The organism is Microbispora sp. H10885 (genome assembly GCF_014161415.1).
In the GTDB taxonomy this organism is placed as follows: Bacteria; Actinomycetota; Actinomycetes; order Streptosporangiales; family Streptosporangiaceae; genus Microbispora; species Microbispora triticiradicis.
In genome coordinates this window covers 509,889-594,899 of sequence record NZ_JABBWY010000005.1, presented here as the reverse complement: position 1 = coordinate 594,899, position 85,011 = coordinate 509,889, and the positions used below count along the sequence as shown (strand labels likewise).

The window sequence follows — 85,011 nt, the reverse complement described above, 5'->3', positions numbered from 1 at the left end:
TGTTCGACGAGGTCGGGGTGCGGTTCGCGCACGAGGTGCACCCCAGCGAGATCGCCTATGACTACCACACCACGCTGCGGACGCTGGAGGCGATCGGCAACCGGCCGGCGTTCGGGCTGAACTGGGATCCCTCGCACATGGTGTGGCAGGGTCTCGACCCGGCGGGGTTCATCCTCGACTTCGCCGACAAGATCTACCACGTGGACTGCAAGGACGCCCGGGTCGCCACCCGTGACGGGCGGCGGGGCCGGCTGGCCTCCCACCTGGCCTGGGCCGACCCGCGCCGCGGCTGGGACTTCGTGTCCACCGGCCGGGGGGACGTGCCGTGGGAGGAGTGCTTCCGCGCGCTCAACCACATCGGCTACGACGGCCCGATCTCCATCGAGTGGGAGGACGCGGGCATGGACCGGCTGCACGGCGCACCCGAGTCCCTCGCCTACATCCGCGCACTCAACGCCATCACCCCACCCGACGCGGCCTTCGACGCCGCCTTCTCCTCCGAGAGCTGATCCCGCCTCTGCTCTCGCCACAGGGCCGGGCGGCGCCTTCGCCGCCCGGCCCTGCTGTGTCCGGCTGCCGTGCTCAGACGGTCCGGCGGGGTGGGAGCCGGGCCAGACGTAGGGAAGGTCGTCGGGCTCGCCGGGGAACAGCGGGCCGTAGAACCCGGGATCCTTGCGCAGCAGGGCGGAGCGGTGGCTGAGGTGGAGGGCGGGATCGCCCAGCCACGGCGGAAGCTCGCCCGCCTCGGCGAGGGCCACCTGGGTGCGGGGCGTCTCGATGCCGCGGCAGCCGAGCAGCTCCCTGGTCATCGTCCCGGCGCAGGTGTCGGCCCGGCCCATGTCGCACCACGCCGCGACGATCTCCAGGCCGTAACGGACCAGCGCCTCCTCGTACCCGGCCCACATGTGCGCGACGGGATGGTGCCGCCAGCCGTACCCCGGGACGGTGAGCGTACGCAGGACCTGCAGCGCCTCGACCCGCTGCTTGCCCAGGCGGAGCGGGTCGAGCACGCGCGCGGAGGCGGTGAAGTCCGGATACGGCAGGAACGTCTGCATGTCGCCGTCCGGGTACCCGCGGCCGCCGGAGATATCCGGCCGGGCAGGGAGATCTCCGGTGGTCAGGGGTGGTCCGGCCGTGTTCTCAGTCGAACAGCACGATCTGCCGGAGCACCTCGCCGCCGCGCAGCGCGGCGACCGCCTCGTTCAGGTCGCCGATCCTGATCCGCGAGCTGATCATGCTGTCGAGGTCGAGCCTGCCCGCCTTGTAGAGGTTCACGAAGCGGGGGAAGTCCCTGCGGACGTCGGCGCCGCCGTACAGCGAGCTGAGGATGTTCTTGCCCTCGAACAACAGGCTGAAGGCGTTCAGCGGCACCTGGTCGTCCACGGCGCCCGCGCCGACGACGATGACGTCACCGCCGCGCCTGGTCGCCCGCCAGGCCGTCATGATGGCCGCCGACCTGCCGACCGCCTCGAAGCCGTGGTCGAAGCCCTGGCCGCCGGTCAGGGCGCCGATCGCGTCCGTGACCTGGTCGGGGGTGCAGGCGTGGGTGGCCCCCACCTTCAGGGCGAGCGCGTGCTTGGACTCCAGCGGGTCGATCGCGAGGATCGTGGTCGCGCCGGAGATCCGGGCTCCCTGGATCACCGACAGCCCGACGCCGCCGCAGCCGACCACCGCCACGGTCGCCCCCGGGCGGACCTTCGCCGTGTTGAGCACGGCGCCGACGCCCGTGGTGACGCCGCAGCCGATCAGCGCCGCCACCTCGTACGGCACGTCGGGGTCGACCGCGATCGCGCCCTGCCAGGGCACGACGATCTCCTCGGCCCAGGTGCCGCACCCGGCCATCCCGAACGCGGGGGTGCCGCCGCCGAAGCGGAAGCGCGGCTCGGTGAAGCCCTTCATCATGTAGGTCATGCACAGATTCGGCTGACCGGCCCGGCAACTCGGGCAGTCGCCGCAGGCGGGCGTCCAGTTGACGATGACGTGGTCGCCCGGGCTGACGGTGGTGACGCCGTCGCCCACCTCGACCACCTCGCCCGCGCCCTCGTGACCGGGGACGATCGGCAGGGGCTGGGGGAGCACGCCGGTCAGCACCGACAGGTCGGAGTGGCACACGCCGGTCGCCCGTACGCGCACGCGCACCTCGCTTGGGCCCACCGGCGTGACCGTGATGTCGTCGCGGATGTCCAGCCTGTCGTCGCCGACCGCGTGCAGGATCGCGCCGCGCATGGTCACGGGCCTGGTCACGGGCATCGTCACTCGTCCACGAGGGACAGCGCGGCCTTCGGACAGGACCGGACCGCGTGGCGGACCCGGTCGAGCAGTTCGGCGGGCGGCTCGGGCGTCAGCACCCAGAGGTTGTCCTGGTCGTCGACCTCGAAGACCTCCGGAGCCAGACCCATGCAGACGGCGTTGGCCTCGCACGCCTCGTAATCCACAACGATCTTCACGACGCGTCCTCCTCATCGGGGGCCCGGGTAGGGTGCCCGTCATGGTAACTCCGATGCCCCTTCCGCTGCGCCGTGCCGCCGAGAAGGCGCGCGGCTTCATGCCGCCCGCCGAGGGCGAGGCGCTGTACGAGACCGCCGCGACGTACGGCCTGCGGGGGCCGGTCTGCGAGATCGGCACGTACTGCGGGAAGTCGGCGGTCTATCTGGGGGCCGGGGCGCGGCAGGCGGGGACGGTGGTCTTCACCGTGGACCATCACCGGGGGTCGGAGGAGATCCAGCCCGGCTGGCCGCACCACGACCCCGACCTGGTCGACGCGAGGACCGGGCGGATGGACTCGCTGCCGTTCTTCCGCGACACGATCGCCGACGCCGGTCTGGAGGACGAGGTGATCGCGGTCGTCGGCGACTCGGCGACGGTCGCCCGGTTCTGGGCCACGCCGCTCGCCGTGCTGTTCGTCGACGGCGGCCACTCGGAGGAGCCGGTGACCGCCGACTACGAGGGATGGGCGCCGCACGTCATGCCGGGCGGCGCGCTCGTCTTCCACGACATCTATCCCGATCCCGCCGACGGCGGGCAGGCGCCGTACCACGTCTATCTGCGCGCGCTGGAGTCGGGCGCCTTCAAGGAGGTGCGGGTCACCGGGTCGCTGCGTGTGCTGGAGAAGAGCTGATCAGGCGCGGGCGCGCTCGCAGCCGCACTCGCCGGTGATGCGGGCCTCCCGGCCGCCGGCGTCGCGGAAGATCCCCGAGCCGGGGGTCGCGCGGGCGAGCGCGTCGGCGGCGAGCACCACCGCGGCCGCCGTGTAGCCCGACCGCTCGTCGGGGAAGTGCCGCTCGTTCACGAACTGCCACCCGGTCCAGTAGGCCCCGTCCTCGTGGCGCAGGTGCTGCATGTCCGCGAACACCGTCAGCGCGCGGTCCCGCAGCCCGGCGGAGTCGAGCGCGAGCACCAGCTCGCACGATTCCGCGCCGGTCACCCACGGCTGGTCGGAGACGCAGCGCGCCCCGAGGCCGGGTTCCACGAAGGTGTCCCATTCCAGGTCGAACCGGCGGACGGCGTCCACCCCGCGTACGGCGCCGCCGAGCACGGGGTAGTACCAGTCCATCGAGAACCGGCTCTTGTCGGCGAACGCCTCGGGGTGGTGGGCGACGACGTGGCCGAGCCGGTCGGCGGCGAGTTCCCAGTCGGGCTGCGGGTCGCCCAGCCGTTCGGCGAGCAGCGCCCCGCAGCGCAGGCCCTGGTGGACCGACGAGCACCCGGTGAGCAGGGCGTAGTCCGCCGGTCGGCCCTCGGCGTCGCGCTGCCAGAGGATCTCGCCCCGCGTGGTCTGCAGCCCCATGACGAAGCCGAGGGCCCGGACGACCGCCGGCCACATGGCGCGGGCGAAGTCCTCGTCGCCGGTCACCAGCAGGTCGTGCCAGACCCCCACCGCGATGTACGCCGCGTGGTTGGACTCGCCGGCGGCCTCGGCGGGCCGCCCGTCCCGGATCCTCATGGGCCAGGAGCCGTCCGGGCGCTGGTGCCGTACGAGCCAGTCGTAGCCCTTGCGGGCCTCGTCGCGCAGCCCGGCCACGGTCAGCGCCATCAGGCACTCGATGTGGTTCCAGGCGTCGATGTGGCCCTCGGGCCAGGGCACCCCGCCCTCGTCGTCCTGGATCGCGGCGATGCTCTCGGCCGTACGGAGGACCTGGTCTGCGGTGATGATCCCGGGAACGTGCGGCACCCGCCTCATGCGGGCTTCCGGACGTAGACGACCACGCTCTTGCCGATCAGGGGGTTGAGCACGGCCTCGGCCAGCCGGGTGGCGAGGGGGCGCTTCATGATGTCCCAGACGAGAAGCTCGTGGTACGCCTTGGCCAGCGGGTGCTCGTCGTTCTTCACCCCCACCGCGCACTTGATCCACCAGTACGGCGTGTGCAGCCCGTGCGCGTGGTGGTGGCCGCCGACCTCCAGGCCCGAGGCCTTCAGCTTCGCCTGGAGCTCCGCCAATGTATAAATCCGGATATGTCCGCCGGGGGTGGTGTGGTAGTCCTCCGACAGCGCCCAGCAGACGCGCTCGGGGAGGAAGCTCGGGACCGTGATCGCGGCCCGGCCGCCCGGCTTGAGCACGCGTACGATCTCCCGCATCGCGGCCATGTCGTCGGGGATGTGCTCCAACACCTCGGCGGCGATCACGCGGTCGAAGGAGGCGTCGGGGAACGGCATGTCGAGGGCGTCGCCGACGACGGTGTCGCCGGTCGCGCCCGCCGGCACCTCGCCCTCCTTGTCCATGGCCGCGAACATGGCCGCCACGCTCTCCATCTCGGCGGCGTCCATGTCGAAGGCGACCACGTCGGCGCCGCGGCGCAGCACCTCGAAGGCGTGCCGGCCACCACCGGCCCCGAGGTCGAGGACGCGGTCACCCGGTCCGACCGGCAGCCGGGCGAAGTCGACGGTCAGCACTCGGTGCCTGCCTTTCGTGGGGTCCTGCTACCTGGGGCTGTGATTCCTGGGCGGTGCTTCCTGAGCTGTGCTTCGCCGGGGCCGGGGAGTCACCGTGAGGGGGTGTGCGCGGCGATGGCCTCGTGGTAGGCCTCGACGGTGCGCCGGGCGACGACCGGCCACGCGTAGCGCTCCATCACGCGGTCGTAGCCGCGGCGGCCGTACTCCTCGCGCTCGCGCGGGGAGTCGAGCAGGCGGCGCAGCACGGCGGCGAGCTCCTCCGGGTCGCCCGGCGGCACCTGGATCGCCGCGTCGCCGACCACCTCGGGCAGGGCGCCCGTACGCGAGGCGACCAGCGGGGTGCCGCATGCCATGTGCTCGACGGCCGGCAGCGAGAAGCCCTCGTACAGGGAGGGGACCACCGCCACCTCGGAGGTGGCGATCAGCCCGGCCAGCTCCTCGTCGGGGATGCCGTGCACGAACCGCACCCGGTCGTGCAGCGACAGCTCGCCGACCAGCTGTTCGGTGGGCCCGCCGGGGGTGGGCCTGCTCACCACGGTCAGGTTGACCTCCCGCTCGGTGGCGAGCTTGGCCACGGCCCGCAGCAGCGTCGCGACGCCCTTCATCGGGGAGTCGGCGCTGGCCACGGCCACGATCGAGTTCTCCCGCTTCGGCAGTTCCGGCCGGGGGTGGAAGAACCGCGTGTCGACGCCGAGGGGGATCAGCCGCATGTTCGACTGCGGCACGTTGAAGTCGCGGTGGATGTCGGCGAGCGACGACTCGCTGACGGTCAGGATCGGGCTGAGCCGGGGGGCGACGACGCTCTGCATGCGGACGAACCCGTACCAGCGGCGCATCGACAGCCGCTTCCACCCCTTGGCGGCCTTGAGTTCGATCCGCCGGTCGACGCTGATGGGGTGGTGGATGGTGCCCACCACCGGCAACAGCTTCTGGATGCCGAGCAGGCCGTACCCCAGCGTCTGGTTGTCCTGGACGACGTCGAAGTCGCCCCGCCGCCTCCTGAGCTCGCGGAAGGCGCGCAGGCTGAACGTCAGCGGCTCGGGGAACCCGGCCGTCCACATGGTGGCGACCTCCAGCGCGTCGATCCAGTCGCGGTACTCCGCGAGCTTCGGCGTGCGGAACGGGTCCTCGTCGCGGTAGAGGTCCAGGCTGGGGACCTTGTTGAGGATCACGCCCTCGTCCAGCTCCGGGTACGGCTGGCCGGAGAAGACCTCGACGTGGTGGCCCAGGGCGACGAGCTCACGGCTGATGTGGCGCAGGTACACCCCCTGGCCGCCGCAGGTGGGCTTGCTGCGATAGGACAGCAGCGCGACTCGCAGCCTCTCCGCCAAGAGGCACCCCTTTCCAGTCGTGCCCCCGTGGGGCTGCTGCCAGGAACACTACCATTTGACCTTATCCGGGGTGCTGTGAGGTGGAAGTGGTCCTCGCTCGACCCTCACCCTCCCCGACCTGGGGTGTTAGGTTACCCGAACGGGATTCGGTGTAACGCGTTCTACTATCGGCCAGGTGGGTGAGGTCGGGCAGGGCGGTACATTCGCCTCTCATAGGCCGAGTTGGATGGTATGAGGAGGATCCGTTGGCCAGGCGTGCGCTGATCACCGGCATCACCGGTCAGGACGGCTCCTATCTCGCCGAGCACCTGCTGCGTGAGGGATACGAGGTCTGGGGGCTGGTCCGCGGCCAGGCGAACCCGCGCGTTCCGCGCGTGCGGCGCCTCCTGCAGGACGTGCGGCTCGTACGGGGCGACCTGCTCGACCAGGGATCGCTGATCTCGGCGGTCGAGAAGGCGCAGCCGGACGAGGTCTACAACCTGGGGGCCATCTCGTTCGTGCCGATGTCGTGGGAGCAGGCCGAGCTCACCGGGGAGGTGACCGGCATGGGCGTGCTCCGGGTGCTGGAGGCCATCCGCGTCTGCTCCGGGATCACGGCCGCGCGCCGCTCGCCCGCGGGACAGATCCGCTTCTACCAGGCGTCGTCCTCGGAGATGTTCGGTCAGGTCAGAGAGACGCCGCAGACCGAGCGCACCCCCTTCCACCCCAGGTCGCCGTACGGCGTGGCCAAGGCGTACGGGCACTTCCTCACGCAGAACTACCGCGAGTCGTACGGGATGTTCGCGGTGTCGGGGATCCTGTTCAACCACGAGTCGCCCCGGCGCGGGGCGGAGTTCGTCACCCGCAAGGTCTCGCTCGGCGTGGCGAGGATCAAGCTCGGCATGGCGTCGGAGCTGCGCCTCGGCAACCTGGAGGCACGCCGCGACTGGGGCTTCGCGGGCGACTTCGTCCGGGCCATGCACCTGATGCTGTCGGCCGCCGAGCCCGAGGACTACGTCATCGGCACCGGGCGTACGCATTCGGTGCGCGAACTGGTCGAGGCCGCCTTCGGCGCCGCCGGGCTGGACTGGGAGCGGCACGTCGTCTGCGACTCCTCCCTGCACCGGCCGGCGGAGGTCGACCTGCTGTGCGCGGACCCGAAGAAGGCCCGCACCCAGTTGGGCTGGGAGCCGACGGTGTCGTTCGAGGACCTCGTGGCGATGATGGTCGAGGCCGACCTGCGCCTCCTCGCCGACGGCCGCGATCCCGAGCAGGACAATCCCTCCTGGCCGTGACCGTCCCGCCGGGGCGGCGCGTTTCTGTCGGTGCGCTCTGGTACGACGGACACATGGGTGTGAGCGTCGAGGAGTTCCTGGGCATGCTGGACCGGCTGCCCGAGGTGCGGCAGAGCGAGGGAGGCGACTGGGTCTCCTTCAAGGTGCGTGACAAGGGTTTCGGCTACCTGTGGGAGCGGACCCGGACGGTCGGCCTCAAGGCCACGATCGAGGAGCAGATCGCGCTGGTGGCCGAGCGTCCCGAGGTGTTCGAGCCGCAGTTCACCGCCGGGCGGTTCGGCTGGGTCGTCGTCCGCCTGGACGGGATCGATCCGGACGAGCTGTTCGAGCTGGTCACCGAGGCGTGGTGCCTGACCGCGCCCAAGGCCCTCGTCGAGGCATTCGAATGACGTCCCGTTGAACTGGAACTCGTTCTAGTCCAATTCCCGGCGTGGCTGCGGGGGTGATTCCGGGAGCGGGCGGTGAATTCTAGAAACCGGCGAGCAGCCGCTCGGCGGCGAGTTCGATCCGGTGCTGGATCTGCTCGTAGGTTCGCCGTCCGCGCAGCATCTCCAGCAGCTCCTGCACCCACACCCCCACCAGGGACCCGGTGAGAGCGAGCTGGTCGTCGGGAGGAAGATCCGCGGTGCGGCCGTCGGCGGCGACGCGCAGCACCAGGCTCGCCATCCTGTCGCCGAACGGCGCCTCGACCTCCGCGATGATCAGGGAGCGGATCAGCGCGTCGGCCAGTTCTGGCTCGCGCATCAGCCCCCGGGTCGCCCGCATCAGCACGTCGGCCGCGCGGCCGGCGGGATGGGCGGCATTCGGGGGCCGCCGCTCGATGCTGGACTCCAGTAGGTCGATCTCCTCGCCGACCACCGCCACGACCAGGTCCATCTTCGAGGGGAAGTAGCGGTAGAGCGTTCCCAGCGCGACGCCCGCGCGCTCGGCGACCGTGCGCATCTGCATCGCCTCGACGCCCCCGCGGGAGGCGAGGGCCGCGGCCGCCTGCACGATCCGCCGGCGTCGCTGGTGCTGGCTCCGGGTGCGGACTCCGGGAGTGGCCGGAGCCGCATGCGCGCCCGTGCCGGAGGGTGCGTCGGGACGCGGCGGCGGGACGTCGGCGACCACATGCGAAGTGCGCATGAGAACACGCTATCCGACTCCCGCGCGCTCAGACTGGTTACCCACCAGTCACAGAAACGCGGGCATTTCGCGGATTGTAATCGGTTCTACTTCACTTGTCCCGAGCGGGAAGATCAGTGCGTGACGATCGTCGGCACGGTGAAGAAGACGACCAGCGCGATGATCAGGCAGATCAGGAAGCCGACGACCTCCCACAGCCAGTCGTAGTGCCGGTCGCTCTTCTTGCGCGGTCCCTTCCCCGCGGGCCTGACGCCGGTGGCCTCGGCGTTTCCGGCGCTACCGGGGTTTTTGGTGGTCGTCTGCTTCTTGGCTGTCTGCTTCTTGGTCGTGTGCTTCTTGGCCGGGCGCTTGCCGTCCTTCCGCGCGGGCGCGACCGGCGAGGCGGCAGGGACGGCGGCAGGGACGGCAGCGGGTGCGGCCGACGCGCCGGCCGATGCGGCTGCCGGTGTGACGGCAGGGTCCGGGACGGGGTCCAGGACATCGGCCTTCGCCGCAGGCGCGTCGACGGCCTGCTCGCCGCCCGCCTCCGGCGCACCGTTCGTCACCGGCGCACTGTTCGGCTCCGGCGTGCCGGGGGCGTCGTCCTCGGGGAACGCCGCCGGATAGCCGCCGACGGGATGCTTCACCTGCTCCTCGACCTGCGGGAACTCCGGGAACTCAGCCTCCGGAAACTCCGGGAACTCCGCCTGCGGGAACCTGGTCTCCGGGAACTCCGCCTGCGGGAACCTGGTCTCCGGGGACACAGCCTGCGGGAACGCCGCCTCCGGGAACGCCGCCTCCGGGAACACGGTCTGCGGGATCGCGGTGCTCTCGGCCGGGCGGAACGCCTCAGTCGGCCCGGATGCCTCGGGCGGAGAGGCGGCCTCCGTGACAAGCCGGGAGTCCGGCCCGGCGGCCGCATCAGCGGTCACGTCAGAGGCAGGTTGAGCAGCCGGCTCGCCGGCCGGCCTGGCGGGCGCCTCGGCCGGGGCCGCGAAGGCGTCGAAGGGTTCGGCGGAGCGGAGCGTCTCGAACAGGAGCGTGTGCGCCGCCTCGAACGGCTCGGCGGGCGTGGAGGCGGTGGCCGGGCCGGGGGGTGTGAACGCGTCGAAGGACTCATCGGGCGGGAGCGAACTGGGAGGTGCGAAGGCGTCGAAGGACTCACCGGGCGGAAGCGGGCCGGCGGGCGCGAACGCGTCGAAGTCGCGCCGTTCACCCGGCGTCTGCCGCTGCGGATCGTCGGCGAAGACGGCGGGGGCGGGCGGCGGGTCGGCGGGCCGGGCCACGCCGGGAGGGCTAGCGGGAGCGAAGGCGTCGAACGGGTCGGCCGGGCGGAAGGCGTCGAACCTCTCGGCCTCGAACCTGTCCGCCTCGAACCTGTCGGCCTTGAACCTCTCGGCCTCGAAGCCCTCGGCCTCGAACCTGTCGGCCTCGAAGCTCCCGGCTTTGAACCACTCGACGGCGGAACTGTCGGTGGCGGGACCTTCGGCACCCACAGAACCGCCATGGCCCGCGTGTCCCGCCGACCTCGCCGACTCGGGGACACCGAAGCCGGCCACGGGAACGCCCGACGCGGACTCCGGAAGGCCGGAGCCAGGCGGCTGCGACCCAGGCGGCTGCGACGAGGCCTGAGACTGCGGCCGAGGCGGCGTGGACGCCTGGGACGGCGCCTGGGACAGGGCGTCGGACAGAGCCTGGGACGGGAACCGTGGGGGAGTCCGCTGCTCCACCGGCGCCGCGAACGCCTCCTGCGCCGGGCTCTCCTGCGCCGACGTTCCCTGTGCCCGGCTTTCGAGTGCCTGGGCTTTGAGTGCCTGGGCTTCGCGTGCCGGGGTTTCGTGCGGCCGGGTCTCCTGTGACCGCGGCTCCGGCCGGGTGGCGCGCTTTCTGCGCAGGCGGCCCTCGGTGAGCGAGTTGAGTAGCGCGCCGCGCAGCCGGGGCATGGGCTCGGTCGTCGCCTCGTGCTTGGCCCTGCGCCGGGGCTCCTGGGGCGTGAGGGCCTCGGTCTTGACCACGCAGGTGTTGGTCACCTGGTCGGGGTCGCTCAGCGGCAGCGGCCAGGTCGGGGTGGTCGGCCACAGCCTCTTGGTGACGAGCCCGCCGGACTGAGCCCCAGACTGTGCACCGGGCTGTGCACCGGACTCGTCCGCCACCTGCCCGGTACCGGTCGCGGCCGGGTCGCCGGGCTCCTCGTACGGCAGCGCCGCCAGCACCCGGTTCCGTACGGAGGCGGACGGATGGCGCCAGGGCAGCCGGGCCAGCACGTCGGCCACGGGGGCGACCCCGATGGCGTCGTACACCTCCGCGACGGAGGGAGGCACGAACGGCGCGGACCTCGCCGCGGCGACCGCCGTCGCCAGCGTCTGGGTGAAGCGGCGCTTCGCTCCGGCGGCGAGTTCCCCCGCGGTGTCGACGGCCACGTCGAGCACCAGCGACAGCTCCGGGGGCGTGAGGCCGCAGACCTCCGACAGCAGCAGGACCTCCCGCTGGTGCGGCCGGATGTCGCGGAACACCCGCTCGATCAGCGCGGTGGCCGGGTCGGCGACGGAGTCCACGGCGGGCAGCGCGTAGCTGACGTCCCGGCGGTAGATCTCCCGGCGGGCCAGCGCGTACAGCATGGCGCGCGAGGGCGGGTCGGCGGCGGCCGGAGCGGTGGTGAAGACGGCCACCACGGCGTCGGCCGCCGAGGCGGTCTCGCCGAGCTGGTCGTGGCAGTACGCGAACAACCCCGCGGCGTGACGCTCGAAGAGCTCGGCGATCAGCTCGCTCCTGGAGCGCTGACCGGTGAGCGGTGATGTCACGACCGGCTCCTCTGGGGTTCGTGGCTGGTCCCTACGGGAGGAACGGAGCGGAGGGACAGGAGAGGCGTGAGAGTAATCATGCCAACACATCGGCGCACCACGCATCAGGAGATGCCCTATTGATAGATATTCAGGCCCGGATCTCGCGAGTATCCTCCATAGGCTGTCGGCCGGGCCGACGAACGCGGTGGGGGCCGCCACGATTTCCGGGGCGCTGACGGGGAAGAGCGAGGGCGCCTCCTGTGTTGCCTTGATCGCACACTCTTTCGAAGGGCAGATACGGCGTGATCACATTCGAAGGTGTCACCAAGCGCTACCGGGACGGGACGGTGGCCGTGGACGACCTGAGCCTCGAGGTGCCCACAGGTGCGATCACCGTGTTCGTGGGCCCCTCCGGCTGCGGCAAGACCACCTCGCTGCGGATGATCAACCGCATGATCGACGCCACCTCCGGCCGTATCGCCCTCGACGGCCAGGACGTGCGTGAGATCGACCCGCCCACGCTCCGGCGCGGCATCGGCTACGTCATCCAGCAGGCGGGCCTGTTCCCGCACCGCAGGATCGTGGACAACGTCGCGACGGTGCCGTACCTGCTGGGCTGGAACAAGAAGAAGGCCCGCGCCCGGGCGATGGAGCTGCTCGAACTGGTCGGGCTCGACGCGGGCCTCGCGAACCGTTATCCCTTCCAGCTCTCCGGCGGCCAGCAGCAGCGGGTCGGAGTGGCCCGGGCGCTCGCGGCGGACCCGCCGGTGCTGCTGATGGACGAGCCGTTCAGCGCCGTCGACCCGGTCGTCCGGGCCAGCCTCCAGGACGAGTTGCTCCGCCTGCAGTCGGAACTGCGCAAGACGATCGTGTTCGTCACCCACGACATCGACGAGGCGGTCAAGCTCGGCGACACGGTGGCCGTCCTGCGCGTCGGCGGGCGCCTGGCCCAGATGGCGGGCCCCGCCACGCTGCTCACCGAGCCGGCCGACGACTTCGTCCGCGGGTTCCTCGGGCGCGACCGGGGCATCCGGCGGCTGTCGTTCATCTCCGCCAAGGAGGTGCGGCTCGGCCCGGCGCCGCCCGACCTCGTGACCGGCGAGGACGGCAGGCCGCTCGGCTGGCGGACCGCCGACGGCCTCGCGGCGTACGGCACCTTCGACCCCGAGACCGACTCGCTGCGGGCCGCGCTCGACGCGGCGCTGCTGTCGGCGAACGGCGTCGCGGTCGCCGTGGACGAGGAGGGCCGCGTGCGCGGGGTGGCCGGGCGGGACGCGATCGACGAGCTGCTCGCCGAGTACGCGCCGCCTGTTAAGGGCGCCGGCTCCGCCGAGGGGGCGCCCGCGTGATCGAGGAGCCCCTGGTCCGCTGGGACTGGATCGCGCGCAACTGGGACAGCGGAAGCCCTTCGGCGATCAGCACGCTGCTGGAGAACCACGTCGTGACGGCCTTCCTGCCGGTGCTGCTCGGGCTGGTGGTGGCGCTGCCGCTCGGCCTCGCCTGCGCCCGGTGGCGGTGGCTGTACCAGCCGACGGCCGCGCTGATGAACGTGACCTACTCTCTGCCCTCCCTCGTGCTGTTCTCGGTGTTCCTGTCGGTCACCGGCCTCACCCGCGCGACCGTCGTCATCCCGCTGACGTTCTTCGCCCTGGCGATCCTGATCCCCGCCGTCGTGGACGGGCTGGCCTCGGTCCCCGACCCCGTACGGCAGTCGGCCGTGGCGATGGGCTTCCGGCCCGCGCGCCGTCTGCTCCGGGTCGAGCTGCCGGTGGCGGTGCCGGTGGTCCTGGCCGGGCTGCGGGTCGCGACCGTGTCCAGCATCAGCCTGGTGAGCGTGGGCGCGCTGATCGGCCAGGGCGGGCTCGGCAACCTGTTCATCGACGGCTGGCAGCGGCAGTTCTACACGCCGATCGTGGTCGGGATCGCGCTCATCGTGCTGCTCGCGGTGCTCGCCGACGGGCTGCTCGTGCTCGCCCAGCGGCTGCTGACCCCCTGGTCCCGGGCGAGGAGCACGGCATGAACGGGAGCGGCGTGAACGGGGGCACGGCATGAACTGGCTGGCCGACTTCTTCGGCGACGCGGCGCACTGGTCCGGCCCCGACGGCATCCCGGTCCGGCTGCTGGAGCACCTGGGATACTCGGCGGCGGCCTTCCTCGTCGCGGCGCTGATCGCCGTGCCGCTCGGCATGCTCATCGGTCACACCGGCCGCGGCGCGCTGCTCGTCGTGGTCGCGGCGAACGCCGCCCGGGCACTGCCGACGCTCGGCCTTCTCGTGCTCGTCGTGCTGCTGGCCGGGGTGGGGACCGTGCTGCCGGTGCTGGTCCCGCTGATCGTGCTGGCGGTCCCGCCCATCCTGGTGAACACGTACGAGGGACTGCGCGGGGTGGACGCCGACCTGCGCGACGCGGCGTACGGCATGGGCCTGCGCGGGCCGCAGGTGCTGTTCCGGACGCTGACGCCGGTCGCGCTGCCGCTGATCCTGCTGGGGCTGCGCCTGTCGGCCATCCAGGTCGTCTCCACCGCCACCGTGGCGGCGTTCGTCGGCCTCGGCGGGCTCGGCCGGTTCATCATCGACGGCCTGGCCACCAAGGCGTACTCCAGCGTGATCGGCGGCGCGGTCCTGGTCGCGGCCCTCGCGCTGGCCGTCCAGTTCGGCTTCCTCCTCCTCGACCGGGTGGTCGTCTCGCCGGGAGTCCGACAGACCCGCTAATCTCCGTATTATCTCCCAAAAATGAAGGGTTTTTCCTTATGAGGCGTATGTTCGGCGTCGCGGCGGTCGCCCTGACCACGGCGCTCACATTGTCGGCCTGCGGGGGGTCCGACCCGCTGTCCACCACCGCGTCGGCCGCCCCTTCGGCCTCCGGGTCCGGCGGCGCGGCCTCCGCCAAGGTGGTCGTCGGCTCCTTCGACTTCCCCGAGAGCGTCCTGCTCGCCTCGATCTACGCCCAGGCGCTCCAGGCCAAGGGCGTCACGGTCGAGGAGAAGCCCAACATCGGCAGCCGCGAGGTGGTCTACGACCAGATCAAGAGCGGCGGCCTGACCGTGCTGCCCGAGTACGCCGGGTCGCTGCTGGCGTTCATCGACAAGTCGAGCACGGCCAGGACCAAGGACGACATCCTCTCCGGGCTGAAGGCGAAGCTGCCGCCCGAGCTGGAGATCCTGGAGCCCGCCGCGGCCGAGGACAACAACTCGCTCACCGTCACCAAGGCGACGGCCGACAAGTACAAGCTCGCCACGATCGAGGACCTCGCGAAGGTCTCCAAGGACCTCACGGTCGGCGGGCCGCCGGAGTTCAAGGACCGCCAGGAGGAGAACTTCAAGACCGTCTACGGCCTGGAGTTCAAGCAGTGGAAGCCCACCGGGGCCACCACCGCTGACGCGATCAAGAGCGGCACGGTCCAGGTCGGCAACGTGTTCACCACCGACCCCAAGATCGTGCTGAACGACCTCGTGCCGCTGCAGGACAACAAGAACGCCTTCGGCTCGGAGAACGTGACGCCCCTGGTCCACAAGGCCGAGGCGAACGACACCGTGGTCTCCACGCTCAACGCGATCTCCGCCAAGCTGGACACCGAGACGCTGGTCTCGCTGATGAAGCGGATCGCCGTCGACAAGGACGACCCGCCGGCGGTCGCCAAGGACTGGCTGACCCAGAACGGCCTCCTCTAGGTGGGTCCGGAGTGAGGACCGGGTGAGTCCGGTGCAGGGGCTGTTCACCGAGGCCATGCGGCAACTCGCCGCGGGCGTCGCCGTGCTGACGGTGAAGGACGACCGTGACGACCTCGGCACGACGGTCGCGACCCTGATGTCGGTGTCGCTCGACCCGCCGCTCGTGCTGGTCAGCCTCGACTCGGCCGGTTATCTCGCCGAGGTGCTCCTGCGCCGGGACCGGTGGGCCGCCAGCCTTCTCGCCGACGGTCAGCAGGCGGTCGCCTCCCGCTTCGCCGCCGCGGGGCGGCCGGGGGCGCGCCTCCTGCTGGCCGGGGCCGCCCACCACCGCGGCGCGCACAGCGAGGCGCTGGTGGTGGACGGCGGAGTGGCGGCGATCGAGGCCGAGACGACACAGGTCGTCCCGGCCGGCGATCACACCCTGTTCGTCGGCGCGGTGCTGGGCGTCGACTACGTCGACGCCCAGAAATCCCCGCTCGTACGGCTGCGCTCCCGCTACCGGACGGTCCAGTAGCCCGGCAGCACGAGCGGGCCGTACGCCGGTAGGCCGAGCTCTCCGGCGAGCCGGGCGAGTGGCCCCCACGCCTCCAGGCGCACCCGGGAGAGGGCGGCCGACCTGTCCTCGCTCGACTCCGCCGGCCGCAGCCGCTCCAGCGGGTGCATGCGGGGATAGGTCCGCACCGGGGCGGCGGTGGCGAGCCCGGCCCGGCGGCGGGCCAGGGCGAGGGCGTCCTCCAGGCCGCCGAGCTCGTCGGCGAGACCGGCCGCCCGGGCGTCGGCGCCGGTCCAGACCCGGCCCCTGGCCAGCTCGTGCGCCCGCTCCCTGCTCAGGCCGCGGCCGTCGGCCACCTTGCCCACGAAGTCGTCGTAGATGCGGTCGAGCCAGGCGTTGACCCGCTCCCACTGCGTCTCGGAGAACGCGGTCGTCGGCGAGAACATCCCGGCGTTGGCGCCCTCGGCGACCGACTCCGTCACCACGCCGAGCCTGCCGAGCAGCTCACCGACGACGGGCTTGCCGCCGAACACGCCGATCGAGCCGGTCAGCGTGCCCGGCTGGGCCACGATCACGTCGGCGGCCATCGACACGAAGTAGCCGCCGGAGGCGGCCAGGTCGCCCATCGACACGATGACCGGCTTGCCCGACTCGCGGGCCAGCACGACCTCCCGCCAGATGGCGTCGGAGGCGACGTACGAGCCGCCGGGGCTGTCCACCCGGAACACGATGGCCTTGACCCTGTCGTCCCGCCGGGCCGCGCGCAGGGCGGCGCAGACGGTGTCGGAGCCCATGGCGCCTCCGCCGCCGAGGGGAGACCTGCCGCTGCGCCCGAGGCGGATCGTGCCGGTGCCGTGCACCAGGGCCACGGTGTCGGCGCCGGGATGCGGCAGCTTCCCGGACAGCGCGCTCTTGGCGTACCGGGACACGTACTGCAGGTGGGCGCCGTCCTCGACGGTCTCCGCGTAGACCTCGTCGCGATACTTCAGTCCGTCCACGAGCCCGGCCTCGACGGCCTCGGCGCCGATGAACGGGCCCTGGTCGATCAGTTCGCGCACGCGCTCGGGGGTGAGCCGGCGCGCTTCGGCGATGCCGGCGGTGATCTGCTCGGTCACCGACTCGGCGATGCGGGTCGCCGACTCGCGGTGCGCGTCCGTCATGTGGTTCTGGGTGAACATGTTGGCTGCGGTCTTGTACTCGTGCCGCTGGCCGAGCTGATACTCCACCCCGGCCCTGGCGAGCGCGTCGCGCAGGAAGCGCTGCTCCAACGCCACCCCGGTCAGCCCGACGTCGCCGGAGGGCTGGAGGTAGACCCGCTCGAACGCGCTGGCCAGATAGTACGGAACCGTGCCGGCGCCGAACTCCCCGAAGGTCTCGGCGAACGCGACGGTCGGCTTGCCCGCCGCGCGCAGCTTCACGACGGCTTCGCGCAGTTCCTGCACCGTCCCCAGGCCCAGGGGGTTCCCGCCGATCTTGACGATGAGCGCGGCGACCCGGGGGTCCTTGCGGGCGCGGCGCAGGCCCGACAGCACTTCCGCCAGGCGTGGCTTGCGCATCGACAGCAGGGCGGTCACAGGGTCGGCGGGCGGTCCCTCGGACAGCCCTTCGGTCAGGTCCAGCTCCAGCACCAGCGGCCCGGTGCGGCGCTGCCGCAGCTTGCCCACGGTCTCCACGATCGTCCTCGACGCGTCCATAAATGCCACCATAAGCGACGGTTTTCGCCTGTATGCCCCGACGATCAGGGGCCCCCGCGTGAGTGGGACACGCGGGGGCCCTGATCGGCTCGAAGCGGTTACCTCAACCCGTTGGACATCGCGGTGATCAGTTCGCCGTTGGCGGTGTCACCGCTGAACTCCCAGAAGAAGGCCCCGCCCAGACCCTGGTTCTTGGCGTAGGTCATCTTGCCGCCGATGGTGGCGGGGGTGTCGTAGCTCCACCAGTTGGAGCCGCACTTGGCGTACGCGGTGCCGGCGACCGTGCCGGTGGCCGGGCAGCTGTTCCTGAGGACCTTGTAGTCCTCGATGCCCGCCTCGTACGTGCCGGGCGCGGCGCCGGTGGCGGTGCCGCCGGGGGCCGACTGGGTCACGCCGGTCCAGCCGCGGCCGTAGAAGCCGATGCCCAGCAGGAGCTTGGCCGCCGGCACGCCCTTGCTCCGGAGCTTCTGGACGGCCGCGTCGGAGTAGAACCCGGCGGTGGGGATGCCCGAGTAGGAGGTCAGCGGGGAGTGCGGAGCCGTCGGGCCCTGGGCCGCCCAGGCGCCGAAGTAGTCGTAGGTCATGACGTTGTACCAGTCGACGTACTGCGCCGCGCCCGCGTAGTCGGCGGCGTCGATCTTGCCACCGTTCGTGCCGTCCGCGGTGATGGCGGCGGTGACGAGATAGCCGGCGCCGAACCTGGCGCGCAACGCGGCCATCAGGTTCTTGAACGCCGCCGCGCCGCTGGAGTCACAGCTCAGGCCGCAGGCGTTCGGGTACTCCCAGTCGATGTCGATGCCGTCGAACACGTCGGCCCAGCGCGGGTCCTTCAGCAGGTTGTAGCAGGAGTTGGCGAAGGCGGTGGGGTTGGCCGCGGCCTGGGCGAACCCGCCGGACCAGGTCCAGCCGCCGAAGGAGTAGATGACCTTGATGTTCGGGTACTGCGCCTTGAGCTTGCGCAACTGGTTGAAGGCGCCGCGCAGCGCGCCGGCGTCCCAGGTGTCGGCCTTGCCGTCCACGCTGTTGGCCGTCGTGTACGCCATGTCGTAGTCGGCGTAGGAGTCGCCGATCGCGCACTGGCCGTTGGTCACGTTGCCGAACGCGTAGTTGATGTGGGTGAGCTTGGCGGCCGAACCGCTGGTCACGATGTTCTTCACGAAGTACTGGCGGCCGTAGACGCCCCAGTCGGCGAAGTAGCCGAGCACCTTCTTGCCGCCCGGAGGGGGAGGCGTCGGCGTCACGGTGGGCGTCGCGCTGGGGCTGGGGCTGGGGCTCCTGCTGGGGCTCGGGCTCGGGGAGGGGCTCCTCGTCGGGGTCGCGCTCGGAGAGGGGGACGAGGTGGAGCCGCCCGGAAGGAGCTTCCACAGGGCCGGCACGTTCGGCGGCTCCCACCCGGTCAGGGACGTGTGCGCCTGGATGCACTCGTAGTCCTTGCCCCCGTACGTGACCCGGGCGCCGACGGCGTACCAGGTGTTGGGGGCCCAGGCCGCGTAGGCCAGGGTGACGACTCCGGTCTTCGGGGCGGCGGCGACGGCGGCGGCAGTGGTGGCGCCGGTGGCGGAGGCGGTCCCGATCGCTAGCGGCGCGAGCAGCGCGGCACCGGCGATCACGGACCCGAGGAGGATCTTTCGCAATGGAAACTCCCGGTCTGGGGGGTAAACGATAGGAAAGTTTCCTATTAGTTCGCAGCGTAAATACCGATCGCCGGAGGGTCAACGCCCCGGCGGCCGGTTAATCGCCGGTTAACTCCTCGCTAAGGTCGCACCCGGACGTCACCTGCACCGGAGGTGCGGACTCCCGTACGATGATGCGGTGAGCGGTCTCGTTCGCTCGGTCTGGCACGAGCCCCGTCCCCCCGATGCGCCCAGGCGGGTGTGGCGCGACTGGGCGCTCGTCGTGGTGCTGGTGCCGCTCGCGGTGCTGGAGGGGGTGCTGCGGCCGGATCTGCCGTGGCGGGTCTTCTCGGTGGTCGTCACCGCCGGGCTGACGCCCGCGCTGCTGTGGCGCCGGACCCGGCCCCTGGAGGCGCTGGCGGTCTGCTTCGTCACGACGAGCCTGGTCCCGGTCGCCCTGCACGGCGCGATGCTCGACATGTACTCCCTGGCCTACCTGCTGATCCTGCCGTACGCGCTGGTGCGCTGGGGATCGGGCCGCGAGATCGTGATCGGCCTCGCGGTCATGCTCGCCGGGGCCGGCCTGTCGGTGCTCGTCGAGCACGCCGCGCCCGCCGACGCGATCGGCCCGTTCGCCGTCGTGCTCTCCACGACCACGCTGGGCGGGGCGTTCCGCTACCGGTCCAGGGCGAGGGCCCGCGAGCTCGACCAGGTCAAGCTGCTCGAACGCGAGCAGCTGGCGCGCGAACTGCACGACACGGTCGCCCACCACGTCTCGGCGATGGCGATCCGCGCGCAGGCGGGCCTCGCCACGGCCGCGGCACGGCCCGACGCCGCGACCGAGGCGCTGCGGGTGATCGAGGCCGAGGCGGCGCGCGCCCTCGACGAGATGCGGGCCATGGTCCGCGTCCTGCGCCGGGACGAGCCGGCGGACCTGACCCCCGGCCGCCATATCGCCGACATCGAGGGGCTCGCGGCTCCCGGCGGGCCGGATCACCCGTCCGTCGGGGTCGAGATCTCCGGTGATCTCGGCGGCCTCTCCCCGTCGGTCGAGGCGGCGGTCTACCGCATCGCCCAGGAGGCCGTCACCAACGCGCTGCGGCACGCCCGCCACGCCACCCGGGTGGCGGTGCACGTCACCGGGGACGGGCCCTCGGTGTGCCTGCGCGTGAGCGACGACGGAGACGGCGGCTCCGCCCGCCCGGCGGGCCCGGCGGGATACGGCATCGTGGGCATGGCCGAACGCGCCGACCTGCTCGGCGGCACCTGTGTGGCGGGCCCGGACCCCGGCCGGGGCTGGACCGTGACCGCGGTGCTGCCCAGGAACGGGGTGGCCACGTGAGCATCCGGGTGCTCGTCGCCGACGACCAGGAGATCGTCCGCACCGGGCTCGCGATGATCCTCGACGCCCAGCCCGGCATCGAGGTCGCCGACACGGCCGCCGACGGGCGGCGGGCCGTCGAACTCGCGCGGCGGCTGCGTCCGGACGTGTGCCTGTTCGACATCCGCATGCCCGGCCTCGACGGCATCGAGGCCACCCGCTGCCTCGCCGGGCCGGGGGTCGCCGACCCCCTCGCCGTCGTGGTCATCACCACGTTCGACCTCGACGAGTACGTCTACGCCGCGCTGCGGGCCGGCGCCCGGGGGTTCCTGCTCAAGAACGCCGGCGCCGAGATGCTCTCCCAGGCCGTGCACGCCGCCGCCGGCGGGGACGCGCTCATCGCCCCGAGCGTCACCGCGCGGCTGCTCGGGGCCTTCGCCCGGTCCGGCCCCGCGGCGCCGGCGGCGCGGCTCGTCGAGCCGCTGACGTACCGGGAGGAGGAGATCCTGGCGGCGGTGGCGCGCGGGCGGACCAACAGCGAGATCGCCGACGAGATGCACATCTCGCTCAGCACGGTCAAGACGCACGTCGCGAGCCTGATGGCCAAGCTCGGCGCCCGCAACCGCGTCGAGATCGCGATGTGGGCCTATCAGACGGGCCGCGTCACGGGCTGACGGGCGCCGAGCTCACGGGCGCCGGGCCGGCGCCGGAGGGCCCACTCGGCCACGGCGAGGTTGATCACCCACGCGGCGGTCATGAGCAGCGCGCGGGGGAGCGCGCCGGGCTGTTCACCGGTCAGCACGACCCAGGGCATGATGGTCAGCACCTGGGTGCCCGCGCCCATGCCGAGCGCGTAGCCGCGCGCCATCCACGCCCGGTGGCGGGCGACGTCCCGCCGCCGGATCGCCGCGAAGCCGAGGACGATCGACACGATCATGCCGCCGCCCACCACCAGCCGTACGCCGACGAGCAGGGCGCTGTCGTCCGGCAGGTGCGGGTAGAACAGCGTCATCCACAGGCCCGACAGGGCCGTGACGAGCCCGGCGGGCACCAGCACCCGTCCCGAGATCCGGTGCCAGCGCGGCGCGCGGCGGCGGAGCGCGGGGGCGAACTGCAGGGCGCCGAGGAGGCTGAACAGCGTGACGGCGACGATGTGCGCGACCACGGGGAAGGGCGTGGCGAAGTACCGGGCGCTGTTCGCGGTGACCGGCCCGCCGCCGGTCAGCTGCGACAGCCGGGTCGCGCCGGCGACCACAGGGACGGCGCTGAGCGCGATCAGCCCCGCCGGCACCAGCCATTCCCTTTTCCTCCGGCCGCCTCTCGTGGGCACGGACCGTCGCGTCGATGTCAGTTCTGTCATGGCCCGATCGTCGTACGCGGAGTGGGTGCGGATCATCGGCGGAACGGCTCGATCCGCACCGGTCCATCGGCTGTCGATCGGGCGTACTTTCGGCCGATGAGCCCTGGGCGCGGCGCTTCCTACGCTGGCCTCCCAGCCGCCGAGGCGACGAGGAGAGATGCGATGAAGGCCTACGTTCTACGCTCGTACGGCCCGCCCGAGGTCCTGACGCTCAGCGACGTCCCGACGCCGGAGCCCGGCCCCGGAGAGGTGCTGGTCCGGGTCCGAGCCACCTCCGTCCAGCCGTACGACTGGCACCACATGCGAGGCGAGCCGTACGTCGCGCGTCTGATGGGCGGCACGCTCGGCCCGCGCGGGCCGCGTCTCAGCGTGCTCGGCGCCGACGTCGCGGGACAGGTCGAGGCGGTCGGCGCGGGCGTCACCGCGTTCGGCCCGGGCGACGAGGTGTTCGCGCTGGTCACCGGCGGCGGCTTCGCCGAGTACGTCAGCGTGCGGGAGAGCGATCTGGTCCGCAAACCGGAGAACCTGTCGTTCGAGCAGGCGGCGGCGGTGCCGCTGGCCGCCGCCACCGCGCTGCTGGCCCTGGACGAAGGGCGGGTCCGGCCGGGGCACGAGGTGCTCGTGAACGGCGCGTCGGGCGGGGTGGGCACGTTCGCCGTGCAGCTCGCCAGGGCGTTCGGGGCCGAGGTCACCGGCGTCTGCGGCCCCCGCAACGTGGACCTGGTCCGGTCGCTCGGCGCGGGCGAGGCCGTCGACTACAGCAGGGCCGACTTCACCCGGACCGGCCGGCGGTACGACGTGCTGATCGACATCGCGGGCACCAAGCCGCCGGCGGCCTGCCGGCGGGTGCTGAGGCCCCGGGGGGCGCACGTCGTCGTCGGCGGGCCGGCCGGACGGTGGCTGCAGCCCGTCGGCCACACGATCGCGGCGCTCGCGACGTCGCCGTTCACGTCCAGGCGAGTGGTCCTCGCCGACGTGACCCGATGCCGCGAGAACCGGGCGAACCTGGTCAAGCTGGCCGGGCTCATCGAGCAGGGCGACCTCACCCCGGTCGTCGACCGCGTCTACCCGTTCGACGACCTCCCCGCGGCCGTCCGCTACGTGGAGGAGGGGCACGCCCGCGGGAAGGTCGTCGTCACGCTCTGAACGGCCTGCCGCGGATCAGGACTCCGCGACCAGGCCATCGGGCTCCGGCTCCACCGGCGCCTCGTCCTCCGGATCCGGCCCCGTCCCCGGCAGGGCCGTCACGGTCCGCTCGTCCATCTCGGCGCTCACCGGGGTCGGCGTCTCCACCGGCCGCAGCCACACCACGCCGAGCGGCGGCACGCGCAGCCGCGCCGAGCAGGGCAGGCCGTGCCGCGGCGTCTCCACCGCCTCGACCGCGCCCATGTTGCCGACCCCGCTGCCCGCGTACTCGTACGCGTCGGTGTTGAGGACCTCCTCCCACCGCCCCGGGGTCGGCAGGCCCAGGTGGTAGTCGTCGTGCGGCGCGCCGGAGAAGTTGGCGACGCAGGCCAGCACCGAGCCGTCCGCGCCGTACCGGAGGAACGACAGCACGTTGCCCGAGGCGTCGTCGGCGTCGATCCAGCGGAAGCCCTCGTGGGTGTTGTCGCGGGAGTAGAGCGCGGGCGACTCGCGGTAGACGTTGTTGAGGTCCCTGATCAGCCGCCGCACGCCCTGGTGGAAGTCGAAGTCGAGCAGCCACCAGTCGAGGCCGCCCGCCTCCGACCATTCGGCGCCCTGGCCGAACTCGCCGCCCATGAACAACAGCTGCTTGCCGGGATGGGCCCACATGAAGCCGTACAGCGCGCGCAGGTTGGCGAAGCGCTGCCACTCGTCGCCCGGCATCTTGCCCAGCAGCGACCCCTTGAGGTGGACGACCTCGTCGTGCGAGAGCGGCAGCACGAAGTTCTCCGAGAAGGCGTACATCAGGGAGAACGTCATCTGGTGATGGTGATACTGCCGGTAGACCGGCTCCCGGGACATGTAGCTGAGCGTGTCGTGCATCCAGCCCATGTTCCACTTGAAGCCGAAGCCGAGCCCGCCGAGGTACGCCGGGCGCGAGACCCCGGGCCAGGCGGTCGACTCCTCCGCGATCGTCACGATCCCGGGCTCCTCGCGGTAGACGACGGCGTTCATCTCCTTGAGGAACTCGATCGCGTCGAGGTTCTCCCTGCCGCCGTACTCGTTGGGCGTCCACTCGCCCTCGCGGCGCGAGTAGTCGAGGTAGAGCATCGACGCCACCGCGTCCACCCGCAGGCCGTCGACGTGGAACTCCTTCAGCCAGAAGAGCGCGTTGGCCACCAGGAAGTTGCGCACCTCCTTCCGGCCGAAGTCGAAGACGTACGTGCCCCAGTCGGGGTGGGTGCCGCGGTGCGGGTCGCCGTGCTCGTAGAGCGGCGTGCCGTCGAAGCGGGCGAGGGCCCACTCGTCCATCGGGAAGTGCGCCGGCACCCAGTCGACGATCACGCCGACGCCGGCCCGGTGCAGCTCGTCCACCAGATGGCGGAAGTCGTCGGGGGAGCCGAACCGGGAGGTCGGGGCGTAGTACGACGTCACCTGGTAACCCCACGAGCCGCCGAACGGATGCTCGGCGACGGGCAGGAACTCCACGTGCGTGAACCCCATGTCCGTCACGTACTCGACCAGTTCCCGGGCGAGGTCGCGGTAGGACAGGCCGGGCCGCCAGGAGCCGAGGTGCACCTCGTAGGTGCTCATCGGCTCGACGAGGGCGTCCCGCGACGCCCGGGCGGCCATCCACTCCTCGTCCCGCCACTCGTACGCCGGCTTCTCCACGATGCTGGCGGTCGCCGGCGGGATCTCGGTGCGCCGGGCCATGGGGTCGGCCTTCTCCCGCCAGACGCCGTCGAGGCCGAGGATCTGGAACTTGTACCGGGCGCCCTCGCCGATCTCCGGGACGAACAGCTCCCACACCCCGGTCCCGCCGAGCGAGCGCATGGGGTGGGCGCCGCCGTTCCAGTGGTTGAAGTCGCCGATCACCCGCACGCCCTGCGCGTTCGGCGCCCACACCGAGAACGCCGTGCCGTCCACGTCCTCGTGGCGGACGACCCGCGCTCCGAGCACCTCCCACAGCCGTTCGTGCCTGCCCTCGCCGATCAGGTGCAGGTCGAGCTCGCCCAGCGTCGGCCAGTGGCGGTACGGATCGTCCGTCTCGTACGGCGGGGCGTCGGGGTAGGTGACGCGCAGGCGGTAGTCCGGGACCTTGTCGACGCCGGGCAGTGTCACCTCGAACACGCCGAAGGCGGTGTGGCCCATCTCGTGCGCCGAGCCCTCGGCCAGCACCTCGACCTTCTCCGCGAAGGGCCGCAGAGCCCTGATCGTGACGCCGTCAGGCCCGGGATGGGCCCCCAGAATCGAATGGGGGTCGTGATGGGCGCCCCCCGCCAGCCGGTCCAAATCCATGTCGCAAACCTGCCCTAGATATATCCCACCGAACACTGCGATCTTGTCAGCGGAAGGCGGCGAGCGGTATGGGCAACCAGGTCGGCCGGTTGCGCGCCTCGTAGACGACCTCGTACACGGCCTTGCTCAGCTCCAGCGCGCGCAGCAGGACCGCCTCGTCGCCGCGGACCCGCCCGCCGCCCTCGGAGTAGCCGGCGAGGAACGCCGCGCGGTTGCGTTCCGACCACTCCCGGGCCCGGTGCTCCAGCCCGTCGGCGTCCGGGTGGTCGGCCAGCAGGTGCCGGGCGGCGTACTCGAACGAGCGCAGCATGCCCGCCACGTCGCGCAGCGGCGAGTCGAGCGCCTGGCGCTCGGCCAGCGGCTGCCCCGGCTCGCCCTCGAAGTCGAGCACGACCCAGTCGGTCATGGTGCGCATGACCTGGCCGAGGTGGTAGTCGCCGTGGACCCGCTGCACCGGCACCTCGTGCGCGAGGTCGCCGAGCCGGTCGAACGCCTCGGCGGCGACGTCGGCGTGCTCGCCGAGCCGCGGCACCTCGGCGATCGCCCGGTCGAGCCTGCGGCGGAACCGCTCGGTCATCCGCTTGAGCTCCGGCGGCTCGATCATGCCCGTGGGGAAGGCCCGGGCCAGCTCCCGGTGGACCTGCGCGGTGGCCACCCCCAGCCGCCGGGCCTCGCCCGCGAAGTCGCCGCCGGCGTCCTCCGCCGGCATGCCCTCCGGGGACGCGTAGAGGTCGCGCACGCTGGTCAGCGCCATCGACCAGCCCTCGTTGGCGTTCCGCAGGTACTCCTGCATGATCGCCAGGGTGGTCGGCTCGTCCTGCAGCGTGGTCTCGATCCAGCCGTACGGCCGGGCCACGTGGGACGAGCCCGCGCCGGCGAGCGCGGTGATGATCTCCAGCTCCGGGTTGGTCCCCGGGCTGAGCTGCCGGAACAGCTTGAAGATGTACGTGTCGCCGTACACCAGCGAGGTGTTCGACTGCTCGGCGGTCAGCACGAGGCTGCGCTGCGAGGTGTCGATCTCCACACCGTGCGCGCGGTGGAAGGCGAGGCCGTCGAACCCGTGGTCCACGGCCATCCCCTCCAGCAGGTGCGCGGTCAGGGCGGAGTCGTGCAGCGCGTCGTAGACCTCGGCCTCGCGGCCGTCGCGGCGGCACCTGCCGATGCGCACGTGCTCCAGCCGGTCGGGCAGGTGCTCGCGCAGCCCGACCGGGATCTGGTAGCGCGTGCGGCGGTCCCCCTGACGCACGCACACGACCAGATGGAGCAGCGCCGGGTCCCCGCCGGCGATCTCGATCTCGGAGTCGATGGACAGGTCGTCGATGGCGCGCCCCTTGCCGGCGAACCACCGTTGCCCGGTGATCCAGCCGGCCAGAAGCTCCTGAAGTGAAGTCGTCACTCCTCCTTCGTGCCGGCCGTCCGGTGCGTGACGGGCAACGTGAACCAGTAGAACCCATGCCCAGGGAGCGTCAAAAGATACGGAAGTTCGCCGATCGGGGGGAAAGGAACTCCGCCCATGCACTCGACCGGTGTCGATCCCTCGAACCTGCGCAGGTCGAGCTCGACCGGCTGGGGGAAACGGGAGAGGTTGTTGACGCACAGCACCCGGTCGTCGCCGAGCTCCCGCACGAACGCGAGCACGCTGGGGTTGGAGGAGTTCAGCTCGGTGAACTCGCCGAGGCCGAACACGGGGTGCCGCTTGCGGATCTCGATCATCCGCTTGGTGAAGTGCAGCAGCGAGCTGGCGCTCTTCTGCTGGGCCTCGACGTTGATCGCCTGGTACCCGTAGATCGGATCCATGATCACCGGGAGGTAGAGCCGGCCGGGGTCGCAGCTGGAGAAGCCCGCGTTGCGGTCGGGGGTCCACTGCATCGGGGTGCGCACGCCGTCGCGGTCGCCGAGCCAGATGTTGTCGCCCATCCCGATCTCGTCGCCGTAGTACATGACCGGCGAGCCGGGCAGGCTGAGCAGCAGCGCGGTGAACAGCTCGATCTGGTTGCGGTCGTTGTCCAGCAGCGTCGCCAGCCGCCGCCGGATGCCGACGTTGGCCCGCATCCGCGGGTCCTTGGCGTACTCCGAGTACATGTAGTCGCGCTCTTCGTCGGTGACCATCTCCAGCGTCAACTCGTCGTGGTTGCGCAGGAAGATCCCCCACTGGCAGTTCTCGGGAATCTTCGGCGTCTGGGCCAGGATCTCCGAGATCGGATAGCGCGACTCGCGCCGCACCGCCATGAAGATGCGCGGCATCAGCGGGAAGTGGAAGGCCATGTGGCACTCGTCGCCCCCGGTGACCGGGTCGCCGAAGTACTCCACCACGTCGGCCGGCCACTGGTTGGCCTCGGCCAGCAGCACCCGGTCGGGATACAGGCGGTCCACCTCCGCCCGCACCCGCTTGAGGTAGGCGTGCGTCGGGGGCAGGTTCTCGCAGTTGGTGTCCTCCTGCTCGAACAGGTACGGGATCGCGTCCAGGCGGAACCCGTCGATGCCCAGGTCCAGCCAGAACCGGATGACCTCCAGCATCGCGTCCTGCACCGCCGGGTTCTCGAAGTTGAGGTCCGGCTGGTGGTGGAAGAACCGGTGCCAGTAGTACTGCCCCCGCACCGCGTCGAAGGTCCAGTTCGACGCCTCGGTGTCCACGAAGATGATCCGCGCGCCGGGGTACTTCTCGTCGGTGTCGCTCCACACGTAGAAGTCGCCGAACGGGCCGTCGGGATCGTTGCGGGAGGCCTGGAACCACGGGTGCTGGTCGCTGGTGTGGTTCATCACCAGGTCGGCGATCACCCGGATGCCCCGCTTGTGCGCCTCGTCCACCAGCCGGATGAAGTCTCCCAGGTCACCGAAGTCCGGGAGGATCTTCATGTAGTCGGAGATGTCGTACCCGCCGTCCTTGAGCGGGGACTCGTACAGCGGGAGCAGCCAGAGGCAGTCGATGCCGAGCCACTGGAGGTAGTCCAGCTTCTCGATGAGGCCGCGGATGTCTCCGGTGCCGTCGCCGTTCGAGTCGGCGAAGCCGCGGATCAGCACCTCGTAGAAGACGGCCCGCTTGTACCAGCGCTGGTCCCGCGGCTCCTCCTCGGTGAAGGTGTTCGGGATCGGCTGGGTGTGGCTGGGCTGGATGTGGCTGGGCTGAGGCGTGGTCGAGCTCACCTGTTGACTCCCCGTAGTGTGCAGGGCTGCGTCACGGGCGGAGCGCTGACCCGTGGCGGAGCGTGAGGATGTGTGCGGGTTGTACGTGCGGGTCGAGGCGCACGTAGTTCGCCTGCCCCCAGCGGTACGACTCGCCCGACAGTTGGTCGTCCACGACGAAGTCGGCATGCCAGTCGAGACCGAGGGCGGGCATGTCGAGCCGGACCGTCGCCTCATGGGTGTTGTATGGATCCAGGTTGACGACGGCCAGTACGACATCGCCTAGTCCGTGCCGTCGTGAGGCCGTGTCATAGGCGCCGGGCAGCCGCTTCGAGAAGCAGATCACGTCCGGCTGGTCGACGTTGTGAAACCGTAGGTTACGCAATTCCTGGAGCGCCGGGTGCGCTCTTCTCAACAAATTGAGCTGGGTAATGAACGGGGCAAGGCTGCGGCCCTCACGCTCCGCCGCCGCCCAGTCACGCGGACGGTACTGGTACTTCTCGCTGTCGAGATACTCCTCACTGCCCGGGCGGACCGGGACGTTCTCGGCCAGCTCGTATCCGGAGTAGACGCCCCAGGTGGGGGCCGTCAGCGCGGCCAGCACCGCCCGGATCCTGAACGCCGGCACGCCGCCGTGCTGGAGGTACTCGTGCAGGATGTCGGGCGTGTTGACGAACAGGTTCGGCCGCAGGAAGTGCGAGGTCTCGTGGGACAGCTCCCACAGGTACTCCTCGAACTCCTGCTTGTGGTTGCGCCAGGTGAAGTACGTGTAGGACTGGTGGAAGCCGACCTTGCCGAGGGTCCGCATCATGGCGGGACGGGTGAACGCCTCGGCCAGGAACAGCACGTCCGGGTCGGTCGCGTTGATGTCGGAGATCAGCCGCTCCCAGAACCGCACCGGCTTGGTGTGCGGGTTGTCCACCCGGAAGATCCGCACGCCGTGGTCCATCCAGTGCCGGACGACCCGCCTGACCTCCGCGTAGATCCCCTCGGGGTCCTTGTCGAAGTTCAGGGGATAGATGTCCTGGTACTTCTTCGGCGGGTTCTCCGCGTACGCGATCGTGCCGTCGGCCCGGATGTTGAACCACTCGGGATGCTCCTTGACCCACGGGTGGTCGGGGGAGCACTGCAGCGCGAGGTCGAGGGCGATCTCCATGCCCAGCTCGCGGGCCTTCGCGACGAACTCGTCGAAGTCCTCGATCGTGCCGAGATCGGGGTGGATCGCGTCGTGGCCGCCCTGCTCCGAGCCGATGGCCCACGGCGATCCGGGGTCGTACTGGTCGGGCGTCAGCGTGTTGTTGCGGCCCTTGCGGAACTGCGCGCCGATGGGGTGGATCGGTGGCAGGTAGACCACGTCGAAGCCCATCTGGGCGATCGCCGGGAGCCGCCTGGCCGCCGTCCCGAACGTCCCCGACTTGGGGGCGACGCCCTCCTGCCCCACCACGGCCCCCTCCGAGCGGGGGAAGAACTCGTACCACGAGCCGAACAGCGCCCGCCGCCGGTCCACCCGCACGCGCTGGCGCCCGGAACGGGTGAGCAGGTCGCGCAGCGGATGCGCGGCGATCAGCTCCGCGGTCTCCGGCAGCTGCGTGACCGCGAAGCGCGCCCGGGGGTCCACCGCGTCGTCCCGCAGGCGGGCCGCCAGGGCCAGCAGCGCGGCCCGGTGCCCGCAGGTGCCGCCCGCCTCCGCCGCCACCCGGCAGTCCGCGGCCCGCACGCCCTTGGCCGCCCGCTCGAACAGCCGGGCGCCCTCCTCGCACATGAGGTCGGCGTCCAGATTGCGGGGGATCTTGATGCCCGCGTCGTGCGTCCACGTGGCGATCGGGTCGCTCCAGGCCTCCACCCGGAACTGCCACAGCCCTTCGGTGGGCAGCGACACCTCCACGCTCCACCGGTCGGTGCCCGGCCCGGCCTCGCGCATGGGCAGCATCCGGCCCGGCGCGCCGTCCGGGTCGATCAGCACGACGCCGGCGGCGACCGCGTCGTGCCCCTCGCGGAACACCGTCGCGCTGATCTCGAAGGTCTCTCCCGCGGCGGCCTTGGCGGGCCACTGGCCGCAGTCGACGACGGGCTGGATGTCCTGGATGGGAATTCGTCCGATCATCGTCACTTCGTACTCGGGGGCGGCACACCGGGTACCGCCGGCAGGCGGGCAGCACGACAGAAGGGACCCGTAGACCGGAGTCCCACCTCGCTCTTACAGGGGTTGCCCTAATAGTCCACTCTTACCCCTGCAGAACGAAAGAGCGCTCGCCGTGTTTGGCGCGACGACGCCTGGAGATCGATCACTGGGTGCCGGGCTAGATCGTCCGGCATGGACATCACCAGGTCAAGGGTACTTTGGTGAGGTTTGAACCTGCATGCTGGGGGTGAAAGCGTTCAACGAAGAACTCGATCCGCAGTACGACAGGTATGTTTTCGGTCGCGCGTCGTGGCGCTGAGTAACTAGGGTCTGACCTCGTGAGAGCTATCCGCAGGTTCACTGTCCGAACCGTTCTTCCCTCGCAGCTCGCACCTCTGGGTGAGCTGGTCCAGAACCTCCGCTGGTCGTGGCACCCCGAGACCATGGACCTGTTCGCGGAGGTGGATCCCGAGGTCTGGGAGCGTGTCGACCACGACCCCGTCGCGCTGCTCGGCGCGGTCGAGGCCGACAGGCTGCGCGTGCTCGCCCAGGATCGGCGCTTCCTGCGCCGCCTGGCCGACGCCGCCGACGACCTGCGGGAGTACATGACCGCCCCCCGCTGGTATCAATCGCTGGAGGCCGCCCCCAAGGCGATCGGCTACTTCTCGCCCGAGTACGGCATCGCCGCCGCGCTGCCGCAGTACTCCGGCGGCCTCGGGATCCTCGCCGGCGACCACCTCAAGGCCGCCAGCGACCTCGGTGTGCCGATCCTCGGCGTCGGTCTCCTCTACCGGCACGGGTACTTCACCCAGTCGCTGTCGGCGGAGGGCTGGCAGCTTGAGCACTACCCCTCCCTCGACCCCGGCGGCCTGCCGCTCACGCTCCTGAAGGAGCAGGACGGGGCGCCGGCGCGCGTCGCGATCAGCCTCGCGGGCGGGCGCACCCTGCACGCCCAGGTCTGGGTGGCCCAGGTCGGCCGGGTGCCGCTGCTGCTGCTCGACTCCGACGTCGCCGAGAACGACGCGGTCGCCCGGGACGTGACCGACCGCCTGTACGGCGGGGGCGGCGACCACCGGCTGATGCAGGAACTGCTGCTCGGCATCGGCGGCGTGCGGGCCATCCGGGCCTACTGCCGGATCACCGGGCACCCCGAGCCCGAGGTGTTCCACACCAACGAGGGGCACGCGGGATTCCTCGGCCTGGAGCGCATCCGCGAGCTCACCGAGGCCCGGCTGTCGTTCGAGGAGGCGCTGGAGGCCGTACGGGCCGGGACGGTGTTCACCACGCACACGCCGGTGCCCGCGGGCATCGACCGGTTCCCCGCCGAGATGATCGCCCGCCAGTTCGGCGGCTCGAACGCCTGGCCGACGGTGTCGGTCGACCGGATCCTGGAGCTCGGCGCCGAGCCCGAGGGGCCCGAGTCCGACCCCGCGGTGTTCAACATGGCCGTCATGGGCATGCGGCTGGCCCAGCGCGTCAACGGCGTGTCGGAGCTGCACGGCAAGGTCAGCCAGGAGATGTTCCAGGGGCTGTGGCCGGGCTTCGACGTCGACGAGGTGCCGATCGGCTCGATCACCAACGGCGTCCACGCCCCGACGTGGGTGGGCCGGGAGATGATGGAGCTCGCCGGCAAGGAGCTGCCGTCGCTGATCGACAAGGCGCAGGGCTGGGAGGGCGTGCACAAGCTCTCCGACGCCGACATCTGGGGCATCCGGGGCACGCTCCGGGCCCGCCTGGTGGAGGAGGCGCGCCGGCGGCTGCGGAAGTCGTGGCGCCAGCGCGGAGCCACCGAGGCCGAGCTGACCTGGGTGGACGAGGCGCTCGACCCGGACGTGCTGACGATCGGCTTCGCCCGGCGGGTGCCCTCCTACAAGCGGCTCACCCTCATGCTCAACCAGCCCGACCGGCTCCGCAGGCTGCTGCTCGATCCGGACAAGCCAGTCCAGATCGTCATCGCCGGCAAGGCGCACCCCGCCGACGAGGGCGGCAAGAAGCTGATCCAGCAGATCGTGCGCTTCGCCGACTCCGAGGACGTGCGGCACCGCATCGTCTTCCTGCCCGACTACGACATGGCGCTCGGGCAGCTCATGGTCACCGGGTCGGACGTGTGGATGAACAACCCGCTGCGCCCGCTGGAGGCGTGCGGCACGTCCGGCATGAAGGCGGCGCTCAACGGCGGCCTCAACCTGTCCATCCGCGACGGATGGTGGGACGAGTGGTACGACGGCACCAACGGCTGGGCCGTCCCCAGCGCCGACGGGGTGGACGACCCCGAGCGGCGGGACGAGCTGGAGGCCACGGCGCTGTACGACCTCGTCGAGCGCGAGGTGGCCGACCGGTTCTACGACCGGGCCGCCGACGGCCTGCCGCGGCGCTGGCTGGAGATGGTCAAGCACACGCTCAGCTCGCTCGGGCCGAAGGTCCTCGCCGGCCGGATGCTCCACGACTACGTCACCGACCTCTACACCCCGGCCGCGGCCGGCGCCCGCGTGCTCGCGGCGGACGGCTACGACAACGCCCGGCTGTTCGCCGCCTGGAAGCTGCGCGTGGTCAAGGCGTGGCCGGGCGTGCGGGTCGAGCACGTGGAGGCGGCCGGCGTGGGGGACACCCCCGAGCTGGGGGCCCAGCTTGAGCTGCGGGCCACGATCGCCCTCGGCGAGCTGTCCGCGGAGGACGTGCGGGTCGAGGCGGCGTACGGCCGCGTGGGGGCGCACGACGAACTGCTCGCGCCCTGCTACGTGACGCTCAAGGCCGACTCGGTGGGCGACGACGGCCGGGCGCACTACACCGGCGCCGTGCCGCTGGACCGCACCGGCGCGTTCGGCTACTCGGTGCGGGTGGTCCCGTCCCACCCGCTGATGGCGTCCCCGGCGGAGCTGGGCCTGGTCGCCGTACCGGAGGAGCCGGTCGGGATGACCAACGGCACCCTGCGTTAGACCCCTGCGCCTAGGCGCGGGTCGTCCCCCCTCATCCTGCTTTCGCCGCAGGTGAGGGGGGTAGACCCGCACCATGGCACAGGCGCTGCACATCGGGATGGTCGCGCCGCCGTGGTACGACGTCCCGCCCCGGGCGTACGGCGGCATCGAGACGGTCGTGCACGGGCTGGTCCAGGGTTTACGGCGGCAGGGCCACCGGGTGACCGTGATCGGGGCCGGCCGGACCGTGGACCTGCGGACCTACGACGAGCCGCCCTCGGCGCGCATCGGCGACCCCTTCCCCGAGGTGGTGCACGCGGCCGGCGCGGCCCGCCTGCTGCGGAGCCTGGACGTGGACGTCGTCCACGACCACTCGCTGGCCGGGCCGCTCACCGCCGCCGCCCGGCTCGTGCCGACGATCGTCACCTGCCACAACGACGTGGGGGGTGAGCTCGGCGACTACTACCGCGGGCTCGGGCCGGACGTGGCGCTGGTGGCCATCTCCGCCGCCCAGCGCGCCTGCGCGCCCGACCTCAACTGGGTGGGGCGGGTGCACAACGCGGTGGACGCCGCGGCGTGGCCGTTCCGGGAGCGCAAGGACGACTGGGTTCTGTGGCTGGGGCGGATGAGCCCCGACAAGGGCGCGCACCTCGCGGTCGAGGCGGCGCGCGCGGTGGGCCGCCGCATCCTGCTGGTCGGCCGGCAGGCCGAGCCGGGGGAGCTCTCCTACTTCCGCCGGCGGGTGTCGCCGCTGCTCGGCCCGGACGCCGAGTACCTGGGGGAGGCGGACTGTGCCCTCAAGAGCGAGCTGTTCTCACGGGCCCGGTGCCTGGTGCTCCCGCTGCTGTGGGACGAGCCGTTCGGCATGGTCATGATCGAGGCGATGGCCTGCGGCACGCCGGTGGTGGCGCTGCGCCGGGGCGCGGTCCCGGAGATCGTGGTGGACGGGGTGACCGGGTTCGTCCGCGACACGCCGGCCGAACTGCCGGCCGCGATCGAGGCGGTCTCCGCGCTGGACCCGCACGCGGTGCGCGCCCGCGTCGACCGGCACTTCGACCTGCGCGTCATGGTGCAGGGATACGAGCAGGTGTACCGCAAGGTGCTGGCGCAGGCGGCCGGCGCTCCCCGGCAGCCCCTCCCGCTCGGACGCTGATCTCCGTCCCGGGGCAGGGGTCTTAGGGTGAGGCTCATGGGTGAAGGTGAATTCGTCAGGATCGAGACGTCCGGGCACGTCGCCACGATCCGGCTCGACCGGCCGAAGATGAACGCGCTGAACCGGCAGGTCCAGGAGGAGATCGCGGCGGCCGCGCGGCTCGTGGACGCCGATCCGGACGCGCACGCGGTCGTCCTGTACGGCGGTGAGCGCGTCTTCGCCGCCGGGGCCGACGTCAAGGAGATGGCGGTCATGTCCTACGCCGAGATGGCCGTGCACTCGCGTGCGCTGCAGGACTGCTTCACCGCCGTCGCCCGGATCGGCAAGCCCGTCATCGCGGCGATCACCGGCTACGCCCTGGGCGGCGGCTGCGAACTCGCGCTGTGCGCGGACCTCCGGGTGGCGGGCGAGAGCGCGAAGCTGGGCCAGCCGGAGATCAACCTGGGGATCATCCCGGGCGCGGGGGGCACCCAGCGCCTGCCCCGGCTCGTCGGCCCGGCCAGGGCGAAGGACCTGATCTTCACCGGGCGGCACGTGTCCGCCGCGGAGGCGCTCGCCATCGGCCTGGTGGACCGGGTGGTCCCCGACGAGGAGGTCTATCCGGCGGCGCTCGAACTCGCCGCGACGTTCGCCGGGGGACCGGCCGCCGCGATCCGGGCGGCCAAACTGGCCGTCGACCACGGCCTGGAGACCGACCTGGACACCGGCCTGGAGATCGAGCGGCTCCAGTTCTCCGGGCTGTTCGCCACCGAGGACGCCCGGGAGGGGATGACGGCCTTCGCCGAGAAACGCCGTCCCACCTTCACCGGCCGCTGAGACCGCCTCCGGAGTTGAGCCGAGATCGCTCCAAAATGCCGCTATCGTGGCGGTTCATGATGCGGTTGCGAGTCCTGACCCCGTCGCGGTTGCGCCGGGCGCTGCTGTCCCGGCTCGATTCGCGGTACGTCACCAAACCCGACCACCGGCAGGACCTCAAGGACGCCCTGTGGGAGGTGCAGATGCTCCGCCGGGAGGTCGTGGCGCTGCGCGACGAGATCGACCGGCTGCGGCGGGGGAACGCGGCGCCGGCCAGGGCGGCCGCCGACCCGAAGGCGGCCGAGGCGCACCGCCTCGCGACCGAGACCGCCGAGGCGGTCGACACGCTGCTGCAGAACGAGATGCGCATCTGGCAGGCGATCGACGACCTGTCGGCGCGCGTGGGCGACTCCGGGCGCGTGGGGTAGCCGGTCATGCGGGTGACATGGACGCGTGACGAGGGCGTGTGGCGGCTGGTCTTCCTGCTCGACCCCGAGGACGAGACCACGGGGGCCTGCACCGACGGCACCCCGGTCGAACTGCGGACGAACTCCTGTCACGTCCACACGGGAGCCGGTGGCGGGTCCCCCCACCCCGACCTGCTCGCGCTGTCCGCCTGGACGGTCGTCGCCCCGTGGACCCGCCGCCGGGTGACCTTCGACCGGCCGATCTCCCCGGGACTCGCCGAGGCGCTGCGTACGGGATGGGGGGTGGACGCCGGGCCGGTGGGAGAGGACGCCAGGAGCGGCGCCCGCCTGGCCATCTCCTACAGCGGTGGCGCCGACTCGATGGCCGTGGCCGCGATGTTCCCCGACGCGCCTTTCGTCCACTTCCAGCGGGTGAGCCACCCGCGCGTGCCGAACCGGTGGACGCACTACCGCGCCGAGGTGCTCGCGGATCTCGCCCGGCGCTCCGGCCGGGAGCTCCACATCGTCCCGTCGGACCTGGAGTTCCTGCTCAGCCGCCCCCGGCCCGGCTACCCGGAGCACCACGCCGTCACCGTGGGGGTGCTGCTCCTCGCCGACGACCTGGATCTGGGCGGCGTCGCCCTGGGCTACGAGATGGGGTCGCGATGGCTCGACAGCGGCCGGCAGGCCGACCGCTTCGCATCGGACAACCCCATGTGGGCGACGCACGGGCCGTGGGGCCGGTTGTACGCCGCCGCCGGGGTTCCGCTGGTGCTCCCGGTGGGCGGGGTGAGCGAGCCCGTGACCATGCGCATGGCGCTGGGCTCCGACCTCGCGCATCTGGTGCGCTGGTGTCTGCGTGGTGACATGTCAGGACCATGCCAGAAGTGCGGCAAGTGCCTGCGTAAGGAGCTGATCCTCGCCGCCGTCGAGGGCCGCCCGCTCAAGACGACACTCACCGCCGCGTCGGTCCCCGCCCGCGTCTGGCAGCAGCCGCCGCCGTACCCTGGCCAGGAGACGATCGAGTACGGCTGCGCGCGGGTGCCGGGCATCGAGACCACGCCGTTCGCCACGGCGGCGGAGCATCTCCGGGCGACGGTGGAGTCCACCCGCTGGATGGACCGCTGCTATCCCCCCGCGATCGACGAGACGCCGGAGCCCTGGCGCGGGGAGATCGGCGCCTACATGCGGGAGCACATCGGGCTCATGACCGCGGACGAGCAGCGCCAGGTGGAGGCATGGACGGCGGTATGAAGATCTACCTCTCGGTGGACATGGAGGGGGTCACCGGCCTCACCGACCCCGAGGAGATGCACCACGGCGGCCGGGGCTACGAGCGCGGCTGTGAGCTGATGACGGGGGACGCCAACGCGGTCGTCCAGGGCGCCTTCGACGCCGGCGCCGCGTCCGTGCTGGTGAACGACGCGCACGGGTCCACCAAGAACCTCAGGATCGACCTGCTGGACGAGCGGGCCACCCTCATCAGGGGGCCGGGCAAGCCGCACCGCATGGGGCAGGGCCTCGTCGCCGGCATGGACGCCGCCTGCCTCGCCGGCTACCACGCCCGCGCGGGGGTGGCGCACGGTGTGCTCAACCACACCTGGATGGGCAAGGAGATCCAGAACGTCTACCTGAACGGCGAGATCTGCGGCGAGACCCGGCTGGTCGCCGGGTTCGCGGGGTCGATGGGCGTGCCGGTCGCGCTCGTCGCCGGCGACGAGGCGGTCTGCGAGGAGGCGCGGGAACTGCTCGGCGACGTCGAGACCGTCGCGGTGAAGAAGGGCGTGGACAGGTTCTCCGCCGAGCTGCTGCCCCCGGCCGTCGCCTGGCGGCGGATCCGCGAGGGCACGGCGCGGGCGCTCGGCCGGCTGGCCGACTTCCGGCCCTACGTGGTCGAGCCGCCGTACACCCTGGGCGTGGAGTGGAACTCCACCGCCATCGCGGCGGCCTGCGCGATCATCCCCGGCGTGCGGCTCGTGGACCCCCGGCACACCGAGTTCGGCACCGGCGACTACCACGAGATCATGGCCCTGTTCGGGCTCTTCTCCATGATCGGCGGGCAGGTCGCCTGCGGCAGCGGCCGGTACGGCTGACCCCCGGCACAAGGCACCCGAAACCCCACCTGCACCTGCGCGCGGTCAAGGAGGACCGAATGCCACTCGACTGGGTTCCCGTCTCCGAGCGGCCGGATCTGCTCGCCGATCCGGTGGCCAAGGCCGTCGCCTCGCTCGGCGTGCCGCCGCGCGTCGCCGAGATCGACCCCGGCCTCTCCGACACCGCGGCCTTCTGCGAGCGGTACGGCGTGGCGATGGAGGACTCGGCCAACTGCGTCGTCGTGAGCGCCAGGCGCGGCGGGGAGACGAGGTACGCGGCCGTCATGGTGCTCGCCACGATGCGGGCGGACGTCAACGGGGTCGTACGCCGTCACCTGGACGCCAGGAAGGCGTCCTTCGCCCCACAGGCGGAGGCCGTCGAACTGACCGGCATGGAGTACGGCGGCATCACCCCGATCGGGCTGCCCGACGGCTGGCCGGTGCTCGTTGACGAAAACGTGACCCGGCGGCCGTTCGTCGTGATCGGCAGCGGCGTTCGCCGCTCCAAGCTGGCGCTTTCCGGCGAGGCGCTGGTCGCGGCGACCCGGGGCGAGGTCCTCGCGCTCACCATGTGATCGCCCGCCCGGAAACCGTTCGCGTCCTTTCTCCGTTGTGCTGAGCGGAGATGTGGCGCGATGGTTCACTCATGGGCGTTCTTTTAGTCGGTATGGTGCTAAGGCGATGAATCAAGACGACCGACTCGGCCCGTACCGGCTGCTCCGGCGGCTCGGTGAGGGTGGCATGGGGGTGGTCCACCTCGCCCTGGACCCGCAGGGCCGGCAGGTGGCGGTCAAGGTCCTGCGCCCGGAGGTGGCGGGGGACGACGTGGCGCGCAGGCGGCTGTCGCGCGAGGTCGAGACCATGCGCAGGGTGCGCGGACGGCACATCGCGGAGGTCGTCGACGCCGACGTCACCGGCCGCCGGCCGTACATCGTCACGCGCTACGTGCCGGGACGGGCGCTGGACGAGATCGTCAAGAAGGACGGCCCGCTGCCGCTCGACGGTGTGCTCAAGATCGCCATGGGGGTGGCCGAGGCGCTCGCCGCCGTCCACGCCGCGGGGGTCATCCACCGCGACCTGAAGCCCGGCAACGTGCTGATGCTGGACGGCCAGCCGGTCCTTATCGACTTCGGCATCGCCCAGGCGGTGGACGCCACCCGGCTCACCCAGACCGGGATGTTCATCGGCACGCCCGGCTACCTCGCCCCGGAGATCATCGAGGGTCACGAGGCCGGGCCGCAGGTCGACGTGCACGCCTGGGCCGGCACCGTGCTGTACGCCGCGACCGGCCAGCCGCCGTTCGGCAAGGGCACGTTGGAGATGATCTTCTTCAACATCACCTCCGGCCGGGCCAACGTGGACGCCGCTCCGGCGCCGATCCAGCCGGTGCTGCGCGCCGCGTTCAACCGCGATCCGGCCAGACGGCCGACGTCGGCCGAGCTGGTGCGGCAGGTCGGCCGGTTGATGCCGCAGGGCGCGGGGGGCAGGCCGCGGGTGCCCGACGAGATCATGACGGTGCCCAACGTCGACGACACCGGCAGCCAGCGGATGCCCGACTTCGGCGGCCGGCCGCCGGTGCGGCCACAGGCGACCGGGCCGGCGGTGACGCCTCCGGTCGCGCCCGTGGCGACGCCTCCGGTCACGCCGTCCCGCCCCGCCGATCGGGCTGAGGAGTTCGTCTCCCTGCTGCGGGACACGCCCGTGGCGGGTCAGGGCGGCGACCCCTTCCCGACCGTGCGGGTCACCGGGGAGGACCTGCGGAAGGCGGGCCTCGGGGCGCCGGCGGAGGGCGACATCCCCACCCGGATGCCCCCGCACCGCCCCGGCCCGCACCCCGGCACAGGTCCTGGCACAGGTCCTGGCACAGGAGCCGGCGCGGGCCGGTCGGCCACGGGGCCCGACGAGTGGCCCACGCCGATGCTGCGGCCGGAGGGGGACGTCCCCACGCGGCGGGTCACCTCCGAGGAGGTGCGCCAGGCGGTCACCGGGGGGACGGCCCTGCCGCACGACCCGGCGCCGCCACGCCAGGCCCCGCGCGAGGCGGGCTCGCCCGGGCCGGGGCACCGGGACGTCGCGGCCCGCGACCAGGCCCTCTTCGGGCACGCGCCCGAGATCTACGAGCAGACGCCGCACATCCACCAGCACTATCCGCCCCAGCAGAACCCCAACCAGCAGAACGCCCACCAGCAGAATCCGGTGGCGTACATGCCGACGGTCCGGGTGCCGCCGCCGACCGTGCCGCCGTTCCCGCCCGGCGGGCTGCTCCAGCGTTCCAGGGCGTACGGCGTGGCGAGCGCGCTGCTGCTCGTCGTGATGACGAGCCTCGCGGTCGTCGCGCCGATGCTGGTCTGCCTGGTGGCCGTGCCGGTCGCGGTGCTGCTCCGCGCCGCCGACCTCGACCAGGCGCATCTGAACACGCGCCGCGCGGCGGGCGCCGCGGCCACGGACGTGCTGCGGGTGCTGGGCCGGCCGGCGGCGCTCGTCAGGTCCGCCGCGATCACGCTGGCGCTCGTGCCGTACGCGCTGGTCCTGGGGCTGGCCGTGACGCTGGCGCTCACCGTGCTCGTTGGGTCGGCGCCCCTGCTCGCCGCGCTGAGCTGGGGTGTCGCGGTGGCGCTGTGGACGTTGTGCGCCGGGCCGGGGGTGACCGGCCCGAGCCGGCAAATGCGGCGGACCCTCGCCTCACTCGCCCCCGGCGACGGCGCGGCGCAGGGGCTCGCCTGGGGGATCGGCGCGGTCGCGGTGCTCACGGCGGCGATCGCGCTCGCCGCCCTCCTGGGTAAACAAACAGCAGGGCACTTCTGGGGCCCTATCGACGTTCTGTCAGTACTTGATCGGCTCAGGGACCTGCGGAACCAGGCGGGGTATGGGTGACGGGGGACGAGATGTCGGCTACTGAGGCTCCCGAGAGGATCGGCCCCTACCGGCTGCTGCGGCAGCTCGGCGAGGGCGGCATGGGGGTGGTCCACCTCGGCCTGGACGCGGAGGGGCGCGAGGTCGCGGTCAAGGTCCTGCACCCGCACGTCGCCTCCGATCTCAAGGCCCGCGACCGGCTGACCCGCGAGGTCGAGACCATGCGGCGGGTGCGCAGCAGGCGCGTCGCCGAGGTCCTCGACGCCGACCTGACCGGCGCCGCGCCGTACATCGTCACGCGGTACGCCCCCGGGCGGACCCTGGAGCAGACCGTGCTGGAGGACGGCCCGCTCCGGGGCGACGCCGTGGTCCGGCTCGCCCGCGGCCTGTGCGAGGCCCTGGTCGCCATCCACGCGGCCGACGTGATCCACCGCGACCTCAAGCCGGCCAACGTCATGCTGGTGGACGGCGAACCGCTGGTCATCGACTTCGGCATCGCCCATCTCGTCAACGCGACGCGGCTCACCCAGACCGGGATGTTCGTCGGCACGCCCGGCTACCTCGCCCCCGAGATCATCCGGGACACCCAGATCACCCAGGCGGCCGACGTGCACGCGCTGGCGGCCACGGTGTTCTTCGGCGTCACCGGCAAGCCGCCGTTCGGCTCGGGCACGTTCGAGTCGGTCTGCTACAACATCCTCGAGGGCAAGGCCCAGGTGGATCTCGCGCCGGTCTGGCTGCGCGGCTGGCTCCGCCTCGCGCTGGCGTCCGACGCCGCGTCGCGTCCCACCGCCGCGTCGCTGCTGCGGCTCACCCGGTCGCTCGACCCCACGGTCACCGTGTTGCGGGAGACGCCGCAGGACGGCGGGACGAGGGTCCTCGACGGCACCCGTCTGCTCGACGAGACGACGGCCCCCGGCAGCGGCCAGGGCAACGGCAGCGGCAACGGAGGCCGGACCAGCATGCTGCCGTCGGACGACGACAGCTACTCCGACCTGCTGCCGCCGGTGAACTACGTGGCGCCGGAGCGGCCCTACCGGGAGCCCCGGGCGCCGAAGCAGCGCCGCCCGGTGTCCGCGCCGCCTCCGGCGCACCCGCAGGCCCCGCCGTACGGCCAGGGGGGCCCGCCCCCGCCGCCGTACCAGCCGGCGGTCTTCCAGCCGCACACCGACCAGCGGGTGGCGGGCTATCCCGAGCCGCAGGTCGCGCGGCCGCCGGCCCCGGAACCGGCCGCGCCCTACCCGCCGGAGCCCCCGCGGGCTCCCTACCGCGCGCGGCATCCGGTGCTCGCGGCCCTGCTGCTGGCCACGCTCGTGGCGCTGGCCTGCCTGCTGCCGGTGGTGGTGAGCCTGCTCGCCGCCGTGGCGGCGCTGTGCCTGAGGGTGGGGCAGTACCTGCTCGGCGACCTCGCCGACCGCCGGGCCGCGCGGGGCAGCAGCGGCGCCGACCCGCTCCTCGCGGTGCTCGGCACGCCGTGGGCGCTGATCAGGGCCGGTCTGGCCACGGTGGTACAGGTGCCGCTGGCCGTGATGTTCGCCATGTGCTGCTGGGGCGGTTTCCACTACCTGGGCGGAGTGCGTCCCGACCCCGCCGCGGCCTACGCGGCCGGCGCCTTCGTCGCCGGCCTGTTCCTCCTGCCCGGCGGCAAGGCCCCGCGCAGGGCCGTGGCCCGTACGCTCACCGCGGTGATCCGCAGCCCGGGCGCGGGCATGATCGTCACGATCGTGGTCGGCATGGTCGCGCTGTTCGCGGTCATGACGGCGCTGTCCGCGGACGCCTCCTGGGTCCCCTGGCGGCCGCCGTCGGTGGCGATCGACAAAATCGTCGGGGATCTCCAACGGAAGGGTGAGGACACCGTCGTCAACCTGATCGGCGGCGTCGTGGGCGACATCATGGACCGCATCGGCCTGGGCTTCCTGACCTTCTGGACCTGATCCCCGCCCCGACGAGCGAAGCGGGAGACGCAATGGGCACGACGGAAGAGATCGGTCCTTATCGCTTGATCTCCACGCTCGGGTCGGGAGGGTTCGGGGAGGTCCATCTCGCGCTCGACGCCGACGGGCGCACGGTCGCCGTCAAGATCCTGCATCCCCACGTCGCCTCCGACGCGTTCGCGATCACCCGTCTGGCGCGCGAGGTGGAGACCATGCGCCGGGTGCGCGGGCGGCACGTCGCCGAGGTGCTCGACGCCTCGCTGTCGGGGGAGCGGCCCTACATCGTCACCCGGTACGTGCAGGGCAGGCCGCTCAGCACGGTGGTGGCGAAGGACGGGCCGGTCACCGGCGCGGCCCTGCTGCGGCTGGCGCTGGGGCTGGCGGAGGCGCTGGAGTCGATCCACGCGGCCGGGGTCGTCCACCGCGATCTCAAGCCGGCCAATGTGATCGTCTCCGACGGCGAGCCGTACGTGATCGACTTCGGCATCGCCTGCGCGCTGGAGTCGGCGTCGGTGACCGCGTCGGGCGCGGTGGTGGGGACGCCCGGCTATCTGGCTCCGGAGGTGCTGGAGGGCCGGGACGCCGGACCGGAGGCCGACGTGTTCGCCTGGGGGGCGACGGTGGCCTTCGCCGCGTCCGGGCGGCAGCCGTACGGGACGGGGCCCGCGGCGGCCGTCGCCTATCGGGTGGTGCACCGGGAGCCCGACCTGTCGGGCGTGCCGTCGTGGCTCGTCCCGCTGGTGGAGCGGTGCCTGAGCGGCGATCCGGCGGCCCGTCCGGAGACGGCCGGGCTGGCCGGCCGCCTGAACGAGGCCGCGCCGATGCCGGACGGCTTCGAGGCCTCGCGGCGGGCCCTCTCCGAGGCGTCCACCCGCGAGTGGCGGCCGGGTGATCGGCGGCCCGACCGGAGTGCGAAGCGGGCGGAGGTGGACGACCCGCGGGCCGCGCGCCGGGAGAAGCTGCACCGCCGCTGGGTCGTGGGCTCCGCGGTGGTCGTGGGCCTGTTCGCCGCCGCCGCGCGGGCGAACCTCCCGGAGGTGTCGCTTCTCCTGCTGGTCCTCTACGGCATCGCCCTGGTGGCCGACGCGGGGTTCGTGCTGCTGGCACGGTCGCGGCGGCGCAGGCTCGTGGTGGACGCCGCCGGCGGTGCGGGCGCCGTCGGGGTCTGGGCGCTGCTCAGCACGCTGTTCAGCACCACGACGCTGCTCATGGCCGTCGGCACCGTGGTGTTCATCCTCGTCATGCTCGTGTTCGCGAGCTGAACCCCGCTGCCGCCCTTCCCGTCCCCGGCTGAGGGCTCGGGCGGCCGCTAACGCCCGGCAAACGATGCGCTGACGTCACCTCTGCCATCCTCTGCGCGGAGGGGAGGAGACGCGGTGGAGCGGTGGGACGAGGAACTGGCGGACCTGGGCGGGCGCGTACGGCACTGGCCCGCCGGTGCGGTGCTGTTCCGCGAGGGCGATGGGGCGGACCAGGTGCTGGTGCTGCGGTCGGGCAGGGTGAAGGTCACCTGCTCGACCATGGCCGGGACCGAGGTCCTGCTGTGGATCCTCGGGCCGGGAGAACTGCTGGGGGAGTTGTCGGCGCTGGGAGAACGGGAGCGGCCCGTCTCGGCCGCCGCGCTCGAACCGGTGACGGTGCTGTCCCTGCCCGCGTTGTCGTTCGCCGCCCACCTGCGGGCCCGCCCCCATGTCATGAGCTCCCTGGTACGCCTGCTCGGCCGGAGATTACGCGAGACCGAGGAGAAGCTGGTCGAGTTCCACTCGGTCGACACGCTCGGCCGGGTGACCAGACGGCTGGTGGAGCTCGCCGACCGGTACGGCGCGCGGTGCCCCGCCGGGTTGAGGATCACCCTGCCGCTCTCGCAGGAGGAACTGGCGGGCTGGACCGGCTCGTCCCGGATCGCGACGGCGAAGGCACTGCGCGTGCTTCGCGATCACGGCTGGATCGAGACCGGCCGCCGGGAGATCGTCATCCGGAACGTCGACGCCCTGCGGCGCCGCTCAGGACACCGCCTCCCGGTGCGACCACCGGTGTTCAGCGACGCCGGATGACCGGCGCGGTGCCCAGGCGGGCGTGGATCCGGGCGGCCTCCTCCGTCTCGCCCAGGACTTCGAGCGACCTGGCCTCGTCGAAGGCGATGCCCAGACGGCGAGCGGCCGCCAGAGCGCGCCCGGCGGCCAGCCGGGCCCTCGGCCGCCGTCCGGTCACCTCGTGCGTCAGCGCCGTCGCCCAGCCCATGCGGGCCGCCGCCGACGGGGTACGGCGAGCCAGCCGGGACATGTGGCGCGCCACCTCACGCACGGCCGGGTCGTCCGCCTCCAGCGCCCACAGCACCTCGGCCAGCCCCGCCCACGCCTCCAGGGTGCCCCTGAGCGGCATGTCCGGCCGGTCCGCCGTACGCAGCGCGTCGTCCAGCGCCAGGCGGGCGGCGGGCACGTCGTCGCCGAGCAGGTGGAACCGGGCCCGTGCCACGCCGAGCCGCAGCCGCTGGATCGCCGGGATCTTGGCGCCGGCCCGGGCGAAGTGGTCCTCGCCGAGCACCGGCAACGCCAGTGTCGCCTCCTCGGCGGCCTTCAGGACCGCGCTCACGTCTGCGGGGTCGCCATCGACGAGCCGCAGCAGCGCCTCCGCCTGCCCGGTCAGCCCCCAGTAACCGGACACGGTCTCGCCCATCCGCGTAACCGACGTCTCGGCCACCGCCGCCATCAGCTGCGCGGCGGCCGCGTAGCACCCTCGCTGGATCTCCAGATCGGCGAGGAGCCCGAGGCAGTGCTCCGCGAGCCGGGGATCGGCGGGGTGCCGGCGGGCCAGCGTGAGGACCCGGTGCGCGGCGGCGAACCGCCCTTCCGCGATGAGCCGCAGCCCGCGCGCGAGACGGGCACGGGAGACCGCCACCGGGTCCGGCACCGTGGCGATCTGCTCGTCGGCGAGGCGGCCGTAGCGCCGGGCCACCGCCTCGGACCCGGCGAGGGCGGCCACGACGGCGACGTTCGCATACGCCTCGCCGCGTTCGACCGGGCCGCCCGCCCGCTCCGCCGCGTCGAGGTGGCGCACCACGCTGAGCAGCATCGTGCCCTGCTCCTGCCGGTGATAGCCGAGTTCGGCGAGGACGGACAGGGTGCGCGCGGCCTCGGCGGCGAGTTCGCGCGCCGGCCCCGTCCGGGCGCGTCCGCTGAGGGGAGTAGTGCGGCGGATCACCTGGCGCGCCAGCCCCCCGGCCACCGCACTCGCCTTCTCGGCCCAGGTCGACGGCAGCGGCCGGTCCGCGATCGCCAGCGCCCTCCTGAAGGCCGTCAGGCTCTCCGCGCCGCGCTCGAACTGGAAGTGCGCCAACCCCGCCAGCCGGTGCCACCGTGCCGACGCCGCCCGGTCCTCCGGCCGTACGGCCGCGATCATGTCGTGGGCCACGGACAGCGCTTCGGCGTAGCAGTGCCTGCGCAGGCACAGCGTCCAGTAGCTCTCCGCGAAGGCCGCCCGGTCCTGATCGGCCGGCCCGTGGACCACGTGCCGCCAGGCCTGCCGGACGTCGTCGATCTCCGGCTCGATCTCGCCGAGCACGGCCGTGTCGGCGTAATCGCGAAGCCGACCCGCCCGGTCTTGGAGAAACCGGGCGTACCAGGCGGCGTGGCGAGCCCGGGGTGACTCGTCGGCGAGGTGTGCGACCGCGTACTGCCGCACGAGCTCGTGGACGCGGTGTCGGCCGTCGTGGTCGCGGCGCACCAGTGAGTGATCGATGAGCCTCGCGACGACCACGGCGGTGGTGCCCGCGACCTCGATCCCGGCGGGAAGCGTGAAACCGCCGGCGAACACCGAGACGGCGGCCAGCGCCCGCTGCTCGACGGCGGTGAGGAGGCGCCAGGAGGTGTCGAAGACCTGCTTCATGCTCGCGTGCCGGGTGGTCGCCGCCGGTTGCGGATGCACCAGAAGGTCCGCCGGAGCATGCGCGGCGCGGGCCGCGGGACCGCCCGGGTGGAGATGCTCCGCGATCTCCTCGCAGGTCATCGCCCGGGTCAGCGCCGCGGCCAGCTCGACGGCGAGAGGCAGCCCGCCGACCGCCCGGCAGACACGGTCGAGCGCGTGTGTGTCGGGGGCGATGTCCGGCACCAGGGCTCTGGCGCGTTCCAGCAGCAGCGCCCGCGCCGAGGCGCCGCACAGCGCGGGCACCTCGTGGACGTGCTCGGCGCAGATTCCCATCCTGCGCCGGGAGGTCGCCAGGATCCGTACAGCGGGCGCGGCCGACAGGATCGCCCCGGCCAGCGGCGCCACGCTGGGCAGGTGCTCCAGGTTGTCCAGCACCAGGATCAGGTCGCGGTGACGTACGGCGGCGAGCAGCAGATCGCGGGCGGGCCGCGTTGGGGTCAGGTCGACGCCGACGGCCTCCGCCAGCGTCGTCGCGACCACGTCCACCTCGCCGGCCATCCCGCTGACGGCCGCCACCGCGGTGATGTCGTACGGCTGCGCCGTGGTGTCCTGCGGCCTCACCGACGCGAACGAGACGAACAGCACTTCCTCGTCGAGCCGTTCGGCGACGGCGACGGCGAGCCTCGTCTTGCCCACGCCGCCCGGTCCGGTCAGCGTGAGCAACCGCACCTCCCGGTCGCGCAGCTTCGCGCGGACGTTCTCGATCTCGGCCTCGCGGCCGATCAACCGGGTCAGCGGCCGGGGCAGCCGCCGTGTGGCCGTACCACCCCGCGGACCCTCGCGGAGCGGCGCGGCGGCCTGCGCACCGCGAGCCGGTGAGTGAGCGGACGGCCCGCCGAGCGCGATCCGTTGCCGGAGCGCCTGGGTGCGGGGATCGGGTGCGACGCCGAGTTCGCGGTCCAGGCTCCGGCGGCACGCCTCGTACTGCGTCAGGGCGCCCGCCCGGTTGCCCGTGGCCGACATGACCTCGATGATCAGCCGGTGGGCGCTCTCGTCCAGCCCGTCGACGGCGAGGACCCGGCGCGCCAGCCGTACGGCGCCGTCGCAGTCGCCCCGGTTCCAGGCCGCCCGTGCCCGCTCGCCGAGCGCCTGCGCCGCGGCGTGCCCGGCCTGCCGCCGGCGTCCGGCGACCCAGTCGTCGAAGGCGGGGGCGTCCGCGACCACGAGGTCGTCCAGGAAGCCGCCGTGGTAGTCCGCGGGCACCGAACCGTTCTCGACCAGGTCCGCCCAGTCCAGCGAGTACGGACGGCCGCGGTCGAAGGCGACGTGGGTCCGGTCGACGAGAAGGTGGCTCCCGGCGGCCCGGCGCAGTTCCATCAGGGCGAGCCGGAGGCTTCCGCGTGCGTTCGCCTCCGCGCGATCACCCCACAGCAGCCCGGCGAGGGCCGGTCTCGTCTGCGGTGTGCCCTCCACCGCCAGGTAGAACAGCACGGCCTTCGCCTTCGCCGATCGCACGGGCACGGCGGAGCCGTCCCCGGCTGTCAGAGACGAGGTTTTGAGCACGCGCACCTGCAACTCGTCCATCCGCGACCCCCGTCGGCGTGACCCCGTGCGAGTGGCCCGATGGTATATGCGTTTCAAGGTCACTTATAGGCATTAATGCCGATAAATGCGTCTACTCCGGGTCGCGGCGAACGGCGGGCGCCGGAATTCTCTCCGGCGCCCGCCAAGGTGGTCGGTGCTGACGACGCGTCAGGACGTGACTTCGTACAGGAGCGTGTACTTCGCGTGATTGCGGAAGTCGAATGTCGCGACGTGGACGTTGCCGTCGGCCTGGGCCGAGGTGACCTGGGCGCTGCCGAGGAAGTCGTCCTGGCCGTTGTCCACCTCGAACAGCTCCATCGTGGCCGTGCCCGTGAAGGTGGCCGACCTCCCGGTCAGGATCGCCGTGTCGCCCTTCTTCATGCTGCCGGGCCCGAACTTGCTGACCCCGTCGATGAACAGCTCCGGCTCGTCCTTGTCGACGTCCTGCTTCTTGTTGCACGTCAGGGAGATCAGCTCGATCGTGTACGTCGTCATGGCCGTCGCGCCCGTCGCGGCCGACGCCGATGCGGCCGGCAGCAGCGTCGTCCCCGCCAGCGCCGCCACGGCGAGCGGCGCCGCCGCCCATCGGAGAATTCTGTTCATCGCCCTTCCTTTCCCCCCTTGGGCTCATGCCCGGGTGCCTTTTCGGAACAGCACTCAGTTCACCCGGAGAAGTCGGCGAAGTCTGTTTCGTCCTATACAGAGCGATGATGTATTTCGCTACAGTCCGCCGGTCGGGTACGGTCTCCGGCGGCGCCGCGCAGTGCTGGGGACGCGGTTCCCCCGAGATGCGGGGACAGCGCGCGGAGGAACTCGGGGGCGCGCCCACCGCCGTGCCTTCCGCTCGCGGGCCCGCACCCGAGGTCCCGGCGACAGGGACCTCCCCGGGGGCTTCTGGAACATAGTTCGGTAGGGTGGGGTGGGCGTGACCGGGTTCTGGGAATTCCTCGACCGAAGGACGCGGCCGTAAAGACCTGGAGGTTTGCACCTAAGCTACCGATGGGTAACATTGTGCGTGGGGGACCAGGGACATGCTCGACACCCGGGCCACCTGCGCAACCGCGCCCGCGAGCACCTGGCAGTCTTGCAGCACGTGCGCGTACCCCGCGCCACGTACCGAAACCGCGGCGTCAGCCGTACGGAAAGGGGAGGTCGGCCACCGGCCATGAACATCGTCGTCTGCGTGAAGCAGGTCCCCGACACGGCGACCGAGCGCAAGCTGAGGTCCGATGACAAGACGCTCGACCGCGACGCCGCCGACGGCGTCGTCAACGAGCTCGACGAGTACGCGGTCGAGGAGGCGCTGCGGCTCAAGGAGGCCCACGGCGGTGAGGTCACCGTCCTGAGCATGGGCCCGGCCAAGACCACCGAGACCATCCGCAAGGCCCTGGCGATGGGCGCGGACAAGGCGGTCCACCTGCACGACGACGCGCTGCACGGCTCGGACGCCCTGGGCACCTCCTACGCCGTCTCCCAGGCGTTGAAGAAGATCGGCTTCGACCTGGTCATCCTGGGCTCGGAGTCGACCGACGCCCGCACCGGGATGCTCGCCGCGATGCTGGCCGAGCGGCTCGGCGCCCCCCAGCTCACCCTGGCGAGCAAGGTCGAGGTCGAGGGCACCGCCATCCGGGTCGAGCGGATCACCGACTACGGCTACGACAAGGTCGAGGCCTCGCTGCCGGCCGTCGTGTCCGTCGTGGAGAAGATCAACGAGCCGAGGTACCCGTCGTTCAAGGGGATCATGGCCGCCAAGAAGAAGCCGGTCGAGACGCTCGGCATCGCCGACGCGGACATCGCGGCCGACCAGGTGGGCCTCGCCAACTCCTGGAGCGAGGTCGTCGACTTCGCCGCCGCCCCACCCCGGGCCGCGGGCACCGTGATCAAGGACGAGGGTGACGGCGGCGCCAGGGCCGCCGAGTTCCTCGCGTCGAAGAAGTTCATCTGAGGGGCTGCGAGATGAGTGAGATCCTGGTTCTCGTCGACCACGTCGACGGCGACGTCAAGAAGGTCACCTTCGAGCTGCTGACCCTGGCCCGGTCGCTGGGCACACCGGCCGCGGTGTGGGCCGGCCCCGGCTACTCGGACAGCGCGAAGGCCAGGCTCGCCGAGTACGGCGCGGAGAAGATCTACGTGGCGGCGGCCGACGAGATCGGCGACTACGTGGCGGCGCCCAAGGCCGAGGTGCTCGCGCACCTGGTGGCCGAGCGCTCCCCGGCCGCGGTCTTCCTCGCGGCCACCGGTGAGGGCAAGGAGGTCGCGGGCCGGCTCGCGATCAAGACGGACTCCGGTGTGATCGCCGACGCCGTGGGCGTCGGCGAGGGCTTCGTCGCCGAGCAGTCGATCTTCGGTGGCGGCGTCAACGTCCACAGCCGGGTGACCAGGGGCATTCCGATCATCACCGTCCGGCCGAACAGTACCGCTCCCGTCGCGGCGGCCGGGGCCGGCGCCGAGGAGAAGGTGGAGGTCGCCCTGTCGGACGCCGCCCGCGCCGCGCGGATCGTGGAGCGGGTCGTGCAGGAGAAGGGCGGCCGGCCCGAACTGACCGAGGCCGCGATCGTGGTCTCCGGCGGCCGGGGCGTGGGCTCGGGCGAGAACTTCGCGATCATCGAGAAGCTCGCCGACTCCCTCGGCGCGGCGGTCGGCGCCTCGCGCGCCGCGACCGACGCCGGGTGGTACCCGCACCAGTTCCAGGTCGGCCAGACCGGCAAGACGGTGTCGCCGCAGCTCTACATCGCGGCCGGCATCTCCGGCGCGATCCAGCACCGGGCCGGCATGCAGACCTCGAAGACGATCGTGGTGATCAACAAGGACGCCGAGGCGCCGCTCTTCGAAGTCGCCGACTACGGCGTGGTGGGCGACCTGTTCCAGATCGTCCCGCAGCTCACCGAGGAGATCGAGAAGCGCAAGTAGCACCCGGACCGGAAGCGGCGCCGCGCGGCCGACGCGGCGCCGCTTCCGGCGTTCATGAGGTTGTATGGGGGTAGTGGGGCGATCTCGCTTGAAATCACCGCCATCCCTGGCAATTTGTCTTATACATACGTATGATACAGACAGTTGACCAGATTCGAGGGGATGGTTCGGATGGCAAGCGCGATCAAGATGCTCATACGCGGTTCGGCCGGCACGGCGGTGATCGCCGCGACGGTGGCCGCGCTCGGAAAACTGCGCACCACGCACCTCATCACGGTCACGCGGCAGACCACGGCCGAGCCGGAGCACATCTGGCCCCTCTGGGAGGACGTTCCCGCGCGCGTCCGCTGGGACGACGGGCTGGACTGGATCCGCCTCGACGAGGGGCCGTTCGCCCTCGGCGCCACCGGTCACGTCAAGCTGAAGGGCCAGTCGGCCGTCCGCTTCGAGATCATCGAGTGCGACCCCATGCGCAGGTACACCGACCGGTTCTTCCTGCCCGGTGGCACCTTCATGGACTGGGAGCACACCATCGAGGACCGCGGCGACGGCACGCGCGAGGTGACCTTCAAGGTCGTCGTGAAGGGACCGACCGCGCTCGTGCTGACCCCCATCATGAAGAAGATCCTGGGCGGCGCGCTGCCCGAGACCGTGGACCGGCTCGTCACCCTCGCCGAGGAGACCGCCAAGGCCGGCCGGGGGTGACCGGACGTCCCCGGCCGGCTCCCCGGCCGGTTCCCGGGCCGGGCGTAGGTGCGGGTGTCAGGCGGCCAGCGGCAGGTGGGGCTCCTCGCCGCCGTCCCGGGCGGACGCCCGCAGCGGGACGATCTCCGTACGGGACGCGGGCAGCAGCCGTCCCGCCGCGGCGATGACGACGCCGAGGACGACGGCCACGCCCATGGCCAGCCGCAGCGACGCCGCGGCGGACAGGAAGCCGATCACGACCGGCCCGAGCAGCAGTCCCGCGTAGCCCATGGCGCTCGCCTGCGCGATCGCGGGGCCCGGCTCGGCCGTCGCGGTGCCCGCGAGCGACAGCGCCATCGGTGAGATCGTCGCCACCGCGAGCCCGACGAAGAACAGCCCGGCCACGGCCGCCGCCGTCACCGGCGCGGCGATGACGGCGAGGAACGCCAGGGCCGTGGCCCCGCCGGAGAGGGCGATGAGCGCGCGGGCGCCGAGGTGTCCACGCAGCCGGTCGCCGCCGAGCCGCGCGACCAGCATGCCGGCCTCGAACACCGGGTAGCCGAGCGCGGCGACCGCCTCTGAGGCGTGCAGCGTGCCGAGCAGGTAGAGCCCGTTCCAGTCGGCGACGACGCCCTCGACCATGAAAGCGGCGAAGGTGATCGCACCGAGCAGGTAGACGACCCCCGGCAGCCTCCGCCGGGCCCGGCCGCTCTCCCGTGCGGCGCCCGACTCCGGCGCGCGGTCGGCCAGGTGGGTACGGCTGAGGGCCAGCGCGGCGGGCGCCGAGATCAGGGCCACCAGGAGGATGTGGGTGGTGAGGGACAGGCCCAGCGCGATGGCGGCCGTGCCCAGCAGGCCCGCCGAGATCGCGCCGACGCACCAGCCCGCGTGCATGCCGATCATGATCGGCCGGCCGTACGCGCGCTCGACCAGGGAGCCCTGCGCGTTCATGCCGACATCGACCGCGCCGAACGCCATGCCGAACAGCGCGGTGGCGGCGACCAGGGCGGGGAAAGTCGGCGCGAGCGCGACGAGGACCAGTGATGCCGCGCACAGGGGAACGGCCGCGCGCAGGACGCCGCGGCTCCCGGCTCTGCCCAGCACGACGCGCATGATCTGCATCGTCAGCAGCGCGCCGACTCCCCAGCCGAGCAGGGCGAGGCCGACCGACGACTCCGGCAGGCGGAGCCGGTCGGCCAGCGCGGGGAGGCGCACGGTGAACGTTCCGCACATCAGGCCGGCCAGGACGAAGGTGAGGACTGCCCCGTGACGGGCCTTCCTCAAAGCGCGGGTCATCACAGCTTCCTTTCCATGTGTGTCAAGTGGGTTTCCGAACCCGGAGAAGTGGGCAGACAGCAGCAGGTCGCCCTTTCACGGCATCAGCCGGAAGGAAGGGCGACCACCAGGCGCGCGTGCGGCTCGGTGTAGTGGGCACGGTCCGCGCCGGTGCGGCGCGTCATGGATTCCGCGCGGGCGCGGACGAGTCACCTCCGCGCGGGCGCGGACGGGTCACGCGGGCGAGTTGCGCGGACGGGTTGCGGACAGGTTGCACAGAGAAGTTGCACAGAGCGCCGCGACGGCGCCTGCTGAGCAGGGCCCTATAACAGGGCGAGCAGCCTGGCGCGGACGGCGGCGAAGTCGATGATCGCCGCACAGTGGGTGGCGACCTCCCAGACGCCCTCGCAGGCCAGCCGTACGATCTGGGACGCCGGCGGGTCGGGCTCGTCGTCCAGGCCCTGACGCATCCAGCGGGCCATCGCCTCGCGCAGCGGCGCGAGCAGCGCGGGATCACCGGCGGCGCCCGTGACCACCGCCCAGCGCCGGAGCCGGCCGGTCTCCACCGCCTCGAACGTCGCGGCGAGGTAGGACCGCGTGTAGGTGCTCTCCCCCTGGGCCTCGATCAGCGCGTCGAAGTCGGCGATCAGGCGCTCGATCATCCCTCTGACGAGCGCCTCCTTGCTGGCGAAGTGGTAGAGGAGGCCGCCCTTGCTGACGCCGGCGCTCTCGGCCACCGCCGCCAGGGTCAGGGCCTGGGCGCCCTGGTCCTGCAGCAGGGCCTCGGCCGCGTCGAGCAACTCGTCTCGCCTCATGCCACCCTCCTCATGCCGCCTACTGTACCGTCTGGACGGTTAACTCGCGACACCGTTCCGGTGTTCCCCTTCTCCCCGGATACGCTTGGTGCGCACGAAAAGCCGTACAGGGGAGGGGTCATGGGATCTGCGTACTTGGACCATGCCTCGACCACCCCGATGCGGCCCGAGGCGATCGAGGCGATGACGGCCCAGCTCGGCCAGGTGGGCAATCCCTCCTCCCTGCACGCGGCGGGCCGCCGCGCCCGCCGGGTCGTCGAGGAGTCGCGCGAGACGATCGCCGGCGCGCTCGGCGCCCGGCCCAGCGAGGTCGTGTTCACGGCCGGCGGCACCGAGGCCGACAACCTCGCCATCAAGGGCCTGTTCTGGGCGAGGAAGCGGCCGAGGATCCTGGTCAGCGCGATCGAGCACCACGCCGCCCTCGACCCCGCCCACTGGCTGGGCGACAACCATGACGCCCGGGTCGAGTTACTCCCGGTCGACGAGCAGGGCCGGGTCCACCCCGAGACGCTGCGCGAGGCCATCGCCCGCGACCCGGACGACGTCGCGCTGGTGAGCGTGATGTGGGCCAACAACGAGGTGGGAACCGTTCAGCCGGTGCGCGTGCTGGCCGCCATCGCGCACGAGCACGGCATCCCGTTCCACACCGACGCGGTGCAGGCGGTCGGCCAGCTTCCGGTCTCGTTCGCCGACTCGGGCGTGGACGCCATGACCGTCTCCGGCCACAAGGTCGGCGGGCCCGTGGGCGTGGGGGCGCTGCTGCTGGCGCGCGGCGTCGATCCCGTCCCCGTCCTGCACGGCGGCGGGCAGGAACGCGACATCCGCTCCGGCACGCTCGACGCCCCGGCCATCGCCGGGTTCGCCGCGGCCGTCGAGACCGCCGTCGCGCGGCAGCCCGCGACCGCGGAGCGCCTGTCGGCGCTCCGCGACGACCTCGTCGAGCGCGTACGGCGGGCCGTCCCCGACGTCGTGCTGAACGGCGACCCGGCGGACCGGCTGCCGGCCAACGCCCACTTCTCGTTCCCCGGCTGCGAGGGCGACGCCCTGCTCATGCTGCTCGACGCCAAGGGCGTGGAGTGCTCCACCGGCTCGGCCTGCTCGGCCGGGGTGGCCCAGCCGTCCCACGTGCTGCTGGCGATGGGTCAGGACGGCGTGCGCGCCCGTGGCTCGCTGCGCTTCTCGCTCGGTCACACGTCCACCGAGGAGGACGTCGACCGGGTCACCGAGGTCATCGGACAGGTCGTGGAGCGCGCCCGCCGCGCCGGCCTGTCGTAGCGCGACATCGCCGTATACCTCCGCCGTACGCCGCTATCGGGCGGTCCGGCGCAGCAGCGCCCGTTGCAGGCGGAGGACCATCCGCGTGCGCCGTGACGAGCGCAGCCGCCGCAGCCGGTCCCGGAGCCGGTCACCCAGCTCGACCAGCAGCTCCTCGTCCGCGAAGCGCTCGATCTCGGGGAACATCTCCCGTTCCTCGTCCAGGTGGGCGTGCGACTCCAGCGCGTCGTGCATCACCCCCAGCTCCCGGTCGAACCGCCCGGTCCGCGGGTCGGCGCGGACCAGCGCCGCGAGCTGGTCGCTGAGCTGGCGGTGCTCGGACCAGGCGGCCGCGATGCCCGGGGTGACGTCCCGCATCGCGGGATAGAAGATCTCCTCCTCGATGACCTCGTGCATCCGCAGCTCGTCGAACAGCTCGTCGGCGAGCGCGCGCCGCCGTCCTGGCTCGGAGCGCGGCGTCGCCAGCAGGCGCCGCATGAGCCCGCGCAGCACCTCGTGGTGCTCCACGAGCACCCGCGTGGCCTTCTCGCGCTCCGGCGCCTCCCGCACCTCGGTGAGCACCTCGGGCCGCCTTCTCATGGCCGCACCTCCTGCTGGTGGACCAGGGCGCTTCCGGGCGGCGCGGTGACCACCGTGGGCGCCCGGCGCACCTCGATCCACCCGTCGCGTACGCGGGTCTGGAAGCACGGCGCGGGCGTGACGGCCGGGCCGTTCAGGCTCTCTCCGCTGTGCAGCTCGAACGCCGAGCCGTGCCAGGGACAGGTGATGGAGCCGTCGCGGAGCCAGCCCTGGGACAGCGGGCCGCCCAGGTGCGGGCAGGCGTCCTCCAGGGCGTGGACGCGGCCGTCCGAGCGGACCAGGACGACCTCCACGCCATCCGCCCGCGCCCGGTGCGGCCTGCCGTCCGTCAGCTCGCGCTCGGCCAGCACCCGGGTGAAACGGCGTGGTTCGAGCCGCCGGTCCGTCTGGTCGACCCCGATCCGGTGGTTGTAGGTGAGCGCCCCGCCGAGGTAGCCGCTGACCATGATCACCGGATAGCCGAGCAGGGCGGCGAGCCGCCCGCGCAGATGGCGGCCCCGGCCCCGCTGCCACCACGACCAGCCGTACAGGCCGAGGGCGAGCGCGTTGAGCGTGCCGTGAACCAGTCCGACCCGCCGGGCGTTGTCGTGGGTGTGCTGCCAGTCGTGCAGGCCGGTCACGGCCGCGGCCAGCGCTCCGGCGAGGCCGACTCCCACGGCCGTCCGCGCGGCCCGCCTGCGCCCGGTGAGGTCCAGGACCAGCGCCGTCGTCCACGAGCCGATCGGGACGTCGGTGAGCAGCGGATGAAGGGGGTGTCCCAGCCATACGCCGTGCAGGAGGCCGCGGGCGCGGCCCCTGGTGACCCCGAGGAGGTTCTCCGTGAACGCGAGACCCTGTTCGAGCCGATGGCCCGGCCGGTCGAGTCGGCCTTCGCCCTCGATCGCGTCCATCATCCGGTGCAGTGCGCGGTGCGCCATGTCCGACCCCAATCCCATCGGATCGGCCCCGCAGGCTGCGGGAACGGGTGGAACGCGGGCGCCCGCCCGCGCGTCGCGTCTATCGCGGCGTGCCCGTCCCGTATGTCATGAAACGCGCTGAATTTCTGGTTCGAGGCAGGAAGCCGGTTCAGGTCAGGAAGGGGGCGACCGCGCTCCAGGAGGGATCCTCGGCCGTCTCGATCCGGGCGGGTCCCTCCTTCCAGCCGGCCGCGACCTCCTCGATCACCGGCGGCACGTTCCCGGAGGGGTCGGCGTAGAGATGCAGCGTCCGGGTGTGGTCGGCGCTCAGGTGGGCCGCCAGCACGGCCGAGCCGTGCGCGGCCAGCCGTCCGGTCAGCCGCTCCTCGAACTCGCGCAGCGCGTCCAGGGAGGCCCCGGCGGGCTGCCCGTCCGCGTCCGCGTGCTCGTACGGCAGCGTGACGGCGATGTGCTGGTCGAACAGCGGGAAGTCGACAGGGCGCAGGGGATAGCGGGCCGCGGCGGTGAGGCGGGCGCCGGTGGAGGTGTGGCCCTCCAGCAGCGCCCACTGCTCCTCCTTGAACCCCTCCGCCACGTCGGCGACGACCGAGGGCAGGTGGATCGCCGGGAGGGCGTCGATCGGCTCGAACTCGGCGGCCCGGATCTCGCCGACCCAGCGGGCCACCTCGTCCTCGCCCAGCAGCCAGTCGAGGGCGGTGAGGGCCGCCTCCATCCGGGCGTCGTCATCGATGTCCGGAAATATGGGGTGAAAGGCGGTGACGTCCACGCGCGGCGTGCCGGGCGGCACGCGCAGCGCCACCACCAGCCGGTCGAGCCCGAACTCCCGCCCGGCGACGCCGACCGTGAGGTTCGCGGCCTGCGGGTTCGCCTGCCGGGACGGGTGGAACTCCCACATCGCGTCGACCGGCGGCGCGGCCAGGGCCCAGCGGTGGGCGAACGGCCGCAGCTCCGGATCGCCCGACGCGCTGACGACCAGCGCGTGCACGGCGAGACGCCCGGGCACGACCTCCCAGACGAGGGACGGGTGCAGCGCGGCGACGGCCGGGCCGATGGCCTCGGCCAGGGCCTCGGGATCCTCCGCCTCCACGTGCGCGTCGATCCCCGGACGGGCCTGTTCCCACCAGGCCCAGAACGCGGCGATGGCCTCGGCGGGGTCGGCGGACTCGCTCTCGCGCCCGAACAGTCGCATGACCCCGCATCCTCCCAGCCCGCCCGCCCCGATGCCAACGCGGGCGCGCGCCCGCGGGCGGTAACCTCGAACTGTTATGGCTCCCACAGCAAAGCCCACGGGAAAGCTCCGCGTCCTCGCCGCCATGTCCGGCGGGGTCGACTCCGCGGTGGCCGCCGCCCGGATCGCCGAGGCGGGGCACGACGTGACCGGCGTCCACCTGGCGCTGTCGTCCAACCCGCAGTCCTACCGCACCGGCGCGCGCGGCTGCTGCACCCTTGAGGACGCCCGCGACGCGCGCCGCGCCGCCGACGTCATCGGCATCCCCTTCTACGTGTGGGACATGGCCGAACGGTTCCACCGCGACGTGGTCGAGGACTTCGTCGGGGAGTACGCCGCCGGGCGCACCCCCAATCCCTGCCTGCGCTGTAACGAGAAGATCAAGTTCGAGGCGGTGCTCGACCGGGCGCTCGCGCTCGGCTTCGACGCCGTCGCCACCGGCCACCACGCGCGGCTCGAGGACGGCGTGCTGCGGCGCAGCGTCGACGACGCCAAGGACCAGTCGTACGTGCTGGGCGTGCTCACCCGTGAGCAGCTCGCGCACGCGATCTTCCCGCTGGGCGGCTCGACCAAGGCCGAGGTGCGCGAGGAGGCCGCGCGGCGCGGGCTGACCGTGGCCGACAAGCCGGACAGTCACGACATCTGCTTCATCGCCGACGGCGACACCCGGGCGTTCCTCGCCGAGCGGCTCGGCGCGGCCGAGGGGCCGATCGTCGACGCGCTCACCGGCCAGGTGGTCGGCAGCCACCAGGGGGCGTACGGCTTCACGATCGGGCAGCGCAAGGGCCTGCGCGTCGACCGGCCCGCCGCCGACGGCAGGCCGCGCTACGTGCTGTCGATCGAGCCGGTGTCCAACACGGTCACCGTCGGGCCGCGCGCCTCGCTGGAGGTGCGCGCCGTCGTGGGCGAGCGCCCGGTGTGGAACGGGCCGCTGCCGGAGCCGTACGAGCCGATCACGTGCCGGGTGCAGCTACGCGCGCACGGCGAGGTGTACGACTGCCGCGCCCAGCTGTCCGGCGGCGAGCTGCACATCGAGCTGGACCGTCCGGCCACCGGCGTCGCGGCGGGCCAGGGGGCCGTCCTCTACGACGGGGACGCCGTCCTCGGCTCCGCCACGATCGCCTCGGCCGTCTGAGGTCAGACCTCCACGCTCTCGCCGACCGGGATGCGGCGGAAGTCGGCCTTCTGCCGGCCGGCCTCCATGCCGAGCCAGTTGTCGATCAGCGTCGCGCCGATGTCGTTGACGATGCCGTCATGGGTCGAGTACGCCCGCGCGGGACGGACGTACCGCAGGTAGAGCAGCATCTCGGCGGCCTTGAGCCACGGCGCGCTGGTCGGCACGAGCAGCGTCGGGACCTCGCGTCCCGGCGGCGTGAGGGCGTCGCCGGGGTAGAACACCTCGTCGTCCACGAAGAAGCCGATGTTCTGCACCGGCGGGACGTCGGGCAGGTTGAGCGCGTGCCACTCGCCGATCGCGCTGACGTGGAAGCCCGCCGTGTCGAAGCCGTCCCCGTGGGTGACGACCTGGACCTTCGCCGGGATGTCGCCGAGCTGGTCGGCGACGGCCCGGCAGGTGAAGACCTCCAGGTCGGGGCTCGCGTTCGCGAGCAGGCCCGCGTCCACGTGGTCGAAGTGCTCGTGGGTGATCAGCACCGCGTCCGCGCCGTCGAGAAGCCCCGGGCCGCTGAATGTGCCGGGGTCGATGACGAGCGTCCGCCCGTCCTTCTCCAGCCGCCAGCACGCGTGACCGAGTTTGGTGAGTTTCATGTCTCTAAGCTAGTGACCGTGAGCGAGTACCCGTGGAGCGAGGCCACGGCCACCGGGGTGGGGTCCTACCCGGGCGAGGACCATCTTGAGGCGTTGCGCACCGCGTTCGGCGAGCTGCCGATGCCGTATCTGCCCGAGTTGCCCGCCCGCGGAGTCGGCGCGGACATGATCGGCCGTACGGCGTCGCTGCTGGTCGAGCTGCCCGTCGAGGTGCAGCCGTCCGGCTGGCGGCTCTCCGACCGCCCGGGCCGGGATTTCAAGCGGGCCAGGGACCATCTCACCCGCGACCTCGACGGCCTGGAGGAGGTGACCCAGGGCTACCGGGGGCCGTTCAAGATCCAGGCGTGTGGCCCGTGGACGCTCGCCGGGGCGATCGAGCTCAGGTACGGCGACAAGGTGCTCGCCGACGCCGGAGCCGTACGCGACCTGACCGAGTCACTGGCCGAGGGACTGGCGCAGCACGTGGCGGAGGTCCGGCGGCGGGTCCCGGGAGCGGACCTCGTCGTCCAGATCGACGAGCCGGGGCTGCCCGGCGTGCTGGCGGGCACGGTGCCGACCGCGTCCGGCTTCGGGCGGCTGCCCGCCGTCGAGTCGCCCGTCGCGGCCGAGCGGCTGCGGACCGTGCTGTCCGCGCTCGCGCCCGCGTTCCCGGTCGTCCACTGCTGCGCGCCGGGCGTGCCGTACGAGGTGATCCGTACGGCGGGCGCGCGCGGTGTCTCGGTGGACGCGGGGCTGCTGCGACGCAGGGACGAGGACGAACTGGGCGAGACGATCGAGAAGGGCCTCGCGCTGCTGCTCGGCGTCGTGCCCGGCACGGACACCCGGCTGGCGGACGTCGGCGTGGTGGCGCGGCCGGCGGTGGAGCTGTGGCGGCGCCTCGGCTTCCCGCCCGCCCGGCTCGCCGAGCAGGTCGTGCTCACCCCCGCCTGTGGCCTGGCCGGGGCCTCGCCCGCGTACGCCAGGGCGGCGCTGGCCCGGTGCCGGGAGGCGGCCCGGGTCCTGCGCGAGGACCCCGGCGAGTAAGAGGGGCGAGTGGGGGCGCCAGGGTGATCCAAGCGATCTCCCAGCCCGTTCCCAAGTGATTCACAAGCCCCGGGGCCTATCTCTTGACGTGCTGGAAGTTCACCCGTCAGGAGAAAGACCCATGCGAAGCGCCGCGCGCCTTCTGCTCCCTCTCGCCGCCACCGGCCTGTCCGCCGCCCTGTCCGTGGGGCTCGCCGCCGCTCCGGCCTCGGCCGCCACGTCGGCCACGTCGGCCACGTCGGCTTCCACCGCTTACACCGTTTCCGCCGCGGAGACCTGGAAGTGGGGGCCGACGGCGTCCTCCGACTACAAGGGCTGGGCGAGCGGATCGGTCCGGTCGACGTCGTCCGGCCTGCGTGTCGCCGGCGACCTCTACGACGCGGGCGGCGCCAGGACCTGCTCGTGGGTGACGATCAAGTGGCTGACCGACCACGGCAGGTACCGCACCGCGACCTTCCGCAACTGCTCGCAGTCCACTCCGCGCGCCTTCAAGTTGAACGCCGGATACATGCTGCTCGCCAAGGCCAGGGTCTGCCGGGGCACCGCGACCCGCGTCACCGGCCGTTGCTCGCGCTGGGAACGGGTCTGGACCCAGGGCGGCTGAGCTCTCGGGCCGGTCCCCCTCCATCCACCCTGACCGGCCCGAGTTGACCCGGACAAAAAGGAATGAAAGTGGGCTGCAAGCGGTCTACCGTAATTCTCGATCGCTCCTGAAAACGAGGGGCCGCGCGGTCTGGAGCGGTCCCCTCGCGGAGTGGTCCGGCGGGAGCCGTTCCTCGTCCTCGGCGCGGCTCCCGCCCCCGTCCTTCGCGTTCTGTCGGCCGCCGGAGATACGGTTGGCCTGGGTCGTTGACGAGGGGAGACGGGCGACGTGACCGACAGGGCGGACGGGCTCGACGACATCGTGGACGAGTTCGGGGATGTGACGGGCGAGCTCGCGGGGAGCGCGGAGAGCTCGGGAACGTCGCAGAGCGGGCAAGTCGCGGGGAGCGCGGAGAGCTCGGGAGGTGCGCAGAGCGCGCCGAGCGAGGCGCGGGAGCGGCACGCCGAGCTCGCGGAGCTGCTTCAGGACGCCAACTGGCGCTACTACGTGCTCGACTCGCCCACGGTGAGCGACGCCGAGTACGACGGCTGGATGCGGGAGATCCTCGCGCTGGAGGAGAGGCATCCCGACCTGCGGACGCCTGACTCGCCCACGCAGAACGTGGGAGCGCCGATCTCCACCGAGTTCGCCCCCGTCACCCATCTCCAGCGCATGGAGAGCCTCGACAACGCCTTCGACGACGCCGACCTCGCCGCCTGGCAGGCCAGGGCGGAACGGCTCATCGAGGCCGACCCCGGGCCATACCTGTGCGAGCTGAAGATCGACGGCCTGGCCGTGGCGCTCGTGTACGAGAAGGGCCGCCTGGTGCGCGGCGCGACCCGGGGCGACGGGCGCACCGGCGACGACATCACCCCGAACGTCCGCACGCTCGGCGACGTGCCCGACCGCCTGACCGGGGACGACGTACCCGACCTGCTGGAGGTCCGCGGCGAGGTCTTCCTGCCGGTCGAGGGCTTCAAGAAGCTGAACGAGCAGCTCATGGACGCGGGCAAGCCGCCGTTCGCCAACCCGCGCAACTCGGCCGCGGGCTCGCTGCGGCAGAAGGACCCGCGCGTCACCGCGCAGCGGCCGCTCCGGATGATCGTCCACGGCGTGGGCAAGTGGGAGGGCGGCGGGCCGCTGCCGGGCACCCAGTCGGCGGTCTACGAGCGGCTGCGCGACCTCGGCCTCCCGGTCAGCGACCGCTACAGGGTCGTGGAGAGCCTCGACGAGATCCGCGGGTTCGTCGCCCACTACAACGAGCACCGGCACGATCCCGAATACGAGATCGACGGGGTGGTCGTCAAGATCGACCGGATTCCCGTGCAGCGGCAGCTCGGATCGACAAGCAGGGCGCCTCGCTGGGCGATCGCGTTCAAGTACCCGCCCGAGGAGGTCACCACGAAGCTCCTCGACATCCAGGTCGGTGTGGGCAGGACGGGCCGGGTCACGCCGTTCGGTGTGATGAAGCCGGTGGTGGTGGCGGGGTCGACCGTGGAGCGCGCGACGCTGCACAACGCCTCGGAGGTGGCGCGCAAGGGCGTGCTCATCGGCGACACCGTGGTGCTGCGCAAGGCGGGCGACGTCATCCCCGAGATCGTCGGTCCGGTCGTCGACCTGCGGCAGGGCGGCGAGCGGGAGTTCGTCATGCCCACGCACTGCCCGGAGTGCAGAACCGCATTGGCCTACGAGCGGGAGGGCGACGCCGACCTGCGCTGCCCGAACGCCCGCTCGTGCCCCGCGCAACTCCGTGAGCGGATCTTCTTCGCGGCCGGGCGCAACGCGTTCGACATCGACGGGCTGGGCTATGTGGCCGCGACCGCGCTGACCCAGCCGCTGCCGCCGCAGGAGCCGCCGGTCCGCACCGAGGCCGACCTGTTCGACCTGACGATCGACAAGCTGCTGCCGATCAGGTCCGTGGTCCGCGACGCCGACACGGGTCTGCCGAAGACCGATCCGGAGACCGGCGAGCCGAAGGTGGTCTCGTTCTTCGCCAACATGTCCGGCGAGCCGAGCAAGCACGCGGAGCTGATCCTCCAGCAACTGGAGGAGAAGAAGGACCAGCCGTTGTGGCGGGTGCTCGTGGCGCTGACGATCCGGCACATCGGGCCGCCGACGGCCCGCGCGCTGGCGGACGAGTTCCGTTCGATCGACGCCATCGCCAAGGCGTCGGAGGAGGAGCTCGCGGCGGTGGAGGGCATCGGCCCGAGGGTCGCCGCCACGATCAAGGAATGGTTCGAGGTCGACTGGCATCGGGAGATCATCGAGAGATGGCGGGCCGCCGGAGTCCGGATGGCCGACGAGTCGGCGGCCGACGAGGGACCGCGCCCTCTTGAGGGGCTGACGTTCGTCGTCACCGGCACGCTCGCGGACTTCAGCCGCGACGAGGCGAGCGAGGCCATCGCCGCCCAGGGGGGCAAGGTCACCTCGTCGGTGTCAAAGAAGACCGGCTTCCTGGTGGTTGGGGACAACCCCGGCTCGAAGTACGACAAGGCGGTCAAGGCCGGCGTTCCCATCCTCAACGAGGAGGGCTTCCACACGCTCCTCCGTGAGGGCCCGGACGCCGCCCGCGCCGCCGCCGTCACCCCCGAGGAGTGACTCGACGCCCGGAGCGCCCGGGCACTCGGAGTCGCCGCGAGCCGGATCAGCGGCGAGGCGTACGGCTGCCGTGACGGCCCCGGGCCGTCATGGCCAGGCGGCCAGCAGCTCTTCGGGGCCCCAGTGCGCGGCGAGCGGCAGGTTGTCGTCGACACCCGACCGGGAGACGGCCACCAGCGCGGTTTTCGTGTCGGCGCCGGGGACGGCGAGCAGGTCGCGCACCAGGCTCTCGTACTCGTGCCGCCCGAACGACGCGTTCTCCAGCCACTTGATCGAGCCGACGAAGTGGACGTGCCGCGCGACCGGCTCGCGGTCGGCCCCGACGAGATCGATCTCGGGGTTGTTCTGACGGTTCCACCAGCCTCCGACGGCCTCGGTCTCGGGCCATCGGTCGTCCGGCAACAGCCGCAGCAGGGCCTCCCGGACCACAGGCTCGACGGCGCGGCCACGCCAGGAGGTCCAGGAGCGTTCGATGGAGGCCAGGACACGCTCCCCCCGGCCGCGCTCGACCAGCGGAATGCCCCGGTCCAGGAAGGCGAGCCAGAACCGCAGATACGGATCGGCGATGCGGTAGCGCTTGTTCTTCGTGTCCGGCTTGGCTGAGAGGGGAGCGTCGACGGCCAGCACCCGCTTGCCGACGAGGGTGGACAGCAGCGGGGAGAGCGTGCCGGAGGCCAGCGGAGTCGCGCCGCCCGCCTCGGCGGCGATGGAGGAGAACGTGCGCTCTCCGCTGCCCACCGCCGACAGAACCGCCCGAGAGTGGGAGGTCTCGGGAAACTCTCCCAGCAACGACAGCTCGCCGGCCATCAGCAGCGCGGACAGCGGATTGGCCAGCGACTCCCGCAGGTAGTCGACGCGGCTCATGCCTGGCCTCCATGCCTGGACCACCTCCGGGAAACCACCGGTGATCAGGTAGGCGTCGATGGCCTCGGCGGCGTTCAGACCGGTCATCACGGCCACGTCCGCGGGATGGAGCGGCTGGACGGTCATCTTCGCGGCGCGGCCGAAGAAGGGGCGGCCGTAGGACTGCAGGGCCTCCATCACCGACAGGTCGCTGCCGACGAGGATGAGCAGCACCGGCTTCGCGGACAGGTGCCGATCCCAGATCGTCTGCAACGCCCCTTCGAGCTCGCGGTCCTGCTCCACCAGCCACGGCACCTCGTCGATGACCGCGATGCTCGGCCTGTCATCGGGCACGGCCAGGGCCAAGGTGCGCAGCGCCTGGTTCCAGTCCGCTGCCTGTACTCCGGCGACCAGTTCCGCACCGGGCAAGGCGGACTGTCCGAGCGTGCCGACGAAGTCGGCGCGCTCGGTCACCGGATTGCGCCCCCTGGTGGCCTGGAAGACCACGTACGGGACACCGGAGCGATCGCAGAACTCCTGAACCAGCCGCGACTTCCCCACCCGGCGGCGGCCCATCATGATCACCGCACGACCGCGAGTGCCGCCCTGCCCGTCCGTCACCTGTCGCAGCTGCCCGTCGAGCAGCTCGAGGTCGGCAGCCCGGCCCTTGAAGTCCATTGGTCGCCCCGCACATACGTAGAACCAATCTAACGTAGATGCGATCTTACATTATGGGTTCGGGTGCTCCTGGGCGTCGCGAACCGGCAAGCCAAGCGCCCCGGTCCCGTGCGAACCGGGGCGCGCCGTCACCGGGCGGCTGCCCGAGGGAGCCGTCGTCAGGAGTTGATGGGGGCGCTTGACTCGATGAGGTTGTCGAAGGCGAGGGCGGCCATGGAGGGTCTGTCGGCGAAGAGCCCGTCCAGCAGGCGGATGAGGTCGTCACCCGCGGCGTTCTGGAGGCGGCTCACCTCGATCGCGTCGACCTGGGTGTAGGCCCAGAAGCTGACTTTCGACCCGCGACCGTCGATGCAGTCGAAAACGTAGAGCCTGCCGTCCTGTTCGATCAGTCCCGCCGTGGGCGGGTCGCATTCCTCGTAGATCTCGACCACACGGGTGTCGGAAGTAGGCCGCCAGGGGTGCTCTCCGATCTGCAGCCGGATCGGGTCACTCCCTCGCCGCCTGAAGGGGCGCAGCTCGACCACCTTGCCGTCGATCGCGTCGCGCCGGCTTGCCTGCTCTTCGCACAGGGCGTCGTCACCCATGAGCACCTACTGGGGGAGTAGTGACGGTAGTTGCAACACATCCTAAACGCTTCGCTGTCGATCGATCACCCAATGTGAGTGCCGGTGGGTAAAGCGAAGGCGTGCCGTACGGCTGGGGAGGACCGTACGGCACGCCTGGTTTCACGCGGGGATCAGGAAGCGGTGCAGCTCAGCGGGTTGGGGGTGGAGGGGGTTCCGCTGGAGTTGCCGAGGAAGCCGAACGTGGTGCTGGCACCCGGGGCGAGGTTCCCGTTCCAGTTCAGGTTCGAGGCCGTGATGCTGGTGGTGCCGGTCAGGTTGGCGTTCCACGACTGGGTGATGGACTGCCCGCCGGGCATGTTCCACTTGACCGTCCAGTTGCTGATCGCCGAGGAGCCCGCGTTGGTCACGGCGACCTCACCCTGGAAACCGCCGCCCCACGCGCTGACGACCTTGTAGACCGCCGTGCAGCCCTTGTCGCCGGTGGTCGGCGACGCCGAAGGCGAGGCGGAGGGCGACCGGGTGGGCGAAGTGGACGGGGAGGGAGACGGGGACGGCGACGGAGACGGGGACTGGGACGGAGACCGCGTCGGCGAGGCCGACGGGGACTGCGGCGGGGTGTACGGGGCGGCGATCGCCAGGTCGTACGCCCGCTGCGGGACGAACTGACCGGCCGGGGCGATGCAGCCGTCGGACTCGCCCGGAGGCTTGACCCACAGGTACGCGGCGATCGCCGAGTCGCCGGTGTTGGTGGTGCTCCAGGTGCCGGTGGCGCGGCCGGCCGGGTCACACCACTCGCTGCCGACCGGGCCGTTGCCGTTGCGGCTGGTGTCGATCACGGCCTTCAGCCAGGACAGGCCGGTGGCCCCGATGACGTTCTTGGCGTAGGAGACCGTGGGGGAGGTGGACCGGTAGTTGGAGACGTTGAGCGAGATGCCGTCCGCGCTGTTGGCGATGTCGGCGCCCCGCAGGCGGTTGGCCATGTCGGAGGCGCCCACCCAGGCCTCGTTGCCCGCGTCGAAGTAGACCTTGACCTGCGAGGAGGTGGCCTTGAACTTCTTGCCGGCGTACGCCATGGAGGCCTGGACCTCGGCCTGCTGCGAGGAGTTCATGCAGTTCGGCATGATCGCCAGCGCGTCGGGCTCCAGGATGATGTAGGCCGGACGCCCGCCGAGGCCCGCGGCGACCTGGTCGATCCAGGCGCGGTACGACGCGTGGTCGGGAGCGCCACCCGCGCTCGCGCCGCCGCAGTCGCGGTTCGGCATCTCGTAGACCACCATGATCGGGATCTTGCCGGCCGCCGCCGCCGCGCCCACGTAGGCGTCGACCTGGCTGCGCACCGCGGAGGGGTTGTAGCTGGCGAACCAGCGGCCCTGCGGGACGGCGGCGATGCGGTCCCGGATCACCGCGGTCTTGCTGTCATTGGGGTTGGCGGCGACCCACTTCGCGGCGCTGGTCGTCGGATCCACGTAGAAAACGGAGTCGGCGGCCTGGGCCGCGGTGGAGGTCACAACGGCCGCTCCCACCGCGGCCGTGGTGGCCGCAGCGAGAATGGCCGCCGTCAAGGGCCTTCTGCGAGACATGGAATTACTCCGTCCGGTAATGTGGGAGCGCTCCCACAGTTCCCTCGGATCGTAGGGACCGGGACGGGGGTCCAAGAAGGGCCGATGTGAGTTCGGCTGGACGATCAACCTAATAGGCGCAGGCGGGCGGGGGAATGGGCGCGTGGATCACTTGAAACTTTCACCACGAGTCCAGCCGTGCCGTGATTTCTCCGGAAATCATGGTAACTCAGTGTGCCCAACCGGTTTCGCGAAGTGGCCCACAGGCCGTACCCTCCGATAGTGACCTCTTGGGGGGTTTCTTACCTATGACGCTTTCACGCGGTCTCATGCCGCTCACCGGGGTGCCACGCGTTCTCCTCCCGGCCGCCGACCTGGGCGAACTGAGTGCGCCCGTCGACACCCGGGACACCGGACCACGCCCCGGATCGCCTTTATGGGCGTACCTCACGGTGGTCAGCGCCGCCGGCGTCTCCGCGCTCGCCATCGCCGAGTTCGGGCTGGGCGCCGGCCCGCTGGCCGAGGCCGCGCGCACCCCGTTGTTCTGGATGCTGACCGTCCTCGTGGTCCTCGGCGAGCTGCGTCCGATCATGTTCAGCTCCTCGACGCTGGTCGGGGGCACGCCGACCTCCACGATGTTCACCTTCGCCGTGCTCATGTACCAGGGCCTGCCGACGGCGGCGCTGATGCAGGCGGTCGCCGTGGTGGTCAGCGGGCTGGTGCACCGCAGGGCCTGGCACCGGGTGCTGTTCAACCTCGCCCAGGTGACCCTCGCCTGCACGGCCGCGGCCGGCGCCCTGGCCGCGTTCGGCGCGCACCCGGGGCCGCGCTCGCCGTGGACGCCCGACGGCATGGACATCCCCGCCATCGCGCTGGCCGCCGCGGCGTACTTCGTGGTCCGCGCCGTCCTGGTCTGCCAGGCGGTGGCGCTGCACGAGCGCCGCCCCCTGCTCCGGGTGATGAAGGCCTCGATCGGCCCGCAGGCGCTCGTCTACGGGACGCTGCTCGGCCTCGCGCCGCTGGTCGTGGTGGTGATGGCGCATTCCCCCGCGCTGGTCCCGCTGTTCGTCGCGCCGCTGGCCGCCGTCCATTGGACCGCGACGCTCTCGCTCCGCCGCGACCACCAGGCGACGCACGACGGGCTCACCGGCCTGCCGAACCGAAAGATCCTGATCGTACGCACGGAGGAGGCGCTGGCCGAGGCGCGCGCGCACGAGCGGGTGGGGCTGCTGCTGCTCGACCTCGACCGCTTCAAGGAGGTCAACGACACGCTCGGCCACCCGGTCGGCGACCGGTTGCTGCAGATCGTGGCCCACCGGCTCACCCACAGCGTACGGCCGGGCGACGTGGTCGCCCGTCTCGGCGGGGACGAGTTCGCGGTGCTGCTCCCGTCCATCAGGGACGCGCAGGCGGCCAGGGAGGTCGCCTCGCGGCTGCGGGTCGCGCTGACCGAGCCGGTACGCCTTGAGGGCATGACGTTCGACCTCGACGCGTCGGTCGGCATCGCGCTCTATCCCGACCACGCCCCGGACTTCGAGCTGCTGATGCAGCGCTCCGACGTCGCGATGTACCTCGCCAAGGAGGGCCGCACCGGCGTCGAGTTCTACCTGCCGGGCAAGGACCGCAACTCGCCCGAGCGGCTGAGCCTGCTCGGCGACCTGCGGCGGGCGATCGACGCCGACGAGCTGGAGCTCCACTATCAGCCCAAGGTGAGCCTGGAGGACGGCAGGGTCGAGGGTGTCGAGGCGCTGCTGCGCTGGTGGCACCCGGTGCGCGGGCCGATCTCGCCCGCCGAGTTCATCCCGCTGGCCGAGCAGTCGTACCTCATGCGCGAGCTCACCCAGCACGTGATCGGTAAGGCGCTGCGGCAGGCGGCGCGCTGGTGGCACGCGGGCCTGGACGTGCCGGTCTCGGTGAACGTGTCGGCCCGCGACCTGCTCGACTCGGGCCTGCCCGAGCAGCTCGAGGCGGGGCTGGAGAAGCTGGACCTGCCGCCGGAGGCCATCCGGCTGGAGGTCACCGAGCGCATCCTGATGACCGACCAGGCCTACAGCGCCGAGGCCATCCGCACGCTGGCCGGGCTCGGCGTCCAGCTCTCGCTGGACGACTTCGGCACCGGCTACTCCTCCCTGGTCCGGCTCCAGCGGCTCCCGGTCTCCGAGGTCAAGATCGACGCGTCGTTCGTACGGCGGCTGGGGGAGCCGGGGGACGACGAGCGGATCGTCCGCTCGATCATCGACCTCGTCCGGTCCCTCGGGCTGAGGTCGGTCGCCGAGGGCGTCGAGTCGCCCGAGATCGCGGAGTCGCTGCGGGAGATGGGCTGCCACGCGGGGCAGGGGTGGTGGCTGGCCAAACCCATGTCCGCCGCCGATGCCACCACCTGGCTGCGCGACCGGCTCGGCGCCGCCCTGGGCTCCGCGGGTGACACCCGGCTCGCCTCGCACTGAATCGCCGTGGGCCGCCGGGTTCCCCGCCTCGGGGTGGGAAAGCTCGTATTAAGACCGTGTGACGCGGCGTCGCCGGGTCGGCCGCGCTCGGCGGCGAGCCCTAGGATGGGTGGGTCCAATCTCCATCATGAAACGGGTTCGACGACTCATGTCCGCCATAACCCGCGATGAGGTCGCTCACCTCGCCCGGCTGTCCCGGCTGGCACTGGCCGACGACGAGCTCGACCACTTCGCCGCCCAGCTCGACCAGATCGTCGGCGCCGTCGCCCGCGTCTCGGAGGTGGCGGCCGGCGACATCCCGCCGTCCTCGCACGCGCTGCCGCTGACCAACGTCTTCCGTCCCGACGCCGTACGGCCGGGTCTGACACCCGAGGGAGCCCTGTCCGGCGCGCCCGCGGTGGAGGACGACCGGTTCCGCGTGCCGCGGATCCTCGGGGAGGAAGAATGAGCTTGATCCGGAAGACCGCCGCCGAACTGGGCGCACTCATCGCCGCCCGCGAGGTCAGCGCCGTCGAGGTCGCCCAGGCCCACCTCGACCGGATCGCCGAGGTCGACGGCCGCGTCAACGCCTTCCTGCACGTCGACGCCGAGTCGACGCTGGCCCAGGCCCGTCAGGTGGACGAGCGCCTGGCCGGGGGCGAGAACCCCGGCCCGCTGGCCGGGGTGCCCATCGCGCACAAGGACGTGTTCACCACGGCCGACATGCCGACGACGGCCGGTTCCAAGATCCTCGAAGGCTGGCGCCCGCCGTACGACGCGACGGTGACCGGCCGGCTGCGCGCGGCCGGGCTGGTGATCCTGGGCAAGACGAACCTCGACGAGTTCGCCATGGGGTCGTCCACGGAGAACTCGGCGTACGGGCCGACGCACAACCCATGGGACCTGTCCCGGATCCCGGGCGGTTCGTCGGGTGGCTCGTCGGCCGCGGTGTCCGCCTACGAGGCGCCGCTCTCCACCGGCACCGACACCGGCGGCTCGATCCGCCAGCCGGCCGCGGTGACCGGCATCGTCGGCATGAAGCCGACGTACGGCGGCTCGTCCCGCTACGGCCTGATCGCGTTCGCGTCCTCGCTCGACACGCCCGGGCCGTTCGCCCGCACCGTGCTCGACGCGGCGCTGCTGCACGAGGCGTTCTCCGGCCACGACCCGCTCGACTCGACCTCCGTCGACGCGCCGGTGCCGCCGGTGGTGGAGGCCGCGCGGCAGGCCGACGTGGCGGGCATGCGGATCGGCGTGGTCAAGGAGTTCGCCGGGGAGGGCTACCAGCCCGGCGTGCTCGCCCGCTTCCACGAGGCCGTCGACCTGCTGGAGTCGCTCGGGGCCAAGGTCGTCGAGGTCTCCTGCCCGGCGTTCTCCTACGCGCTGCCCGCGTACTACCTCATCGCGCCGTCGGAGTGCTCGTCCAACCTGGCCCGCTTCGACGCCATGCGGTACGGCCTGCGTGTCGGCGACGACGGCACCCGCAGCGCCGAGGAGGTCATGGCGCTCACCCGCGCGGCCGGCTTCGGACCCGAGGTCAAGCGGCGCATCATGCTCGGCACGTACGCGCTGTCGTCGGGCTACTACGACGCCTACTACGGGCAGGCGCAGAAGGTCCGCACACTGATCATGCGTGACTTCGAGGCGGCCTTCCAGCAGGTGGACGCGCTGGTCTCGCCGACCACGCCGACCACCGCGTTCCCGATCGGGGAGCGGGCCGACGACCCGATGGCGATGTACCTCGCCGACCTGTGCACGATCCCGACCAACCTGGCCGGAAACGCCGCGATCTCGGTGCCGTGCGGCCTGGCGGACGAGGACGGCCTTCCGGTCGGGCTCCAGGTCATGGCCCCGGTCCTCGCCGACGACCGCTGCTACCGGGTCGGCGCGGCCGTGGAGAAGGCCTTCGAGAGCCGGTGGGGCGGCCCGCTGCTGTCCCGCGCGCCCGCGCTCTGACCGCCGAGGGGAGGGGAACGGCGGCATGATCACCCGCATCGAGATCGACGGCTTCAAGTCCTTCCTGGACTTCCAGCTCGACATCCCGCCGTTCCTCGCCCTCGTCGGCCCCAACTCCAGCGGCAAGTCCAACCTTCTCGACGCGCTGGGCTACGTGCGCAGTGCCGGCTGGGGTGACGAGGAGGCGTTGACGTCCCGCCGGGGCCGGCCGCACGAGCTGTTCCACCGGGTCGGCAAGGGGCCGGTCACCAACTGCTTCGAGATCACCGTTCACGCCCTTCAGCAGTTGGGAGACACCGTCCTCACGCAGGTACTCGGGAGCGGAGCCGAGCTGGGGGAAGACGGGGTGCCGCGAGAGACCAGCTTCCGCTTCAACCCCAGTGCCAGCGTCACCGGACTGCCCCATTGGGTGATCGAACAGCGGCAAAAGGGGCTGGAGGTCCTGGGGCAGGCGGTGCAAAAGCTCATGGAGGAGCAGGTCGGTAGCCCTCGCCTTCGGCGCTTGCTGTACGGGGAACTGAGCAACTGGCGCCTGCATCAGCCGGATCCGAAGAACCTGCGTTCCCGGTCTTCGGCGGTGTCTGACGGGCCACTGGAATCTGGTGGCGGGAACCTGGCCACCGTCCTCGGCAGGCTCGCGGCGCACGGTGCCATCGAGGAACTCCTGGTGGATCTCGTGGCGCTCATCCCGGACATCGCCGGGATACAGCCTCTGCTGGACGACCGTTACCAGGAGTGGACGTTCGACGTGCTCGTGGACGGCCAGGGCAGCGTGCCGAGCACGCTGCTCTCGGACGGCACGCTCCGGGTCATCGCGCTGCTGGCCGCACTGCACGACCCTGACCATGCCGGGGTGCTGCTCATCGAGGAGATCGAGAACGGCCTGCATCCCAGCCGCCTGGCGGAACTGCTCCGCAGGATCCAGGAGAGGGTCACCGACCTCGACGACCCGGAGTGCGTCAACCGGCCACTGCGGCAGGTGATCCTCACCACGCATTCACCCGTTGTCGTCTCGGAGCTGTACCGCCTCAGGCCGGACGCGCTGGTGTTCCTCGACACCGCCGTACGCGTCGATCCCGAGAACGACAGGATCTCGCGGGTCACGGTGGCCAAGCCGGTGCGGTCGGAGGGAGAGCCCGGCACGTTCGTCTCTCCCCGTCAGGTGCGCAAGTATCTGAGCGCGGTGGGCGAGGTGCCATGAGCAGGCCGCTCGTGCCCGGACTCGTCGCCGAGGGGGAGACCGACGAGGTCTTCCTCGGCGTCGTGATCTCGCGGCAGCTCCGTGAGATCACCGTCCAGTCCTCTCGCTGCGCCGTCGACGTGGAGAGCACCGAGATCGGCTCCGGCCGATCGATCTACGACCACGACCGGACGGCGGGTGCACTCCGCGAGTTGGCGGGCGACTGCCATCTGCTCTTCGTGCACAACGATCACAGAGAGCGGGACAAGGCGGAGCGGGTCGTGCGCGACTCGGGCCTGTCCACGCCGGTGATCGCGCTGGTGCCCGTCCAGGAGACGGAGGCGTGGCTCCTGGCGGACGCCGGCGTGTGGCGCCGGTTGAGCGGGAGCGACCACGGACGGCTGCCCGCCCGGCCCCGGGACGTCGAGAGGATCGCCGATCCCAAGAAGGTGCTCGCCGAGGTGGCTCCCCGTCGTGGGAAGCCGGTACGCGACTACTTCGAATACATCGCCAGAAACATCGACCTCGCAACCCTCGCGAAGGTGCCCGCGTACGCGGAGTGGGTCGTCGACGCGAGAAACGCATTGAAGGGACTTGGTTACCTGTGAGCAGCACTGAGACGCTCATGCCGTACGACGAGGCGCTGGAGCGCTTCGAGCCGGTGCTGGGGCTGGAGACGCACGTCGAACTGGGCACCGCGTCGAAGATGTTCTGCGGCTGTCCGACGGCCTTCGGAGCACCGCCGAACACGCAGGTCTGCCCGGTGTGCCTGGCGCTGCCCGGCTCGCTGCCGACGGCCAACGAGCAGGCGATCGAGTCGACGATCAGGATCGGCCTCGCGCTGAACTGCACCATCGCGACGTGGTGCAGGTTCGCCCGGAAGAACTACTTCTATCCGGACATGCCGAAGAACTACCAGATCAGCCAGTACGACGAGCCGCTGTGCGTCGACGGCTACCTCGACGTCGAGGTGGACGGCAGGACCGTCCGCGTGGAGATCGAGCGGGTGCACCTGGAGGAGGACACCGGCAAGTCCACCCATGTAGGCGGTGCGACCGGGCGCATCCACGGCGCCGACTACTCGATCGTCGACTACAACCGCGCCGGCATCCCGCTCGTCGAGATCGTGACCAAGCCCATCGCGGGCACCGACCGGCTCGCCCCCGAGGTCGCCCGTGCGTACGTGACCGAACTGCGCGAGCTGATGCGCTCGCTCGGCGTGTCGGACGTGCGGATGGAGCAGGGCTCGCTGCGCTGCGACGTGAACGTCTCGCTGATGCCGCGCGGCGCGTCCGAGTGGGGCACCCGTACGGAGACCAAGAACGTCAACTCGCTGCGCAGCGTCGAGCGCGCGGTGCGCGGCGAGATCGAGCGCCAGGCGGGCGTCCTCGCCGCGGGCGGCCGGATCGTGCAGGAGACCCGCCACTTCCACGAGGACACCGGGCAGACGACCTCCGGGCGGTCGAAGGAGGAGGCGCAGGACTACCGCTACTTCCCCGAGCCCGACCTGCTGCCGATGGCGCCCGACCCGGCCTGGGTCGAGTCGCTCAAGGCCGCGCTGCCCGAGCTTCCGTCGGCCCGGCGCAGGAGGCTGCAGGACGAGTGGGGCGTGTCCGACCTGGACATGGCCGCCATGCACAACGCCGACGCGATCGACCTGGTCGAGGCGACCGTGGCCGCCGGAGCCCCGGCCGCCGACGCCCGCAAGTGGTGGATGGGCGAGCTGGCCCGGCGGGCCAACGAGTCGGCGACGACCCTCGCCGACCTGCCGATCACCCCGGCGCAGGTCGCCCGGGTGACGGAACTGGTCGCCTCCGGCGCGCTGAACGACAAGCTGGCCCGTCAGGTGCTGGAGGGCGTGCTGGCCGGTGAGGGCGGCCCGGACGAGGTCGTGGACAAGCGCGGGCTCCAGGTCGTCAGCGACGAGGGCGAGCTCATGTCGATCATCGATCAGGTGCTCGCGGGCAACGCCGACGCGGCGGAGAAGGTGCGCGGCGGGAAGATCGCGGCGGTGGGCGCGCTGGTCGGCGGCGTGATGAAGGCCAGCCGGGGCAAGGCGGACGCGGGCCGTGCCCGTGAGCTGATCCTGGAGCGGCTCGGCGTCCAGGGGTAGTGAGCGTCCCGCGCCGTCCGCCGCGTAAGCGGTCGTCCGGCGCGGCGTTCGCTGTCCGGGTGACGCGCGCGTCGCGGCCCGGCGTTCTCGCCCATGCGCGCGCCGCCCGGGCCGGCTCCGCCGTGCGCGGGGCTGTGGTCGGTCGGGCGGCGAAGGCGTGCGCGCTCCACGGAAAGAGCAGCAGAGCTGTTGCTTCCGGAGATATCCAGCGGAGGGTGTTTTAGGGTTAACTGATCGGAGTTGACCTTGAGCCTGAGGAGAGCGAGGCGTGCGTAACGCCGGAGCGTCCGTCGACCCGCCAACGGATCCCCCGGATCCGTCCGGGACCGCGCCCGCCCCGCCGCGTGTCCACCCGGTGCGCCGGGCCACGTCCCTGCCTCGGGGGGTGTCGGCGTTGCCCAAGGGGGTGTCGGCCGACATCTTCGCCGAACCGCCCGCCCCCGCGCCGCCCGCGTCCCGGCCGTCCGGCGCGGGCGCCGCTCCGCCGTCGGCGCCGCCGATCGAGCCGTGGCCGGTGCCGGACCGCACCGTCCGGGAGGAACCGGTCGTCGTCGGGACACCGGACCTCGACCTGCTCGACCCGCCGAAGAAGGGCGGCGTTCTCCGCCGCACGCTGATCGGCCTGGTGGCGCTGCTCGTCGTGCTCTATGTCGTGCCCGCCCTCACCATGGCCGGGAAGGTCCTGCCCGGCACCAGCGTGCTCGGCGTGGACATCGGCGGTCAGAGCCGGGCCGAGGCCGCCGCCACCCTCAACGAACGGTTGTACGCCCAGACCAGGACACCGGTGATCGTACGGCAGGGAACGCGGCGGCTGACGGTGAGCCCGCGGGACGCCGGTCTCTCGCTCGACGTCGACGAGACGATTGGCCGGGCGGTGACCGGTTTCCCGAGCCCGTGGGCGGTGTGGGCCGCGCTCACCGGCAGCCGTGAGGTGGAGCCCGCGGTGTCGGTCGACCGGCGTCGCCTCGACGACCTGGTGGCGGACATCGCCGAGCGGCTGGAGAACCCGGCGCGGGAGGGCGGCGTCTCGTTCGACGGGGTCACGCCGGTCCCGGTCTATCCCCGGGTGGGCCGCTTGGTCGACCGGAAGCTCACGGCCGAGCAGATCGTCAAGGGGTACCTCGATCCCGAGATCGTCGTCGTGGCCCCCACCCTGCGGGACCTCCCGCACATCACCCGCGCCGAGGTGCACCGCGCCCTGCGCTGGGCGGGCCGGGCGGTGTCCGCGCCGCTCACGCTGACCAGCGGGACCGGCTCCGTCTCGCTGCCGCCGGCCGTGCTGGCGCGGCACCTGACGTTCACGCCGGACGGCGCGGTCCTGCGTCCCCGTTTCGACGCCGTCGCGGCGGTCGCCCCCGTCACGCCGAGACTGCTCGACCCCGGGCGGGCGTCCCGCGACGCCTCCTTCACGATCAGGGGCGGACGGCCGGCACTGGTCGGCGGGAGGCCGGGGGAACGGGTCGACACCGACCGCCTCGCGGCCGACGTGGTGACCGCCCTCGGCGCCGGCGACCGTACGGTGGCCGTGCGTGTCGTGGACGGGCCGCCTCGGAGCGGTGACGACGACGTGCGCCGCATGGGGATCAAGGAGGAGGTCGGCCGTTTCACGACCTCCTACGCCTGCTGCCCCCAGCGCGCCGGCAACATCCGGGCCGCGGCCGCGCTCCTGGACGGCCGCCTGGTCCGTCCGGGGGAGACCTTCTCCTTCAACGAGGCGCTCGGGCGGCGCGACGTGGACGCGGGGTTCGACGGCATCGTCCCCACGATGATCGACGGACGGGCCGGCATCGACGCGCCGGGCATGTCCCAGGTCGCGACCACCCTGATGAACGCCGTGATCCGGGCCGGGTTCCAGGTCACCGAGCACACTCCGCCCGAGGTCCACGCCCCGCAGCTGCCGGTCGGCACCGAGGCCGCGGTGTCCTTTCCCGATCCGGACCTGCGGTGGAAGAATGACTCGCCGTACGGGGTGTTCGTCCAGGCGTCGGCCACCGGCAGGTCGCTGGCCATCGCGTTGTGGAGCACCCGCCGGTACGCGGTGGACCTGCAGGGACCGGTCTCCGGCACCCGGGTCAAGCTGCCGACGATGACCGGGCACGGGCCCGGCTGCGTCGAGGCGCCGGGGCAGCCCGGGTTCACCGCCACCGTGACCCGTGTGCTGAGGCAGGGCGGCGAGGTCGTCTCCCGGCAGACCTTCCGGACCTCCTACCAGGCCCAGGCCAAGGTCGTCTGCCGTGCTGCCAAGGCACGCGGCGGCGGCAGCGGATCAGGACAAGGTCGGGGACAAGGTCAGGGTCAGGGGCAAGGCAAGGGTCAAGGCCAGGGCCAAGGTCAGGGACAAGGACAAGGACAAGTCCAGGGACAGGGACAGGGCCAGGGCCAAGGTCAGAGGCAGGGCCAAGGTCAGGGCCAGGGCCAAGGTCAGGGCCAGGGGCAGAGCCACGGATCAGGACGAGGAAGCGGTGGGGGCAACCACCAGAATGCGGTCGTCGCCGTCCCTGGGAGAGCCCCGTCCGTCGCGGTTGCTGGTGCTCACCCACAGGGCGCCGCCGGGCGCGGCGGCCACCGCGCGCAGCCTGCCGTACTCGCCTTCGTATAGCGCGGCGGGCCGCCCGGCGCGCCCTGACCCGTCCACCGGGACCCGCCAGAGTCGCTCGCCGCGCAGGGCGGCGGCCCACAGCGCGCCCCCCGCGTACGCGAGACCGGACGGCGACGCCTGGTCGGTCGACCAGGTCAGCAGGGGATCGGCGTATCCGGGACGGCCGCCCACTCCCTCGACCTCCGGCCAGCCGTAGTTCCGGCCCTTCTCGATGAGGTTGATCTCGTCGTAGGTGTTCTGGCCGAACTCGGTGGCGTACATGTGGCCGCGTTCGTCCCAGGTGAGTCCCTGCACGTTGCGGTGGCCGTACGACCAGACCAGCGTCCCGAAGGGGTTGCCCGGGGCGGGCCGGCCGTCTGCGGTCATGCGCAGGATCTTGCCGCCCAGCGCGTTCCGGTCCTGGGCCATGCCGCGCTCGCCGGTCTCCCCGGTCGAGGCGTAGAGGTAGCCGTCGGGCCCGAAGGCGAGGCGGCCCCCGTTGTGGATGGCCCCCTTCGGGATGCCGCTGACGATCACGCGGCGCTCGGAGAGCCGTCCGTCGTAGCGGTAGCGGACGATCCTGTTGTCGCCGCCGGAGGTCAGGTAGACGAAGACGTGGTGGTCGCTCGCGTAGCGGGGCGACACGGCCACGCCCAGCAGGCCGCCCTCGCCGGCCGCCGACACCCCCTCGATCACTCCTGCCTCCCCGACCCCGCCTTCCGGCGTGATCCGCAGGAGCCGCGCCGACTCGCGTTCGGTCACCAGCGCGTCGCCGCCGGGCAGGAACGCGATCGCCCAGGGAACCGAGAGGCCGCGGACCAGCGTGCGCGGCCTGGCCGGGGCGACGGCGGTCGCGGCGCCGTCCGGGCCGGTCCCCGTGTCCGCGCCGGGGCTGCCCGAGCCGCCGGAGCCGCCGGAGCCGCCGGAGCCGCCGGAGCCGCCGGGGCTGCCCGAGCCGCCGGGGCTGCCCGAGCCGCCGGTGGCGCTCGCGGCGGGTAGCGGCGGGGGAGTCCTGCCCGCCTCTCCGGCCTGCCCGCACCCCGCGACCACCGGCAGAGCGACCGCCAGCAGCGCCGCCGCCGACAGGGCCGTGCCCGCGCCGTGCCTGTCCGTCATCACCGCGACCTCCTCGTCCATCCCTACTCGCGGGCCGTCGCGATGGTTCCCTAGGTTGTTACGTGTGAACATCTGGGTCGCCTCACAGGACATCGCCGACGATCTGTCCAGCCTGCCGGACGGGCTGCCCGTCCTCGACCGGAAGGTCTACGACGGGACGGGCCCGCTGCCGGGGCCGCCCGAGGAGGTGGAGATCTGGGTGCCGCCGCTGGTCCCGGTGCCGGGCATCCCCGGCCTGCTGAACCGCATGGGCAACCTCCGCCTGCTGCAGACCGTCACCGCGGGAGTCGAGCCGTACCTGCCGCACCTCCCGCCGAAGGCGGTGCTGTGCAACGCGCGCGGGGTCCACGACGCGGGTACGGCGGAGTGGGCCGTGGGCGCGATGATCGCGATGCGGCGGGACTTCCCCGGCTTCGTGGCCGCGCAGGCGCGCGGGGAGTGGAGCTACCACCACACCGGGGTCCTCGCCGACTCCACCGTGCTGATCGTCGGGTACGGCTCGATCGGCGAGGCGCTGGAACGGCGCCTGGCCGGGTTCGAGGTGGAGATCGTCCGGGTGGCCCGGACGGCCCGGGAGAACGTCCACGGCCAGGACGAGCTTCCCGCGCTGCTCCCGCACGCCGACGTGGTCGTGCTGCTCGTCCCCGCCACCGCGGGCACGTCCGGTCTGGTGGACGCGGAGTTCCTCGCCCGGATGAAGGACGGCGCGCTGCTGGTGAACGCGGCGCGCGGATCGGTGGTGGACGGCGACGCGCTGCTGGCGGAACTGCGGGCGGGCAGGTTGCTGGCGGCCCTCGACGTGACGCCGGTCGAGCCGCTGCCCTCCGATCACCCGCTGTGGACCGCGCCGGGAGTCTTCATCACGCCGCACGTGGCGGGAAGCACCCCCGCCTCCGTCCGGCGTATCCGCGTACTGGTACGCGAGCAGATCATCCGTCATCTGGCGGGCCGGCCTCTCGCTAACATGATCACCGGGCATTACTGACCGCTCCGTTAAGGATTCCGGAACGTGGCTGCGCCGTGACCTGCGGTGCGTAGGGTGAGGCTCATCGTGCACGGCTTGGTTATCAGATCGGTGACGACTCGTCGGTTGTCCTCCTCTCGATCAGCGGCTGTGCGCACACTGGCCATGTGACAGGGAGAGTAAAGCCGAGTCGGGGACGGGAGGGGCAGTGACGGCACACCCCACCGGAACCGGCGACGCTGACGCGACTCCGGACCCCGCCGAAACCCCGGCAGGCGCCTCCGCCACGGGTGAGGCGGCGACAGGTGCAGAGGCGACGCACGTGAACGTCAGGAGAGACCCCAGGGTCCCCCTCACCACCGCCGCCGGGCTCGGCGCGGTGGCGATCGTCGTGGCCCTGGTCACCGGGGGCTCCGCCCCGGTGGTGACCGCGGTCGCGGGAGTCGTCACCGGTCTTCTCTCGGCGGTGTCACTGATCATGGCCGCCTCCCGCGTGACTCCCGGTCACCGGCGCCAGCCCGCCGCCTGGCGGTGGATGGCCGCCGGGTCGCTCACCTGGCTCCTCGGCGTGGGCGTCCGCCCGGTGGCCGACGGCACGCCCTTCGTGCTCACCTTCGCCGACCTGCTCATACTCGCCGGATCCGTGCTGCTCGCGATCGGCTGCGGCCTCTCGGTGAAACCCCCGGCGTACACGCGGGGGGTGATCCGCCAGGCCGCCGACGCCTATCTCGGCGCGGCGTCGGTGTTCGCCGTGGCCTGGGTCGCCGTCCTCGGCCCGGCGTTCCGCCGGGCCGAGGACACCGGCGCGTTCTTCATCGCGCTCGCGCTCCCCGTGATCTGCCTGCTCGCGACCTGCGCGGTGACGCCCGCGGTGGCCGCGTCCCGGTCGGGCAACCGGGTGGTCGGGCTCACCGGCGTCGGAGTGCTCGCCGCGATAACCGTCGCGGAACTCGCGACCGCGCTCGCCCGGCTCGGCGGCGACCATCCGCCCCTCGTCGCCGGACTCCTCGTGCCCGCCCTGCTGCTCGTCCTCGCCGTCACGCCGTGGGTGGAGCAGGACCGGCCGGCGAGGCCGCTGACGGCGGCGCTGACCGCCGCCGCCCCGCTGGTGCTGGTCGCCGTCGCGACGCTGGTCGCCACCCTGCACGCGATCGGGGGCAGCCGCGACGCCGCCCTGGCGGTCGTCGCCGCCTCGGTCGTGCTCGTCCTCCTTGGCCGCCTGTTCGTGCTGCTGGTCGAGACCGCCGGAATGCGCCGTCTCGTCGACGTGGGGGAGCAGCAACTGCGGCGGCTCGCCGAGAACACCGGCGACGTGGTGCTCGTCTGCGACCCCGAGGGGGTCGTCCAGGAGGCCGGTCCCGGCCTGGAGGCGACGTACGGCTACCGCCCGGAGGACCTCGCCTGCCGGCCGATCTTCGACTACGTCCACCCCGAGGACCTCCCGGCCGTGCAGGCGCTGCTCAGTCGCATGACGGACGAGGACGACGGGCCGGAGCAGGAGGGCGGCACCCGCGTCTCCTGCCGCTTCCGGGCCTCCGACGGCACCTGGCGGCCGACCGAGACGGTCGCCGCCCGCCACGTGCGCGACGACGACCTCGTCCTGGTCACGATCCGAGACCTCAGCGACCAGGTCGCCCTGCGCAACCAGGTCACCCATCTGACCTTCCACGATGGGGTCACCGGACTGCCCAACCGGGCCTACTTCGAGGAGCGGGCCCGCGAAGTGCTCACGCGCCGCGGCGCGGTCGGCACCGCGGTGATCTTCCTGGACCTCGACGGCTTCACCGCCGTCAACGACTCCGTCGGGCACGCCAGCGGCGACCACCTGCTCGGCCAGGCCGCCCGCCGCCTGCGGTCGGCCGTACGGGCCGACGACACGCTGGCCCGGTGGGGCGGGGACGAGTTCGCGGTGCTCCTGGAGGGCGGCGCGTCAGGCGGCGTGTCCGGGGGCGGTTCCGGCGGCGGCGACGCGCAGACCGCCATCGACCTGGCCGAGCGGCTCGTCCGCGCGGTCTCCAACGAGCCCTTCCGGGTGGCCGACCGGGACATCGCGCTGACGGCCAGCGTCGGCGTCGCCTTCGCCGAGGAGGACCTGTCCTCCGGGGACCTGCTGCGCAACGCCGACGTGGCGATGTCGCGGGCCAAGGAGCTCGGCGGACGCCGGGTGGAGGTCTTCGCCACCCACATGCACGCCGACGTCGTACGCCGCCTGGAGATCGCCTCGGACCTGCAGCGGGCGCTGCTGGAGAACCAGTTCGCGATCGAGTACCAGCCGGTCGTCGACCTCGCCACCTCGCGGGTGACCGCCGTGGAGGCGCTGATCCGCTGGTGGCGGGGGGGCACGTTCGTGCCGCCGGAGCAGTTCCTCGGGCCGGCCGAGGACACCGGGATCATCGTGCCGCTGAGCGAGTGGATCCTGCGCGAGGCGTGCCAGGAGGTGGCGGCCTGGCGCGCGTCCTCCTGGGACATCGGGCTCGCGCTGAACCTGTCCGCACGGCAGATCATGGCCCCGCGTTTCGTGGAGACCGTGTCGGAGGCCCTGAGCGACAGCGGGCTGCCGGCCAGCGCGCTCACCCTCGAAGTCATCGAGGAGATGCTGGTCGAGGACGCCGGCGAGATGATCGGCAGGCTGTCGGAGCTGAGAGCTCTCGGCGTACGGCTGGCCATCGACGACTTCGGCACCGGCTACGCGTCGCTCGCGTTCCTGCGCCAGCTTCCGGTCGACATGATCAAGATAGACCCCTCGTTCGTCTCCGGGCTTGGGCGCGACGACACGCTGACCCTGCTGACGAGGACGATCGTGCAGCTTGGCAACGACCTCGGCCTGATCGTCGTCGCCGAGGGCATCGAACGTCCCGAGCAGCTCGACCTGCTCCGTAAGATGGGCTGCACGCGTGGGCAGGGCTACCTGGTCGCCCGCCCGATGACCGCCCGCGGAGTCGACGACCTCATGCCGGGCACCCCCCTCCAGAACACCGCCTGACGCACGCGAAGCGTGCAATCCGAGCGAGCCGGAGGGGCGCGCCGGCGGTCTGGACTGAGGAGCGAGGGACGAGCGACGAGGGAAGCGCTCATTGCGCGCCTTCGGCACGACCAGCCGGGTGTGAGCGCGCCGAGGGTGAAGCGGGAAACACAGTCTCGATTGATGAGATGGGCGTCCCAGATGATTTGACGTGAGGGCGGTCCATCGGACATCGTGTAGCCATGCATCGCGGTGGGATCCTCGTAGTACTTCGCAGGCGCGCAGCCTGACGAAGTCCTCAGTCCTGCGCGCGCCCCAGCTCCGCTCAGCGGAACGGGGCATTTTTTATGCCGGTACAAGACCAGCCACCAGCACAGCCACCACAAGCTCAGCCACAAGGAACGAGCCGATGACCGAAAAGATGACAGGTGCACAGGCCCTGGTGCGGGCGCTGGAGCACGTCGGGGTCGAGACGGTGTTCGGGATCCCGGGCGGCGCCATTCTCCCCGCCTACGATCCCCTCTATGACTCGACCAAGGTCAGGCACGTGCTCGTACGGCACGAGCAGGGCGCCGGCCACGCGGCCGAGGGCTACGCGCAGGCTACCGGCAGGGTCGGGGTGTGCATGGCCACCAGCGGGCCGGGGGCGACCAACCTCGTCACCGCCATCGCGGACGCCTACATGGACTCGGTGCCGATCGTGGCGATCACGGGGCAGGTCGCGACCCCGCTCATCGGGACCGACGCCTTCCAGGAGGCGGACATCTCCGGCATCACCATGCCGATCACCAAGCACAACTTCCTGGTGACCGACGCCGACGACATCCCGCGGACGATCGCCGAGGCGTTCCACATCGCCGCGACCGGCCGCCCCGGGCCGGTCCTGGTGGACATCGCCAAGGACGCCCTGACGGCGACGACCACGTTCTCCTGGCCCCCGGTCATGCAGCTGCCCGGCTACCGCCCGGTGACCCGGCCTCACTCCAAGCAGATCCGCGAGGCCGCCCGGCTGATGACCGAGGCGCAGCGGCCGGTGCTCTACGTCGGCGGCGGCGTGCACAAGGCGCGGGCCTCGGCCGAACTGCTGGAGCTGGCCGAGCTGACCGGCATCCCGGTGGTCACCACCCTCATGGCGCGCGGCACCTTCCCCGACAGCCACCCCCAGCACATGGGCATGCCCGGCATGCACGGCAGCGTCTCGGCGGTCGGCGCCCTCCAGCGCTCGGATCTGCTGATCGCGCTCGGCACGCGGTTCGACGACCGCGTGACCGGCCAGCTGGCCAGCTTCGCCCCGCACGCCAAGGTCATCCACGCCGACATCGACCCGGCGGAGATCTCCAAGAACCGCCACGCCGACGTGCCGATCGTGGGCGACTGCCGTGAGGTGATCGGCGACCTGATCACCGCGGTCCGGGCCGAGCAGGCCGACGGGCGCAAGGGCGACTACACCGACTGGTGGCGGGTCCTCAACGGCTACAAGGAGACCTACCCGCTGGGGTACGAGGAGTTCGCCGACGGGTCGCTGGCTCCGCAGTACGTGATCGAGCGGCTGAGCGCGCTGGTGGGCCCGGAGGCGATCTACACGGCGGGCGTCGGCCAGCACCAGATGTGGACCGCGCAGTTCATCAAGTACGAGCACCCGGGGACGTTCATCAACTCCGGCGGCGCCGGCACGATGGGCTTCTCGGTCCCGGCCGCGATGGGCGCGAAGATGGGCTGCCCGGACAAGGTCGTGTGGGCGATCGACGGCGACGGTTGTTTCCAGATGACCAACCAGGAGCTGGCGACCTGCGCCATCGAAGGTGTGCCGATCAAGGTCGCCGTGATCAACAACGGCAACCTCGGCATGGTCCGCCAGTGGCAGACGCTGTTCTACGACGAGCGGTACTCCAACACCGACCTGCAGCAGGTCAAGCGGATTCCGGACTTCGTGAAGCTCGCCGAGGCGTACGGTTGTGTCGGCCTGCGGTGCGAGCGTCCCGAGGACGTGGACGCGACGATCGCGAAGGCGATGGAGATCAACGACGTGCCGGTCGTGATCGACTTCGTCGTCCACAAGGACGCCATGGTCTGGCCGATGGTCGCGGCCGGCACCAGCAACGACGACATCAAGTACGCCCGCGACATGGCGCCGAACTGGGAGGGCGGAGAATGAGCGCGATCCCGTCCCGAGTCCGGCCCGCAGCACGAGGAGTTGGCATGAGCGAGCGCAGCGAGCGAATCAGTGAACGCGGCTCCTGGCGCATGCCGCTCCGAGCCGAAGGCGAGGAGATGGCATGAGCCGCCACACGCTGTCCGTCCTGACGGAGAACAAGCCGGGCGTGCTGGCCCGGGTCGCCGCGCTGTTCAGCCGCCGCGGCTTCAACATCGACTCCCTGGCGGTCGGGCCGACCGAGCACGACGACATCTCGCGGATGACCATCGTCGTGAACGTCGAGGAACTCCCGCTGGAGCAGGTCACCAAACAGCTCAACAAGCTGGTCAACGTCATCAAGATCGTCGAGCTCGACAACAGCCAGTCGGTGCAGCGCGAGCTGATGTTGATCAAGGTGAGGACCGACTCCGAGAGCCGGTCCCACGTCCTCGAACTCGTGAACCTCTTCCGGGCGCGCTGCGT

67 protein-coding genes and 2 pseudogenes (1 of these 69 cut by a window edge) are annotated in these 85,011 nt (G+C 72.0%); 42 read left to right on the top strand and 27 right to left on the bottom strand.

All coding sequences use genetic code 11. The features are described from left to right. The coding region (locus HHX37_RS16810; RefSeq protein ID WP_182885964.1) for a sugar phosphate isomerase/epimerase family protein at nucleotides 1-509 on the top strand (509 nt) is incomplete at its 5' end. Nucleotides 510-620: 111 nt separating this feature from the next. On the opposite strand, the pseudogene HHX37_RS16805 reads toward HHX37_RS16810, so the two are convergent. The 3 genes and pseudogenes from HHX37_RS16805 to HHX37_RS16795 all read right to left on the bottom strand — a co-directional run. Then, nucleotides 621-1,055: pseudogene (locus tag HHX37_RS16805) on the bottom strand (MSMEG_6728 family protein); the annotation flags it as partial. A gap of 85 nt (nucleotides 1,056-1,140) precedes the next feature. Further along, nucleotides 1,141-2,250 (bottom strand): Zn-dependent alcohol dehydrogenase, encoded by a 1,110-nt coding sequence (locus HHX37_RS16800; protein WP_259406480.1) that lies wholly within the window; start codon nucleotides 2,248-2,250, stop codon nucleotides 1,141-1,143. A gap of 2 nt (nucleotides 2,251-2,252) precedes the next feature. Continuing rightward, a complete protein-coding gene (locus HHX37_RS16795) occupies nucleotides 2,253-2,447 on the bottom strand; it encodes a ferredoxin (RefSeq protein WP_111698898.1) in 195 nt (64 codons plus the stop codon). A gap of 41 nt (nucleotides 2,448-2,488) precedes the next feature. Between HHX37_RS16795 and HHX37_RS16790 the strand changes: the two genes are divergently transcribed. Then, nucleotides 2,489-3,118 carry a class I SAM-dependent methyltransferase gene (locus HHX37_RS16790; protein WP_259406479.1) on the top strand — a complete coding sequence of 210 codons (630 nt, stop codon included), beginning with the start codon at nucleotides 2,489-2,491 and terminating at the stop codon, nucleotides 3,116-3,118. On the opposite strand, the gene HHX37_RS16785 is transcribed toward HHX37_RS16790, so the two are convergent. From HHX37_RS16785 to HHX37_RS16775, 3 genes are all read right to left on the bottom strand, one after another. Beyond that, nucleotides 3,119-4,180 carry a prenyltransferase gene (locus tag HHX37_RS16785; RefSeq protein ID WP_182885963.1) on the bottom strand — a complete coding sequence of 354 codons (1,062 nt, stop codon included), beginning with the start codon at nucleotides 4,178-4,180 and terminating at the stop codon, nucleotides 3,119-3,121. After that, nucleotides 4,177-4,890: a class I SAM-dependent methyltransferase gene (locus HHX37_RS16780; RefSeq protein WP_111698894.1), complete on the bottom strand. Its 714-nt coding sequence runs from the start codon at nucleotides 4,888-4,890 to the stop codon at nucleotides 4,177-4,179. Before HHX37_RS16780 ends, HHX37_RS16785 begins: the two co-directional genes overlap by 4 nt. A gap of 89 nt (nucleotides 4,891-4,979) precedes the next feature. After that, nucleotides 4,980-6,221, bottom strand: a complete 1,242-nt coding sequence (locus HHX37_RS16775) for a glycosyltransferase family 4 protein (protein WP_182885962.1) — start codon at nucleotides 6,219-6,221, stop codon at nucleotides 4,980-4,982. Nucleotides 6,222-6,466: 245 nt separating this feature from the next. On the opposite strand from HHX37_RS16775, the gene HHX37_RS16770 reads away from it, so the two are divergent. Both HHX37_RS16770 and HHX37_RS16765 read left to right on the top strand, forming a co-directional pair. Beyond that, complete coding sequence (locus tag HHX37_RS16770) at nucleotides 6,467-7,495, top strand: GDP-mannose 4,6-dehydratase (RefSeq protein WP_111698890.1); 1,029 nt, start codon at nucleotides 6,467-6,469, stop codon at nucleotides 7,493-7,495. A 53-nt stretch (nucleotides 7,496-7,548) separates the two neighbouring features. Further along, nucleotides 7,549-7,884 (top strand): MmcQ/YjbR family DNA-binding protein, encoded by a 336-nt coding sequence (locus HHX37_RS16765; protein WP_111698889.1) that lies wholly within the window; start codon nucleotides 7,549-7,551, stop codon nucleotides 7,882-7,884. A gap of 79 nt (nucleotides 7,885-7,963) precedes the next feature. On the opposite strand, the gene HHX37_RS16760 is transcribed toward HHX37_RS16765, so the two are convergent. Both HHX37_RS16760 and HHX37_RS16755 read right to left on the bottom strand, forming a co-directional pair. After that, on the bottom strand, nucleotides 7,964-8,620 hold the full coding sequence (locus HHX37_RS16760; RefSeq protein WP_182885961.1) for a TetR family transcriptional regulator: 657 nt from the start codon (nucleotides 8,618-8,620) through the stop codon (nucleotides 7,964-7,966). Between the two features lie 113 nt (nucleotides 8,621-8,733). Next, complete coding sequence (locus tag HHX37_RS16755) at nucleotides 8,734-11,400, bottom strand: RNA polymerase sigma factor (protein ID WP_182885960.1); 2,667 nt, start codon at nucleotides 11,398-11,400, stop codon at nucleotides 8,734-8,736. 284 nt (nucleotides 11,401-11,684) lie between these two features. Here HHX37_RS16755 and HHX37_RS16750 point away from each other — a divergent pair, with 284 nt between their 5' ends. Genes HHX37_RS16750 through HHX37_RS16730 form a run of 5 tightly spaced genes read left to right on the top strand, consistent with a single transcriptional unit; the run spans nucleotide 11,685 to nucleotide 15,566 of the window. Then, entirely contained in the window at nucleotides 11,685-12,731 is a 1,047-nt protein-coding gene (locus HHX37_RS16750) for an ABC transporter ATP-binding protein (protein WP_182875327.1), read from the top strand. Further along, on the top strand, nucleotides 12,728-13,402 hold the full coding sequence (locus tag HHX37_RS16745) for an ABC transporter permease (RefSeq protein WP_111698875.1): 675 nt from the start codon (nucleotides 12,728-12,730) through the stop codon (nucleotides 13,400-13,402). The genes HHX37_RS16750 and HHX37_RS16745 overlap by 4 nt, the downstream gene beginning before the upstream one ends. 28 nt (nucleotides 13,403-13,430) lie before the next feature. After that, the gene (locus HHX37_RS16740) at nucleotides 13,431-14,093 is read left to right on the top strand and encodes an ABC transporter permease (protein WP_138463169.1); all 663 of its coding nucleotides are present in this window, start codon (nucleotides 13,431-13,433) and stop codon (nucleotides 14,091-14,093) included. 38 nt (nucleotides 14,094-14,131) lie between these two features. Next, nucleotides 14,132-15,052 carry an ABC transporter substrate-binding protein gene (locus tag HHX37_RS16735; RefSeq protein WP_182881328.1) on the top strand — a complete coding sequence of 307 codons (921 nt, stop codon included), beginning with the start codon at nucleotides 14,132-14,134 and terminating at the stop codon, nucleotides 15,050-15,052. A gap of 55 nt (nucleotides 15,053-15,107) precedes the next feature. Continuing rightward, entirely contained in the window at nucleotides 15,108-15,566 is a 459-nt protein-coding gene (locus HHX37_RS16730; RefSeq protein WP_138463183.1) for a flavin reductase family protein, read from the top strand. Here the strand turns inward: HHX37_RS16730 and HHX37_RS16725 are convergent. Together HHX37_RS16725 and HHX37_RS16720 are read right to left on the bottom strand one after the other, a co-directional pair. Continuing rightward, nucleotides 15,548-17,239: a S49 family peptidase gene (locus HHX37_RS16725; protein WP_182885959.1), complete on the bottom strand. Its 1,692-nt coding sequence runs from the start codon at nucleotides 17,237-17,239 to the stop codon at nucleotides 15,548-15,550. The two genes, HHX37_RS16730 and HHX37_RS16725, sit on opposite strands and share 19 nt — an antisense overlap. A 98-nt stretch (nucleotides 17,240-17,337) precedes the next feature. Beyond that, the gene (locus tag HHX37_RS16720; protein ID WP_182885958.1) at nucleotides 17,338-18,873 is read right to left on the bottom strand and encodes a glycosyl hydrolase family 18 protein; all 1,536 of its coding nucleotides are present in this window, start codon (nucleotides 18,871-18,873) and stop codon (nucleotides 17,338-17,340) included. Nucleotides 18,874-19,051: 178 nt separating this feature from the next. Here HHX37_RS16720 and HHX37_RS16715 point away from each other — a divergent pair, with 178 nt between their 5' ends. Both HHX37_RS16715 and HHX37_RS16710 read left to right on the top strand, forming a co-directional pair. After that, complete coding sequence (locus tag HHX37_RS16715) at nucleotides 19,052-20,194, top strand: sensor histidine kinase (protein WP_182875331.1); 1,143 nt, start codon at nucleotides 19,052-19,054, stop codon at nucleotides 20,192-20,194. Further along, nucleotides 20,191-20,847: a response regulator gene (locus HHX37_RS16710; RefSeq protein WP_111698863.1), complete on the top strand. Its 657-nt coding sequence runs from the start codon at nucleotides 20,191-20,193 to the stop codon at nucleotides 20,845-20,847. The genes HHX37_RS16715 and HHX37_RS16710 overlap by 4 nt, the downstream gene beginning before the upstream one ends. Here HHX37_RS16710 and HHX37_RS16705 read toward each other — a convergent pair. Then, nucleotides 20,823-21,464, bottom strand: coding sequence for a DUF2306 domain-containing protein (locus HHX37_RS16705; RefSeq protein ID WP_182875332.1), 642 nt, complete (start codon nucleotides 21,462-21,464; stop codon nucleotides 20,823-20,825). The genes HHX37_RS16710 and HHX37_RS16705 overlap by 25 nt on opposite strands. Nucleotides 21,465-21,695: 231 nt before the next feature. Between HHX37_RS16705 and HHX37_RS16700 the strand changes: the two genes are divergently transcribed. Further along, the gene (locus tag HHX37_RS16700; protein WP_182885957.1) at nucleotides 21,696-22,679 is read left to right on the top strand and encodes an NAD(P)-dependent alcohol dehydrogenase; all 984 of its coding nucleotides are present in this window, start codon (nucleotides 21,696-21,698) and stop codon (nucleotides 22,677-22,679) included. A 15-nt stretch (nucleotides 22,680-22,694) separates the two neighbouring features. Here the strand turns inward: HHX37_RS16700 and glgB are convergent, their stop codons facing one another. The 4 genes from glgB to HHX37_RS16680 all read right to left on the bottom strand — a co-directional run bounded on the left by glgB (nucleotide 22,695) and on the right by HHX37_RS16680 (nucleotide 30,183). Then, complete coding sequence (glgB, locus tag HHX37_RS16695) at nucleotides 22,695-24,956, bottom strand: 1,4-alpha-glucan branching protein GlgB (RefSeq protein ID WP_182885956.1); 2,262 nt, start codon at nucleotides 24,954-24,956, stop codon at nucleotides 22,695-22,697. 46 nt (nucleotides 24,957-25,002) lie between these two features. Further along, nucleotides 25,003-26,352 (bottom strand): maltokinase N-terminal cap-like domain-containing protein, encoded by a 1,350-nt coding sequence (locus tag HHX37_RS16690; RefSeq protein WP_182885955.1) that lies wholly within the window; start codon nucleotides 26,350-26,352, stop codon nucleotides 25,003-25,005. Then, complete coding sequence (treS, locus tag HHX37_RS16685) at nucleotides 26,349-28,070, bottom strand: maltose alpha-D-glucosyltransferase (RefSeq protein ID WP_182875465.1); 1,722 nt, start codon at nucleotides 28,068-28,070, stop codon at nucleotides 26,349-26,351. The genes HHX37_RS16690 and treS overlap by 4 nt, the downstream gene beginning before the upstream one ends. 61 nt (nucleotides 28,071-28,131) lie before the next feature. Further along, nucleotides 28,132-30,183, bottom strand: coding sequence for an alpha-1,4-glucan--maltose-1-phosphate maltosyltransferase (locus HHX37_RS16680; protein ID WP_111698853.1), 2,052 nt, complete (start codon nucleotides 30,181-30,183; stop codon nucleotides 28,132-28,134). A 356-nt stretch (nucleotides 30,184-30,539) separates the two neighbouring features. Here HHX37_RS16680 and glgP point away from each other — a divergent pair, with 356 nt between their 5' ends. The 11 genes from glgP (at nucleotide 30,540) to HHX37_RS16625 (ending at nucleotide 44,405) form a co-directional block, all read left to right on the top strand. Then, nucleotides 30,540-33,137, top strand: coding sequence for an alpha-glucan family phosphorylase (gene glgP / locus HHX37_RS16675; RefSeq protein ID WP_182885954.1), 2,598 nt, complete (start codon nucleotides 30,540-30,542; stop codon nucleotides 33,135-33,137). Between the two features lie 73 nt (nucleotides 33,138-33,210). Continuing rightward, a complete protein-coding gene (locus HHX37_RS16670; RefSeq protein ID WP_182885953.1) occupies nucleotides 33,211-34,269 on the top strand; it encodes a glycosyltransferase family 4 protein in 1,059 nt (352 codons plus the stop codon). A gap of 36 nt (nucleotides 34,270-34,305) precedes the next feature. Beyond that, nucleotides 34,306-35,085 carry an enoyl-CoA hydratase/isomerase family protein gene (locus HHX37_RS16665; RefSeq protein ID WP_182885952.1) on the top strand — a complete coding sequence of 260 codons (780 nt, stop codon included), beginning with the start codon at nucleotides 34,306-34,308 and terminating at the stop codon, nucleotides 35,083-35,085. Nucleotides 35,086-35,141: 56 nt separating this feature from the next. Further along, nucleotides 35,142-35,492 (top strand): hypothetical protein, encoded by a 351-nt coding sequence (locus HHX37_RS16660; RefSeq protein WP_111698846.1) that lies wholly within the window; start codon nucleotides 35,142-35,144, stop codon nucleotides 35,490-35,492. Nucleotides 35,493-35,498: 6 nt separating this feature from the next. Further along, nucleotides 35,499-36,725 carry a DUF6395 domain-containing protein gene (locus HHX37_RS16655; protein WP_182885951.1) on the top strand — a complete coding sequence of 409 codons (1,227 nt, stop codon included), beginning with the start codon at nucleotides 35,499-35,501 and terminating at the stop codon, nucleotides 36,723-36,725. Then, on the top strand, nucleotides 36,710-37,564 hold the full coding sequence (locus tag HHX37_RS16650) for a M55 family metallopeptidase (RefSeq protein WP_259406478.1): 855 nt from the start codon (nucleotides 36,710-36,712) through the stop codon (nucleotides 37,562-37,564). The genes HHX37_RS16655 and HHX37_RS16650 overlap by 16 nt, the downstream gene beginning before the upstream one ends. A gap of 59 nt (nucleotides 37,565-37,623) precedes the next feature. Beyond that, nucleotides 37,624-38,139, top strand: coding sequence for a YbaK/EbsC family protein (locus HHX37_RS16645; RefSeq protein WP_111698842.1), 516 nt, complete (start codon nucleotides 37,624-37,626; stop codon nucleotides 38,137-38,139). 106 nt (nucleotides 38,140-38,245) lie between these two features. Next, nucleotides 38,246-40,438: a serine/threonine-protein kinase gene (locus HHX37_RS36755; protein WP_259406477.1), complete on the top strand. Its 2,193-nt coding sequence runs from the start codon at nucleotides 38,246-38,248 to the stop codon at nucleotides 40,436-40,438. An 11-nt stretch (nucleotides 40,439-40,449) separates the two neighbouring features. Then, on the top strand, nucleotides 40,450-42,351 hold the full coding sequence (locus HHX37_RS16635; protein ID WP_182885950.1) for a serine/threonine-protein kinase: 1,902 nt from the start codon (nucleotides 40,450-40,452) through the stop codon (nucleotides 42,349-42,351). 32 nt (nucleotides 42,352-42,383) lie between these two features. Further along, nucleotides 42,384-43,613, top strand: a complete 1,230-nt coding sequence (locus tag HHX37_RS16630) for a serine/threonine-protein kinase (RefSeq protein ID WP_182881342.1) — start codon at nucleotides 42,384-42,386, stop codon at nucleotides 43,611-43,613. Between the two features lie 114 nt (nucleotides 43,614-43,727). Then, complete coding sequence (locus tag HHX37_RS16625; RefSeq protein WP_310740403.1) at nucleotides 43,728-44,405, top strand: Crp/Fnr family transcriptional regulator; 678 nt, start codon at nucleotides 43,728-43,730, stop codon at nucleotides 44,403-44,405. Here the strand turns inward: HHX37_RS16625 and HHX37_RS16620 are convergent. Then, nucleotides 44,389-47,799 carry an ATP-binding protein gene (locus HHX37_RS16620; RefSeq protein WP_182885949.1) on the bottom strand — a complete coding sequence of 1,137 codons (3,411 nt, stop codon included), beginning with the start codon at nucleotides 47,797-47,799 and terminating at the stop codon, nucleotides 44,389-44,391. The genes HHX37_RS16625 and HHX37_RS16620 overlap by 17 nt on opposite strands. Nucleotides 47,800-47,967: 168 nt before the next feature. Next, nucleotides 47,968-48,402, bottom strand: a complete 435-nt coding sequence (locus HHX37_RS16615) for a hypothetical protein (RefSeq protein ID WP_182885948.1) — start codon at nucleotides 48,400-48,402, stop codon at nucleotides 47,968-47,970. Nucleotides 48,403-48,964: 562 nt separating this feature from the next. Here HHX37_RS16615 and HHX37_RS16610 point away from each other — a divergent pair. From HHX37_RS16610 to HHX37_RS16600, 3 genes are all read left to right on the top strand, one after another. Then, the gene (locus tag HHX37_RS16610; RefSeq protein ID WP_111698838.1) at nucleotides 48,965-49,744 is read left to right on the top strand and encodes an electron transfer flavoprotein subunit beta/FixA family protein; all 780 of its coding nucleotides are present in this window, start codon (nucleotides 48,965-48,967) and stop codon (nucleotides 49,742-49,744) included. 11 nt (nucleotides 49,745-49,755) lie between these two features. Next, nucleotides 49,756-50,709, top strand: coding sequence for an electron transfer flavoprotein subunit alpha/FixB family protein (locus tag HHX37_RS16605; protein WP_182881345.1), 954 nt, complete (start codon nucleotides 49,756-49,758; stop codon nucleotides 50,707-50,709). 171 nt (nucleotides 50,710-50,880) lie between these two features. Further along, nucleotides 50,881-51,414, top strand: a complete 534-nt coding sequence (locus HHX37_RS16600) for an SRPBCC family protein (RefSeq protein ID WP_182875346.1) — start codon at nucleotides 50,881-50,883, stop codon at nucleotides 51,412-51,414. Nucleotides 51,415-51,471: 57 nt separating this feature from the next. Here the strand turns inward: HHX37_RS16600 and HHX37_RS16595 are convergent, their stop codons facing one another. After that, nucleotides 51,472-52,689, bottom strand: a complete 1,218-nt coding sequence (locus HHX37_RS16595; RefSeq protein ID WP_182885947.1) for an MFS transporter — start codon at nucleotides 52,687-52,689, stop codon at nucleotides 51,472-51,474. 302 nt (nucleotides 52,690-52,991) lie between these two features. Continuing rightward, a complete protein-coding gene (locus tag HHX37_RS16590) occupies nucleotides 52,992-53,483 on the bottom strand; it encodes a TetR/AcrR family transcriptional regulator (protein ID WP_182885946.1) in 492 nt (163 codons plus the stop codon). 120 nt (nucleotides 53,484-53,603) lie between these two features. Between HHX37_RS16590 and HHX37_RS16585 the strand changes: the two genes are divergently transcribed. Continuing rightward, nucleotides 53,604-54,758: a cysteine desulfurase family protein gene (locus tag HHX37_RS16585; protein WP_138463153.1), complete on the top strand. Its 1,155-nt coding sequence runs from the start codon at nucleotides 53,604-53,606 to the stop codon at nucleotides 54,756-54,758. A gap of 33 nt (nucleotides 54,759-54,791) precedes the next feature. Here HHX37_RS16585 and HHX37_RS16580 read toward each other — a convergent pair whose 3' ends face one another. The 3 genes from HHX37_RS16580 to HHX37_RS16570 all read right to left on the bottom strand — a co-directional run bounded on the left by HHX37_RS16580 (nucleotide 54,792) and on the right by HHX37_RS16570 (nucleotide 57,443). Beyond that, nucleotides 54,792-55,337 (bottom strand): hemerythrin domain-containing protein, encoded by a 546-nt coding sequence (locus HHX37_RS16580; RefSeq protein ID WP_182885945.1) that lies wholly within the window; start codon nucleotides 55,335-55,337, stop codon nucleotides 54,792-54,794. After that, entirely contained in the window at nucleotides 55,334-56,254 is a 921-nt protein-coding gene (locus tag HHX37_RS16575; protein WP_220502896.1) for a non-heme iron oxygenase ferredoxin subunit, read from the bottom strand. The genes HHX37_RS16580 and HHX37_RS16575 overlap by 4 nt, the downstream gene beginning before the upstream one ends. A gap of 148 nt (nucleotides 56,255-56,402) precedes the next feature. Next, the gene (locus tag HHX37_RS16570) at nucleotides 56,403-57,443 is read right to left on the bottom strand and encodes a DUF695 domain-containing protein (protein ID WP_182881348.1); all 1,041 of its coding nucleotides are present in this window, start codon (nucleotides 57,441-57,443) and stop codon (nucleotides 56,403-56,405) included. Nucleotides 57,444-57,519: 76 nt separating this feature from the next. Here HHX37_RS16570 and mnmA point away from each other — a divergent pair, with 76 nt between their 5' ends. Beyond that, nucleotides 57,520-58,617: a tRNA 2-thiouridine(34) synthase MnmA gene (gene mnmA, locus HHX37_RS16565; RefSeq protein ID WP_259402541.1), complete on the top strand. Its 1,098-nt coding sequence runs from the start codon at nucleotides 57,520-57,522 to the stop codon at nucleotides 58,615-58,617. Nucleotides 58,618-58,619: 2 nt separating this feature from the next. Here mnmA and HHX37_RS16560 read toward each other — a convergent pair whose 3' ends face one another. Next, a complete protein-coding gene (locus HHX37_RS16560; RefSeq protein ID WP_182885944.1) occupies nucleotides 58,620-59,249 on the bottom strand; it encodes an MBL fold metallo-hydrolase in 630 nt (209 codons plus the stop codon). A gap of 18 nt (nucleotides 59,250-59,267) precedes the next feature. On the opposite strand from HHX37_RS16560, the gene HHX37_RS16555 reads away from it, so the two are divergent. The 3 genes from HHX37_RS16555 to ligA all read left to right on the top strand — a co-directional run bounded on the left by HHX37_RS16555 (nucleotide 59,268) and on the right by ligA (nucleotide 63,453). Next, nucleotides 59,268-60,272 (top strand): methionine synthase, encoded by a 1,005-nt coding sequence (locus HHX37_RS16555; protein WP_182885943.1) that lies wholly within the window; start codon nucleotides 59,268-59,270, stop codon nucleotides 60,270-60,272. Between the two features lie 121 nt (nucleotides 60,273-60,393). Next, on the top strand, nucleotides 60,394-60,876 hold the full coding sequence (locus HHX37_RS16550) for a hypothetical protein (RefSeq protein WP_182885942.1): 483 nt from the start codon (nucleotides 60,394-60,396) through the stop codon (nucleotides 60,874-60,876). A gap of 267 nt (nucleotides 60,877-61,143) precedes the next feature. Then, nucleotides 61,144-63,453 (top strand): NAD-dependent DNA ligase LigA, encoded by a 2,310-nt coding sequence (gene ligA / locus HHX37_RS16545; RefSeq protein ID WP_310740402.1) that lies wholly within the window; start codon nucleotides 61,144-61,146, stop codon nucleotides 63,451-63,453. Between the two features lie 87 nt (nucleotides 63,454-63,540). Here ligA and HHX37_RS16540 read toward each other — a convergent pair whose 3' ends face one another. The 3 genes from HHX37_RS16540 to HHX37_RS16530 all read right to left on the bottom strand — a co-directional run bounded on the left by HHX37_RS16540 (nucleotide 63,541) and on the right by HHX37_RS16530 (nucleotide 67,120). Beyond that, nucleotides 63,541-64,974 (bottom strand): ATP-binding protein, encoded by a 1,434-nt coding sequence (locus tag HHX37_RS16540; RefSeq protein WP_182885941.1) that lies wholly within the window; start codon nucleotides 64,972-64,974, stop codon nucleotides 63,541-63,543. A 158-nt stretch (nucleotides 64,975-65,132) separates the two neighbouring features. Next, complete coding sequence (locus tag HHX37_RS16535) at nucleotides 65,133-65,558, bottom strand: hypothetical protein (protein WP_182885940.1); 426 nt, start codon at nucleotides 65,556-65,558, stop codon at nucleotides 65,133-65,135. A gap of 152 nt (nucleotides 65,559-65,710) precedes the next feature. Further along, nucleotides 65,711-67,120 (bottom strand): glycoside hydrolase family 6 protein, encoded by a 1,410-nt coding sequence (locus tag HHX37_RS16530; protein WP_182885939.1) that lies wholly within the window; start codon nucleotides 67,118-67,120, stop codon nucleotides 65,711-65,713. Nucleotides 67,121-67,482: 362 nt separating this feature from the next. Between HHX37_RS16530 and HHX37_RS16525 the strand changes: the two genes are divergently transcribed. The 7 genes and pseudogenes from HHX37_RS16525 to HHX37_RS36750 all read left to right on the top strand — a co-directional run. Beyond that, entirely contained in the window at nucleotides 67,483-69,546 is a 2,064-nt protein-coding gene (locus HHX37_RS16525; RefSeq protein ID WP_396775866.1) for a putative bifunctional diguanylate cyclase/phosphodiesterase, read from the top strand. A gap of 148 nt (nucleotides 69,547-69,694) precedes the next feature. Continuing rightward, nucleotides 69,695-69,994, top strand: coding sequence for an Asp-tRNA(Asn)/Glu-tRNA(Gln) amidotransferase subunit GatC (gatC, locus tag HHX37_RS16520; RefSeq protein ID WP_111698808.1), 300 nt, complete (start codon nucleotides 69,695-69,697; stop codon nucleotides 69,992-69,994). Then, nucleotides 69,991-71,481, top strand: coding sequence for an Asp-tRNA(Asn)/Glu-tRNA(Gln) amidotransferase subunit GatA (gene gatA / locus HHX37_RS16515; RefSeq protein WP_182885938.1), 1,491 nt, complete (start codon nucleotides 69,991-69,993; stop codon nucleotides 71,479-71,481). Before gatC ends, gatA begins: the two co-directional genes overlap by 4 nt. Nucleotides 71,482-71,506: 25 nt before the next feature. Further along, nucleotides 71,507-72,682, top strand: a complete 1,176-nt coding sequence (locus HHX37_RS16510) for an AAA family ATPase (RefSeq protein WP_182885937.1) — start codon at nucleotides 71,507-71,509, stop codon at nucleotides 72,680-72,682. Beyond that, the gene (locus HHX37_RS16505) at nucleotides 72,679-73,269 is read left to right on the top strand and encodes a DUF4276 family protein (protein ID WP_182885936.1); all 591 of its coding nucleotides are present in this window, start codon (nucleotides 72,679-72,681) and stop codon (nucleotides 73,267-73,269) included. The genes HHX37_RS16510 and HHX37_RS16505 overlap by 4 nt, the downstream gene beginning before the upstream one ends. Further along, entirely contained in the window at nucleotides 73,266-74,774 is a 1,509-nt protein-coding gene (gene gatB, locus HHX37_RS16500; protein ID WP_310740401.1) for an Asp-tRNA(Asn)/Glu-tRNA(Gln) amidotransferase subunit GatB, read from the top strand. Before HHX37_RS16505 ends, gatB begins: the two co-directional genes overlap by 4 nt. Before the next feature lie 667 nt (nucleotides 74,775-75,441). Next, nucleotides 75,442-76,782 (top strand): annotated as a pseudogene (locus tag HHX37_RS36750) (VanW family protein); the annotation flags it as partial. A gap of 438 nt (nucleotides 76,783-77,220) precedes the next feature. On the opposite strand, the gene HHX37_RS36745 reads toward HHX37_RS36750, so the two are convergent. Beyond that, complete coding sequence (locus tag HHX37_RS36745; protein ID WP_259406476.1) at nucleotides 77,221-78,468, bottom strand: PQQ-dependent sugar dehydrogenase; 1,248 nt, start codon at nucleotides 78,466-78,468, stop codon at nucleotides 77,221-77,223. A 64-nt stretch (nucleotides 78,469-78,532) separates the two neighbouring features. Between HHX37_RS36745 and HHX37_RS16490 the strand changes: the two genes are divergently transcribed. The 4 genes from HHX37_RS16490 to ilvN all read left to right on the top strand — a co-directional run. Continuing rightward, entirely contained in the window at nucleotides 78,533-79,453 is a 921-nt protein-coding gene (locus tag HHX37_RS16490) for a 2-hydroxyacid dehydrogenase (protein ID WP_111698796.1), read from the top strand. A gap of 301 nt (nucleotides 79,454-79,754) precedes the next feature. After that, nucleotides 79,755-82,415, top strand: coding sequence for a bifunctional diguanylate cyclase/phosphodiesterase (locus tag HHX37_RS16485; RefSeq protein ID WP_310740400.1), 2,661 nt, complete (start codon nucleotides 79,755-79,757; stop codon nucleotides 82,413-82,415). Nucleotides 82,416-82,605: 190 nt separating this feature from the next. Continuing rightward, complete coding sequence (locus HHX37_RS16480) at nucleotides 82,606-84,549, top strand: acetolactate synthase large subunit (protein WP_310738144.1); 1,944 nt, start codon at nucleotides 82,606-82,608, stop codon at nucleotides 84,547-84,549. 121 nt (nucleotides 84,550-84,670) lie between these two features. Beyond that, nucleotides 84,671-85,011: the 5' portion of an acetolactate synthase small subunit gene (gene ilvN, locus HHX37_RS16475; RefSeq protein WP_111698790.1), read on the top strand. 184 nt of this gene lie beyond the right edge of the window; 341 of the gene's 525 nt are visible here — the first part of the coding sequence; it begins with the start codon at nucleotides 84,671-84,673; the stop codon falls past the right edge of the window.

Bases quoted from the DNA above. Each gene is read 5' to 3' on its own strand.
- HHX37_RS16800 (WP_259406480.1), bottom strand. From the start codon at position 2,250: ATGCCCGTGACCAGGCCCGTGACCATGCGCGGCGCGATCCTGCACGCG.
- HHX37_RS16790 (WP_259406479.1), top strand. From the start codon at position 2,489: ATGGTAACTCCGATGCCCCTTCCGCTGCGCCGTGCCGCCGAGAAGGCG.
- HHX37_RS16785 (WP_182885963.1), bottom strand. From the start codon at position 4,180: ATGAGGCGGGTGCCGCACGTTCCCGGGATCATCACCGCAGACCAGGTC.
- HHX37_RS16765 (WP_111698889.1), top strand. From the start codon at position 7,549: ATGGGTGTGAGCGTCGAGGAGTTCCTGGGCATGCTGGACCGGCTGCCC.
- HHX37_RS16760 (WP_182885961.1), bottom strand. From the start codon at position 8,620: ATGCGCACTTCGCATGTGGTCGCCGACGTCCCGCCGCCGCGTCCCGAC.
- HHX37_RS16740 (WP_138463169.1), top strand. From the start codon at position 13,431: ATGAACTGGCTGGCCGACTTCTTCGGCGACGCGGCGCACTGGTCCGGC.
- HHX37_RS16735 (WP_182881328.1), top strand. From the start codon at position 14,132: ATGAGGCGTATGTTCGGCGTCGCGGCGGTCGCCCTGACCACGGCGCTC.
- HHX37_RS16730 (WP_138463183.1), top strand. From the start codon at position 15,108: ATGCGGCAACTCGCCGCGGGCGTCGCCGTGCTGACGGTGAAGGACGAC.
- HHX37_RS16725 (WP_182885959.1), bottom strand. From the start codon at position 17,239: ATGGACGCGTCGAGGACGATCGTGGAGACCGTGGGCAAGCTGCGGCAG.
- HHX37_RS16700 (WP_182885957.1), top strand. From the start codon at position 21,696: ATGAAGGCCTACGTTCTACGCTCGTACGGCCCGCCCGAGGTCCTGACG.
- glgB (WP_182885956.1), bottom strand. From the start codon at position 24,956: ATGGATTTGGACCGGCTGGCGGGGGGCGCCCATCACGACCCCCATTCG.
- HHX37_RS16680 (WP_111698853.1), bottom strand. From the start codon at position 30,183: ATGATCGGACGAATTCCCATCCAGGACATCCAGCCCGTCGTCGACTGC.
- HHX37_RS16670 (WP_182885953.1), top strand. From the start codon at position 33,211: ATGGCACAGGCGCTGCACATCGGGATGGTCGCGCCGCCGTGGTACGAC.
- HHX37_RS16665 (WP_182885952.1), top strand. From the start codon at position 34,306: ATGGGTGAAGGTGAATTCGTCAGGATCGAGACGTCCGGGCACGTCGCC.
- HHX37_RS16660 (WP_111698846.1), top strand. From the start codon at position 35,142: ATGATGCGGTTGCGAGTCCTGACCCCGTCGCGGTTGCGCCGGGCGCTG.
- HHX37_RS16655 (WP_182885951.1), top strand. From the start codon at position 35,499: ATGCGGGTGACATGGACGCGTGACGAGGGCGTGTGGCGGCTGGTCTTC.
- HHX37_RS16650 (WP_259406478.1), top strand. From the start codon at position 36,710: ATGGACGGCGGTATGAAGATCTACCTCTCGGTGGACATGGAGGGGGTC.
- HHX37_RS16645 (WP_111698842.1), top strand. From the start codon at position 37,624: ATGCCACTCGACTGGGTTCCCGTCTCCGAGCGGCCGGATCTGCTCGCC.
- HHX37_RS36755 (WP_259406477.1), top strand. From the start codon at position 38,246: ATGAATCAAGACGACCGACTCGGCCCGTACCGGCTGCTCCGGCGGCTC.
- HHX37_RS16635 (WP_182885950.1), top strand. From the start codon at position 40,450: ATGTCGGCTACTGAGGCTCCCGAGAGGATCGGCCCCTACCGGCTGCTG.
- HHX37_RS16630 (WP_182881342.1), top strand. From the start codon at position 42,384: ATGGGCACGACGGAAGAGATCGGTCCTTATCGCTTGATCTCCACGCTC.
- HHX37_RS16620 (WP_182885949.1), bottom strand. From the start codon at position 47,799: ATGGACGAGTTGCAGGTGCGCGTGCTCAAAACCTCGTCTCTGACAGCC.
- HHX37_RS16615 (WP_182885948.1), bottom strand. From the start codon at position 48,402: ATGAACAGAATTCTCCGATGGGCGGCGGCGCCGCTCGCCGTGGCGGCG.
- HHX37_RS16610 (WP_111698838.1), top strand. From the start codon at position 48,965: ATGAACATCGTCGTCTGCGTGAAGCAGGTCCCCGACACGGCGACCGAG.
- HHX37_RS16605 (WP_182881345.1), top strand. From the start codon at position 49,756: ATGAGTGAGATCCTGGTTCTCGTCGACCACGTCGACGGCGACGTCAAG.
- HHX37_RS16600 (WP_182875346.1), top strand. From the start codon at position 50,881: ATGGCAAGCGCGATCAAGATGCTCATACGCGGTTCGGCCGGCACGGCG.
- HHX37_RS16595 (WP_182885947.1), bottom strand. From the start codon at position 52,689: ATGACCCGCGCTTTGAGGAAGGCCCGTCACGGGGCAGTCCTCACCTTC.
- HHX37_RS16590 (WP_182885946.1), bottom strand. From the start codon at position 53,483: ATGAGGCGAGACGAGTTGCTCGACGCGGCCGAGGCCCTGCTGCAGGAC.
- HHX37_RS16585 (WP_138463153.1), top strand. From the start codon at position 53,604: ATGGGATCTGCGTACTTGGACCATGCCTCGACCACCCCGATGCGGCCC.
- HHX37_RS16580 (WP_182885945.1), bottom strand. From the start codon at position 55,337: ATGAGAAGGCGGCCCGAGGTGCTCACCGAGGTGCGGGAGGCGCCGGAG.
- HHX37_RS16575 (WP_220502896.1), bottom strand. From the start codon at position 56,254: ATGGCGCACCGCGCACTGCACCGGATGATGGACGCGATCGAGGGCGAA.
- HHX37_RS16570 (WP_182881348.1), bottom strand. From the start codon at position 57,443: ATGCGACTGTTCGGGCGCGAGAGCGAGTCCGCCGACCCCGCCGAGGCC.
- mnmA (WP_259402541.1), top strand. From the start codon at position 57,520: ATGGCTCCCACAGCAAAGCCCACGGGAAAGCTCCGCGTCCTCGCCGCC.
- HHX37_RS16560 (WP_182885944.1), bottom strand. From the start codon at position 59,249: ATGAAACTCACCAAACTCGGTCACGCGTGCTGGCGGCTGGAGAAGGAC.
- HHX37_RS16550 (WP_182885942.1), top strand. From the start codon at position 60,394: ATGCGAAGCGCCGCGCGCCTTCTGCTCCCTCTCGCCGCCACCGGCCTG.
- HHX37_RS16540 (WP_182885941.1), bottom strand. From the start codon at position 64,974: ATGGACTTCAAGGGCCGGGCTGCCGACCTCGAGCTGCTCGACGGGCAG.
- HHX37_RS16535 (WP_182885940.1), bottom strand. From the start codon at position 65,558: ATGGGTGACGACGCCCTGTGCGAAGAGCAGGCAAGCCGGCGCGACGCG.
- HHX37_RS16530 (WP_182885939.1), bottom strand. From the start codon at position 67,120: ATGTCTCGCAGAAGGCCCTTGACGGCGGCCATTCTCGCTGCGGCCACC.
- gatC (WP_111698808.1), top strand. From the start codon at position 69,695: ATGTCCGCCATAACCCGCGATGAGGTCGCTCACCTCGCCCGGCTGTCC.
- gatA (WP_182885938.1), top strand. From the start codon at position 69,991: ATGAGCTTGATCCGGAAGACCGCCGCCGAACTGGGCGCACTCATCGCC.
- HHX37_RS16510 (WP_182885937.1), top strand. From the start codon at position 71,507: ATGATCACCCGCATCGAGATCGACGGCTTCAAGTCCTTCCTGGACTTC.
- HHX37_RS16505 (WP_182885936.1), top strand. From the start codon at position 72,679: ATGAGCAGGCCGCTCGTGCCCGGACTCGTCGCCGAGGGGGAGACCGAC.
- HHX37_RS36745 (WP_259406476.1), bottom strand. From the start codon at position 78,468: ATGACGGACAGGCACGGCGCGGGCACGGCCCTGTCGGCGGCGGCGCTG.